The following is a 99,509-nucleotide window of genomic DNA, read 5'->3' on the forward strand; positions in this document are numbered from 1 at the left end:
GCTCCATCCCCTCGGGGTACGTCAGCAACTGCACCGGCGAGCAGCTCAACGCCTCGTGGGTCCTCACCGCCCGGCACTGCATCGACGGGATCGGCGCGATGCGGGTCTACCACTCCAACTCCACCGTCAACCGCGGCACGGCCGTCTCGGTCGACCGCATCAGCACCTCGCCCGCCGGAGACATCGCGCTCGTGCACCTGCGGACCGCCTACCCGCTGTCCACCTACGCACCCCTCGACCTCACCGCGACCGCCAAGTCGAGCGGCACCGGCACCATCCAGGGCTACGGCCTGCGGGCCAACGCCACCCAGTCCGACGGCCTGTACCAGGCCACCGTCTCGCTCACCGGCGCGAGCACCGACGCCTTCAGCGGTCGGGCCCAGCACCTCACCGGCGTGACCGGTGCCTCGAACCACGGCGACTCGGGCGGCCCGCTGCTCGTCAACGGCAAGGTCGTCGCCGTCTGCTCCACCGGCGACAGCGCCGACCCCGGCGCCAACACCAGGGCCGGCTCCAACTACGCCCTGCTGTCGCAGGCCTCGTCCTGGATCAAGACCACGGCCGGCGTCTGAACCAGCTGACCCACTGGAGGCGCGGTGCCAGCTGGCACCGCGCCTCCAGTGGCGTCCACACCCGTCTTCAGGGCGCGGGGTCGCCTGCGCCCGCCAGCTGCCAGCTGAGCGCCCGTCCGGGGCACGACGACGACAGTGGGGCCATGAGCCAGTACGAGAAGCGCGATCCGAACACCCTCTACCCGGCACCGCCGTACCCGAAGCAGGAACAGTCGCTGCCGGGCGCCGCGTGGAAGATGGAACCGAAGCCCGACCACGGCGAGGAGAGCTACGTCGGGCTCGGCCGCTTGAAGGGGTACCGCGGCATCGTCACCGGTGCCGACTCCGGCATCGGCCGTGCCGCCGCCATCGCCCTGTCACGCGAAGGCGCGGACCTGGTGCTCTCCTACCTGCCGGACGAGCAGGAGGACGCGGAACAGGTCCGCGACCTGCTCGAGTCCGAGGGTCGTCGGGCCGTGCTGTTCCCCGGGGACATCTCCGACGAGCAGTACTGCACGGACCTGGTGCAGAAGGGCGTCGACGAGTTCGGCGGCCTCGACACCCTGGTGATGGTCGCGGGCCGCATGGAGAGCAACGACGACATCCTCACGCTCGACACCTCGATGTTCGACTCCACCTTCAAGACCAACATCTACTCGCTGTTCTGGCTGACCAAGGCCGCCGTGCCGCACCTCGAGCCCGGGTCGACCATCGTGACGACCGGTTCGATCCAGGCGTCCACGCCGTCCCCGGACAAGATCGACTACGCGGTGTCGAAGGGTGCGATCAAGCTCTTCACTGAGGCCGTCGCGCAGCAGCTCGCGCCGAAGGGCATCCGGGTCAACTCCGTCGCGCCCGGCCCGGTGTGGACGCCGCTGCAGCCGGGTTCCGACGACGCCGAGACGGTGTCGCACTTCGGCGAGAGCTCGCCGTTCGGCCGTCCCGGTCAGCCCGCCGAGCTCGGTGCCGCCTACGTGCACCTGGTCAGCCCGGAGTCGAGCTACCAGTCCGGGTCGACGATCACGATCGCCGGTGGGACGCCGGCGTTCTGACCTGGCGTTCTTGCGTTCGAGGAAGGGGACCACGTGTCCGGAGTGACGCACACCGTGCTGGTCGAGTGGGACGGGGCGGACCGTTCCGCCGAGGCTTCGGCCCTGTCGCGTGCGCACCTGCCACGGGTCGAGGGGGTCGAGTCGGTGCAGTCCGGCACCAGCGTGAGCACCGAGGGACTGGAGGGCGGGTTCCACTGGATGCTCGTCGTCCGCTTCCGTGATCGTGCCGCGCTCGCCGGGTACCTGCCGCACCCGGAGCACCGGCCGGTGGCGGACTTCATCGGGGCGGCGAGTGCGCGGGTCGTCGTGTTCGACGTCGAGGACGCCGACTGATCACCGCGCCGGAAGCTGTGTAACGCTCTGGTTGCGATGGCGACCGAGGGGTTCCGTTCCCCGTGGAGGCTCGAAGTACGGTGGATCGGCCATCGCAACGGCGCGGGGGTCACCGGTCGGCGCCGCTTCGTCGCGCCCACGCCGGTCGGGTCCCCGCCTGCGGGCGGGGACCCGTTCGACGTCCACCCACGGAAGGACCAGACGATGATCGGCGACCAGACCCTGTGAACAGCACCATCCGGACCGCCGGCGTGACCCTCGGACTCCTCGCGGCGGCGACGCTGACCGCGTGTTCCGGGCCGTCCGCTCCGACGCCGACCCGGACCGTGACCGCGACGGTGACGCCGACCCCGACGGCCGACCCCGGCACCCCGACGCCCACGCCGTCCCCGACTGCGACGGGAACGGCGTTCGACCTGTCGGACCCGGCAACCTGGACCATCTCCACGAAGGAGGTCGGGCCGATCGCGCTGGGCGGCGAGGTGGAGGGGGAGATCGACGACCTGGCAGCCGCCTACACCCGGAGCACGGATGCGTGTCCGGCCAGCCCGGAGACGACGTTCTGGAACCGAGATGACGCTCCCGGCCTCATCGTCATCCCCCGCGACGGCAAGGTCGTGGGCGTGACCATCGGTGGGCTGGGGCCGGATCCGGTGACGACGAACTCGCCCGAGACCGACGCCGGGATCGGCATCGGCACGCCCCTGACCGAGGTGCGCTCCGCGTACCCGGACCTGCAGTACACCGGCACCTACGGTGAGGACCAGGGGCCGTACTCGATGTGGAGCGTGCAGGCCGACGGACGCTACATGACGTTCCAGCTCGGGATGGACGGCGCCACCGTGGGAGCGATCTGGGTGGGGTCGACCGCGATGTTGCCGTACGAGTACTGCGCCTGAGGTACCCGGGGCCCGGAGCATCGCGGCTGGCAGGATGACGTGCATGGCCAGCGCAGTCCGTCTCATCCGGTCCGACGTCCTGAGCGATGTGGCGCAGTACGCGTACGCGTCGACCGTGCCGAGCGGGACGCGGCTCGTGTTCCTCGCCGGGGCCTGCCCGCTCGCCCCTGATGGGTCGACCGTCGCGGTCGGGGACTACGCGGGCCAGGCCGCCAGGTGCATCGAGACGATGCAGCAGGCGTTGCGTGCCGCTGGTGCGTCCATCCAGGACGTCGTGAGCACGCGCGTGCTCGTGGCGTCCTCGCGACAGGCCGACCTCGTCACCGCGTGGGATGTTGTCCGCGACGCCTTCGGCGCGCACGACGTGCCGAGCACCCTGCTCGGGGTCACGGCGCTCGGCTACGACGACCAGCTGGTCGAGATCGAGGCGGTCGCGGCGGTCCCCGACGATCTGCCCGTGTGACGGTGCAGAGCGCTCCGGGGACCACCTGGACCGCCCGATCCGGTCTGTCGGTGTCCGGCCTGGTGCTCCGGCCGGCCTCAGAAGCCGGGACCGGCTTTGACCAGGGCGATGCCGACTCCGACGAGTGCGAGGACGAGGCCGGCGGCGAACGTGCGCGGGGACGGCTTCTCCCCGCGGAGCCGGGCCACGACGGGGCCGAGGAGGGCGAGCCGGACCACGAGGTACGCGATCGCGAGGATCTCGGCCACCAGCCCGGACGCGCCGGTCAGCCAGGCGTAGGCGAGGACGGCCGCCGGGACGAGACCGGAGGTGAGGACGGGCAGCGAGTCGCGCAGCTCGGCTCCGATGGTCTCCCCGGCGAGCCGTTGGTCACTCCGCGCACGGCGGCCGACCAACTCGGCGAAGGTGTGCGCCAGGAAGGTCGAGAACGCGGTGGCGAGGACGTACCAGAGCCCCCGACCACTCGCGGCGGTGTCCGGGACCATCGGTGCGATCGTGCCCAGGATCACGATGTTCCCGTACACGAACGCCGTGATGCGGCTCGAGGCGTCCTCACGCGACAGACGCTTCCGTGCCGTTGGTCTCGCCGCACGCCTGGTGCCCGGCGTCGTGTCCGGGTCTCCTGCCGAGACGGCGGTGCCGAGGCGTCCGTGCGGGCTCAGTAGTACTCACCCTGTCGGTAGTCCCAGCTGGTGAACGTGTCGGCGAGCAGCCCCATGATCCGGTCGACGTCGAGCCCCTTGCGGATGAGCGTGGGTGCGGGAGTGATCGACCGCTGTCCGTCCTGCACCGGGATCAGGGTTCCCGAGCTGTCGACCATCGACACCATGACGCCCTGCTCGTAGCGGGTCTCGGTGCTCTTCTCCGGCTGGATGGACGCGACGTAGTCGTCCGCCTCGACGATCACGTCGGCACGTTCGGCGATGCGCTCCCCGATGCCGTCGACGACACCGCGGTTGCCGGTGCCCGACGGGTTGGCGGAGCTCGCGAAGGCGAACTTGCCGTGCTCCGTCCAGAGCTCGCGGGCGGCGAGCTCGCCAGGGACGCCGAACTTGATGACGAAGCAGGACGTGCCGCGGGTGTCCATCATCAGGTCGTCCGAGCCGTCGGTCGGCAGCGCTGCCCGGCCCTGGTCGCTCCAGGGCAGGATGCAGCCGAGCAGGATGTCCTCGTCCCAGCACCGCTGGTACAGGGCGTCGATCTCGGGGGTGAGCTGCGCGATGCTGCGCAGCATCTCGAGCGAGCTCACGAGGACGACGCCGGGCTTGTTCCGGTTGCGCTCCTTGGCGTCGAACTTCCGCTCCAGGCCCGCACGGTCCGAGGTCATCAGGATGTAGCCGACCTTGGTGGGGACCACCGCCAGTCCGCCGTCGTGGAGCAGCGCGTCCACTGCGCTCCGGGGCACGCCGCCGGTCCAGTGCACTCGGTTCATGCTGACCTGCGTGTCGTCGTTCATGCCCGTCCTCGTTCCGCTCTCGATACCAGACGATCGTCTGACAGCGGGAGCCTATGGACGCCGGTCGAGCCGGACAAGGGCGGTGGACGCGACCTGTGGGCCTTCTCCGAAGGGTTCAGGCGGTCTCGCAGCGAAGGGCCGAGGGACCCAGCACGTGTCCTGAGTCCCTCGGTGCTTCGTCAGTGGTGGGTCAGTGCTGCTTCCGTCGACGGGCCTGCAGGGTGATCACACCGACGCCGGTCAGCGCGAGTCCCGCCGCCCACGGCAGCAGGTGCATCGCGTCGCTCCCGGTGTAGGCCAGTCGACCGGTCGGGGCTGCGGCGGCGATGTCGCCCGTCGGAGTGGCGGGGGTCACCACGGTCGAAGCGGTCGGACGGACGTCCACCGTGAACGCCGTCGCGAAGCTGCTCGACGCGACGGTCAGGGCGTGGGTCGACGCGTGCGGGAACGTCACTTCGGCACCTGCCCACGGGTCGGTGTTCGGCACGATGACGTCGGAGGCGTGGTCGGACGTCACCGTGAACGGTGCCGGGTAGCCGTCGGCGTCGTCGACCTCGTTGCCGAAACGGTCGACGAGGTTGCCGCTGACCAGCAGGGTGCCGCCCTGGTCGATGGTCGGCTGCCCGCCCTCGAAGCCAGCGCCGAAGACGGTGTACCCGCCGTCGGGGTCGTGGGTGGTCTCGTTCTGGAAGGTCCAGACGGCGCCGTTGCGTTCGATGACCCAGCTCGTGGAGTGCGCGGTGAGGAACGTGTCCTTGTCCTCTGCCGTGACCCGCACGCCGAGTGGTGTCGTCGCGTCCACGGTGATGTTCACGAACTGCGAGGCCGTCGTCGAGCCGGTGGTCGCGTCGATGCGGAACGCGTACGTGCCCGAGTACCTGGTCGTGCCGGACAGCACGCCGGTGGCGTGGTCGAGCGACAGCCCGTAGGGGAGGTAGCTCGATTCGTCCTGGCCGGGCTCGTCGCCGTACGGGTCGTCGAGCGAGTAGTACTCGGCCGAGTACGTCGGCTTCGGGAACCCGTCCGCGGCGAACGTGTGGGCGAAGCGCTCACCGGCCGTCGTCGTCAGCATGACCGGCTCGTCCTCGGTGGACGCATCGGGGAACGACGGTGTCTGGGTGACTGGGGCGGTCGTCGCGGTCGCGGTCTGGCCGTCGTCACCCGTGATCGTGACGGTGATGACCTTGCCCGCGTCGGCAGCGGTGACGACGTACGACCCGGTCGTGACGGGCAGGGCGGTGCCGTCGCTCGTCCATGCGTAGGACAACGTGCCGGTGAAGTCCGTCCCCGTCGCGGTCAGCGTGCTGCCCACGGTCGCGTCCCCGGTGATGGTCGCCCCTGGCGTGGCGGCGGGGTCCGCGGCAGGAGTCGACGTCGCTGGGGCGGTCGGAGTGCTGCTGGGCGCGGTGGTCTCGTCCGCGGGCGCTTCCGTGTCGTCAGCGGCTTCCGGAACGGGCGTGGCAGGAGTCGTCGCCGTGGGCGCGGACTCGGCGGCGTCCGCAACGGTGAAGGTGCCCTCGGCGGGGGTGACGTCGGAGCTGGGCGACGTGCTCGCCGACGTTTCCGGCAGCTCGGCGGCGGTGGCGGACAGTGCCCCGAAGCCGGTGCTCAGTCCGATGGCGGCGATCGTCGCGCCGATCGCGCATGCGCGTCGGAATGATGCAGTGCTGTGTGGCACGGGTTGTCCCCTCGGGTGTGCCGTCCGACAACAGCCGGACGAGTGCGATCGCCGGAAGCCGGCGCTCTCGGATCGTAGCCAACCTGTGAGGCGTCTTTGAGCCGCAGGGTGCGCATCACCCGCGAAGTGGGGGAGCCGCGTCGCATCGCGGTCGTGCAGCACCCTCGCCGTGAACGGGGTCCGCGCGATCGACGTCGGGAGCGGGTCCGTCACGGTGGTGGCGCTCCCGGTGGCCCTCGGGCTGGTCCTGCTCGTCCTCCACAGTCGTGGTTCCCTTGCGCTTTCACCGCGGAAACCTGTGCGGCCCGCTCGCTAGTCCGGCCACGAGGAGCCCGGACACGCCGACCCGCACGGAACGCCGCCCGACCCGCCCCCGCCGTCGGGGCGGGTGCGGCTGACAGGGGGCCGAACGCGACGAACGCGACGGCCCCCGCACAGACGACGGCCACGGCGGCGGCGATCACAGTCGCACGCCGCCGTGGCTCGGTCGGGAGGATCGGCAAGATCAGCCCGTGAAGGTCGCCGTTCCGGGCACCGGGACGGCAACCGGAGCCGTGCCCGGGTCGCCGGCGGCGGCCGGGTCGGCGATGAAGGAGCCGTCGGCCGAAGCGGTCTGGCTCGAGGATCGGCCTTCGAGCGTGGCGGTGTACGCGCCGGCGCTCACGGCACCCTCGGGCAGGACCACCACGACGACGACGTCGCCCTCATCGTCCGCCACCGAAGCATTGGTGCGGATCGAGTAGGTCTCGCCGCCCTGCGTGACGGTCGCCGCGACGGACTCGTTCGGGGCGAAGCCTGCACCCGTCACCTGGAATCCGGTGAGGGTCTGCGAAACGCGCAAGGACGTCGGCGCGTCGGCGGTCGCGGTGGGCTGCGGCGTGAAGTACGTCGTGGTGTCGTCGACGCGGAGCGCGGAGATCGAACCGCTGGCGTCGGCGGCGAGGGCCTGGCCGTTGACCTCGAGCGGCGAGGCGAGGCTCTTCAGCTCGGTGCCGGGCACCTCGGCGGTCGGAGCCGGAGCGCCGTTCACGGTCGGAGCCGGAGCGCCGTTCACGGTCGGGGCCGGGGTGGGCTGGTCGGTCGGGGCCGGCGTCTCGGTGGGCTCGGTCGGCGGAGTGGTGATCTCGCCGGCGATGTCGAGGCCGACGTAGACGACGTAGCCGACGACCTCGGCGTCCGCGTCACGCAGGTCGGCGGCGAGCTCGGCCGACGACTCGACGTCACCGGTGGAGGGGTCGATCCAGTTCTTGGTGCCGTCGACGCTCGCGCCGCCATCCGTGACGGGCTCGTCGGTGGCGAAGACCACGGACTGCGCGGTGGAGTCGCCGCCTGCCTGCACGGCGAGACCGAACGACGTCGCCCCGGTCGTCGTCATGCTGATGCCGGAAGCGAGGGCCGGGACGGCGCTCGGGGCCACGGGCTTGTTCAGGCCACGGATCAGTGCAACGGCTTCGCCCTCGGAGACCGACAGGCCGTCCTCGTCGATCGTGGCGTGGTCGGTGATCGTGCCACCGCCGCCCACGTCGGTGATGTCCGCCCAGTACCACTGGTCGGTCAGCGGGAACGTGCCGGTCGGCGCGGCCGTGAAGTCGTCGGCCGAGTCGGTCCAGGTGACGATGGCCGAAGCGGAGCCGTCCGTCGACAGGGCGGTCGAGACCGTCGGGACGAGGGCGGCGGAGACGCCGAGCACGGTGGCGCCGACGGCGGCCGCGGTGATGCGAGAACGAAGCACGGTGTGGAGATCCATCCGGTCAGTGGACAGGGTGCATCCACTGCGACGCCCCCCGTGCTGAGATGTACTCAGCAGCTCCAACCTATCGAACCGCTCAGGTTTCCGCATCCCCCAGCTCGCGCCGCCGCGCTCAGACGTCGAGGTGGTCGACCAGCTCGTCCGCCAGGCCCGTGTAGGTCGCCGGCGTCAGGTTGGTCAGCCGGGCCTTCGCGCCGTCCGAGATGTCCAGGCGGTTCACGAAGACGATCAGGTCCTGCTGGCTCACCCGCTTGCCCCGCGTGAGCTCCTTGAGCATCGCGTAGGGGTCCTCGATGTTCGACTGTCCGGCGGTGACCTCGGCGCGGATGACCGTCTGGATGGCCTCGGCGAGGACCTCCCAGTTGTGGTCGAGGTCGTCGGCGAGCTTGGCCTCGTTCACGGCGATCTCGCCCAGACCACGGCGCAGGTTGTCGAGCGCGAGCAGCGAGTGCCCGAACGCGACGCCGATGTTCCGCTGCGTCGTGGAGTCGGTCAGGTCGCGCTGCAGGCGGCTCGTCACGAGCGTCTCGGACAGCGTCGAGAAGATCGCCGACGAGATCTCGAGGTTCGCCTCGGCGTTCTCGAACTTGATCGGGTTGATCTTGTGCGGCATGGTCGACGACCCGGTGGCACCCGCGACGGGGATCTGCGTGAAGTACCCCATCGAGATGTAGGTCCACACGTCGGTCGCCAGGTTGTGCAGGATCCGGTTGGCGTGACGCACCCGGTCGTACAGCTCGGCCTGCCAGTCGTGCGACTCGATCTGCGTGGTGAGCGGGTTCCACGTCAGGCCGAGGCCCTCGACGAACTCGCGGGACAGGGCGGGCCAGTCGGCCTCGGGGTCCGCGGCGAGGTGCGCGGAGAAGGTGCCGGTCGCGCCGGAGAACTTGCCGAGGTACTCGCCGCCCTCGATCTGGGCGAGCACGCGCTCGAGCCGGTAGACGACGACCGCGAGCTCCTTACCGAGCGTCGTGGGGGTCGCCGGCTGGCCGTGCGTGTGCGAGAGCATCGGCACGCTCCGCAGCTCGACGGCGAGCGTCCGGAGCTTCTCGAGCACGGCCTGGAAGCCGGGGAGCCAGACCTGCTCGACGGTGTCCCGCACGGTGAGCGCGTAGGACAGGTTGTTGACGTCCTCGCTCGTGGCGGCGAAGTGGGTGAGCTCGGCGATCGCGTCGAGCCCGAGCTCGGACAGTCGGCGGCGCACGAAGTACTCGACGGCCTTCACGTCGTGACGGGTCGTCGCCTCGATCTCGGCGAGCTCCGCGATCTGGTCCTGGCCGAAGGTCTCGACGATCCGACGGAGTGCCGCCTTGTCGTCGACGCTGAGCGGCGACGTGGTGAACATGGCGTGGTCGGTCAGGAAGATGAGCCACTCGACCTCGACCACGATGCGCGCGCGGTTGAGGCCGGCCTCGGAGAGGTGCTCGCCCACCGTGTGCACGATCGGGTAGTAGCGCCCGTCGAGCGGGCTGATCGGCTGCGGGGGAAGGGGGGTCATGGGGCTCCCTGACGGACTGCCGGCTCGAGCTGGTGGAAGAGCGCCCGGCAGGCCCGTTCGACGGTCGAGAGCACTCGGTCGAACTCGTGCCGGTCCGCGTAGTACGGGTCCGGCACGTCGGCTTGCTGGGGCCAGGCGGCGTCGTACCGCAACAGGAGCGTCACCTTGGCGGAGTCGTCCATGGTCGGGGCCCACGAACGCAGGATGCGCTCGTGGGAGCGGTCGAGTGCGACCACCAGGTCGAGGTCCGGGAACCGGTCCGGGTCGAACTGACGGGCGCGATGCCTGCTGCCATCGTATCCGCGCGCCGCCAGCGCTGCGATCGTGCGCTCGTCGGCGGGTTCACCCACGTGCCAGTCACCCGTGCCGGCCGACTCCACCTGGAAACGGTCGGCGAGACCGGCGTCGGCGGCGATCTGCGCGAACACGACACCGGCCATGGGGGAGCGGCAGATGTTGCCGCTGCAGACGAACGAGACGCGGAACGGGGCGTCGACGTCCTGGGTCATGAGCACATCATGACGCAGGGCGGGGTCCTCCGCGAGGTCCGCCGACCTCACGCCCGCTGGCGGTTGAGCACCGGCCGGGCGAAGAGCCCGATCAGCCAGGCGAAGACCGCGAGCACGAAGGCACCGACGATGCCCCAGCCGAAGGAGTCGACCTCGAGCCCGAAGCCGAACGCCTCCGAGATGCCGGCGACGATGAGCAACAGGATCGCGTTGACGACGAACGAGATGAGCCCGAGCGTCAGGATGTAGATCGGGAAGGCCACGATCCGGATCAGCGTGCCGATCACGGCGTTCACGAGGCCGAACACGAACGCCACGAGCAGGAAGGTGAGCACGGTCGCGGTGGTCCCGCCGTCACCGAAGGGCGTCACGGAGACGCCGCTGACGATCAGCGTGGTGAGCCAGAGCGCGAGGGCGTTGACGACGAGGCGGACGAGGAATCGCATGCGTCCATGATGCCCTCCGCCACCCGCGCACGGGCCGGTAGCCTGAACCCGTGACCGAGCAGCGTGTGCACATCCGGCCCGAGGTGGCCGTCCTCCCCGCCTACAAGCAGGGACGTCAGGCGTCCGACTCCGCCTTCAAGCTGTCGAGCAACGAGAACCCGTTCCCGCCGCTCCCCGGGGTCGTCCAGGCCGTGCAGGCCCAGACGTCGTTCAACCGCTACCCCGACGCCACGGCCCTCGCCCTGCGCGCCGTGCTGGCCAACCGCTTCGGGCTGACCGCCGAGCAGGTGCACGTCGCCCCGGGCAGTGTGGCGATCCTGCACGAGCTCGCCCGCGCCACCTCGGGCCCCGGTGACGAGATCGTCTACGCCTGGCGTTCGTTCGAGGCCTACCCGGGGGTCGTCACGGTCGCCGGTGCCACGAGCGTGCAGGTGCCGAACCGTGCCGACGGCGGGCACGACCTGGACGCGATGGCCGCTGCCGTCACCGAGCGCACCCGCATGGTGCTCGTCTGCTCACCGAACAACCCGACGGGGCCGATCGTGACCGCCGCGGAGTTCGACGCGTTCATGGCAGCGGTGCCGCAGTCGGTGCTGATCGTGCTCGACGAGGCATACGCCGAGTTCGTGACCGACGAGGCAGCGGTCCACGGCCACCCGCTGCTCGCCGCGCACCCCAACCTCGTGGTCCTCCGCACCTTCTCGAAGGCGTACGGGCTGGCCGGCCTCCGGGTGGGCTACGCGCTCGGTCCGGACTACGTCCTCGACGCCGTCCGTGCCTGCGCCATCCCACTGTCCGTGACCGCCCAGGGCCAGGCTGCAGCGCTCGCCAGCCTGGAACGCGAGGCCGAACTGCTCGAACGCGTGACCGAGATCGCGGCGCTGCGCGACCGGATCGTCGCCGAGCTCCGGGCCCAGGGTTGGGACGTCCCCGACGCCCAGGGCAACTTCCTCTGGCTGCCGACGGGGGACCGCACGGCAACCGCCGCGGCCGCGTTCGAGGACGCCGGGATCATCGTCCGGGCCTTCCCGCCGGAGGGCATCCGCATCTCGATCGGCGAGCACGAAGCTGTGGGAACGCTCCTCGAAACAGCCCGCTCACTTGTGGGGGACCTCCAGGTGGCCGACTAGTGCCTGGCGCTACGCTGGCCCGCATGTCATTCCGCGCCGCGGCTCCCGCGACGACCACCGTCCGGCTCCTCGACCCCCAGGGTCGGTTCGTGGAGACCGACGAGAACGCCGAGTTCGCCGCCGCCGCGCGAGCGATCCCGGACGAGACCCTGCTGGCGATGCACCGCCGCATGGTGCTCACCCGTCGGTTCGACCACGCCGGCCACAACCTGCAGCGCACCGGCCAGCTCGGCCTGTGGGTGCCCAGCCACGGGCAGGAAGCTGCGCAGACCGGCTCCGCCTTCGCCCTTCGCGCCCAGGACCACGTGTTCCCGTCGTACCGCGAGCACGCCGTCACCATGCACCGCGGCGTCGAGCCGATGGAGATCATCGCGATGTACCGCGGGCAGACCCACGGCGGGTGGGACCCGGACCAGCGCGGCAACACGCACATCTCCACCCTGGTGATCGGCTCGCAGACCCTGCACGCCACCGGGTACGCGCTCGGCCAGAAGCTCGACGGCGATGTCGGCACGGGCGACCCGGACCGCGACGCCTGCTCGATCGTCTACTTCGGCGACGGCGCCACCAGCCAGGGCGACGTGAACGAGGCCTTCGTGTTCTCCGCGTCGACCAAGGCGCCGGTCGTCTTCTTCCTGCAGAACAACCACTGGGCCATCTCGGTGCCGGTGTCGGTGCAGTCCCCGACGCCGCTCGTCGACCGCCCGCGCGGCTTCGGGATCCCGAGTGTCCTGATCGACGGCAACGACATCCTCGCCTCGTACACGGCGTCCGTCGTCGCGACCGAGCACGCCCGCAGCGGCCAGGGCCCGGCCTTCATCGAGGCCGACACCTACCGCATCGGTGCGCACACCAGCTCGGACGACCCGAGCCGCTACCGCGCCGACGGGGAGCTCGAGGAATGGGTCCTCCGCGACCCGATCGTCCGGTCCGAGGCGTACCTGCGCTCGAAGGGTGCGACGGACGAGCAGTTCGCCGCATTCGACGCAGAGGGCGAGGACATCGCCGCCGACGTCCGACGCCGCACCGTCGCCCTGACCGCACCGTCCGTCGACGTCATGTTCGACAACGTGTACCGCGAACCGCACCCGCGGATCGCCGAGCAGAAGGCCTGGCTCGCCCAGTACGAGGCCGGCTTCGAAGGGGGCGCCCACGCATGAGCACCACCGAGCAGCTCTTCGACTACACCCTGCGCTCCCACCCGGGCGCCGGCGAGGTCCCGAGCGACCCCACCCCGACCCTGCCGATGGCCAAGGCCCTGAACGCCGGGCTCGCCGCGGCCATGGAAGCGGACGACAAGGTCCTGCTGATGGGCGAGGACATCGGCCAGCTGGGCGGCGTCTTCCGCATCACCGAGGGCCTGCAGGACCGCTTCGGTGCCGAGCGCGTGCGGGACACCCCGCTCGCCGAGGCCGGCATCATCGGCACCGCGATCGGCCTCGCCCTGCGCGGCTACCGCCCGGTCGTCGAGATCCAGTTCGACGGCTTCGTGTGGCCCGGTTTCGACCAGATCACCTCCCAGCTCGCGAAGATGGCGAACCGCCTGCCGGCGCACATGTCGTTGCCCGTCGTCATCCGTATCCCCTACGGCGGCCACATCGGCGCCGTGGAACACCACCAGGAATCCCCCGAGGCGTACTTCGCGCACACCCCGGGTCTGCGGGTCGTCAGCCCGAGCACCCCGAACGACGCCTACTGGATGATCCAGGAAGCCATCGCGTCGAAGGACCCGGTGGTCTTCCTCGAGCCGAAGTCGCGCTACTGGCCCAAGGGCCAGGTGGACCTCGTCGACGGCCACGTCCCGATGCACACCACCCGCGTCGCCCGCACCGGCACCGAGGTCACCCTCGTCGGCCACGGCGCGATGGTCGCCACCCTGATGCAGGCAGCGGACATCGCCGAGGCCGAGGGCACCAGCTGCGAGGTCATCGACCTCCGCTCGATCTCGCCGATCGACTGGGAGCCGCTGGTCGCCTCGGTCCGCAAGACCGGTCGCCTGGTCATCGCGCAAGAGGCCTCCGGCTTCGTCAGCGTCGGCAGCGAGATCGCCGCGACCGTCGCCGAGCGGGCGTTCTACACGATGCAGGCACCGCCGCTCCGGGTCTCCGGGTTCGACGTGCCGTTCCCGGTCTCGAAGCTCGAGCACCTGCACCTGCCGGATGCGGACCGCATCCTCGAGGCCGTCGACCGCGCCCTCGCCTACTGACCCGTCCGACCGAGGACCCGTCCGACCGAGCTCGACCAGATCCACGAAGGAGCCGTAGTGGCCGCCGCCGAATTCCCCCTGCCCGACGTGGGTGAAGGTCTCACCGAGGCCGAGATCGTGCAGTGGCGCGTCGCGATCGGCGACGAGATCGCCGTCGACCAGGTGCTCGTCGAGATCGAGACCGCGAAGTCGCTGGTCGAGCTGCCGTCGCCGTTCGCCGGCACCGTCACCGGCCTGCTGGTGTCCGAGGGTGACACGGTCGAGGTCGGCAAGCCGATCATCCGCGTCGACTCGGACGCGTCGGTCGCGTCCGGAGCCGCGCTCACGCCCCCTGCCGAGCAGCCCGTCGAGCAGCCTGGAGGCGCGACGCCCGTCGCCCAGACTGCCCCGGTCTCGCCGGTGGTCGCGTCCACCCCTCCGGCCGCCGCCGCCCCGTCGGGCCCGGTCGCGCAGACCCCTCCCGCTCCCGCGGCAGCCGCGGCCCCGGCACCGGTCGCGCCTGCTCCGGCTGCTGCCCCCGCGGCAGCTGCGGCACCCGCGACGCAGGCCCAGCCGGTCGCGGTCGACGCCTCCGTCCACGGGACGGACGAGTCCTCCGGCGCCGTCCTCGTCGGCTACGGCTCGGCGACCTCGTCGCCGTCCCGTCGCAAGCCGGGCGCCCGCCGGGCCGCAGCGCTCGCGGCCGAGGCGAGCCGTGCCTCCAGTGCGGACACCGCGGCGGCGGCCGAAGCCTCCGTCGACCCGGGCGAGGAGCGCACGGCCGAGGCCATCAGCGCTCTCGGGACGGGCTCCGCGCACAAGCAGAGCACCGCGACCAACGTGCTGGCGAAGCCGCCGATCCGGAAGCTCGCGAAGGACCTCGGCGTCGAACTGACCGAGATCGTCGCGACCGGTCTCGCCGGCGAGGTCACCCGCGACGACGTCATCCGGCACGCGAAGCAGGCCAGCGTCTTCCGCAACATCGAGACGCCCGAGTGGGGCGAGGTCCGCAGCGAGACGATCCCGGTCAAGGGCGTCCGCAAGGCCATCGCCACCGCGATGACGACGTCCGCGTTCACGGCACCGCACGTGTCGCTCTTCGTCGACGTCGACGCGACCCACACGATGGAGTTCGTCAAGCGGCTCAAGGCCTCGCCGACGTTCGCCGGCGTCAAGGTCTCGCCGCTGCTCATCGTCGCGAAGGCCGTCATCTGGGCCGTCCGCCGCAACCGCTCGGTGAACTCGACCTGGACCGACCGCGAGATCATCGTCCACCACTTCGTGAACCTCGGCATCGCCGCGGCGACCCCGCGCGGGCTCATCGTGCCGAACATCAAGGACGCGCAGGACATGTCGCTGCTCGAGCTGGCGCAGGCGCTCGAGGAACTCACCCTGACCGCCCGCGACGGCAAGACGACGCCGAAGCAGATGGCGAACGGCACCGTCTCGATCACGAACATCGGCGTGTTCGGCATGGACACCGGCACCCCGATCCTCAACCCGGGCGAGGTCGCGATCGTCGCCATGGGCACGATCAAGCCGAAGCCGTGGGTCGTCGACGGCGAGGTCCGCTCGCGCATGGTGACGACCATCGGTGCCTCGTTCGACCACCGGGTCGTCGACGGTGACGTGGCCTCCCGCTTCGTGCACGACGTCGCTTCGGTGCTCGAGGAGCCCGCGCTCCTGCTCGACTGAGCGCCGGTCAGCGGCTCTCTCGTCGGTCGTTCCGCTTCGTGAGCAGAAATGGTCGGGTTGCTTCGAGCCACTCGACCATTTCTGTTCCCCATCTGCGGGCTTCCGCAAACGTCGCGTGGTGTTCACACGGATGTCGGGGGTCGGCGGCATGATCAGTGCATGGTCCACCAGCTCCTGACCCCCTCGCAGGAGATCCGAACGGATCGCCTCCTGCTCGCCCCGCTGACGCCGGCCGACATCGACGACGTGCACGCGCTCTTCTCGGACGCCCGCACGTGGCAGCACCTGCCCACCGGACGGCACGTGGCGCGGAGCTCGAGTGTGGACATGGTCCAGCGCAAGATCGGCGGTCGTGCGCGGCACGGCCTCGGGTCGTGGGCTGTCCGCAGCGCCTCGGACCACGCCTTCGTCGGCGTCGGGGGGATCGACATGACCGCCGGCGGGGTCTGGAACCTCGGCTACCGCCTGGCGCCGGCCGCCTGGGGGCAGGGTTTCGCGTCCGAGATCGCGCTCGCTGCCGTCCGTGCCGCCGGCGACACCGCTCCCGACGTCCCGGTGACCGGCCGGGTGCTCACGAACAACCCTGCTTCCGCCGCTGTACTGCGTCGAGCTGGGCTGTCGCTGGTGTGGCAGGGGGCTCCCGCCGCGCAGAACCGTGCGGCCGCCGGCGTCGAGGGGCAGGTCTGGACCGATCGGCTGCTCTCCGACGAGCAGTTCGCCTGGCTCGTCGCCAACGCCTGACCCGTCAGCGAGCGGGTCCACTGAGCGTGATGCTCCGTGCGGCGCGCGCTTCGACCGATGACGAGTGTGTCGCGATCAGGACGGCCGCTCCGTCGGCCGCCAGTTCGTCCAGCAGGTCGAGCACCATCGCGGCGTTGCCGTCGTCGAGGGCACTCGTCGGCTCGTCCGCGAGGATGACCGACGGACGCTTCACCAGGAGCCGTGCCATCGCGACGCGCTGCTGCTCGCCGCCGCTGAGCTCGTGGACCCGGTCGGTTCCGCGTCCGGCCAGACCGACACGTTCCAGGGCCTCACCCGTCCGGAGGCCTCGGTGTCTCCGCCGTCCGTCCGGCAGGCGAACCACGTCGACGTTCGACTGGACCGTCATGTCGGGTACCAACCCGAAGTCCTGGAACAGGTACCCGAGGTGGCGCCGCCGGATCAGTCGTGCTCGCCGCTCGTTCGAGCCTGCCGACTCACCGTTGATCCGGATCGTGCCGCCGTCGAGCGCATCGATGTGCCCGACACAGTCGAGCAGCGTCGACTTCCCGCAGCCGCTCGGCCCGACCAAGCCGACGATCTCACCCCGTGCCACATCGAACGTCAGGTCGTGCCACAGTGCATGGCCTCCGCGACGCTTCGACGCGTTCCGTACCTCGATCATCGTGATCCGTTCCCTCGGTTGCGTGCAGTCCTCCGTGCCGTGACGGCCATGACGACGAGGCTGGTGGCGCTCACCGCCGCGAGTGTCACGAGGGCGAGCGCCGCGGCGACTCCGGCCGACTGCACGACCGGGTCGAGTGCCGATCTGAGCCCGCTTCCGTCCGGCCGTTGCGACCACCAGGTGTTGACGACGGCGATGACGGCGATCGATACCAGGCCGGCTTCGATCGTCAACAGGCCAGCATCGGTGCGGACGGGCGAGACGCCACTGGTGAACTTCGCGAACATCGCGCGGCCGTGACGGCGTCGGTGCGCGATCGTGGCGACCATACCGAGCATGACGCTGACGGCGAGGGTGCTGACCAGGGTGCCCGTCCCGATCGCCACGGTCATCGCTGCATGCCGTGCCTGTTCCGCCGCAGACTGACCCACCGCGACGACCGCGCTGAACTCGGTGCGGAGGCCCGATGCGCCGATCGACCGCTCGGCGGCAGCACGGGATGTGAAGACGACGTCTCCGGTCGACAACCACGATCCGAGTTCATCGGCCGAGAAGACGTCGCCCGGTGTGGGGACGACCACGATCACGGCGTCTTCGAGCCACGCGCGCGACGACGCGTCGTCCGGGTACGAGTAGACCTGCTGACGTGCCAGCGTGCCACCGGTGACGTGCTCGAGGAGGGCCGCGGGTGCGTCCCGCAACTGCCATTCGGTCAAGCCCTCGACGAGCCGCTCGCGGGAGAGGCCACTGTCGGCGGGCATCCACACGGCGATCTCCGCGCCGTCGGTGGTGATGCGGGCCCCGTCCTCGGAACGGACGTCCTGCAGGTCGAGGTAGCCCTGGTCGACGACGAGCGCAGGGACCGTGGACTTCCCGCTGCCACTCGACACCTCGACCGCAGCGGCGAGGAACGCATCATGCCGTTCGAGTGCCCCGCCGGCGAAGTCACCGATGCTGTCCCAGTAGGCCTGCTCCTCGACCGGGCGCGGATCCGGGGTGACCCAGAGCTGGACGGTTTCGCCGGCCGCCCGCAGATCCCGTTCAGCCGTCCCCTGTCGTGCGGTGGTCACCGCGCCGGTCAGTTCGAAGACGGCCGCGACGAGCACCAGCAGCGCGGGCACCCGCGCGATCTGTGCGACGAGCAGGAGCGCGCCCGCTGGTCGAGCGCCTCGCAGTGCGCCGACCAACGGCTGTCGGCACGCGACCACCGTGCCCATCGTGTGCGCGACGACGACCGGTACGAGCAGCCCCACGCAGAACGCGGAGATCGCGACGGCGAGGGTCGCCGCCGAAGCGAGCCCGTTGTAGAACCAGAGCCCGATGGCGGCGACGGGTACCCCGATGGCGGTGACGAGCACGGCGGTCCGGAGCTCAGCCAGTTCCTGGATGACGATGGCGGCTGTGGTGTCTCCGTGCAGTCGGCGGACTGCGCTGCGGCGAGGGGCCCCGACGGTCGTCATCAGACAGAGCGCCACGCATCCCGAGACGAGTGCTCCGACCAGGGCCAGGGTCTGATCCAGGCCGTCGGTGACGCCGATGCGTTGCAGGAGCGGCACGCGCTCCACGCTGACCTCGTACCCGGCGTCGGCCAGTGCGCGCACGGTGGCTCGCCGAGCGTCGTCGTCCCCGAATACCGAGTACGAGCCGGTCGGGTCGAACTGGTCGAGTTCCGACATCGGACGGACGGTGGTGACCATCGACCTCGTGAAGTCCTCGTACCCGTCGAGGAGCCAGCCGGCACCGCGGCTCGAAGGCGCGTCGGTGACGAGCGCCACGCGGCGCGTCGTCGGAGCCGCGCGGTCCGCCACCATCCGCGCGATCGTCGCGTGCTCGGCCTCGGCGACCTGCTCGAGTGCGGTCGCGACCCGCTGGTTCGATCCGGTCTCGGCACCGGCGGCAGCGGTCACCACGGACGAGGCGCCCACGATGCCGGCTTCGCTGACCTGCACCAGGCCGACGAAGCCCAGGACGGAAGCCAGGAGGGGTGGGACGAGGTAGGCGAGCGTCACCGAGCGGATGTTCATGGTCCCCCTTGCGGCGAGCGTGAGCCGGAGTGGACGGTCGCTCGGGACCGCCCGCTCCCGGTCTCAGCAGTTGTGGTAGTACGCCTTGTTGCCGCTGCGTGCCTTCGGTGTCATCGCCATCGCGTACCGGCCGCCTGGCACGTTCGTGACGCGCTTCGACTTCTTGCCGACCGCAGTCGCGCCGTGGCACCGCTTCTCGCGGAAGTAGTTCGACCAGGTGTCGTCCTTGCCGACGCCCCACTGCCAGAAGCTCCCGCCCCCGCCGTCGTTGTTGGTACCGATGCCGCTGGTCTCACCGCTTGCACTCCCGCCGGATGCAGCGACGGCCACTCCGCCGGCTTCCGACCCTGATCCCATGACCTCGAACTGCGCAGCTGAGGCCGCCGTCGCAGTGCCCGTGAACAGGCCGACGGTGAGACCGAGGCCGACGAGCATCTTCGTTCTGGACTTGCGCACGACTGTTTCCTCCCATGTGCCCCCCCGATGAGGCTCGACCGATCGTGGCAGCCATGCACAACTGATGTCAAGAATCTGAAATGCATGTGTCACCGAGACCGGGTTGGCTGACGTTGGTCTTCCCGGCCTGACTCGCTACTGTGATGGGGACTGGTCATGTCCGCGCATGACCACCGCCCAGGACCAGCAACGGAGCACGAGGGACGCATGACGAGCCGCATCACCGAGGGTGCCGAACCGAAGCACCAGCAGCTGCGGCGCATCCTGCTCGACCTCGTCACCACGCGGCTGGCTCCCGGTGCTGCGATCCCGTCCGAACGGCAGCTCATCGCCGAGTACGGCGTCTCACGGATCACCGTGCGTGAGGCCCTCGGGCAGCTGGTCAACGAGGGCTACCTGGAGCGCGTCCGTGGCAAGGGCACCTTCGTGGCGCACCGGCCCGTGCAGTCGACGCTGCACCTCGCCTCGTTCACCGAGGAGATGCGGGCGATGGGGCACGAGCCGACCACCGTCGTGCTCGTGCGCGAGGAGCGGGTGCCGCCGGCCGACACTGCGGCGGCCCTGCGGATCGACCCCGACGTGCCGGCCTTCCACGTGAAGCGCCTGCGGATGGCCGACGGTGCGCCGGTCTCGATCGACGACGCCTGGCTCGTGGCCGATGCGTTCCCGGGCCTGCTCGACCACGACCTGTCGGGGTCGGTGTACTCGATCATCGCCACGGAGTACGGCACCCCGATCGACCGCGCGCAGCAGACCGTCGCGGCGAACCCGGCGGCCGACGACGTCGCGACGCTGCTCGGCACGAAGACCGGAGCGCCGGTGCTCGAGTTCGACCGGGTGTCGTACGCGGGGGAGCGGCCCGTGGAGCACACCCGCAGTTGGTACCGCTCGGACCGCTACCGCGTGCAGATGGAGGTCACCGCGACCCCCGCGGTCGCGTAGTCCGCTCAGCAACGCGAAAGCGACTGGGTGCTGCGGGTGTTCCGCAGTACCCAGTCGCTCTGGCGAGGAAGAACGCCTAGACCTCGTACAGGGTGTCGCCGTCGAGCACCGTGGTGCCGACGGTTCCCTGGTCGATGCTGTCCGGCGTCGAACCGAGCACGACGACCGGGCAGATCGGCGAGTACCCGGCAGCCGAGATCACCGAGGGGGTGAACCGGACGACGGGGTCGCCGGCGGTGACGGTGTCGCCCTCGGTCGCGAGGAGCTCGAAGCCCTCGCCGGCGAGCTTCACGGTGTCGATGCCGACGTGCACCAGGACGTCGGCGCCCGCGGCGCCCTGCAGGGCGAACGCGTGCGGGTGCAGCTTCACGATGGTGCCGTCGACGGGGGCCACCGCGGTGACCGCACCCTCGACACCCGTCGGGTCGACCGCGACGCCGGCGCCGACGAGCTGTCCGGCGAACACGGGGTCGGGCACGTCGGCGAGCGCGACGACCGGTCCGCCGAAGGGGGTGCGGACGACGGTCACAGTTCGTCCTGGATGTCCTGCGCGAGGTTGTCGGCGACCGTGCCGACGATGACCTGCCAGCCGGTGCCGCCACCGACGACGGCCTGGGCCCCGGCGGCCTGCAGGGCGGCCTTGTCGACCAGGTCCCCATCCTCGACCTCGACGCGGAGGCGCGTGATGCAGCCCTCGACCTCTTCGATGTTCTCGGCGCCGCCGAGTGCGGCGATGATGTCGGCTGCCTTGATGTCGGCCATCGTTTCCTCCTCGTTAAGGGTTTGCGTCGCTGGTTGACACCGGACCGCTCTCGGATCAGACTACGGAACTGGTCATGACCGGACAGGACCGGACCTGGCGACACCGCCGAGGTTACCTGCGCTGGCTGCACGACTCAACTCACCCCGACAGCTCCACCCAATGACGAGAGGACCTCCGATGAGCGCCACCACTGCCGCGGATGTGCCGGAGAAGAAGAAGCCGAAGAAGCAGTCACGGCTGTTCGCACAAGCCCAGCGCCTCGGACGGAGCCTGCTCCTGCCGATCGCGGTCATGCCCGCCGCGGGCATCCTGCTCCGCATCGGCCAGCCAGACCTCCTCGGGGCGATCCCCGGCTTCGGCAAGTGGGCCGGGGTCATCTCGGCTGCTGGCAACGGTGTCTTCAACTGGCTGCCGTTGCTCTTCGCGGTGGGCATCGCGATCGGCTGGGCGAAGAAGTCGGACGGCACCACCGCCCTCGCCGCGGTCGTCGGCTACATGGTCATGTTCGAGGTCTGGAAGGTGATGTCGCCGATCGTCCTCGACGGCGTGAAGGACGCCAACGGCGACCAGGCGATGATCAACTTCGGGGTGCTCGGCGGCATCGTGATGGGGCTCGTCTCCGCGGTCATGTGGGAGAAGTTCCACCGTACGAAGATGCCCGACTTCCTCGGGTTCTTCTCGGGCCGTCGCCTCGTCCCCATCCTCACCGCGGTCGCGGGTCTCGTCATCGCCGTCGCGATGTCGTTCGTCTACCGCTACTTCGACATCGCGCTGACCGCGGCGGGGACGGCCGTGGCCGACAACGCCGTCATCGGCGGCGGCATCTTCGGCTTCGTGAACCGCATGCTCATCCCGATCGGGCTGCACCAGCTGCTCAACTTCTTCCCGTGGTTCCAGCTCGGCAGCTTCACGGGCGCGGACGGCGTGATCTACCACGGCGACATCGCTCGGTTCCTCAACGGCGACCCGACCGCCGGCATCTTCCAGACCGGCTTCTTCCCGATCATGATGTTCGCGCTGCCCGCCGGTGCCCTGGCGATCTGGCGCAACGCCAAGCCGCAGAACCGCAAGCTCGTCGGCGGCATCATGATCTCCGCCGCACTGACCTCGTTCGTGACGGGCATCACCGAGCCGCTCGAGTACTCGTTCATGTTCGTCGCGTTCCCGCTCTACGTGATCCACGCGGTGCTCACGGGTACGTCCCTCGCCCTGGTGAACGCCCTGGGGATCCACGACGGCTTCTCGTTCTCGGCCGGTGCGATCGACTACGTGCTGAACTTCGGCAAGGCGGACGGTGCGATCTGGCTCATCCCGATCGGCCTCGGCTACGCGGTCGTCTACTACTTCCTGTTCAGTTTCGTGATCAAGAAGTGGAACCTCCGCACGCCCGGGCGTGAAGAGGACACGATCGCCGAGAACACGATCGACGCGGCCACCAAGCCGTAGACGCGAGCGTCTCTGAAACGGGAGGCCCGGTGCCAGCTGGCACCGGGCCTCCCGTCCGTCTCGCGGTCGCGCTGAGAGCCCTCATAGCGGTTTTGACAATCGTTATCAGTAGGCGTTAGCGTCGTGCCATGCACAACCGCCTCCTCGCCCTCCCGCTCGTCGCCGGCGCCGCCGCGCTCGCCCTGACCGGGTGCGCCACCTCATCTGCCTCGGGGGAGGCCACCAGCAGCGACGGCACGATCAACGTCGTCGCCTCCACGAACGTCTACGGCTCGATCGTCAAGAGCATCGGTGGCGACGCCGTCACCGTCACGAGCATCCTGAGTGACCCGTCGCAGGACCCGCACTCCTTCGAGTCGAGTGCCCGCACGCAGCTCTCCGTGTCGAAGGCCGACCTGCTCATCGAGAACGGTGGCGGCTACGACGACTTCATGACGACGCTCGCGAACGCCTCGGACACCAAGGCCGACACGATCAACGTCGTGAAGCTCTCCGGCCTCGACAAGGGCGGGAGTGCCGAGTTCAACGAGCACGTCTTCTACAGCTACCCCACGATGGTGAAGCTGGTCGAGGCGGTCACGAAGGACCTCAGCGCACTCGACGAGAGCGGCAAGGACGCGTTCCAGAAGAACGCCGCCACGCTCACCACCAAGCTCCAGGACCTCGAGTCCCAGACCGACGCCGTCAAGAAGCAGGACGCCGGCGACAAGGTGGCGTACACCGAGCCGGTGCCCGGGTACCTGTTCGGCGCGATGGGCCTCGAGAACGAGACCCCGCCCGCCTTCTCCGAGGCCATCGAGGAAGGCGACGACGTCCCGCCGGCGGCCCTCCGCGACACCCTCGCGCTGTTCACCGGCAAGCGCGTGCAGCTCCTCGCCTACAACAACCAGGCGTCGAGCCCCGAGACCGAACAGGTCCAGAAGGCCGCCGAGCAGAACGACATCCCCGTCGTCGGTGTCACGGAGACGCTCCCCAAGGGGCAGGATTACGTCTCGTGGCAGCAGGCGAACATCGACGCGGTGAAGGCAGCGCTCCAGAAGTGACGACCTCGACCGCAGCAGCGGCGACCCACGGCCCGGCGACCACCTCGGTGGACGACCGGGCTGCGGCTCGTCCGGTCCTCGCGCTCCGCGACGCCGGGTTGTCCTACGGCGCCCGGAAGCTCTGGGCAGGCCTCGACCTCGACCTCGCGCCGGGGGAGTTCGTCGCGGTCCTCGGGCCGAACGGCGCCGGCAAGACCTCACTGCTCCGAACGGTCCTCGGGCAGCAGCGGCTGACGAGCGGGACGATGTCGTTCCTCGGGCAGCCCGTGCACCGCGGCCACCGGAAGATCGGCTACATCCCGCAGCAGCGCCTGATGGAAGCCGGGACACCCCTGCGCGCACGGGACATGGTCGCCCAGGGCGTGACCGGACACCGATGGGGCATCCGGCGGGCCTCGAAGGCCGACCGGGCACGCATCGACCGGGTCCTCGACGAGGTCGGCGCCACCGCGTTCGCGGACGCCCCCGTCGCCGAGCTCTCCGGTGGCGAGCAGCAGCGCACGCGTGTCGGGCAGGCCATCGCCGCCGACCCCGCCCTGCTGCTCTGCGACGAACCCCTCATCTCCCTCGACCTGCGGCACCAGCGCGGGATCACCGAGCTCATCGACCGCGAGCGCCGGCAGCGCCAGGCCGCCGTGCTCTTCGTGACCCACGACGTGAACCCGATCCTCGACGTCGTCGACCGCGTGCTCTACATCGCCGGGGGCCGGTTCCGGATCGGTTCGCCCGACGAGGTCCTGCGCGCCGACGTCCTGAGCGACCTGTACGGCACGCCCGTCGACGTCGTCCGCACCATGGGGCGCATCGTCATCGTCGGGGCGAACGAGGCCCACGAGCACCACCCGGGCGAGGTCGACCCGCACGCCGACCAGCCCGACGACGGGCGGATCTGATGGACCTGCTGTCGACCGTCTTCTCGTTCCAGGACTACGGCCAGCTCCTCGTGCTGGTGCAGAACTCGATCTGGGCCGGCGCGGTGCTCGGCATCGTCGGCGGGCTCATCGGCCCGTTCGTCGTCGCCCGGAACATGCCGTTCGCCGTGCACGGCATCTCGGAGCTCTCGTTCGCCGGAGCCAGTGCGTCGCTGCTGCTCGGGGTGAACGTCGTCTCCGGCTCGCTCGTCGGCTCGGTCGTCGCCGCCCTGCTCATCGGTCTGCTGGGCTCCAGGGCCCGGGAACGCAACTCGATCATCGCCGTCCTCATGCCGTTCGGGCTCGGGCTCGGCATCCTCTGCCTGGCGCTCTACAAGGGCCGTGCCGCGAACAAGTTCGGCTTGCTCACCGGGCAGATCGTCTCGGTCGACAACCCGCAGCTGACGGTCCTGATCGTGGTCGCCGCGATCGTCGTCGCGACGCTGCTCGTCATCTGGCGTCCGCTGATGTTCGCCTCGGTCGACCCCGACGTGGCTGCGGCCGCGGGGATCCCGGTCCGCACCCTGGCGATCGTGTTCATGCTCGTGCTCGGACTGGCCACCGCCGTGTCGGTGCAGATCGTCGGTGCGCTGCTCGTGCTGTCCCTGCTCGTCACCCCGGCCGCCGCGGCGCTGCGCCTCAGCTCGCACCCGGTCGTCGTGCCGGTGCTGTCGACGGTGTTCGCGGTGACGTCGGTCGTCGGTGGCATCCTGCTCGCACTGGGCGGCGGACTGCCGATCAGCCCCTACGTGACGACCATCTCGTTCGCGATCTGGGTGGTCTGCCGGATCATCGGGTCGCGACGCGACAAGCGGGGACGCAACCGTGTCGCCGGCCGGGGCCAGCGTGGCGGGGACGAGCCGGGCCTCCCGGCAGGGACGACGTCGACAGCCGGTCGGAAGGAAGAGGTGCCAGCATGAACGCCGTGCAGAAGACGAAGCGGAACACGTGGCAACGCGAAGCGGTGCGCGGCGCCCTCGACTCCACCGAGGGGTTCGTCAGCGCGCAGGCGCTGCACCAGCACCTGCGGGACGAGGGCTCGACCATCGGCCTGGCCACCGTCTACCGGGCGCTCGCCGACCTGGCGACCGAGGGCGGTGCCGACTCGCTGCAGCAGGACGGCGAATCGCTCTACCGGGCCTGCACGACGGACACGCACCACCACCACCTGATCTGCCGGAACTGCGGTCGGACCGTCGAGATCGAAGCGGACCCGGTGGAGCAGTGGGCGCAGGACGTCGCCGCCGCCAACGGGTTCACCAACGCCAGCCACGTCGTCGACATCTTCGGCGACTGCGCCGTGTGCACGGCCGCCCGCGCGACGGACCCGACCGGCGAGTAACCTGCCCCGCATGCACGTCATCCTGGTCCCGGGGTTCTGGCTCGACGCGAGCGCGTGGGACGACGTCGCCCCGGCGCTCCGCGAAGCCGGGCACTCGGTGCAGGCCGTCACCCGCGACGGTGACACGCTCGACGAACAGGTGGCTGCCCTGGTCGCGATCCTCGACGACGTCGCGTCGGCCGACGAACCCGTCGTCCTGGCCGGGCACTCCGGCGCCGGACCCATCGCGTACATGGCTGCCGACCAGCGCCCGTCGCTCGTCGCGCACCTGCTCTACGTCGACACGTTCCCGGGGCCCGAGGGCGGGTGCGTCAACGACGAGCTGCCCGTGGTCGACGGGGCCGTGCCGCTGCCGTCGTGGGACATCTGGGAGCCCGCCACGGTCCGGGGCATGACGCCCGAGGTGCGGCAGGACGTCGAACACCGGGCGATCCCCGAGCCTGCCTCGGTGCCGTCGGACCGGTTCCACTACGCCGACACCGCACGGCACACGATCCCGGCGACGATCATCACCTGCGAGATCCCCGCCGCCGAGCTGCTCGCGATGGTGGCGGACCACCAGGCCTGGGCGGCCGAGCTCGTCGCGACCGAGGAGCTCTCCATCGTCGGGCTCGAGACCGGCCACTGGCCGATGTTCACGGCGCCGCAGCAGCTCGGTGAGCTCATGGTGCAGGCGCTCGCGCCGAAGCCGACGCAGGCCCCGTAGGGCCGCGGGCCCGGGCGCCGGGCGCACTCGAACGCCGTGGGCGCGACCAACGCGGCCACGTGAGCGGCCCTGTCCAGCCGCAACGGGCCTCCAGGCCTGGAGGCCCGGCTTGCGACACGCCCGGTCGTCGCGTAACGTGGACCCCTGGTTCTCCGCGTCCGCGCGGCGGACCCGTTGTTCCAAGCCCTCCGACCGTCGCGAATGCCGCGGTCGCGCGGTGTCCGGCTCTCCTTCGACAGGGGATGCGGACCTGGGCGGTGCACACAACCCCCTCGCACGGCCACTCCGGTGGCACTGCGCGTGTGCACCAGGCAAGTGAACTTGGGTGCGGCCGTCCGGTCGCACGGTACTCAGGAGGAAACCATGGCAGCAGTGTGCCAGGTGACCGGCGCCGTTCCCGGCTTCGGTCACAACATCTCGCACTCGCACCGCCGGACGAAGCGTCGCTTCGACCCGAACGTGCAGAAGAAGACGTACTACGTGCCGTCGCTTCGTCGTAACGTCACGCTCACGCTCAGCGCGAAGGGCATCAAGGTGATCGACGCACGTGGCATCGAGTCCGTCGTCAAGGATCTCCTTGCCCGTGGGGAGAAGATCTGATGGCGAAAAAGGGTCAGGACATCCGTCCGATCATCAAGCTCCGCTCGACGGCGGGCACCGGGTTCACCTACGTGACCAAGAAGAACCGTCGGAACAACCCCGACCGACTCGTGCTGAAGAAGTACGACCCGGTGATCCGCAAGCACGTCGACTTCCGTGAGGAGCGCTAAGCATGGCGAAGAAGAGCAAGATCGCGAAGAACAACCAGCGTGCCGTCATCATCGCGCGCTACGCCGAGCGTCGTCTCGAGCTGAAGAAGGCCCTCGTGGACCCGAACGGCACCGACGAGTCGCGTGAGGCCGCCCGCGTGGGCCTGCAGAAGCTGCCCCGCGACGCATCGCCCATCCGCTACCGCAACCGTGACGCCATCGACGGCCGCCCCCGCGGCCACCTCGGTGAGTTCGGCATCAGCCGTGTCCGTTTCCGTGACATGGCCCACCGCGGCGAGCTCCCCGGCATCACGAAGAGCTCCTGGTAAGCACTCGCAGTACCCGACGCCCCGTCACCTCCAGGTGGCGGGGCGTTCGCTGTGTACGGGGTACACGCGACCGTTCATTCGTCACATCTGCCCCTCCAGCACCCCTTCGGAGCCCCGACAACCCCGGAAATCCGGGCGAGTCGGCGGTTTTCACCCCCTGCGGCTGGTAGGTTCAACTCCGGTTCCGCCGGGCCCTCGGCCCACTGGCACCGTGGCACGGGGCACCCGCTCCGGGCGCCGGACGACATGTGCGTCCGACCGATACTGCAAGAAGTCCGAGGAGGACATCCATGGCTGACAAGTCACTGAACCGCACCGAGCTCGTCGCTGCCGTCGCCGCTGAGTCCGGCCAGAGCCAGGCCACCGTCAACGGCGTCGTCGACGCGCTCTTCAGCGTCGTCTCGTCGTCCGTCGCCGACGGCACGAAGGTCACGATCCCCGGTTGGATCGCCTTCGAGAAGACGCACCGCGCCGCCCGCACCGGCCGCAACCCGCAGACGGGTGACGCCATCGAGATCGCCGCGAGCGACTCGGTCAAGGTCAGCGCCGGCTCGAAGCTCAAGGCTGCGGTCAAGTAAGACTGCTCCGCACATCGAGAGGGACGGCTTCGGCCGTCCCTTTCGTCGTTCCCGGGGCCGTCACGGCCTGGAGGCCCGTTGCGGTTTGCACAGATCGGCCCGCCCCGTTCGGTGGCCGGGTGGGCACCGCCTAGGCTTGACGGGTGAATCGGATCGCGCGCATCGCCGGTCCCGCCGTGCTCCTGCTCGTCGGGTTCGTGGCGCTGCTCACGGCACTCGTCATCGGCGGGGGAGCGAACCCCGCGCTCATCGCCGACCCCGGGCCCGTCGTCCGCTTCGGGCTGCCGATCGCTCGGCTCGTCGTCGACCTGTCCGCGGCCACGACGATCGGCGGGCTCGCGCTGGCGACCGTCGGGCTGTCGCGTTCCGGACCCGAGTGGAACCGTGCGATCGACGTCGCGGCCGGGGCGAGTGGCATCTGGACGGTCGCGTCGGCCGTCGCCACGTTCTGCACGTTCCTCAGCGTCGCCGGTTCGCGCATCAGCATCGACGAGCAGTTCGGGCAGTCGATGGGGGTCTTCCTCACCGGCACCGAGCTCGGGTTGGCCTGGCTCGTGACCGTCCTCGTCGCCGCGGCCGTCACGGTGCTCTGCTTCGCAGTCCGTTCGCGGGGCATGGTCGCCCTGACCGCCGCGGTCTCGATGATCGGCCTGATCCCGCTCGCGCAGCAGGGGCACGCCGCCGGCACCGCGAGCCACGACGCTGCCGTCACGGCACTGGGGCTGCACCTGGTCGGTGCGGCGCTGTGGGTCGGTGGGCTCGTCATGCTCGTGCTGCTGCGCGGCGTGCTGCCCGGCGACCGGCTGGCCGCGGTCGTGGCCCGGTACTCGAGCATCGCCCTCGGGTGCTTCGTGCTCGTCGCCGTCTCCGGCACCGCGTCGGCGCAGATCCGCGTCGGGGCGCTGTCGAACCTGTTCACCCCGTACGGCACGCTCGTCCTGGTGAAGATCGGCGCGATCGTCGCCATGGGAGTCCTCGGCGCCGTGCAACGTCGTCGGGCCATCCGCGCCCTGACCACCTCGCCCGGTCGGCAGCGGCCCTTCTGGACCCTGATCGTCGTCGAGCTCGCAGTGATGGGCGTCGCCTCGGGCTTCGCGGCGGCACTCGGCCGCACGGCCACCCCCGTCGACCAGATCGCCCTGAGCAAGACCACCGACCCGAGCCCGGCGGAGCTCCTGACCGACGACCTGCTGCCGCACGCACCCGGTGCGTGGGGCTGGCTGACCCAGTGGAACATCGACCTGTTCTGGCTGATGGCCGCCGTGCTGCTCGCCGCGACCTACGTGGCCGGCGTCGGGCGACTGCGGCGGAGCGGCGTGCGGTGGCCGGCACGACGCTCGATCGCCGCAGCCCTGGCGATCGTGTCCCTGGTGGTCGCGACCTCGGGCTCGCTGCACCAGTACGACCGGTTCCTCATCTCGGCCAACGTCGGTGCCCACGTGCTGCTCGGCCTGGTGGTCCCCGCCCTGGTGTGGGCGGCGGCACCCGTCGCGCTCATCCGTGCGGCCGTGCACCCCCGGCACGACGACAGCACAGGGGTGCGCGAGTGGACGGACGTCATCGTCGAGCACCCGTCCGTCCGGTACCTGGCGCAGCCGTTCCCCGCGTTCCTGCTCGCGGCGGCGGTGTGGTGGGCCTTCTTCGCCACCGATGCCGTCCGGTGGTCGGTGAGCGACCCCACCGGTCGCACCGTCAGCGACGCCGTGTTCCTGCTCGTCGGGCTGCTGGCCGTCCCCACGCTCTGCACCCCGGTCCCGGTCGGGCAGCGGCGTCCGACCACGGCTGCCGCGGTCGTCCGGATCGTCGGGGCCGTGGTGATCGCGACGGGCACGGTGTCGCTCGGCATCGCGATGCGCGGCCCGCTCGGGCTGCTGCAGGCCTCGTGGTTCGGCGCGATGGGCCGGACGTGGGGGCCGGGTCCGCTCGTCGACCAGGCCCGGGCCGGCCTCGTGTTGATCGTCGCCGGCACGCTGCTCCTGGTGACCGTCGTCGTGGTGGTGCTCGTGCGGCTCCGGCGAGACGGAGCGGCCCCGGGGGATGCGGCCGCCCCCGCTGCCACTGGCGCTGGCACTGGCACTGGCACTGGCACTGGCACTGGCGCTGCCGTCGCCGCTGGCGATGCTGTCGCCGCCGACGCTCCTGACGCCGGGGCGACCGTGCCCGACGTCCCCGCTGCCCGCGCCGACCAGGACGACCTGGACTTCGACGACGGCAGCGACGACCTCGAACCCTCGCCCGGAGCGGACGCCCGATGAGCATCGAGCTGAGCGACGAACAGCGCGCGGTCTTCGAGTACATCGAGCACACCCGCGACCACGTGTTCATCACCGGCCGGGCCGGCACGGGCAAGTCCACGCTGCTCAACCACCTGTCGTGGAACACCGAGAAGCAGGTCGTCATCTGTGCCCCGACGGGGGTCGCCGCGCTCAACGTCGGCGGCCAGACGATCCACTCGCTGTTCCGGCTGCCGATCGGGCTCATCGCCGACGCCGAGCTGCGGCAGGGCCCGGACACCCGCAAGCTCCTCAACACGATCGACACCCTGGTCATCGACGAGGTCTCGATGGTCAACGCCGACCTGCTCGACGGCATGGACCGATCGCTCCGCAAGGCCCGTGGTCGGCAGCTCGAGCCGTTCGGCGGTGTGCAGGTCGTGATGTTCGGCGACCCGTACCAGCTGCCCCCGGTGCCCGGCGATGCCGATGAGCGCGCCTACTTCACCGACCACTACCGGTCGATGTGGTTCTTCGACGCCAAGGTGTGGCTCGAGGCCGAGCTCAACATCATCGAGCTCGCCACCGTCCACCGGCAGCGCGACGACGCCTTCGCCGCGATGCTCACCGCCGTCCGGCACGGTCGGGTCACCGCGGACATCGCCGAGCAGCTCAACACCGCCGGAGCGCGCCCGGCTCCGGACGACGCCATCACCCTGGCGACCCGCAACGACACCGTGGCGCGGATCAACAAGGCGGCCCTCGAGCGGCTGCCCGGCAAGGTGAAGACCGCCAAGGCCGACGTCAACGGTGACTTCGGCGGACGGAACTTCCCCGCCGACGAAGCCCTCGAGCTGAAGCCCGGCGCGCACGTGATGTTCCTGCGCAACGACGCCGACCAGCGCTGGGTCAACGGCACCCTCGGCATCGTGACCGCCATCCGCGACACCGTGTGGGTCGACGTCGACGGGGAGTCGTTCGAGGTCCAGCCGTCGGTGTGGGAGAAGTTCAAGTACTCGTACGACGCGGACAAGAAGGAACTCAAGAAGGACACGGTCGGGGAGTTCCAGCAGTTCCCCCTCCGGCTCGCCTGGGCCGTGACCATCCACAAGTCCCAGGGCAGCACGTACGACCGTGCCGTGGTCGACCTCGGCAACCGGGTGTTCAGCGCCGGCCAGACCTACGTGGCGTTGTCGCGGCTGACCTCGCTCGAGGGGCTGTTCCTGACGCGCCCGCTCCGCCCGCAGGACATCATCGTGGACCTGGACGTCCGACGCTTCATGTCCGAGGCACCGCGCATCGTCGCCACCGAGCTCGAAGCCCCGAAGGCGAAGCCCGACGCCGACGTTGACGCCGACGCCGACGCGGACTGACCGGAAGCTGACCAGCGCGTCGGACTGACCCGGTCGGTCTTCTGCATCGGCTTCGCGCCGAGGAACGTCGGTGCGGGCATGCCTGCGTGCTTGTCGCACGCTGCCGGGCGGTCACGACTCCCCGTCGGTCCTGCGTCGAGTGGTCACTCGTCGTCGCCTGGACGCTCCGCATCCGACAGTTCGTGACCGACCGGCGCACCTGAGCGGGGAGTCGTGACCGGCCCGCGCGCCCGCACCGGCCCCCACACGCGATGCCCGCACCGGCCCCGCACACGCGACGACGCCCGCCTGCCGGAGCGGCAGACGGGCGTCGGGAAGTGCAGTCGAGCGGAGGCGTCAGGCGCGCGCGGCACGCAGCGCGCGGAGGTTCTCCTTGTCGGCACCGAGTGCGGTGAGCAGCAGGATCACACCGACGATCGCGTGGAAGACGTTGTCCGTGGTGTTGAGCGCGAAGACGTTGGCCGAGGTGTCCACGAAGACGAAGCCGTACACCGCGAAGACCACGAGCAGGACTCCGACGAGCAGGTTGCCGTTGCGGGAGCCGATGGTGTTGCCGAGGCCGGTGATGAGCAGGACCACGGCGAGCAGCACCCACACCAGGCAGAGCGCCGGGTTCACGCCGAACGCGTTCCACAGCATGCCGCCCTGGCGGTTGAAGAAGCCGGGGTCGCCGTCGGCGGCGAAGAAGAAGCCCAGGACGCCCCAGAGTGCGAGGACGCCGCCGGCCGTGAGTGCGAGACCCCGGTTCGGCGAGGCGGTGATACCCGGTTCCTTGATGGCCACTTCGGTTTCCTCCTCGTACACTGCCGACGCGACGTGCGTCGGTCCCGCGTGGTGCGACGGCCCGGCTGGGATCACCGATCCCGTCGTCGTGGCGCGGAGTGCGCGGCCGACAGGGGTGCGGTTCCCAGCCTCCGGCCGGTGCTCCAACGGTATCGTGTCGGACCCCGACCGACCCAATCGCAGCGCCGCTGCCAGTCGTGCGAGGAGCCCGACGACGACCACTCCGAGGAGGACCAGCCCGGTGACCTTGACACCCGAGCGCAGCGCATCCGAATCGCGTGGACCGTTGGTCTCGCGGCGGGTGCGGTGGGCTGCGCTTGCGGCTCTGGGGTTCGTGATCGTGCCTCTCGTCTACGGGGTCGCGGTGCTGACCCCGGTCGGTCAGAAAGCGGAGGACGCCGCGCTCGGCGGGGTCCGGGAGTCCGACCTGTTCAGCTCGGACACTGCCCTCAACGTCATCTCGGTGCCGGTGATCCTGTTGCTCGTCGTCGTGATCGTCGCCGTGGCGTTCGCCAGACGGCGGCTGTCGGTGGGGCTCGGCGCGGGGGTCGTGGTGCTCGCGTCGGCGGCCACCTCGACGCTCGTCAAGCGTATCGCCGTGCGCCCGGAGATCGCCCAGTCGACGACGCCGAACTCGTTCCCGTCGGGGCACGCGACGATCGCGCTGGCGGCGCTGTTCGCGGTCCTGATGGTCACGCCTCGTCGGTTCCGCCCCTTGGTGACCATCGTCGGCGCGGGCTACGCGGTGTTCGTGGCGAACCAGACCGTGGTCTACGGCTGGCACCGGGTCAGCGACATCATCGGTGCCTGCGCGATCGCGGTGTTCTGGCTCGGGATCGTCCGCGCGGTGGGCCCCCGGGTCGACCGCGGGCTCCGGGGTGACCGTGACGGTCGACGAGGCCCGCGGCGGGTGGTGAGCGTCGTGCTCCTCGTGGTGACCGGGGCCACGCTGGCGATCGGTGTCGCGGCGCTCGTGGTCGGGCTGGCCGGTGACGGCGCGTACGACCATGCCGCGATCCTGCTCGCGGGGCGGCTGGCGTCCAGTGCGAGCGTCCTGGCGGTGGTCACCGCGGTCTGGTTCCTGGACGGGATGCACCACGCCGCGCGCACCGACCCGGCCACGTTGCGGTCCGCCGGCTGACCCGGGGAGCCGAGCCGGGCCTCCAGGCCGCGCGACAGCACCGACCGACGGGCGCGAGCCTGGCGGGAATGCCACGCCGTGCGCTACGTTGTACCGAGCAAGTCGATGCAAACGCATCGATATCGCGAAAGGCGGCGCAACATGCAGTTCGGCATCTTCACGGTCAGTGACGTCACGACCGACCCCACGACCGGCACCACGCCGGACGACACCCAGCGCGTCCGCGACATCCTGACGATCGCCGAGCACGCCGACCAGGCCGGCCTCGACGTCTTCGCGACCGGTGAGCACCACAACCCGCCGTTCGTGGCCTCGTCGCCGACCACGTTGCTCGCCTACCTGGCCGCGAAGACGAAGGACATCACCCTGTCCACGTCGACCACGCTGATCACCACGAACGACCCGGTGCGCATCGCCGAGGAGTACGCGATGCTCCAGGTCGTGTCCGACGGCCGCATGGACCTGATGATGGGGCGCGGCAACACCGGCCCCGTCTACCCGTGGTTCGGGCAGGACATCCGTCAGGGCGTCAACCTGGCGATCGAGAACTACGCGCTCGTCCGCCAGCTGTGGGAGAACGACGTCGTCAACTGGCAGGGCAAGTTCCGCACGCCGCTGCAGGGCTTCACCTCGACCCCGCGTCCGCTCGACGGTGTCCCGCCGTTCGTCTGGCACGGCTCGATCCGCACGCCGGAGATCGCCGAGCAGGCCGCGTACTACGGCGACGGGTTCTTCCACAACAACATCTTCTGGCCGATCCAGCACACCGAGCAGATGGTCGGCCTGTACCGCCAGCGCTTCGAGCACTACGGGCACGGCCGTGCCGACCAGGCGATCGTCGGGCTCGGTGGGCAGTTCTTCGCGCGGAAGAACTCGCAGGACGCGATCGACGAGTTCCGGCCCTACTTCGACAACGCCCCGGTCTACGGCCACGGCCCCTCGATGGAGGACTTCACCGCCCAGACCCCGCTCACCGTCGGTTCGCCGCAGCAGGTCATCGACCGGTACGCCGCGATGAAGGACCACGTCGGGCACTACCAGCGCCAGCTGTTCCTCATCGACCACGCCGGCCTGCCGCTCAAGACGGTGCTCGAGCAGATCGACATCCTGGCGACGGACATCGTGCCGGAGTTGCGCAAGCTCAACGACGAGGGGCGGCCCGAGGGCGTGCCCTCGAACCCGCCGAGCCACACGGAGCGTGCGGCCGCGGCGCTCGCCGCCGGAACGGTCGGCAGCGACCACGTCGCCGCCGAGGATAAGTGGACGGGCGCGTCCGTCTGATCGCCTGACCACCTGACGGACGGGAGGCCGGGTGCCAGCTGGCACCGGGCCTCCCGTCCGTCCCGGCGCGCGTCCAGGGCGCTGCGTCGTGAAAGCGACAGCCCTGCGGATGGCGCTGCCGTCACCTTCGCGAGAGCGACAGTTGCCCGCGGATCATCCGCGGAGATCTGTCGCTTCCGCGAGGGGAGTGGCGCGCTCCGCGGCGGGGCGTGCCGGCACCAGCTTGAGGCCGACGACGCAGCCGACGATCCCGGCGATGAAGAGCAGACGCAGCACGGTGANCGTCCGTCCCGGCGCGCGTCCAGGGCGCTGCGTCGTGAAAGCGACAGCCCTGCGGATGGCGCTGCCGTCACCTTCGCGAGAGCGACAGTTGCCCGCGGATCATCCGCGGAGATCTGTCGCTTCCGCGAGGGGAGTGGCGCGCTCCGCGGCGGGGCGTGCCGGCACCAGCTTGAGGCCGACGACGCAGCCGACGATCCCGGCGATGAAGAGCAGACGCAGCACGGTGACGGGTTCGGCGCCCGTCGCCATGCCCCAGAGCACCGTGAGGGCGGCGCCGGTCCCGGTCCACACCGCGTAGGCCGTGCTGATCGGGATGTGCTGCAGGACGTAGCCGAACGCGACGAGGCTGATCGCGATCGTGACGCCGAACACGATCGTCGGTCGGAGCTCGGTGAACCCGTCGCTCTCGCCGAGGGCGGTCGCCCAGACGGTCTCGAGTGCTGCGCTGACGAACAGGACGATCCACGCCACGTCAGCTCACCACCTTGAGGCCGATGACGCACGCCACGAGACCGAAGACCAGGGCGAGTCGGGCGAAGGACGCGGCTTCCTGGCGGCGGAGGATCGCGACGACCACGGTCAGGGATGCGCCGATGCCGACCCAGACGGCGTACGCGGTGCCGACCGGGATGGTCTTCATCGCGAACGCCAGCCCCACCATGCTCAGGGCCATCCCGGCGACGAACACGATTGTCGGGACGACCTTCTTGAAGCCGTTCGAGGCGCTGAGGGCGGTGGCCCAGACGGCTTCGAGCACGCCGCTGAGCACGAGGATTGCCCATGCCATGACGATGTCCTTTCCTGCGGGGGTCGTTGTGGTTCCCGTTGTCGTACGACTGTGCGACAACGACCTCGACGGTAGCACGAGTTGGTACGACTGTGCGAGTATGGCGTCGTGGCCAGGAGCATGGACGTCGACGAACGGCGCCGCACCGTGTCCGAGGCGGCGTGCCGGGTCCTCGCCCGCGATGGCCTCGGGGCACTGAGCGTCCGGAACGTCGCCGCCGAGGCCGGGCTGCCGCCGAGCACGGTCCGCTACACGTTCCCGACCCAGGCGAGTGTCCGGTCGCACGCGCTCGAGCTGGTGTTCGACGCGACCGCGGCCCGGGTCGACTCCGTGCCGCGGGACCTGCGCGGGACCGCCTACGCGCACGCGGTCCTGCTCGAGCTGCTGCCCCTCGACGAGGAGCGGCGCATCGAGCTCGACGTCTACCTCGGCCTCGGCACCGCCGCCCTGACCGACGCCGAACTCCGGCCGTTCCACGACCGGGTCGTCGACGAGATGCGCCAGTGGTGCGCGCAGATCCTCCGCGCGGTCGGGGTGCCGGACGCTGCCGTGCCGTACGAGACCCGGCGGTTGCACGCCCTGGTGGACGGGCTCGCGATGCACATCGTGCGGGTCGACCCCGGTGGTGACGCCTCGTGGGCGATCGACACGCTGGACCGACACGTGGCGGGCATCGCCCGGGTCTGACCGCTGCCCGTTGCCCGTTGCCCGGAGCGCGTGCACGGTGCCGGGTCCGCGAACCCGTGCGGCGTTGGTGGCTCCGTGCGGCGCTTCATACCTGCACCGAGCGGGCAACCCTGAACGGGGTGACCGAACTCGCACGGTGCGAAGGGCGCGCAGCCCCGGGCAGGACGCGTCGCCTATCCTGTCCCGGTGACGACGACCACGCGGCCGCCGCAGCGCACCCGGAGCCTCACCGGCCCCGGCCTGGTGCTGCTCGCCGTCGTCGTCCTGCTGGGCATCCGGCTGTTCTCCCCGAGCATCGGGACGACCGGGCTGCCCGACGTCGTGCAGGACTTCCTGACGCTGGCGATCAGCGTCGTCGTCGAGTCCCTGCCCTTCGTGGTGCTCGGCATCGTGCTGTCGATCGTCGTCGAGGTCTGGGTACCGGTCGGTGCGCTCGAGAAGGTCCTGCCGCAGAACGCCTTCGGTCGTCGGGCCGTGATCTCCCTGATCGGGATGCTGTTCCCGGTGTGCGAGTGCGGCAACGTCCCGCTGGCCCGCGGTCTGATGATGCGCGGGTTCACGCCGGCCGAGGCGGTCACGTTCCTGGTCGCTGCCCCGATCCTCAACCCGCTCGTCATCATCAGCACCGCGCAGGCGTTCGGTTGGTCGGGGTGGATCCTGCCGGTGCGCATCGTCGGTGGCTTCGTCGTCGCGAACCTCGTCGGCTGGATCGTCGCCGCGCACCGCCGTCCGGCCGACCTGCTGCTCCCCGCCTTCGAGGCCCGGTGCCGTGCGGCCGTGGGAGCGCCCCGGGGCCTGCACCGCTGGCGGCAGAGCGCCGCGCAGTTCGGCGGCGAGACGGCGACGATGATGCCGGCACTGTTCGTCGGTGCCGGGCTCGCCGCCGCGATCCAGGTCGCCGTGCCCCGCTCGACCCTGGTCGCGATCGGCTCGAACCCGGTGCTGTCCGTCGCGGCGATGATGCTGCTGGCGATGACGGTGTCGCTCTGCTCGAACGTCGACGCCTTCTTCGCGCTGTCCTTCGCCTCGACGTTCCTGCCGGGGTCGATCACGGCGTTCCTGATCATCGGGCCGATCATCGACGTCAAGATGATCGCCCTGCTGCGCACGACGTTCCGGGTCCGCTTCCTGGTGCTGCTGTCCGTCGTGTGCGTCCTGTTCGCCGGAGCCGTCGGGTTGGTGATGAATGTCCTCGTCTGATGCACGCAGCAACGCGCCCGCGTACCTGGGCCTCGGGTCGGTGCTGGCCGTTGCGCTCTGCACGCTGTGGCTGGCGCTGGTCGGGCAACTCGACCTGTACATCAACCCGCGCTACTCGGTGTTCACGGTCGTGCTCGCCGCCGTCGGGGTGCCCGCGTCGATCGCAGGCCTGGTGGTCATCGCCCGCGGGCACGGCCACACGCACGGCGACGACGCGGACGAGCACGAGCACGAGCCAGATGGCGATCGGGGGCGGCGCGGACTCGGCCGTCGTCGCGCCGTCCGCGTCGTGCTCGGCGGTGCAGCCGCCGTCGTCACCGTTGGTGTCACCGTCGCGATGCTCGTCCTGCCCCCGACGACGCTGTCCGCCCGCACCGCACAGCAGCGGAGCGTCGACTCGGCGACCCTGTCGAACGCCACCGGTTCCGAGGCAGCGGTGTCCCTGCTCGGGAGCGAGGGCGTCGACACCTCGGAGTACGGCGTCAAGGACTGGGCGGCCCTGATCCGGCAGACCACCGACACCACGGCACTCGTCGGCAAGCAGGTCGAACTGACGGGCTTCGTGGTGCCCGGTGACGACGGGTCGTTCACCCTGACCCGCTTCGTGATCAGCTGCTGCGCCGTGGACGCGCAACCCGTCGGCCTCAGCGTCGTGCCCGGCGACGACGACGGTAGCGGTGGCGGCAGCGGCACCGTCCCCGACGAGGGGAAGTGGGTCACCGTCCGCGGCGCCCTCGCAGCGAACCCGGACCAGTCCGCCGACGCCCGCATCGTCGTCAAGGCCGCGAAGGTCACCGAGGTCGCGCAGCCCAAGGACCCGTATGAGTACTGAGACGGGCGCGAGCTCCGAGGGGCGCCGCGAGCGCCGCCCGGTCGCGCACCGGTTCCACCGCCGGTACGTGGCCGTCGTGGTCGTCCTCGCCGTGGTCGCCGCGCTCGCCGCGGTCGTCGGCTCGCAGCAGGGTCCGCGGCTCCGCGACGTGTCCTACGACGCGACCGGGCTCGTCACGAGGCCGGCCCAGCGGATCATCCTGACGGCGAACCAGGCACTGCAGAAGGTCGACGCCGCCGACGTCCGGGTCAGCCCGGCTGCGGCGCACACCGTGACCTCGAGCGGCAACACCATCGCGGTCGAGTTCGCCGGGCCGCTGGCCTACGACCGCGACTACACCGTCACGGTCGCGGGTGTCCGGGCGCCGGGACAACGTGCGACGTCGGACCTGACGGCGGCGATCCGCACCGGCAGCACCGACGTGCTCGCCCTGGTCCCCGGGCAGGCAGGCGCGAAGGACCGCATCGTCCGGCGCTCCCTCGACGCCGGCGGCGCCACGACCGTCTACGAGGGCACCGCGATCAGCGAGTACGCCCGGCTCGGCCGCTCGCTGGTGGTCGTGAGCGGCACGGACGCCAGCTCCTCCGTCGACATCGTGGCGCTGAGCGGCGGCGTGCAGGACGACGACGCCCCCGTCGAGCACCTCACCCTGCCGACGTCCGAGGGGCGGGTCACGGCGCTCCACGTCGCGGACGACGGGGCCTCGTTCGGGTTCGAGTACGCCGACACCTCGACCGGGCAGTCCCGGAACACCGGCCTGTACGTGGTCGACATGACGGGCACGCACATGCCCACCGCGATCGCCGCGAACGGCAAGCCGAAGACGGGCGCCGTGCCGATGACCGTCGGGCAGTGGGCCTACGTCCCGCGCACCGAGAGTGCCCTGGTCCGGACGGGCAGCGACGACCTGGTCCTCGTCGACATGAGCGGTCGCGCCGACCCGGTCCGGCTCGGCAGCGCGACCTACCTGCACGGCTTCGTCGGCACCGGCACCACGGCCGTCGTCGAGACGGGCACCGGCATCGAACGGCTGGACCTGACCGACGGGTCCAAGTCAGCGCTGCAGGCCCCCGCGGCCAGCACGGATGCGGCCGTCCTCGGCCGCATCGCCCAGCTGTCCGACGACACGTACCTGCGGGTGCTGGGGGACGTGCGGTCGGACGGCACCATCGCGGCACGGATCGTGCGTGTCGACGGGGGACGCGCCTCCCGTCTGCCCGTGACGATCCCGGAGGACGCGAGCGTCACCGCGGTCTGCCCGTCCCCGAACAGCCAGTTCGTCGCGGTCGCGACGAAGTCGGCGAACGGCGAGCTCGTGAGCATCGTCGACGCGGCCTCCGGCGCGCTCGAGGCGAGCATCGACGCCGGTTCCGTCGACTGGTGCGGCGCGCTGCCGTCCGGTGACGAGGTCGGCTGACGGTCCGGAGACGACAGACGGAAGGCCCGGTACCAGCTGGTACCGGGCCTTCCGTCCATCATGTGGTGACGACTACGCCAGCGTGGCCGCGTCGATCACGAAGCGGTAGCGGACGTCCGAGGACAGGACGCGCTCGTAGGCCTCGTTGATCTGGTCGGCGCTGATGAGCTCGGTCTCCGGCAGGATCCCGTGCTCGGCGCAGAAGTCGAGCATCTCCTGGGTCTCCTGGATGCCGCCGATGGCGGAACCAGCCCAGCTGAGCCGACGCGGGATGAGCGCGAAGGCCGGCACCTCGAGCGGCTCGGACGGTGCACCGACGTTGACGAGGGTGCCGTCGACCTTGAGCAGGCCGAGGTAGGAACCCATCGGGATCTTCGCCGAGACGGTGTTGATGATGAGCTCGAAGGAGTTCGCGAGCTTCTCGAACGTCTCCGGGTCCTTCGTCGCGTAGTGGGCCTTCGCGCCGTAGCGGAGCGAGTCGGCTTCCTTCGAGGTGGTCTGCGACAGGACGGTGACCTCGGCGCCGAGCGCGACGGCGATCTTGACGGCCATGTGGCCGAGCCCGCCCATGCCGACGACGGCGACCTTCGTGCCGGGGCCGGCCTTCCAGTGGTGGAGCGGCGAGTAGGTGGTGATGCCGGCGCAGAGCAGCGGCGCGACCTTCTCGATGTCGAGCGACTCGGGGACGCGGAGCACGAAGTCCTCGTTCACGACGACGGCCTGCGAGTAGCCGCCCTGGGTGATCGAGCCGTCGGCGGGGTCGACGCTGGCGTAGGTGCCGATGTTGCCCTTGAGGCAGTACTGTTCCTGGCCGGCGACGCAGTTCTCGCACTCGCCGCACGAGTTCACCATGCAGCCGACGCCGACGCGGTCGCCGACCTTGTGCTTGGTGACGTTCGCGCCGACCTCGGTGACGTGGCCGACGATCTCGTGGCCGACGACCTGCGGGTACTGGATGGGGCCCCACTCACCGCGGACGGTGTGGATGTCCGAGTGGCAGATGCCGGCGTAGGCGATGTCGATCGCGACGTCGTCCGGGCCGACGTCACGACGGGTGATGGTGGTCTTGACGAGCGGCTCGGTCGCTGACGGTGCCGCGTACGCGTTGACGGTGCGCAATGATCTCCTCGTGGGGGTGGTGCGTTGCGGGCCGGTTCCGGCCCGGAACCAGTCTGCGCGCCCCCGCGGCCGTGTGGGAGGTACAACCAGGACACCCCTGGTGCCGCCCGACGGGCGCGTCGCGGCGGCTGCGCGGCGCGGCGGTGCGCGGCGCAGCGGTGCGCCGGTGTGCGGTGCGCCCGGCGTTCTGCTCGCTCAGGCCAGCCGGGCCAGCCGCTGCCCGGCGATCGTCGCGAAGCGCAGGGGGTCGGCGAGGGCGTCGTCGGGTTCGCCGGTGGTCTGCGTCGCGAGCACGGTCAGCGACGCGGCGGCCACGTAGTCGTCGAGCGGGGCCTCGATCGCGCCGGCGACGAGCATCGAGCGGGCACCGGGAGCGTGCGCCGCCGTCAGGTCGCGGACCACCGAGGGCACCTTGCCGACGGCGCTCTGTCCGTCGAAGCGTCCCTCGCCGCTGATCACGACGTCGGCGGCGTTCACGTCGGTACCGTTCACGATGTCGTTGCCCCCGAGCAGTGCCGGCAGCCCGAGGACCTCGGCGACGGCCGCTGCCCCACCCGCGAGCGTGGCGCCCCACACCAGCAGGCCGAACCCCACCCCACCCGCGGCTCCGGCGCCCGGGGTGCTCGGGTCGACGTCGGGGAAGCGCGCGGCCCAGATGGCGAGCCGGTCGTCGAAGGACGCCACACGGTCGGGCGTGATGCCCTTCTGCGGGCCGAAGACGGCGGCGGCACCCGTCGGGCCGAGCAGCGGTGAGGTGACGTCGGTGAGCACGGTGACCCCGAGCGGTGGGAGTGCTCGGAGACCGCCGGTGCCGGTGCCGGTGCCGCTCTGCTCTTCGTCGAGGCCGAGCGCCTCGAGCACCGGACGCCCGCCGTCGGTGGACGCGCTGCCCCCGATGCCGAGCACGAGCCCCGTCGCACCGGCGTCGAGCGCGGCGGCGATCGCCTCGCCGAACCCACGGCTCGTCGCCGTGTCCGGCATCGGTGCATCGAGCAGGGGCAGGCCGCTCGTCGCCGCGAGCTCCACCACGGCACGGCCGTCGGGCAGTCGCAGCCACTGGGTGGCGACCGGGGCCCCGGCCGGCCCGGTCACGGTGACGGGGACCCGGACGGATCCGGGGACGGCGGTCTCGAAGGCGTCGAGGGTGCCCTCGCCACCGTCGGCCATCGGGACGAGCACCACGTCGTCGTCAGGGCGTTCGGCCAGCCAACCGTCGCGGACCGCCGCAGCGATCGACGCCGCCGTCGCGGTGCCCTTGAACGAGTCCGGAGCCACGATGATGCGCACGGTTCCACCGTAGTGGCCGGTCGCGGGACGCCGGCGTGCGCGCGTGTGTGAGACGCCGGTGTGTGTGGTGTGTGTGTGAGACGCCGGCGTCTGCGCAGAACGCCTCGTTGTCCGCGAGACGCCTCCGTATTCGGCGGCGTCTCGAGGCCAAGGCGGCGTCGAACGAACACGACGGCGTTCGTCGACCGCGCCGGCCGCGTCGAACGAACACGCCGGCGTCTCGCGAACGACCGTGCCCCGACGCGTCAGGGCGCGGGCACCGGCTCCGGCAGGGCGAAGCGCGGGTGCGGCACTCCGCCCGTCGCGAGGTCCGCGAGCATCTCGCCCAGCAACGGCGCGAACTTGAAGCCGTGCCCGGAGAACCCCGTCGCCACGGTGAGCGGCCCCATGCGGTCGATGACGAAGTCCTCGTCGGGGGAGTTGTCGTACAGGCAGCTGATGAACGTCGGCTTCGTCGCGTCGACCCCCGGCACGTACCGCGCGACGTACGCCTGCAGCCGCTCGGCTTCGGCGGGTACGGGCGTGAAGTCGCGGTCGTCCGGGTCGACCACGGGCCCGGTGCCGTGGAACCCGACCTTGACGCCCTCGCCGGGCGTCAGCAGCCCGTAGACGTCGTCGCCGTCGGCCCAGTGCACGAAGCTCGGCCAGGCCTCGTCCGGCAGGTGGCTGGGGAAGTGGGCGGGCTGCTCCTGGGTGACGCGGATGGCCGGGAGGCCCGTCCCGCGTCCGGTAAGCAGCCCGCCGACGAGCGTGGGGGCCCACGACCCCACCGCGGCCACCACGGACGCGGTGCGGACCGCGGTGCCGTCGGACAGTGTCACGGTGACGTCGTCACCGTGGTCGTCGAGCCCGGTGACCCGGGTGTCGAAGCGCAGGTCGGCGAGGCCGGTCCGTTCGGCCAGGGTCAGGAAGGCCTCGACCGTCCGGTCGGAGCGGATCCGCCCCGCCGACGCATGGGTCAGCACGTGCCCCTCGAACGCGATGCCGGGCCAACGTGCTGCCGCCTGCTCCGGCGTCAGCGACTCGTGGGGGATGTCCGCGTCGGCCAGGGCGGCGGCGATCGCGTCGACGACCTCGGGCCGCCCGTGGTCGACCGCGCCCGTGCGGACGATGAGCTCCTCGCCGGCGGCCTCCTCGAGCCCTTCCCACAGCGCCAGTGCGCGGGTGGTCAGCGCGACGTACTCCGGGTCGGCGTAGCCCTGCCGGAAGATCCGGGTCGCACCGTGCGAGGAACCGAGGTGGTGGCCGCGGGCGTGCTGCTCGACGAGCAGGACGCGCTCGCCGCGGGCCGTCAGGGCGTACGCGGTCGCAGCACCGACGACCCCGGCGCCGATGACGACGTGCGTCGCCGGTGCGGGGATGGTCATGTCGAGAGCGTAGTTGGGTGCGCCGACCCCGACACGACCGTCCCCGTCAGCGGCCCGAGGTCGGCACCGTGGTCCCGAGGCCTCGTTCGCGAGCGACTTCGAGCACCAGGGCGGCGACCGCCAGATCCTGCGCACCGAGCCCGACCGAGTCGAACACCGTGACCTGGTCGTCGTCGACCCGGCCGGCAGCACGTCCGACGATGACCTCGCCGAGTTCGGCCGGGTGCAGGTCCTGCGGGACCGCGCCCTCGATGACGGCCTCGAGCAGGTCGCCCGACTTCGACCAGGCTGTGGCCCGGCTGTCGACGAACACCGTCCCACGCGCCATCGCGGGGCCGTCGAGCTCGCGGTGGGTGGGGCGCGGACGGGCGCCGACGGCGTTCACGTGCTGGCCCGCGTGCAGCCAACCGCCCTCCACGACCGGGCGTACCGACGGCGTGAGCGTGCACAGGACGTCGCACTCCTCGGCCACCTGGCGGGGACCACCCACCACGGTGCATCGTTGAGCGAGGTCGTCACCGACGGTCTCGAGGAACCGACCGGTCGTCGCCGCGGAACGCGACCAGAGGAGCACCCGTTCGAAGGACCGGACCTTCGCGAACGCACGCAGGTGCTCGACGGCGAGGTTCCCGGCGCCGACGAACCCCAGCGTCGTGCTGTGCGATCGAGCGAGGTGCTGCGTGGCGACGACCGAGGCTGCCGCCGTCCGCGCGCGGGTGATGTCCTTGCCGTCGAGGACGCCCAGGCACTCGCCGGTCATCGCAGACGACACCAAGATGCTGGACCGCTGGGTCGGCAGACCGCGGGAGGCGTTGTGCGGGATGTCGGCCATGAGCTTCACCGCCACCAGACCCAGCCGGTCGGACCGCACCGCCATCGGCAGGAAGAGCGCATCGTCGGCACCCGTCAGGGCGACCGGGGCCGGCTGCTGCATCCGGCCTGCTCCGAGGTCGGCGTGGACGGCTTCGACGGCTTCGAGCACATCGACGTCCTCGAGCGCAGCAGCGACGTCGGACGCCCCGAGGACGAGCGTCACGAGACGGCGACGGCGCTCGGCGAACCGAGGAGTTCGTCGGACGACGGGACGTGCGTCGTGAGTCCGCCGTCGAACAGGATCCGCATCCACCGGTCGGACGCATCACGCTCCACGACGGCGGAGTCCCACACGCCGCCCGCCGCCATCTCGTCGGCGGCTCGTCGGAGCAGCGACTGGTCCTTGTCCGGCCAGCGGGCTGCGAGCACGGCGGTGATCTCGGCGTCGGCGTCGCCAGCGGTGATCCGCTGCATGGCCGCAGCGATGCCGTCCATGAACCGTGGCACGCGGTCACCGAGTTCCTCGATACGGTCGGTGCGGGTGTAGTAGACGCTGTTCGGCATCACCCCGCCGGCATCGAGGTGCCGGAAGACGATCGACCCGCCGCCAGCCGCCACGAGTTCCTCGGCGGACACGAGGTCGAGGATGATGGCGTCGCCGAGGCCGCCTCGGTAGAGCTCCACGAGCATGGCGGTCGACAGGTCGCGGACGAAGCGGGTCGCTGCGACGTCGAGACCGGCTTCGCGGACGAGCCCCGCCGTGAACTCGTAGGGCGCGCTGCCGCCCGCACCCGGCGCGAGCACGACCTTCCCCGCGAGCCAGTCCAGGGTGATCGGGTCGGTCTCGTTCCGCGCCACGATGGTCATCGGGAAGGCGTGGTTCAGCTGGCCGACGACGGACAGTGCACGAGCGGTGCCGGCGTACATCGCCGGCACCCAGAGGCCCCCGAGCGCGAGGTGGGCTGCACCCGAGTCGATGTCGTCGAGGACGCCAGTCCACGGGTCGCAAGCGGTGGCGGTCACGGTGAGTCCGCGTTCGGCGAAGAGGCCGCCCAGGTCGGCGACGTACTCGGGCAGGTAGTTGAGGCCGTTCGCGGTCGCCGAGATCTGCAGGGTGTCCATGGTGGTGCTCCGTTCGTGGGGTGCGGCGTGCCGGGCGTTGCCCGGCACGCCGCTGGATCGTGTGGGTGGATCGGGTGGTTCAGGTGGACCTGGCGGTGAGGACGTTCTCGTTCACGTCCTCGAGGGAACGACCGCGCGTCTCGGGGGCGAACCGCGACGCGATCACGAGCACCGCGTACATGGCTGCCGCGAGTCCGAAGACACCGGCGAAGGCCCAGGCACCGTAGAGCGCTATCGCGGCGAAGGGCATCACGGCGCCGGCGATGTTGCCGATCCCGTTCACGATCGAGGCGCCGGACGCTCGGATCGCCGTGGGGTAGACCTCGGCGGTCCAGGCTGCGAGCGTGGTGTTCGTCAGCATCGTGAAGAACTGGAACAGTGCGCCGAGGGCGAGGATCGCGCCGGTGTCGTTCCCGAACGCTGCGAACGCCAGTGCGGTCAGACAGCCCAGGACCCCCGCGGTGGCGACCAACGGTCGACGCCCGATGCGGTTCGCGAGCAGGGCGGCGGCGGTGCATCCGAGGAGCGAGCCGACGTTCATGATCATCGTGTACAGCAGGCTCTGCGAGACGGAGTACCCACGTTCGACGAGCAGCGTGGGCATGAGGAAGTTCAGCGTGACCTGCACCCCGAAGGCCATCCACGACGCGACCCCGATGGCGATCGTCCGGCGCAGGACCAGCCGGTGGAACACCGCTGCGGGTGAGGCGTGCAAGGACACCGGCGGGAGATCTGCGGGGCTGAGCCGGACGGGGCCGACGGCGTCCGCGGGCGGCGTCAAGGTGTTCGAGGCGAGGACCGCGAGCGAGCGGTTCGCGTCGTCGATCCGCCCCTTCGAGAGGAGCCAGCGCGGCGTCTCGGGCAACTTGCGCCGGTACAGGACGACGAACAGCGCGGGGAGCGCCAGGATCACGAAGCTCCAGCGCCAGACGTGGTCGTCGCCACCGAGCGGGACGGCCAACGGGCCGAGGAGGAGCAGGAAGAGGCCGTAGGAGATGAAGTTCCCGATGCCGCCTGCACCGACGTTGATCGTGGCGATGAGTCCGCCCCGGTACCGGGTCGCGACCATCTCGGACAGCATCGCGATGCCGATCATGAACTCACCGCCGACGCCGATGCCGACGATGAAGCGGCTGACCAGCAGCATCTCGAAGTTCGGGGAGACAGCGCTCAGCAGGCCGCCCAGCGTGTAGACGAGCAGGTTCAGGCCGAGCGAGAACCGGCGGCCGTAGCGGTCGGCGAGCCAACCGGCGAGGAGCCTGCCGACCAAACCGCCGACGACGGTCGCGGTGTTGATGGTGGAGAGCTGGACGTCGCCGATCGCGAGGGAGGCCTTGATGTTGGTGGCCATCGCGCCGACGGAGTTCTGCTCGAGGGTGTCGAAGAACTCACCGGCGAGGATGAGCATGAGGACCCAGAACTGGGCTCGTGTGAACCCGATCGAGTCGAGTGCGGAGCCGACGCCTCCGGAAGGCTGGTCGGTGGTGGTGCGTGTTGGTGCGGTGGAGCGCGTTACAGCAGACATTCGTAACTCCAGCGGGGAAGAGTGAGCGGTGCACCGTGCGGTCACTCTTTTGTATACGAAAAGCTGTTTCGGGCTGGTTTCGACTTCGAGACATTTCGTGACGCATCCGGCTCAACCCGCACCGGATCAGACATACGGTCGAAGTCGCCGACTGCGCGCGAACTGCGGTCGTATACGTTCTACGCGCTGAGTTCGCGGTAGATCGCTTCGTCGCGACGCAGGTGCTCGTCCATCAGCAGCCCTGCCTGAACCGATGCTCCCCGCAGGATCGCGTTCGCGACGGCGGCGTGGTCCCCGCTGCTCGCGGCGACCTCTTCACGCGTCACGCGCTCGAAGGCCCAGGCGGTCTGGTGGATCAGCTGTTCGATCATCGTCTCGAGTCGGGTGTTCCCGGACGCTCGGGCCACCAGGCCGTGGAATGCGAACCGGGGCGACTGGGCCTCGACCTCCTGATCGGAGCGGCCCTCGTGGCCGACTGCCCGGAGCAGGGCCGCGCAGTCGCCGCCCGTCCGGTCGGCCGCGAGCTCGGCGGCCAGGACCTCGAGCCCGCGCCGGATCTGCATCAATTCGATGACGACCTCGGTTGAGGAATCCGCGACCCGGACGCCCTTGAACTTCTCGGCGACGACGAAGCCCTCGGTCTCCAGCTGTCGGAGGGCTTCGCGGACAGGGACCCGGGAGACGCCGAAACGCTCCGCGAGCACGTCTTCCTTGAGTCTCGAGCCACGTGCGAGCGAGCCGCTGATGATCTCGGCCCTGATGGCCTTGAGGACCGATGCCGGCTTGGACTCCACGGCTTGATCGTAGTTGGAGCGAGTGACGGGAATCGAACCCGCGCTACCAGCTTGGGAAGCTGGAGTTCTACCATTGAACTACACTCGCGCGCCCCGCAGAACGGGACTCGGCAAGCCTAGCGGATTCTCGCCTGGAAGCCAGCCGACCGCGCACCGTACGCCGTCTGCCGGGCGCGTGTCGTGCCTCCCGAGTCTCCGCTGTGAGGGTGCCGACTCGACGGACAGGTGTCGGACCCGTGTGTACCGTCCAGGGAGTTCCAGCCCCGAACCGAGGAGGACCCGGATGGTCAGGCATCCCCTCATCGACGACGTGGTCGGCCCGGCGATCGTGGTCGAGTCGGCCTCGCCCGTCGTGTGGCTGACCGACGCGCTCGCCTCGTTGCTCCGCCGGTCGGCGGACGCCGGGCGGACGGTCGTGCTCCGCACCGGACGGTCTGCGGCGATCACCCCGGCGCTCCGGCACGCACTCGGCGCGTACGGTGCCGCGTGGGCCGTGTCCGACTTCGACGGGACGCTGCGTGACGGCTGGACCGGTGTCGCTGCCTCGGACATCGAAGACTTCGTGCACCGGGGCCCCGAACTCGTGGGCACCCCGTCGCCCGAGCACCCGGTCTCGGCCGACTCGGTCCGTCAGATCAGCATCGACCTGACCCTCCGGCACCACCCCGGCCGCGCGGTCGACATGGGCTCGGCGATCGAGGCCCTGTGCCACACCGTCGGCACCTGCCCGACCCGGTGGGGCACCGCAGAACCGCTCACCGTGCCGTGGGACCGCTGGGTCGTGACGCAGTACGCGAAGCACGAGGCACCCGGCATCTCGACCTCGTACGCCGTCGGCGAGGGCTTCTCGGCGACGATGACCGCGCACCTGGTCGGCGGGGTCGTCGTGGAGACGATGTCCGCCGTGCTCACCGTGCCCGAGGAGAACACCGACCCGGGCCTGGCCAACCGCATGTTCGACGCCGTGCAGCGGGTCGCCGACCAGGTCGTCCCCGTCTTCGGCGTCGTCATGCAGCGCCGCGGTGACGCCGACCACCTGGTCCGTGCCGTCTCGCACGGAGAACCGTCGCCGCTCGCCGTCGTCGTCGGGCCCGAGGCCGCCGGCTTCCTGGACCGTGACGGTGTCTGGCCGCCGCCGCGCACCACGACCGCGACGTTCGCCGCCGGAACCGGCTCGTCCGGTCGCCCGGACGCCGACACCGACGGCGGCATGATCGTCCGCTTCGAGGACGGCTGGGAAGCGCTCGAGTCGTTCCTCGACCGCATCGACGAGGACCGCTTCCTGCAGCTGGTCGGCGGTGCGCCGCTCGACCCCGCCCACGACGAGGGCACACTCGACGGCCACGTCCGCGACGACCGGATGGTGGGCGGCCAGGGTGCCGCGTGACGTCACGATCCTGTGCCGGCAGCCCGTCGAGCCGCGCGAGGTCGCCGAGGCGCTCCTGCTGCACGACGAGACCTGGGGCGTCCGCGCACTCGACGACGGACCGATGGTCCAGGTCTGCCGTGACGCCACCCACCCGGTGATCACCGTGCTGGGCGTGCGGCGCGTGGACTCCTTCGACGAGGTGGAGCGGATCCTGCCGGACGCGCCGACCCTGGCGACGCCGCTGTGGTGGGTCGACACGGTCACCCCAGCCGGCCCGGACGGGGAATCGGGGATCTCGGCCGCGCTCGAGGCCGCCATGGACCTCGACGCGGTCTGCATCGTCCACGGCGACTGAACACCCGCGGGCACCCCCGGGCGATCGGTACGGCGGGTCAGTCCCGCTTGCTCATCGCCGCCAGGCGCTCGTTGTAGGCCTTGAGGTCGGCGTCGCCGTCGCGCTCGGCCTTGCGGTCGAGGCGCTTCGCGTCGCGCTTGTCCGAGCGCATCCAGTTGCGGACGACCAGCAGGGCCACGAACACCATCGGGAGCTCCGACGCACCCCAGGCGATGCCGCCGCCGGTGTGCTGGTCGTCGAGCAGTGCGGCGTCGTTGGTCTGTCCGAGCGCGTGGAACCAGTCGATCGCGAACACCGACTGCGACGTCATGACCGCGACACCGAAGAACGCGTGGAACGCCAGGGTGGCCAGGAGCGTGATGATGAGCATCGGGTACGGCGGACGCTTCGGGCCCGGGTCGACACCGACGAACACCCAGAAGAACAGGTACCCGCTCAGGACGAAGTGGACGATCATCGCGACGTGCCACTCGTGCGACTGCATCGCGGCCTGGTACGCCGGGGTGAAGTAGAACACCACGAGGGACCCGGCGAAGATGATCCCGGCGACGGCGGGCTTGCCGAGGAACTGCATCCAGCGGGAGTGCACGAAGAGCATGAGCCACTCGCGGGCGCCGCGGGAGCCGTCGTTGCGGACCGGCAGCGTGCGGAGCGCGAGCAGCACCGGGCCGCCGAGCACGAGCGGCAGCGGCACGAACATCATCAGCAGCATGTGCTGGAGCATGTGCGACGAGAAGTGGATCATGCCGTAGACCGCGGGGCCGGCCGACGTGGTCCAGATGAACAGGGCGCAGCCGATCAGCCAGGCGATGGTGCGGCCGACGGGCCAGGAGTCACCGCGCTTCCGGAGCTTGCGCACCGCCAGCAGGTACCAGACGGCTCCGACGACGGCCAGGCCGAGCCACACCCAGTCGATGTGCCACTGCGTCAGGTAGGTCTGCGCGGTCTGCGCCGGCGGGAACGGGAAGCCGATCAGACCAGAGCGGGTGTCCTCGCCCGTCGCCGGGGTCTGCGGGATCGGCGGCTGCGACCGGGACACGGCGACCGAGACGCCGATGGCCACGGCCATGAACACGATCTCGGCCAGGGCGAACCGGGTGAACAGGCGACGGTCGAGCGGCGCACGGAGGAGTCCGGGCACGAGCTTCCGGCGCTGGACGACACCGGCGACGCCGAGCAGGACGAGGATGACCGCCTTGACCGTGATGAGCCAGCCGTAGGTCGTCGTGAGCAGGTCGAGCGGACCGGTCAGCCGGAGCGACGCGTTCACGATGCCGGAGAACGCCACGGCCCCGAAGGACCAGCCGGCGAGCGTCGAGTACCGGGCGATGACCCGGCCCGTCGCACCCTTGGTGCGCGTGCGGAGCAGGACCACGGCGACCAGGCCACCGGCCCACACGCACACCCCGACCAGGTGGATCGCGAGCGAGTTCACCGCGTTCGCGTGCTCGAGCGACCCGGCCGCGTGGCCGGACAGCGCCAGGGGGAGCAGGGCGAACAGGCCGATGACGGTGGCGAACGCCAGGGTCGTCACCCGGGTGGCGACGGCGGCCACCACCGTGGCGATGAGGATCGCGGCCGCGGACACGACGAGGGCCTGACCGATCTCGACCTGGAACGCGAAGAGCATGAAGTTGCGCGCGAACACCGGGCTGGTGAGCGGGACGCCCAGCGTGTTCGCGCCGGTGAGGACGATGCTCACCGCCGCGGCGAGGAACCAGACGGCGCCGGTCGCTGCGGCCCACCGGGTGGCCCGGTGCTGCACGCTGGACAGCGCGCCGTGGTCCTTCTTCTGCGCGGGAAGCGCGAAGGCGGCGACGATGAGGAGCCCGATCGTGAGCGCCGCCATCGTGTCGTGCACGACGCGGGCGGTCGGCAGGCCGTACTCGACGAGCTCGCCGGCGGACACCAGCTGCTGACTCGTGCTGAAGGCGCCGGTGATCGTCAGCCCGAGGAGCGAGCACGCGACGGCCAGGGGGATCGCGATGACCAGGACCGTCGCGACGGTGGACGAGCGCCCGGTGGTGGGGGCGGCGTCCGGTGCTGACCCGGTGGGCTGGGTTTCGGGTGACGTGACGGTCATGACCGTCCAATGGTAGGCGTGTCGGCTGGCAACCGGCCCCTCGGATGCGCGCTCAGACCCGCCGTTCCCAGACGCCCGCGCAACCGACGCCGACGAACCCCACGGCCTCGTTCACGTCGAGCATGTGGCGGTTCTCCTCCGCGTTGAACGTGATGATCGAGGGGTGCCCCGGATGTTCCTGCTGGACCGTCTCGATCCCGACCGCCTTCAGGAGCCAGCCGAGCCGGTGCCCGCGGTGTTCCCGGACCACCAGGGTGTCGCCCTGCATCACCGGCTGGGTGCGGGGACCGGGTACGGCGAGCTGGGTGAACCCGACGAGTGACCCGGTCGACGTGTCCTCGACCACGACGGTGCGCATCGTCCGGGGTCCCTCCTCGAGGTGCTGCTCGTGCGTCCGGAGCCGCTCGAGGGTCCAGGCGTCCTCGGGCTCGGTCATGTCGCCCGACGGGGCGTCGGTGCTCATCCGGGTCAGCAGGAGTGCGAGGTCCGACTGCCACCGATCGGGTGTCGGTCCTGTCCAGGTGTGCACGCGGTAGTGGTGACCCGAGGCGGCGTCCGCAGCCGCACGGACGTCGGCCACCGCGGCTTCGGCGGCCGGGAGCGCGAGACGGCTGATCCGGTCGACCTGTCCGAGCCGCCAGCCTCGACGGGTCAGGAACCGGACCGCTGCCTCGTCCTCCGGCACGGCCCCGAACCCGGTGGGCGCCTGACGGTACCCGGGGCCGGATGCCGGGCCGACCTGCCGTGAGACTGCGTAGGCCTTCCACTGCGTGCGTCCCTGACCCCGGGCGACGTCCTCCAGGTGCTCGGCCAGGAGCGTGCCCACGCCGCGACCTCGGTGCTCGGGTGCGACGCTGACCGCGATCCAGCAGTTCGGGGCGTCCGCAGTCGCCTTCGAGTCGTACGAACCGGCTCCGACCGCGGTCCCCTCGTGGTCGCGGACCAGGAACAGTCGGCTGGGGGCATCCGGGTCGATCAGGTAGGGCAGCTGTTCCTCGGGGGTCCAGAGCAGCTCGGGCAGGTGCGTGGTCGTGACCTCGGCCCGGTTCTGCACGTCGACCCACTCGCGGAACACCGAGACGACCGCCGGGTCGTCGTCCATCGAGGCGGGGACCGTGATCTCGTCGACGGTGTACGTGGTCATCACTGCTCCGAACGCCGCCCGCCCGGGTGGTGGGCAGCCTGGCAGCATACCGGCGGGACGTGCGCTGCCGCTAGGATTCGTCCGTGCTGCTCTCCGACCGCGACATCACCGCCCAGCTCGCCGAAGGCCGGATCGGCCTCGACCCGTACGACGCCTCGCTCGTGCAGCCGTCGAGCATCGACGTCCGGCTCGACAAGTTCTTCCGGTTGTTCGACAACCACAAGTACCCGCACATCGACCCCGCCGTGGACCAGCCCGACCTGACCCGCCTGGTCGAGACCGACCCGCATGAGGCGTTCGTGCTGCACCCCGGCGAGTTCGTCCTCGGTTCCACGTTCGAGGTCGTCACGCTGCCCGACGACATCGCCGCGCGGCTCGAGGGCAAGAGCTCGCTCGGCCGGCTCGGACTCCTGACCCACTCGACCGCGGGCTTCATCGACCCCGGGTTCTCGGGGCACGTGACGCTCGAGCTGTCGAACGTGGCGACGCTGCCGATCAAGCTGTGGCCGGGGATGAAGATCGGCCAGCTCTGCTTCTTCCAGCTGTCGAGCCCGGCCGAGAAGCCCTACGGCTCGGCCGAGTACCAGTCCCGCTACCAGGGCCAGCGCGGCCCGACCGCGTCCCGCTCGTCGCAGAACTTCCACCGCGCGGACGTCTCCGACCCGCGCTGACCCGCGCTGACCCGCGCTGACCCCCGCTGACCCGCGCTGGTCCGCGCGGGTCCGTACCGTCCCTCGCGCCTCCGTCGATCACACCGGCGGACGAAATGTCGCATGCTGTGTATCGTTGCAGCATGTCCGCTGAACCTCCTCGGCCTGCGACGCCGCTGTCCGCCGCCGTGCTCATCCGCGACGCCCGCGAGCGGGCCGAACTGACCCAGGTCCAGCTCGCCCGACGTGCCGGCGTCACACAGAGCGTCATCAGCACGTACGAGAACGGTCGGCGCGAACCGTCGCTCGCGGCGCTGCAGCGGATGCTCCGCGCCGCGGGCTTCACGACGAGCATCGACCTGCAGCCCGTCGAGGAACCACCGCCCCTGCGCGAGCGAGTCACCGCCGCGCGGCAGGACCTCATCGCGATCGTCGAACAGTTCGGCGGTCACCGGCCGCGGCTCTTCGGCAGCGTCGCCCGGGGCGAGGACGGCCCGGGCAGCGACGTCGACCTGATGATCGACCTCGACCCGGGGCTCGGCATCTTCGCGCTCATGCGCATCCAGGACGCCGCCGAGCGGCTCCTCGGGGTCCGCGTCGACGTCGTCGACGCAGCGGGCATGGCTCCCGAGGTCGTCCGGACCGCGGTGCCGTTGTGACCCCGCACCCGGCGGTCCGCCGGGCCGTCGGCGACCGCATCGACGACGTCATCCGGGCCTGCGAGGCGATCCGGCGCTACGTGGACGACGAGCGGCTGCCCGAGGACCTGGTGCACGACGCCGTGCGGATGCGCCTGGTCGAGATCGGCGAGGCGGTGCGGATGCTCCCCGCCCCGGTCACCGCAAGCGAGCCCGGCATCCCCTGGTCGCAGGTGTCCGACCTGGGGGAACGGCTCACGCGCCGGTACTTCGACACCACCCGTGCGCTGGTGGTCGGCACCGCGCGAACGGACGTCCCGCACCTCGCCGACGCCGCGAAGCGGCTGCGCGCCGCCCAGCCCTGACGGCAGGTGCAGCGCGAGACGCCGGCGTCTTGCGCCGACGCCGTCATGTGCCGTGAGACGCCGCCGGATTCCGCGGCGTCTTCCCGAGACGCCGGCGTCTCGCATCCACGGACCACCCACCGGACTGGAGGCACGGATCGCCACCTGCGCCGCGCCTCCCGGCCGCCGTGTGGTCGGCCCGCGGACGGCGCAGGACGGCCCCGTCTCGCCGAGGCGAGACGGGGCCGTCCGTGGTGCTGGGGAGATCAGCCCTTCTTGGCGAGCTCCTCGAGGGTGTCGTTGCCCTTGTAGGCCTCGACGGCGTTGTCCTTGGTGACGAGGACCGGTGCGAGCTCGATCGCGGGGACCGTCTTCACACCGTTGTAGTTGTTCGTCTTGTCCATCTTGGTGTCGGGCTTGTCGCCCTTCGACAGGGTGGAGACGAGGTCGACGGCAGCCTGGGCTTCCTTCGTGGTGTCCTTGAAGATCGTCGAGTACTGCGTGCCCTGCATGATGAGCGGGATCGACGCGGTCTCGGAGTCCTGACCGGTCACGACGGGGTTGTCCTTGCCGGCGGCCTTGGTCGCGGTGAGGATCGCACGGGCGAGGGTGTCGTTCGGCGACAGGACGCCGTCGAGCTCGGTGTCACCCGTGTAGTACTGCGCGAGCAGGTCGGTCATGCGCGACTGGGCCTTCTGCGCGAGCCAGCCCTGCGTGACGACCTTCTGGAACGTGGTCTGACCGGAGACGACCTTGATCGTGCCGTCGTCGATCTTCGGCTGGAGGACGTCCATCGCACCGTTGAAGAACACGGTGGCGTTGGCGTCGTCCGGCGAACCGGCGAAGAGCTCGACGTTGTACGGCTTGTCGCCCTTCTTCTCCTCGAGGCCCTTGAGCAGCGCCTCGGCCTGGAGCTGGCCGACCTTGAAGTTGTTGAACGCCACGTAGTAGTCGACGTTCTTCGTGTTCAGGATGTTGCGGTCCCAGGCGATGACGACGGCGCCGCGGTCCTTGGCGGACTTGACCTGCGCGGTCAGCTGCGAACCGTCGGCGGCACCGATGATGACGGCCTTGGCGCCCTTGGTGATCATGCCGGAGATCTGCGACTGCTGGTCGGGCACCGGGTTGCCGGCGTTGGCGTACTGGATGTCGGCCTTGAAGCCGGCGTCCTCGATCGACTTCTTGAACGCGGCACCAGCGAGGACCCAGTTCTGCGAGGTCTTGGCCGGCAGGGCGACGCCGATGAGGTCGCCCTTCTTGATGGTGCTGCTGCTGCCGGCGTCGTCGGACGAGCCGCGCGACGAGCAGCCGCTGAGGGCGAGGCCCGCGATGAGCGCCAGGCTGAGGCCGGCGACGATCTTCTTGCGCATGTGAGTGCTTTCTCTTCGTTGAGGAGGTGTGGGGCCGAGGCCCCGGTGTGGGGAGTTGGGACTAGGGGAGGGTCGGCTTGTCGGGCTGACCGTCGATCGACCGCGGCTGCTGGGCGGCCACCGTGTTCTCCTCGGTGTCCTTCCGCTGGAACTGCCGCATCATGCCCCCGATGAGGGACGGACGACCCTGCGACTTCGAGTAGACGTCGAAGGCGACGGCGACGAGCAGGACGAGACCGCGGATGATCTGCACCTGGTTGGACTCGAGGCCCATCAGCTGCAGGCCGTTCGACAGCAGCGCCATCACGAGACCACCGATGATCGAGCCGGAGATCGTGCCGACACCACCGGCGACCGCTGCACCACCGACGAACACGGCGGCGATCGCGTCGAGCTCCCAGCCGGTGCCGTCCGCGGGGCCCGAGGCGCCCGAGTAGGCGACGAACACCATGCCGGCGATCGCGGCGAGGACCGACATGTTCATCATGACGAAGAAGTTGACCTTCTTCGCCGAGACGCCGGACAGGATCGCGGCGTTGGCGTTGCCACCGACGGCGTAGACCTGGCGACCGAAGATCGTGTTCTTCGTGACGAAGCCGTAGACGATGGTCAGGACCCCGAGGATGATCGCGACGATCGGGACCGAGGTGCCGACCGGACCGGCGCCGAACAGGTACGTGGCGACGAGCGTGACGGCGACCAGGATGCCGGTGCGGACGATCGAGACCCACAGCGGCGGGACCTCGGCCTGCATCTTCCGGCGGCGGGCACGGCCACGGGCCTCGATGATGATGAGCGCGAGGATCGTGACGAGCCCGATGAGCAGGGTGCCGTTGCTGTAGCCGAAGTCGGGGCCGAAGTCACCGAGGAAGCCGGCGCCGATCGGGGTGAAGTCGTTCGGCACGGGGACGGACGTCGAGTTGCCGATGATCTGGTTCACGCCACGGAAGATGAGCTGACCGGCCAGCGTCACGATGAAGGCCGGGACCTTCACGAACGCCACCCAGAAGCCCTGCCAGGCGCCGATCGCGGCACCGCAGGCCAGGCCCAGGATGATCGCGGCCCACACCGGGAAGTTCCACACGGACATCGACTGCGCCACGACGATGCCGACGACGGCCGCGACCGAACCCACCGACAGGTCGATGTGCCCCGCGATGATGACCATGACCATGCCGAGCGCCAGGATCAGGATGTAGGAGTACTGCAGGAACAGGTTGATGACGTTGGTCGGCTCGAGGATGAGCCCCTTCGTCGTGACCGCGAAGAACGCGAGCAGCACGATGAGGGCGATGATCATGCCGTACTGGCCGATCGAGTTGCCCTTGCCGAAGAGCAGTTTCAGGTTGTTCATGAGGCGGTGGCGCCCTTCCGCGCGGAGGTCATGCTGCGCATGAGCGATTCGGGATCGGCCTGGTCGGCCGGGAGGTCAGCGGTGATCTGGCCCTCGAAGATGGTGTAGATCCGGTCGGAGAGACCGAGGAGTTCGGGCAGCTCGGACGAGATGAGGATGATGCCCTTCCCCTCGGCCGCGAGCTGCTGGATGATCCCGTAGATCTCGAACTTGGCGCCCACGTCGATGCCGCGGGTGGGCTCGTCGAGGATCAGGATGTCCGGGTCGGTGAACATCCACTTGGACAGGACGACCTTCTGCTGGTTGCCACCAGAGAGCTTGCCGACGTTGTCCTCGACGCTCGGCACCTTGGTGCGGAGCATCTTGCGGTACTTCTCGGCGACCGAGTACTCCTCGAGCGAGTCGACGACACCGGCCTTCGAGATCTTCTGCAGGTCGGCGGCGACCGTCGAGCGCTTCACGGTGTCGAGCAGGTTCAGGCCGAGCGCCTTGCGGTCCTCGGAGACGTAGCCGATGCCGTTCTCGATCGCCTGCTGGACGTTCGTGACCTTGATCTCGCGGCCGTCCTTGATGATCTGGCCGTCGAGCCAGGTGCCGTAGGAGCGACCGAACAGGCTCATCGCCAGCTCGGTGCGTCCGGCGCCCATCAGGCCGGCGAAGCCGACGATCTCGCCCTTGCGGACGTGGAAGTTCGACGCCTTGCAGACCAGACGCGACGGGTCGATCGGGTGCTGCACGGTCCAGTTGCGGACCTCGAAGAAGGTCTCGCCGATCTTCGGGGTGCGGTCGGGGAAACGCGACTCGAGCGAGCGGCCGACCATGCCGCGGATGATGCGGTCCTCGTTGACGCCGTCCGCCTTGACGTTGAGCGTCTCGATGGCCTTGCCGTCACGGATGATCGTGATCTCGTCCGCGATCTGCTCGATCTCGTTGAGCTTGTGGCTGATGATGATGCTCGCGATGCCCTTGGCCTTCAGCCCGACGATCAGGTCGAGCAGGTGCTGCGAGTCGTTCTCGTTGAGCGCGGCGGTCGGCTCGTCGAGGATCAGCAGCTTGACGTCCTTGTGCAGGGCCTTCGCGATCTCGACGAGCTGCTGCTTGCCGACACCGATGTTCTTGATCTGCGTGTCCGGGTCGTCGGCCAGGCCGACGCGGGCGAGCAGGTCCTGCGCACGGAGCTGCGCGGCGGTCCAGTTGATGACGCCAGCGCGGCTCGGCTCGTTGCCCAGGAACAGGTTCTCGGTGATCGAGAGCTCCGGGACGAGCGCCAGCTCCTGGTGGATGATGACGATGCCGGCCTGCTCGGACTGCTTGATGTTCGAGAAGCGGACTTCCTCGCCCTCGTAGACGATCTCGCCGCTGTAGGTGCCGTACGGGTAGACGCCCGACAGGACCTTCATCAAGGTCGACTTGCCGGCGCCGTTCTCGCCGCAGATCGCGTGGATCTCGCCGGCGCGGACGCTGAGGGAGACGTCGGCCAGCGCCTTCACACCAGGGAACTCCTTGGTGATCGAGCGCATCTCGAGGATGGTCTCGGGTGCGGTGATCGACCGGGTCTCGAGGCCGGTGTCGATCGGGGTTGACGCCACAGTGCATCTCCTTCTGCCGCTTCGGTGCGGCAGTGTGTTCGGGTGGTTCTGCTGCGGCAGCGAAAGCACAGGGGGCCTGTGTGGACTTCGTTGTCGCGTCCGGATCCGGCGCGGTGTGACGCTCATGTGAACGGTCACATCGGCTGGACGGAGGCAATTTACGCACAGCCTCGGTGCGGCTGTCAATTCGGATTGGTCGCGTTTTCGTAACGGCGTGCGTGATCCGGAGGGAACGTCCCCCGGGCTGGGGCCAGGGGCCTCCGGAGCACGCGTTCGTTGCGTGGATCCGCATGCTGCGGACGGGAGGCGCGTGGCGGCGCCGCCACGGGCCTCCCGTCCGGTTCGTGGGCGCGTCCGGAGCCGCGCTCGCCGTGTCGGAGCGGGCGTCCCTGGCGCTTCCGGGCGTCCCTGGTCGGAAGTTCGTGGCAGGGATGCCCGTTTGCGGCAGGTACTCCGCCGCCGCCGCCGGCCCCGAGCGCGTCAGCGCGTGCGGGGTGCGCTCGTCGAAGCGCGCACGACCAGCTGCGGGACGATGTCGATCGGGCGGAGGAGCTCGCCCTCACTCGGCAGCAGCAGGTCCACGCAGCGACGCCCGAGCTCGGCGAAGTCGACCTGCACCGTGGTCAGCGGCGGCCAGAAGTGCTTCGCCTCGGGGATGTCGTCGTAGCCGACCACGGACAGGTCCCCCGGGACGTCGAGCCCGTACGAGCGCGCCGCGTGCATGACGCCGAGCGCCATCTGGTCGTTCGAGCAGAAGATCGCGGTGCAGTCCCGCCACCGCAGCAGCTCGCGGCCGGCGTGGTAGCCGAAGTCGGCGGTCCAGTCGCCCAGGATCGGCGGGGCGACGGCCATGTCGCGGTCGGACATCTCGCGCAGGAACCCCTGCATGCGGGCGTCGGCCTCGATCCAGTCCTGTGGGCCGGCGATGTGCCGGACGTACTCGTGTCCCAGGTCGAGCAGGTGCGCGGTCGCGAGTCGTGCGCCCTCCATCTGGTCCACCCACAGGGCCGTGGGGTCCTCGCCGACGCTGGCACGCATGGTGACGTAGGGGGTGCGGATTCCGAGCTCGGCGATCAGGTCGAAGACCCGCTGCTGGGGCGCGATGACGACGATGCCCTCGACGTCCAGGTCGAGCAGGTGTCCGAGCCCTTCACGCACGGCGGCGTCGGTCGCCTCGGCGATGTTCGCCGTCGTGACGGAGTAGCCGCGCAGCATCGCGGCGTCCTCGATCGCCTGCAGTGCGACCGCGGGACCGTAGTGGGCGCGACGGGCCGTCAGGACGCCGATCGTGTGCGTCCGGCTCGTCACCAGGGCGCGCGCGGCCCGGTTCGGCCGGTACTGCAGCTGCTCCATGGCCGCCAGGACCTTGTCGCGCGTCTCGGCCCGGATCGCGTCCGAGTTGTTCAGCACCCGCGAGACGGTCTGGTGCGAGACGCCCGCGATCCGTGCGACGTCACGGATGCTGGGCGAACGCGGTTGCTGTGTCCGCGATGACGCCATTGCTGCTCGTTTCCGCCCGGGTGTCGTGGCACATCGATGTGCACGTTCACATCCGGGCCAGATCATTATGCACGTCCAGCGGATCGGCGCCACCTGTGCGCCGATCCGCCGTCCGCTCAGAGCCAGTTGCGCTTGCGGAAGATCGCCCAGAGCACGCCCATCAGCAGGAGCATGCCGAGGATCGCGACCGGGTAGCCGTAGTGCCAGTGCAGCTCGGGCATGTGGTCGAAGTTCATCCCGTAGACACCGGCGATCAGGCCGGGCGCGAACAGGATCGCCGCCCACGACGAGATCTTCTTGACCTCCTCGCCCTGGCGGTGCGCTGCCCGGGCGAGTTGCCGGCTCTCCTCGCCCTGCGCCAGGCTCGCGCTGGTCATCCGCCGCATCGCCTCGTTCTGCTCCTGCGACACCAGGGTGGCGTGCAGGGTCAGGGCGTTCTCGAGCAGGGCGCGGAACGAGTCGACCCGCTCGGTGACACGGAGCGCGTGGTCGTGCACGTTGCGGAGCCGGTGCTGTACGTCGTCGTCCACGCCGTACTTGTCGGCACCGCGGAGCAGCCCGGTCACCATCGCGGGCACCGGGGTGGTCGCGCGCTGGAACGCCAGGACCTCGCTGAGCAGCTGGTAGATGCGCTTCGAGACCCCGGGGTCGACCTGCCCGGCGAACAGCTGGTCCTCGATGGCGTCGATCTGCTCCTGCAGCACCTGGACGACGGGCCCGTACCCGTCGACGACCTCGTCGAGCACGGCCGCGGTGACCGCCTCGGACCCCTTCGCCAGGAACTCCGGGTCCGCCTCGACCTGTGCCCGAAGTGCCGCCAGGTCGGGGCGCGCGGCGTGCCGGACGCTGACGACGAAGTGGTCGCCGACGAACAGGTGGACCTCGCCGAACTCCACGGTGCCCTCGGACGGGTCGAACCAGGCCGGCCGGAGCACCAGGAACAGGGTGTCGCCGTACCGCTCGAGCTTGGCGCGCTGGTGCCCCTTGCGGGCGTCCTCGACGGCGTTCTCGTGCAGGTCGAACTCGGTGGCGACGGCCTCGAGCTCGTGCGGGTCGGGCCGGAGCAGCCCGATCCAGGTCAGGTCGCCACGAGCCGGGCGCGACAGGGTCGACGGAGACTCCACGCGGCGTCCCCGGACGTAGATCGCGTTGTCGATCAGTGCCATGTGCGTGCTCCTTCGGTGGGGAGCAGGCGGGCGCGATGGCACCCCGGAGGCGATCCGGGGCGGGGCAGGGTCAGCGAACGGGCGCGACGACCGACACGGGCGGCCGGCCCGATCGAGGATGGTCACCCGACATCGCGCCTCACCTGCCCTTCTCGTCTCGTCGTGGCGGCGCCCAGAGCGCTGCCGACCGTCGAGCGTACGCCTGCGGCGTGGGTCGGACAACTTCGATCTCGGCTTTCCACATCGGTCATGAGAACCCTTGCTGCACCCCGACCCGGACGCTAGTGTCCTGATATCCAGAACACTGGATGCCAGCACGAAGGAGTGTCATGGTCAAGAAGCAGTCGCCCACCATCGGGATCATCCTGGCGTCGATCGGGTGCGTCGCCTTGTCGTTCGCCCCGGGGTTCCGCGATGTCGCCGTCGTGTGGTGGCTCCTGGGCGCCGCTGGCATCGGCACAGCGTCGATCCGTGAGATGCGACCGAGGCGTCCCCGTCAGAAGCGCACGCTGGCACTCTCGGGGGTGGCGTTCGTCGCCGCGGCCGCCGCAGCGGTCGCGCTCGTCGGCGTCGTGGCGCCGGCACGAGCCGACGCGTCGAGTGCCGTGACGGTCACGGACCCCTCAGGCACAGGACGGCTCGTCCAGCTCGCTTCGCAGCTCCGAGTCGAAGGGCGCAACCGGAGTTCGAACGCGGTCTCGGCGGCTCGGGAAGCGGGGTACTCCGCACGCTCAGGACTGCGACCTGACTGGGCTGGTGCCACTGCCTACACCTACGAGGGCGCCGACGTCGTCTCGGTCCCGCTCCTCGGGACCGACGTCCCGGAGATGACGAAGCTCTCGTTCGTGACCGTGGACGGTGAGACGACCATCACCGAGATGGCCTCCGCGATGACGTCCGCAACCGTGGTGCACTTCGCGATGTGGCAGGACGGTCAGCTGACCAAGAACGTGGACCTCACACAGGGAACCGAAGCGGAGCAGGCATCGTCCGTCGGGACGTACGGCCTCGACTGGAAGCGACTGAACAACTGCCTCAACAGCATCGGGATCAGCTGGGCGGTGATCGCAGTCCTCGGTGTCGCGTGCGGCGCAGCCTGCGCGACCATGGTGCTCTGCGCTCCGTGTCTCGCCGCGGCGGCTGGCTTCACGACGGGCACGATCGCGAAGTGCGTGTCGAACGCCTGGTCCTGAGCGGCCCGGTAGGGGCCTGGCAGGCGTCGCTGTCCACCCTGCCAGGCCGCAACGGCCGGCTCCGCGCAGCGCCGGCGCGCATTCGCTCAGGCGCAGGTGCACACGCAGACGCAGACGCAGCAGCGTCAGCGCGTGACGTGCAACCCAGCGGTCTCGAGCTCGGCCAGCTGCCACCCGAGCCACGGGCTCCAGGCGAACGGCGCACCGGCGACGGCCTGCCTGAGAGAATCCTCGGACACCCAGGCCCACTCGGCGACCTCGTCGTCCGCGGGCGCCGGTGTGTCGTCGGTCACGGCACGGAAGACGGGGCAGACCTCGTTCTCGACGATGCCCGACGCGTCGACCGCGCGGTACCGGAACTCCGGCAGCACGACCTCGACGTCACGGATGGTGATGCCGAGTTCGCGAGCGGCGCGACGGGCGATCGCGTCCTCGAAGGACTCGTCCGGACCGGGGTGACCGCAGAAGGTGTTCGTCCACACCCCCGGCCAGGTCTTCTTCGACAGCGCTCGTCGGGTCACCAGGACGTCGCCGTCGGTGTTCCGGACGTGGCACGAGAAGGCCAGGTGCAGGGGCGTGTGGGCAGTGTGGACCGTGAACTTGTCCGCCGTGCCGATCGGGGTACGGTCGTCGGACAGGAGCACCACGGATTCAGGGAAAGCGTTCATCTGAGTCGATAGGTTAGGCCAATGAGCGAGGAAGCGACCACCGTGCCGCACATCGACCTCGCGCTCGTCGACGACTGCCTCGAGCGCTTCTTCGCCGTGTCGTCGGCGCGCGCCGAGCGCTACGGCCGACCGTCGGAAGAGCTGTGGCGCGTGCTCCGCAAGGCGAGCATGGGCGGCAAGCGCTTCCGGCCGCGCATGGTCATGACCGCGTACGCCGGCATGGGCGGCACCGACGCGCACGCCGCCGCCAACGTCGCGGCGGCCTACGAACTCCTGCACACCGCGCTGGTGGTGCACGACGACGTCATCGACCGTGACTGGTCGCGCCGCGGGCAGCCGAACGTCGCCGGGTCGTTCCGTGACAACGGGACGACGGGTGGACTGCCGTTGCCGACCGCCGAGCACCGGGGGATGAGTGCCGCTGTGATCGCCGGTGACCTGGCGCTCGCCGGGGCACCTCGGTTCATCGAGGCCGCGGGCGTCGACGGCACCCGGCGTGAGCGGTTGCTCGAGCTGTTCGACGAGGCCGTGTTCGCCAGCGCCGCCGGCGAGATGACCGACGTCGACCTGGCACTCGGGGTGATGCCGACGGTGGACGAGGTCCTGGCGATGGAGCGGGCGAAGACGAGCGTGTACTCGTTCGAGGCGCCGCTGCAGTCCGGTGCGGTGCTGGCCGGCGCCGACGAGGAGATCGTCACCGCCCTCGGTGCCTTCGGCCGCGAGATCGGCATCGCCTACCAGATCGTCGACGACCTGCTCGGGGTGTTCGGCGACGAGACCATGACCGGCAAGACCGTTCTCGGCGACCTGCGCGAGGGCAAGCGCACCATGCTCATCGCGTACGCGGCGACCACCGACTGCTGGCCCGACCTCGAGCCGTACCTGGGTGACCCGGACCTGACCGAGGCCCGCGCGGACGAGGTCCGTGCGACCCTGGTGTCCTGCGGTGCGCGCGGCGCCGCGGAAGCACGTGTCGCTGACCACACCGCACTCGCCCGGGCCGAACTCGCCCGGCTGCCGTACGAACTCGCCGACCGCCTGGAGGCCCTCGTGACCGAACTCGTGGAGCGCGCCCGGTGACCCACAGCACCACCACGGCGACCGGATCCCGTCCGGCTCGCCTCCAGCTCTACGACGCGACGGCCGAGGCCGCGTCGGGTGTCGTCATCGACCGGTACTCCACGTCCTTCGGCCTGGCGAGCCGCATGCTCGCCCGCGACACGCGCGAGCACATCCGCAACGTCTACGCGCTGGTCCGCGTCGCGGACGAGGTCGTCGACGGCCCCGCGACCGAGGCCGGGCTCGACCGCGAGCTCGCCCGGACCGTGCTCGACGAGCTCGAGGCCGACACCGAACGGGCCATCGCGCTCGGCTTCTCGGTGAACCCGGTGGTCCACGCCTTCGCCCGCACCGCCCGCACCACCGGCTTCGGCGCCGAGCTCACCGCCCCGTTCTTCGCCTCGATGCGCATGGACCTCGAGCGCACCGAGCACGACGACGCCTCGTTCGACGCGTACGTGTACGGCTCGGCCGAGGTCGTGGGCCTGATGTGCCTGCGTGCGTTCGTGTACCGCGCGGGCAAGCCGACGTTCGACCAGGCCGAGCTCGTCGCCGGGGCGCGTGCGCTCGGTGCGGCGTTCCAGAAGGTGAACTTCCTGCGTGACCTGCACGCCGACTTCGAGGTGCTCGGTCGCTCGTACTTCCCGGGCGTCGACATCCGTTCCTTCGACGAGGCCACGAAGCACCGCCTGGTCGCCGACGTGCAGGCCGACCTCGACCACGCCGCGCGGACGATCCGCCTGCTGCCGGCCGATGCCCGCAACGCCGTCGGGCTCGCACACGCGCTCTTCCAGGAACTCAACGACCGACTCGCGCGCACCCCGGCGAGCCGTCTCGTCACGACGCGCGTGCGCGTCCCCAACCCGGTGAAGGTCCGCCTCGCGGCACAGGTCCTCGCCGGACGCGGACCGCTCCGGTCGCGCGCAACCACCCACCGGCCGGGAGGCTCGTCATGACCCCGCCCCGCGCCTCCCGACCGAAGACGGTCGCCCCCACCACCCGGCGCAAGGTGCCGGCACGTCGTGCCGTCGTCATCGGCGGCGGCATCAGCGGCCTGGCGGCCGCTGCGCTGCTCGCCCGCGACGGCTTCTCGGTGACGGTGCTCGAGCAGCGCACGCAGCTCGGCGGCCGTGCCGGTTCGTGGGAGCAGGACGGGTTCCGGTTCGACACCGGGCCGTCGTGGTACCTCATGCCCGAGGTGTTCGACCACTTCTTCCAGCTGCTCGGCACGTCAGCCGAGGCCGAGCTCGACCTGGTGAAGCTCGACCCCGGCTACCGCGTCTACAGCGAGGGCCACGACGAGCCGATCGACCTGCGCGCCGACGCCGAGGCCAACATCGAGCTGTTCGAGTCCATCGAGCCCGGTGCCGGCGAGCGGATGCGGAAGTACCTGGCGTCGGCCGAGGACACCTACCGGATGGCCGTCCGCCGGTTCCTGTACACGACGTTCCAGGACCTCACGAAGCTCGCGGCACCCGACGTGCTCCGGCGCCTGCCGAAGCTCGCGCGCCTGCTGCTCGAGCCGCTCTCGACCTTCGCCGAGACCGCCGTGCGCGATCGCCGCCTGTGGCAGATCCTCGGCTACCCGGCGGTGTTCCTCGGCACGAGCCCGTACGCGGCGCCGAGCATGTACCACCTGATGAGCCACCTGGACCTGTCCGACGGCGTGCTCTACCCGAAGGGCGGCATCACCGAGGTGATCTCCGCCGTCGAGCGGGTCGCCCGTGCCGAGGGCGCGAAGATCATCGCCGGCGCGAAGGTCGAACGGATCGTCGTCGAGGACGGCGTCGCCACCGGTGTCGTCCACCGCGACCGCGACGGCGTGCAGCACACGGCCCCCGCGGACCTCGTGGTCAGCGCGGCCGACCTGCAGCACACCGAGATGCAGCTGCTCGAGCGGGAGCACCGCACCCACGGTGCCGACCACTGGAAGAAGCGCGACCCGGGGCCGAGCGCGGTGCTCGTGTACCTGGGCATCGACGGTCCGACGCCGGGGCTGCTGCACCACACCCTGATGTTCACCGCGGACTGGAAGGCCAACTTCGGCGCGATCTTCGGGGACGACCGGCACGTGCCGGACCCCGCGTCGATCTACGTCTGCGCCCCGTCCGAGACCGACCCGAGCGTCTCCCCGCCCGGCACCAGCAACCTGTTCATCCTGGTGCCCCTGCCCGCCGACCTGTCGATCGGCAAGGGTGGCATCGACGGCGCCGGCGACTACCAGGTCGAGCAGATCGCCGACCGTGCGATCGACGTGCTGGCCGAGCGTGCCGGGGTGCCGGACCTGCGCGACCGCATCCGGGTCCGTCGCACCATCGGGCCCCGAGACTTCGCCGACGACCTGAACGCCTGGAGCGGCTCGATGCTCGGTCCGGCGCACACGCTGAAGCAGAGCGCGTTCTTCCGCGAGAAGAACGCGTCGAAGAAGGTCGAGGGGCTGTACTACGTCGGCGCCTCGACGATCCCGGGCATCGGTCTGCCGATGTGCCTGATCAGCGCCGAGGTCCTGCTCAAGCGCATCCACGGCGACCGGAGCACTGAGCCGCTGCCGACACCCCTCGGGGCCCCGAGGGACCGAACCGAGACCGCCTGATGCCAGGGCTGTACCTCGCCGGCCTGGTGGTGTCCCTGGTCGGCATGACCGTGCTGGACGCCCGCTTCCGATTGTTCTTCTGGCGGGCGCCGTGGCGGGCGGCGGCCGTGACGGTCGTCGGGGTCGCGTTCTTCATGGTGTGGGACATCGCCGGTGTTGCGGCCGGCATCTTCTTCATCGGGCCGCAGAACCTGCTCACCGGGGTGCTCCTGGCGCCCGAGGTCCCGCTCGAGGAGCTCTTCTTCCTGCTGCTGCTCTGCTACTCGACGATGGACCTGGTCGGGTTCGTCCGGCCGCTCGTCCAGCGGGCGACCGACCGGCGGCAGGCGTGAACGGCGCCGGGGCGTACGCGCTCCTGGCCCTGCCGTTCTTCGGCGTCACGGCCGTCGTCGGCATCATCGCCGGGGTCGTCGCCGCGCGCCGTGCACGCGCCGCGGGTCGGCTGCCCGCGGTGGGCCGCCGGGTCGCGGTGCTCACGTCCGTGATCGCGGGCATCGCGCTGCTGGTGATGACGATGGTGTTCGACAACGTCATCGTCACGCTGCGCATCGTCGCCTACGACCCCTCGCTCATCAGCGGTGCGAAGATCGGTGCGATCCCGGTCGAGGACCTCGCCTACGCGATGTCCGCCATCGTGCTGCTGCCCAGCCTGTGGGTCCTGTTCGACCGGACCGGCGCGCGCCCCGCGCCCCACCCGACCCCAGCACCAGCGGAGCCAGCACCAGCAGAGGACACGAAGTGAACGCCAGCACCGCCTCCAGGCCGTCGACCCTGCGCGCCCTGTTCGTGTCGTCGCGGCCGATCAGCTGGGTGAACACCGCGTACCCGTTCGGCGCGGCGTACCTGCTCGGCAGCGGGGTCGGCGTCGAGGGCGGCGGCGGGTTCTCGCTGATCGCGTTCCTGGTCGGTGTCGTGTACTTCCTGGTGCCCTACAACCTGGCGATGTACGGCATCAACGACGTCTTCGACTACGAGTCCGACCTGCGCAACCCGCGGAAGGGCGGCGTCGAGGGCGCCCTGCTCGACAGGAGCGTGCACCGTGCCACGCTGTGGGCCGTCGTCGTCACGAACGTCCCCTTCCTCGTCGCGCTCGTGGTGCTCGGCGCGGTCAGCGGCAACGGTCCGTGGTCGTGGCTCGTCCTGGCGATCAGCGTTTTCGCGGTCATCGCGTACTCGGCGCCGGGGCTGCGGTTCAAGGAGAAGCCGTTCCTCGACTCGCTCACGTCGAGCACGCACTTCGTCTCGCCGGCGATCTTCGGTCTCGCCCTCGCGGGGCCGCACTGGACCGGCGAGCTCGTCGCCGTGTGCATCGCGTTCTTCCTGTGGGGCGTGGCCTCGCACGCGTTCGGTGCCGTGCAGGACGTCCTGGCCGACCGGGCCGGCGGCATCGGCTCGGTCGCCACCGTCATCGGTGCGCGGGCGACCGTGCGGCTGGCCTTCGTCGCGTACCTGGTCGCCGGCGTCGCCCTGCTGTTCTCGGCGTTCCCCGGGCCGATCGCCGCGATCGTGGTCCTCCCGTACGCGCTCAACGTGCTGCCGTGGTGGAACATCACCGACCAGGGCGCCGAGGCCGCGAACGCCGGCTGGAAGCGGTTCCTCTGGATCAACTACCTGGCGGGCTTCATCGTCACGATGGCACTCATCGCGTACGCCTACACGCACTGACAGACTGGACGCACGCACCGCGGCGACCGTGGTGCGACACCAGCCACGACGGCAGCCACGAAGGAGTGCACGCATGAGCGTCCGGATCATCCACGTCGGTCTCGGAGGGTGGGGCGGCAACTGGGCCCGCACCGCCATCCCAGAGGTGTCGGAAGTGCAGGTGGTCGGGATCGTCGACCCGTCGGCGCCGACGCTCGAGGCCGTGCGGACCGACCTCGGGCTCCCGGCCTCCGCCGCGTTCGCGTCCCTGACCGAGGCGCTCGCCACGGTCGAGGCCGATGCCGTCGTCATCACCGCCCCGGCCGTGACGCACGTGCCGCTCGCGCTCGAGGCGCTCGAGGCCGGCAAGCACGTCCTGGTCGAGAAGCCGTTCGCGAACACCACCGACGAGGCCGTCACCGCGGTCCGCCGCGCCGAGGAGCTCGGCCTGGTGCTGCAGGTCAGCCAGAACTACCGCTGGTACCCGGCACCGCGGGTCGTGCAGGAGATGCTCGAGGCCGACGTCGTCGGTGAGGTCTCCGCGATCAACGTCGACTTCCGGCAGTGGGACAACGACCAGCCCGCCGAGACGTACCCGCACTACCGGTTCCCGCACGCGATGATCAACGACATGGCGATCCACCACTTCGACCTGCTCCGGATGATCACCGGGCAAGAGGCCGTTCGCGTCTTCGCCAAGGCCAGCTACCCCGCCTACAGCAAGTACCAGGACGAAGCGGTCGCCTCGATGATCATCGAGCTCGACGGCGGCACGGTCGTCAACTACCGCGGCAGCTGGCTGAGCCGCGGCCCGCGCACCGCGTGGGCCGGCGAGTGGAGCATCGAGGGTGAGGACGGCGAAGTCTGGTTCACGAGCCGCGACGGCGAGCCGAACGCCGTTGCCGGCGACCGGGTGACCGTCCGCCGCACCCAGGACGACGAGGCCGAAGTGGTCGAGCTCCCCGTGCTCGCACACACCGACCGCCAGGGCGGCCTGCAGGCGTTCGCCCGCTCGGTGCAGGGCGGTCCCGCCCCGGAGACGAGTGGGCGCGACAACCTGCGGAGCCTCGCGCTGATGGAGGCCGCCGGCCGCTCCGCGGCGTCCGGCCTGCCCGAGGACGTCGTCGTCCCGTCCTGACCGCACCCACCGACGGCCTGGAGGCACGGGGCGGGCCCGCACCGCGCCTCCAGGCCGTCGTCGGTCGCTCCACCGCGTCGGTGACCTTTCGCGCTCACCGACAGTCCACGCGTCGGAGCGCCCGTGACGTGTCGCTGCGCGCGTGGACTCGCGAGCTGGTCTCGCGTCAGGCGGCGCCCGCCGCCCGCCGCGCCTGCGCGACGGCCCGCCGCACGCCGAGCGACCATGCTGACCCGTGGCCCGGCAGCACGTGCTTCGCCTCGGTGTCCGCCAGCAGCTCGAGCGACGCGACCGCCGTGTCGACGTCCGACGTCGCCGCAGGTGCGACGATCCGCGGTCCGATCCCGCCGGTGTACGGGTCGAAGGTGACGAGCGCGTCCCCGGCGATCACGGCGTCGCGGTCGGCGAAGTGCAGGGCCACGTGCCCGTCGGTGTGCCCGGGGGTCTCGATGATCCACGGGGTGCCGGGCACGTCGGCGCGGTTCTCCAGCGGCTCGGTGTCGGCGATGCCGTTGACCGTGGCCGCACCGGCGAGCAGCATCCGACCCAGGGGACGCAGGCCGCCCGGGTGCAGCGCCACGAACCCGAAGCGGTTCGCCTGGGGCCGGTACGAGTACGGGTGCGCGGCGAGGTGCCGGTCGCCCGGGTGCACGAAGACGGGCGTGCCCCAGTCGCGGTGCATCCGCGCAGCGGTTCCGACGTGGTCGAAGTGCCCGTGCGTGAGCAGCAGGCCCTCGACCCGATCGGGCGTGTAGCCCAGGTCGTGCACGGCGAGCTGCAGGTGCGGCCACGCGGCGGGCAACCCCGCGTCGATGACGAGCAACCGGTCGCCGGTCTCGACGAGGTACGTGTTGGTGTGTGCGATCTCGAGGCGGTGGATCCCCTCGGCGGTGTCCCGGAAGAGCATGTGCGGCACGGTAGGCGCGGGCTGCTGGGCAGCATCCCGGGTGGGACGTGTACGAAATGGGGAATGGCCAAGGACAGTCTGCCCGAGCTCGAACTCGCCAACGTGCGCACGCGCGAGCGCATCACGGACACCGTGACGGAGCTGAAGCGGCGCGCGGACCTGCCCGCCCGCACCCGTCTGGCGGTCGCCAAGACGAAGCAGCGGTGGCACCGCGACCCCACGCCCCTGGTGGCGATGGGGCTGACCGGCCTGACCGGTGTCGCGGCGATCGTCCTCGGTATCGCGCTCCGGAACAAGCCCGCCGGGCACCTGGCGCAGCCACCGGCGAGCTCGGCCTTCACCGCGCTGCTGCCGTTCGGCGCTCGGGGTGACGCCCCGTCGGCGCAGGAGCGGTCGCAGGGCGGTCGGAAGGGTCGCAAGGCACGGGCGAAGGCCGCCGAGGAAGCCCTCGAGCGTGACCCGGCGCACCGGGGCCGCGTGAAGCAGCAGGTCGGCATCGCAGCGGTGCAGCGACGCGCGAACAAGAACCGCAAGCAGGCGGTCAAGCGGTCGAAGACGGCCGTGAAGGCGAGAGGCTAGTCCCATGGCGCACGAAGAGCAGAAGCCGGACCCGGATGACTCCCGGAAGCCCGACAACCCCACCGACCTGAAGAAGCCGACGCTCGTCTACACGCTGAAGAAGACGCTGCGCGAGTTCACGAGCGACCAGTGCACCGACCTGGCCGCGAGCCTGACGTACTACTCGGTGCTCGCGCTGTTCCCCGGGCTGCTGGCGGTCGTGTCGATCCTGGGCCTGGTGTCGGACCCGGCGAAGACCATCGACACCCTGCTCCAGGTCATCCGCAACATCGGCGGCGGTGACGTCGCGAACCTGCTCAAGGACCCGGTGAACGGCCTCGTCCGCTCGCCCGCCGCCCCCGTGACCTTCATCGTCGGTCTACTCGGCGCGCTCTGGTCGGCCTCCGGCTACGTCGGCGCCTTCGGCCGCTCGATGAACCGGATCTACAACGTCCGCGAGGGCCGGCCGATCTGGAAGCTCCGCCCGACCATGCTCGGCGTCACGGTGACCACCGTCGTCCTGCTCGTGGTCGGCCTGCTCGTGCTGGTGAGCGGGCCGCTCGCCCGGAGCTTCGGCGACGTCATCGGCCTGGGCGACGTCGCCGCGACGGTGCTCCTCATCGTGCAGTGGCCGATCCTGCTCGTCATCGCGATCATCGTCGTCGCAGTGCTCTACTACTGGTCGCCGAACGTCAAGCAGCCGAAGTTCCGCTGGGTCAGCGGCGGGTCGATCCTGGCGATCCTCATCTGGGTCATCGCGAGCGTCGGCTTCGGGTTCTACGTCGGGAACTTCTCGAACTACAACGCCACGTACGGCTCCCTGGGTGGGGTCATCGTGTTCCTGCTGTGGATCTGGATCACGAACAACGCCCTGCTCTTCGGTGCCGAGTTCGACGCCGAGATCGAGCGGGGCCGCGAGCTGCAGGCCGGCATCCGTGCCGAGGAGGACATCCAGCTCCCCGAGCGCGACACCCGCCAGATCGAGAAGCAGGACGAGCAGCGCGCGCAGGACGTGCTCGAGGGCATCCGCATCCGCCAGGGCGTCGACAACGACTGAGGGTCGCGCGTCCGACCGGCGCTGACGGGCGCTCTCCGGGTCGGGACGCTACGGTGCGAGCGTGCCGTCCTTCCTCGAGGGGCTCCCGTTCCGGTGGCTCGTCCTCGCGCTCTTCGCGATCGTGTTCTGCCGTGCGCAGGCCACGTACTGGGTCGCGCGGCTCGCGGTGACGGGTGCGTCCCGCTCGCGGTGGGGCGGGTGGCTGCGGTCGCCGGCGGTCCGTCGTGGTTCGGCGCTGCTCGACCGCTGGGGCCTGCCCGTCGTCACGGTGAGCTTCGTGGTGGTCGGCCTGCAGACGGTGATGAACGCCGCAGCAGGGCTGGCACGGGTCGCCTGGTGGCGGTACACGATCGCGATGGTCCCTGGCTGCGTCGCGTGGGCCTTCCTGTACGCGACCGTCGGGCTCGCCGTGTTCTGGGCGGTCGTCGCGGCGCTCGCCGGCTCGCCGTGGGGCATCGTGGCGCTCGCTGGTCTCGTGGTCGTCGCCGGCGTCGCACTGACGGTCCTGCGTCGTCGCCGCGACCGCACAGGAGGCCCGGCCCGGCTTCCGTAGGCTGGCCTCCGTGACGACAGACCAGCTCCAGAACCGTCCGGTCGCCCTGGTGACCGGAGCCACCCGCGGCATCGGCCGCGCGATCGCCGCCGACCTCGGCCGCACCCACCACGTGCTCGTGGGTGGCCGATCCGCCGACGCCGTGGACGCCCTCGTGCAGGAACTGCCGAGCGCGGCGCCGTTCGTCGGTGACCTGGGCGCGGGCGAGGTCCCGGCGCTGCCGGCGCGGCTCGACGTGCTCGTGCACTCCGCCGGTGTCGAGCAGGGCACCACCGTCGCCGACACCCCGCGCGCGGTGTGGGAGCAGGTCTTCGCGACGAACGTGTTCGCGGTCGCCGAGCTCACCCGGCTGGCGCTGCCGGCACTGCGGGCGGCCCGGGGCATCGTCGTGCCGATCAACAGCGGCTCCGGGTTCCACTCGGGCCCCGGCGGTGGCGTGTACGCGGCGTCGAAGTTCGCGCTGCGGGCCTTCGCCGATGCCCTGCGCGAAGAGGAGCGGGCGAACGGCGTGCGGGTGTCGAGCGTCCACCCGGGCCGGACCGACTCGGACATGCAGCGGCAGCTCGTGGCGAAGCTCGGGGAGTCCTACGACACCGACTACTACCTGGCGCCCGAGGACGTCGCCGCCGCGGTCCGCACCGTCGTCGACCTGCCCGAGCGCGGCACCGTCGAGTCGCTCGCGATCCGGCCGACCCGACGGCGCTGACGTCCGTCCGTCGACGGGTCACCGCAGCTCGATCCGTTCGTCGAGCTCGAGCCGTTCCAGGAACGTCTCGTCGTGGCTCACCACGACGAGTGCACCTCGGTAGGCCCGCAGCGCGTCCACGAGCTGGTCGACGCTCGTCAGGTCGAGGTCGTTCGTGGGCTCGTCGAGCACGAGCAGCTGCGGCGGCGGGTCGGCGAGCACCAGGGCAGCCAGCGCAACCCGGAACCGCTCCCCGCCGGACAGGTCCCCGGCCGGACGGCCGACGGTGTCGCCGCGCACCAGGAACTTCGCCAGCCGGTTCCGGACCTCGGCGACGGGCACGTGCGGGGCATCCCGGCGCACGTTGTCGAGCACCGTGACGGTGTCGTCCAGGCTGTCCTTCCGCTGCGGCAGGTACGCGATCCGGTCGACGTGGGCGACGGCCGTGGTCGCCGGCAGCGGGTGCTCCCGGGCCGCGGGGTCGCCGACGAGCTGCTCGAGCAGCGTGGACTTGCCGACGCCGTTGTCCCCGGTGACGGCGATCCGCTCCGGCCCCTGCACGATGACGTCCCGTCCGCGGACGGTCACGGTGGCGATCCGACGCGATGCCGGCACGTCCGGGTCGGGCAGGGTGACGTGGATCGACTCGTCGTCGCGCAGACGGAGTTCGGCCTCACGCTTGGACGCAAGTGCGGCAGCTTCGTCGTCCGCGTACCCGACGCGCAGACGACCGGCGGTTTCCTGCGCCTTCTTCCGCTGCTCGTTCGCCAGGATCTTCGGCATCGAGCGGCCCGCCTTCTCGCCCGCCTTGGCACGACGGGCGATCTTCGTCTCCGCCTCGATGCGCTGCCGCTTCTCGGTACGGTGCCGCTGCTCGGCGACCCGGACCTCGCGCTCGACGGCCGCCTGCTGCACGGCGAGGTGCTCCTCGAACGCGCTGAAGGTCCCGCCGAACACGGTCATCGACCCGGCGCGGAGCTCCACGGTCTCGTCGACGTGTTCCAGGAGTTCCCGGTCGTGGCTGACGAGCACGAGCGTTCCGCGCCAGTCGTCGACCAGGTCGAGGAGCAGCCCGCGGGCCCGACGGTCCAGGTTGTTCGTGGGCTCGTCCAGGAACACGATCGGTCGCGCGCGCAACCGCACCCCGGCGACGGCGACGAGCACGGACTGCCCGCCGGACAGCGTCGACACCGGCCGGTCGAGGTCGGTGCCGTCGAGCCCGACCCGGTCGAGCACCGCGGCGGCCCGTTCCTCCAGGTCCCAGTCGTCGCCGACTGCCTCGAGTTGTGCGGCCGTGGCGTCCCCGGCCAGGACGGCCCGGAGCGCGGTGAGTGTGGGCCGGATGCCGAGCAGGTCGGCGACGGTGTCGTCCGCGCTGGCGTGGGCCCACGCCGCCGGTTCCTGATCGACGCGCCAGCGGCGATCAGGCCGTGCCGGTGGGGAGAGTCGTTGCGGCAGGTGGTCGACGGGGCCCGACGTCGCGATGCTGCCCGACGTGGGGTGGAGCCGGCCGGTCGCGAGCCGGATCAGCGTGGACTTGCCGGCCCCGTTCCTCCCGACCAGGCCGGTCCGGCCACGGCCGAAGGCAGCGGTGAGGTGATCGAGCGCGACGGTGCCGTCGGGCCAGGCGAAGGTGACGTCGTGCAGGACGACGGACGGACTGGTGGGCATGGAGGTGTCTCCCGGTGTCGATGCTGGGCGCACGACACCGAGGCCACCGCGGTGCGGTGGAGCGCCCGACGGGGCGCGCGATCACGGTGTCAGCGCGTGGGCTGAGCGGTACCGGTGATCGACAGCAATCCGTCTGCTTCCGTCGGGGGACCCCCGTGTCCGCCATCCGTTCCGCCGGTCGGTCTCCCGCCCCGGCGGCCCCGCGATGACGACGAGGTGACCCTACGGTAATCCCGTGACACGGGCAGCCGCAAGGGATGACAGGCTGGGGGCATGCCGGAGAACCTGTTGCCGACCCCGTCGTCGAACCCCGAGACCCTGCTGCCCGCTGAGCCGGAGGTGACCGCCGCGATCGAGGCGGACGCCCCCGTCGCCAGCGTGGTGGTGTCCCACCCGTCGTCGAGCCTGGCGTGGGCGCTGCTCGCCGACGAGGCGTGGGCGCGCGGCGCGACCCTGGAGTCCTACGCGTACGCCCGTGTCGGGTACCACCGTGGGCTCGATGCCCTGCGCAAGGCCGGCTGGCGCGGTGTCGGCCCGGTGCCGTGGTCGCACGGCCCCAACCGTGGCGTGCTGCGGGCGTTGTTCGCCCTGCGCCGTGCGGCCGAGGCGATCGAGGAGCCGGGCGAGGCTGAGCGCCTGACCGACTTCCTGAACGCGAGCGACCCCGAGGCGCTGCGCGCCCTATCCGCCGGCGCGTAGGGCCCACACGCAAAACACCGGTGTTCACACTGCACGCCGCGGGATGCGGGTGTGCAACGTGCGAACACCGGTGTTTTGCGAGAGCCGACCCCGCCTAGCCCAGCAGCACGCTCCAACTGAACGCCTGCGGCCAGAGCTGGTGCTCCGGCAGCACGTCGAGCCCGCACGCCCGGCTGCCGAGCCCGTGCTGCGCGGCGTCGAGGTACAGGTACAGGTGGTCCGACGTCGGCAGCTCGTACGGGTGCTCGGCGCGGTCGATCTGCTGCGCGGTCCACGGCGACAGGGTGAACCCCGCACGGTGCGACCCAACGGTCGACACCGTGAACGGCCCGACGGACAACGAACGCAGGTCGGGCCGGTGCCCGGTCTCCTGCGGCCGCGAGTACTCCACCCCGAGCGACCGCACCGGCGCGGTGAACCGCCCGACCCGGGCAGCGTGCGAGGAATCGGCGTACGACTCGAGCGGTCCGGTCCCGAACCAGGTTGCGTCCCCGTCCGCCAGCGACGCCGGCAGGTCGAATCGCACCCCGATCCGCGGCCACGTGACGTCCCACGCGCCGAACGGCACGGCGTCGGTCTGCAGCACGAGCCCGTCGGACGTCAGGGTCCAGCGGTGCGTGACCTCGAGGCCCCACCCGCTGTTCGCCGCCGCGACGCGCACGTGCTGCTCCAGACCGGTGTCGGTGCGCGACACCGACACCAGCCGGTGCGTCAGCCGGTCCAGCCCGCGATCGCGCCAGCGCGTCGCCGACGGGGGAGCCGTCGGGTCGCCGACACCGTGCGTGAGCACCGGGTCCGCGGTCTCGTAGCCGCCCTGTGACGCCAGGCTGTCGTTGTCGGTCGGTGCGCGCCAGAGTTCCAGGCGGGGCCCGGCCACCTCGTGGCCTTTCCAGGACGCCAGGTCACCGCGCGCGTTGAACGTGCCGTCGCCCAGGTGGTCGCCGTCCCACCCTTGCCTGGAGGCCCGTGGTGCGTCCGCCGCGCGCGCCGCGACGAGCCGCTGGGTGCGTGCGACGACGTGGCCGGTGTCCGCCCACGCGGTCGGCCCCGCCAGTTCCACGGTCAGGTCGAACCAGAGCTCGTCGCCGGGTGCGAGTTCGGACGTGGCCGCGTCGAGCACCTCCGCGGGCACCGGGACCGTCGCCGACGCACGTGCGGCGACGATGCCCGTGGACAGGCGCCCCGAGGCCTCGACGACGCCGTTCCGCGACAGGGTCCAGCAGAGCCGGAGCCCGGCGGTCGAGGCCGAGTGGTACCGGTTCTCGACCAGCACCGTGGTGTCCGAGACCGCCAGGCGGATCGGGGCCACGACGGCCGCGAACTCGGCGAGCCCCGGGGTCGGGGTGTCGTCGGGCAGCACCAGGCCGTCCATCACGAAGTTGCCGTCGTGCACGACCTCGCCGAAGTCGCCGCCGTACGCGTAGTAGTCCTCGCCGGTGGGTGTCTTCGCGAGCAGGCCGTGGTCCCGCCACTCCCACACGAACCCGCCGTGCAGCCGCGGGTACCGGTCGACCAGGGCTTCGTACTCGGCGATCTGCCCGGGGCCGTTGCCCATGGCGTGCACGTACTCGCAGTGGATGAAGGGCTTCGACTTCTGGCGCGCCGCCTCGGCCGGGCCGCAGCCGAGCAGGGGCGTCGGGGTGCCGCCGCCGATCGACTCGGTCTCCTGCAGCGTCGGGTACATCCGCGAGTAGACGTCGGTGTACTCGCCCGTGTAGTCGCCCTCGTAGTGCACGGGGCGCTCCGCGTCGCGGTCGTGCACCCACTGCGACATCGCCGCGAGGTTCCGGCCGGTGCCGGACTCGTTGCCGAGCGACCACATCACGATCGACGCGTGGTTCTTGTCGCGCTCGACGGTGCGGGCGATGCGGTCGAGGTAGGCCTCGGCCCACGCCGGGTCGTCGGAGGGGTTGCCGACCCAGTCGGTGAACAGGAACCCGTGGGTCTCCAGGTCGCACTCCAGCACCACCCAGAACCCGAGCTCGTCGGCCAGGTCGAGCACGCGGGGGTGCGGCGGGTAGTGCGAGGTGCGGATGGCGTTGACGTTGTGCCGCTTCATCAGCGCCATGTCGGCGCGGGCGTGCTCCTCGTCGAACACCCGGCCGCGCACGGGGTGGGTCTCGTGCCGGTTCACGCCGTGGAACACCACGCGCTCATCGTTCACCAGGAACCGGTCGCCGACGATCGACACGGTGCGGAACCCGAGCCGGAGCGAGACGGCCTCGCCGCCGGCGGTACCGCCGGCGTCGGTGCCCGTCGACAGCGTCGCGTCGTACAGCTTCGGCAGCTCGGCGCTCCACGGCTCGACGCCCTCGACCTCGATCGGTGCGACGTCGTCGGCCGTTGCCCAGGTCACGTCGAGGCCCAGGTCGGGCACCGCGAACCGCACCGGGAACACCGCGTCGAGCGTCGGGAACGTGATCGTGCCGGTCCCCGTCTCCGGGCGCCCCGACGCCGCGGTGCCCGCCGATGCAGCCGTGCCGAGCGTCGCCTGCCAGCCGGCCTGGACGAACACGTCGTCGATCGCCGCCGTGGGGCGGGCGAGCAGCGTGACGTCGCGGAAGATGCCGGGCAGCCACCACTGGTCCTGGTCCTCCAGGTAGGACGCCGCCGACCACTGGTGCACCCGGACCGCGAGCTCGTTCGCTCCCGGCCGCACCAGGTCGGTGACGTCGAACTCGGTCGCCAGGCGCGAGCCCGTCGACCAGCCCACGAGCGTCCCGTTCAGCCACACCCGGAAGTGCGACTCGACCCCGTCGAACCGCAGCAGCACCCGGCCGGCGGCGTCGAACGACGACGGCAGCTCGAACGTGCGGCGGTGGTCCCCGGTCGGGTTCTCCTCCGGCGGGTGCGGCGGGTCGATCGGGAACGGGTACTGCAGGTTCGTGTAGCTCGGCGCACCGTGGCCGTGCAGTACCCAGTGCGACGGCACCGGGAGCTCGCCCCAGGCCGGGTCGTCGTCCTCCCCACCCTCGGTCGCGAAGTCCTCGGAGACCGAGGCGACGGGCGACCACCGGAACCGCCAGTCCCCGTTCAGCGACAGGGACGGGGCGTCGGTGTGCAGCCAGGCACGGGGTGCCAGCCGCGAGTCGGAGCCGGGTGCGGTGGACGAGAGTGCGGAGTGGGTCAACCCTTGACCGATCCTTCCGTGAGGCCTCCACGCCAGAAGCGCTGGAGGACGATGATGGCGATGACGAGCGGGATGACCGAGACGAGCACCCCGCCGGTGGTGAGCTGGTAGAACTCCGGCAGGCGGTCGACCTGCGAGCGCCAGTTGTTCAGACCCAGTGTTATCGGGTACAGCTTCTGGTCTGCCAGCATGATGAGCGGCAGGAAGAAGTTGTTCCAGATCCCGACCACCTGGAACAGGAACACGGTGACGAGCGCGGGGGTCATCTGCCGGAGCACCACGGTGTGGAAGATCCGCAGTTCACCGGCGCCGTCGATGCGTGCCTGTTCGAGCAGGGTCGTGTCCACCGACGCCGCGGCGTACACCCGGCACAGGAACAGGCCGAACGGCGACACCAGGCTCGGGATGAGCACGCTCCAGTACGTGTCGGTCAACCCCATGGTCGAGAACAGCAGGAACAGCGGCAGCGCCGTCGCGGTCCCCGGCACGAGCACGCCGCCGAGGATCGTGCCGAACACGAACTGGCGCCCCCGGAAGTCGTACTTCGCCAGCGCGTACCCGCCGGCCGCGGCGAAGTAGGTCGCCAGGACCGCACCGACGCCGGAGTACAGGATGCTGTTCGCGATCCACCGGACGAAGATGCCGCCGTCGTAGGTGAACACCTGCTGCAGGTTGCTCCAGAGCGCGAACTCGCCGCCGAACCAGAACCCGTTCGTCGAGAACAGCGCGCCCGTGGTCTTCGTCGCCGCGATGACGACCCAGTACAGCGGGACGATGAAGTACAGCGCGACGACGACGAGGATCCCCGTGACGACGATCTGCGAGCGTGGGGACCGGTCGAGCTTCCGGCGCGCGCTGGAGCTCTGGGAGACGCGCCAGCGGCTCCGCGACGCCAGCGCCGAAGGAGCCTGCGACTGAGGGACATCCGGTAGGGACACCTTCGAGGTCGATTCCGTGGATGTCATCGGTCAGTCCCTTCGGTGGTCGCGACGCGACCGGCCTGGAGGCCCGGGTCGGCTTGGGTGGTGACCGTGCTGCCCGCCGCAGCGCGCGTCTGGAGCGCGGTGCGGGCCTCCCGGCCGTCGCGCCGTGCGCGCTTGCGTCGGTCGCGTTCGTCCTTGGGTGGACGGTTCGTCAGCGCGAGGAACGTGAACGACAGGATGAACGCGGCCAGGGCGATGATGACCGCCTGCGCACTCGCGACGCCGTACTCGTTGAACGCGAACGCGTTCGTGTACGCGGCGTAGTTCGGCGTGTACTCGGTGTCGATCGCCGGGGCGACCGTCGACAGGATCTGCGGCTCCGCGAAGAGCTGCAGCGTGCCGATGATCGAGAACACCGTCGTGAGCACCAGGGCCGGGGCGATGAGCGGGATCTGGATCCGCCACGCGACCTGGAACGCGTTGGCGCCGTCCACCTTCGCGGCTTCGTAGACCTCGCCGGGGATGGACTTCAGCTGCGCCACGATGATGAGCATGTTGTAGCCGGTGTACGTCCACGTGACGATGTTCGCGATCGACCACAGCACGCTGTTGGCGCCGAGGAAGTCCGGCTGCAGCCCCATCGACTGCAGCAGCGACACGATCGGCGACAGACCGGGCACGTACAGGAACGACCACAGGATCGTGGCGATGACCCCGGGGACGCCGTAGGGCATGAAGTAGACCGCCCGGAAGAAGCCCGGCCAGCGGGCGCTCGCCGACTCGAGCAGCAGCGCGAGGATCGTGCAGGCGATGATCATCACCGGGACCTGGACGATGCCGAAGAGCAGCATGCGGCCGATCGATGCGACGAACCCGCTGTCCTGCAGGGCGATCACGTAGTTGTCGAACCCCGCGAACCGGCCGACCACACCGTCCTCGCCGAACAGGCCCTCGCGGTCGACGGTGGTGAACGACTGGAACAGGGCACTGATGATCGGGATGACGAACGTCAGCAGGAACAGGGCCAGGAACGGGGCGAGCAGGATCCACGGGGCACGCTTCTGCGCGCTCGTGGCCTTCGTGCTCGTGCGGAACGCGGGGGTACTGCCGGCCGGTCGACCGGTGGTCCGTGGGGTGGTGGTCTGCTGGGTCATCGTGCCGTCCTGACGCTGAGGCCCTTGTCCTTGAAGGACTGGACGATCTCCCGCTGGGCGAGCTCCACGGCGTCACTGAGCTTCAGGCCCGAGGTGATCTTGCGGCGGAACTGGTTCTGCAGGCTGGTGAAGGCCGACTGGGTCACCGGGGACCAGGACCAGTCGATGTTCTGCTCCTTCGAGGCCGGCACGAAGACGTCCTCGTTGTAGTTCTGGCCGGAGAACCACTTCGACGGCTTCTCGCGCTGCGCCCCGATGTAGTCGACCGCGGGCGACCAACCGATGCCGCAGTACTTGATCATCGCGTCGATGCCCTCCTTCGAGGTGGTCATCCACGTGATGAACTCGAGCGCTTCCCGCGGGTGCTTCGCGTTCGCCAGCACCGCGGCCGTCGAACCGCCGATGGCGCTCGAGCCGAAGCCGTCGGCGCCCCACTTCTGCATCGGGGCGACCTTCCACTTGCCCTCGCCGCCCTGCACCGACTCGATGAGCGCGTCACCCCAGCTCGCACTGGTGACCGCGGCGATCTTGCCGCTCGCGGCCGCGGCGTACCACCCGGGGGAGTACGCGCCGGCGCTCGTGTCGACGAGCTTGTCGTCGATCACGCCGTCGAAGAAGTCGGCGACCATCAGGGTCTTGTCGTCGGTCATGTCGACGACCCACTCGTCGCCGTCGACCTTGAACCAGCGCGCACCGGCCTGCTGTGCGTACGCGGCGAAGGGTGAGGCGTCGGCGACCGGGAACACCTCGAGGTAGTTCTGCTTGCCGGTGCTCCGGACCTTGTCGGCCAGGTCACGCCACTCGTCCCACGTCGTCGGGGGTTCGCCGCCGGCCTGCTCGAGCAGCGCGGTCTGGTAGTAGAAGCCCATCGGGCCGGTGTCCTGCGGGATGCCGTAGATGCCGTCGACGAACGACACCTGCGCCCACGCGGCCTCGTCGTACTTCGACTGGAAGTCCTTCGCGCCGTACCGGGCCAGGTCGACCAGGCCGTTGGCGAGCATGAACTCGGGGATCTGCCGCAGCTCGACCTGCCCGATGTCCGGGCCACCGCCGGCCGCGAGCGCCGAGTACATCTTCTGGTACCCGCCGCTGTTGCCGCCGGGGATCCAGTTCGCCGACACCTGGATCTTCGGATGTGTCTTGTTCCAGACGTCGCAGACCTTCTGCAGGTCCTTGAGCCAGGCCCAGTAGGTGAGCTGGACGGTCTCACCCGAGGCCGCGGCGGGCACGAGGGCCGCCTTGTTGACGTTGGTCGAGCCCGGGACCGCACAGCCGGCGAGGAGCCCCGCCGCCGCCGTACCGAGGCCGAAGCCCAACAGGTGTCGTCTCGTGATCGGTCGTTGTGGTGGCGCCATTGCCGCACTCCGTTCGTCGTTGATCGGGGTTGCCCACACCCAACCACAGAACCGAATGCCGTTGTGGTTTCGTGACCGTACCGACACTGCGCGTTCCCGGCGCACCTTGGAACGGCCCCAGGCCCGGGCGCGGACCGTGGGGTCACAGAGCAGACACCGACGCCCCGGACGGCGAAGGCCGCCGGCGGCACGACCGGGAGGAGAAGCGATGACCGAACGCGGGAACACCACCCATCGCCCCGAACTCGACGAGCAGCTCGCGCACGAGGCGCAGAGCATCGTCCAGGGGCACGGCAGCAACGCCCACGTCGAGGAGTTCCGGCAGTCCGAGCCGGTCCCCGACGACACCGACGGCCCGGAGACCGTCGCCGCGTCGGGCTACGACGGCGAGCTCGAGGGCGAGCTGCAGGACGACACCACCGACGTGCTCCCCGAGGACGACGCCGACCGGGCCGACCCGCTGCCCCCCGGCGAGGGCGACGGAGCCGACGCGACCGTGTACCGCACCGAGACCAGGGAGGGCAGCACCGATGGCTCTGACGCAGAATGACGCGCCGCACCTGCAGTCCGGGATCGCCGAACGCCTGAAGCGCGGGGGCACCTGGACGTGGGCCTACGTCGACGCGTCCGGTGACCGTGAGGACCCGCAGCACCACGCAGCCCTGCAGCGCCGGAAGGCCGAGGACGTCCTGCGGTCGGCCGGGGCGGACGCCGAGGTCATCGACACGGTGATGGCCGAACTCGAGGAGACGCCCGGGGTGCCCGCGCCGGTCAGCCGGTACGTGCTCGTGCACGACGGCGAACTCGTGCTCAGCGAGGTCCTGCCCGGTCCGATGCACGCCCCGACGTCGATCGGCCACGACCCCGTGCCCGACCTGCTGCCGCTCCTGGCGCACCGGCCGCTCGACCTGCCGTTCCTGATCGTCGAGGTCGGTCGCGAGGGCGGTGGCCACCGCGCCTACCGTCTCGGCCACGCCGACGTGCCGGACCGGCGCGACGAGCAGCGCGTGCAGGGCCGCACCGACACGCTCCACAAGTTCCAGGGCGGCGGCTGGTCGCACCTGCGGTGGCAGCACCACACCGAGGAGATCTGGCGCGACAACCAGAACGAGGTCGCCACGTCCGTCGACGAGGCCTTCCGGCGGCTGCAGCCGAAGCTCATCGTCGTGGCGGGGGACATCCGTGCACGGGGGCTCCTGCTCGACCAGTTGTCCACCGAGGCTCGAGCCGTCGTGTCCGAGGTCCCGGTCGACCCCCGGGCGCCGGACGCGTCGGAGACCGCGCTCGTCGAGCACGTCGACATCGCGCTCGCCCGGGTCATCGCGACCCGCCGGCACGACTTCGAGGACCTGCTCCGCACCCACGTCGGCCGCGGGGACAACCAGACGGTCACCGGCCTCGGATCTGTCGTCGAGGCGCTGCAGCAGGCGCAGGCCTCGGTCGTCGCGATCGACGCCGCCGCGATCGGCGACCGCACCCTGCTCGCGCTGGGATCGGCGCCGTGGATCGCCACGGCACCCGAGCAGGCGGCGGGTGCGCCGGCCATCGGTCCGGTGCCGGCCGTGTGCGCGATCGTCCGGGCGGTCGCCCTCACCGACGCGGAGCTGCTGCTCGTGAACGCCGCGTCGCTGCCGAACGGTGCGCCCGCCGCGGCGTTGCTGCGGTGGCCGGTGGGACCGGCGGTGCCGGCCGCCTGAGCGGTGACCGGACGACGGACGGGAGGCCCGGTGCCAGCTGGTACCGGGCCTCCCGTCCGTCTCGGCGCGATCCTGCGGGCCGCCACGACGGCCGCGTATAGCGTCCCCGCCATGACCGACGACCGCCGACGTGAGCTCGGCACCAGCGACGCACCCGTGGAGGACGAACTCGCGGAGTCCTTCGACGCGACCATCGAGGAGGGCGCGGAGCGGCTGCAACGAACGGCCCGGGCCGTCCTCGTCACGGGGTTCTTCGGTGGCCTCGAGGTCGGTCTCGGGGTGATGGCGTACCTCGCCGTGCTCACCGAGACCGACAGCCACCTGCTCGCCGGGCTGGCCTTCGGCATCGGCTTCATCGCGCTGCACCTGGCGCACAGCGAGCTCTTCACCGAGAACTTCCTGATGCCGGTCGCGGCCGTGGTCGCCCGCGAGGGGACCGTGCTGCAGCTCGTGCGACTGTGGGGCGGCACCCTCGTGGCGAACCTCGCCGGTGGATGGGTGTTCATGTGGCTCGTCGTCCAGGCGTTCCCGCAGTGGCACGCCACGCTGTCGGAGTCGGCGCACCACTACGTCGACGCGCCGTTCGGGCTGCAGAGCATCGTGCTGGCGGTCCTGGGCGGCAGCACCATCACCCTGATGACGCGGATGCAGCAGGGCACCGACTCGGACCCCGCGAAGCTCGTCGCCGCCGTGGCCGGAGGCTTCCTGCTCGCCGGGCTGCAGCTCTTCCACTCGATCCTCGACTCGCTGCTCGTCTTCGGTGCGATCCAGTCGGGCGCGGACATCACCTACGGGCAGTGGCTCGGCTGGTTCGGGTACACGCTGCTGTTCAACGTCCTCGGTGGGCTGGTGCTCGTGACGGCGCTGCGTCTGCTCCGGACGAAGGAGCTCATGCAGGACCGCCGCCGGGAATCCCAGGACGACCCCGAGCGTGCGGACCACGAACAGGGCTGACGAGCGCGAGGGGCGGAGCGGACGGAGGGGGTCGATCGCGTTGCGTCGCGCGGACGGTCAGTCGTGGGAGCGGTCTCGGCGGGGCACCAGCGGGACGGCCAGCAGCGGGAGCACCGCCACGATGCCGAACGACGCCGCGAAGCCGAGCGCGCCGACCAGGGCGCCGATGCCCGGACCGACGGCGCTCGCCGCGATGAACTGCCCGGTGTTCTGCGCCCCGAGCGCCCGCCCCGACCAGAACGGCCCCGCCGCCTCGGCGACGGACGTGTACGCCAGCCCGTTGTCGGCGACCGTCACGCTCGTCGCGAGCACCAGGAACACCGCCGCCCCGGCCAGGTGCGTGGCGTCGACGACCGCGAGCACCGCCATCACCACCGCCGCGCTCACCGCGACGATCCGCAGGGGGCCGACGCGCGACCCGGCCCGGTCGCTCCAGCCGCCGACCAGGATCCGGCCGATCGCCCCGACGAACTGCGCGGCACCGACCAGCAGGCCGGCCGCCGGTGTCGACCACCCGAGGCCCACGAGCCAGACGAGCCCGTACGTCGACAGGGTGAACTGCGGCACCACGAGCAGGACCGACACCGCGTGCACCCGCCACAGGAACCCGCTCGAGCGGTAGGGGTTGGCGGTCGCCGTGGACACCGCGGCACGGGTCGGACGGGGCGGGTCCGAGATCCCGATCGCGCAGCACACCGCGAGCACGGCGCACAGCACGATCGGCAGGACCAGGGCCGCACGGATCCCCGAGCCCTCGGCCAGCTGCGGCACCGTCACCGCGGCGAGCGTCACCCCGAGCGGCTGCGACATCTGCCGGATGCCCATCGCGAGCCCGCGGCGCTCCTTCGGGAACCACCCCACCACGACCCGGCCGCTCGCGGCGTTCGTCGAGGCACTCGTCATGCCGCCGGCCAGGAACGCCAGCCCGAGCAGCACCGGGTCGCCCGCGGCCAGCCAGGCGCCGACGACGGTCAGTGTGGTGAGCACGAGCCCACCGGCGATGACGATGCGCTCGCCGAACCGGTCGGTGATCGCACCCCACGCGATGAGTGTCAGGACCATGCCGAACGTCGGAGCGGCGGCGAGCAGCCCGGCGGCCGGCAGGGACGTCCCGCGGCTGAGCAGGTGCGGGATGAGGAGCGCCGGCGCGGACACCACGAGCGTCCCCGCCGCCTGGGCCGCGACCCCGAGGGCGAGCATCGTCCAGGCGCGGGCGGAGACCGGTGGCGTCGTGGTGCATCGCTGCGGGGCGTCGGTCGTGGGCATGCGTCTCGGCCGTTCGTCGTCGTTCCAGCACGGAACGAATTGGTATACCACAACGGTATACCATTCCGGCCGCTCCGCCGCTAGGCTTGTCCGCCGTGACCGACCCGACCGACGACGCACCCGTGTCGCAGACGGCCCAGCTCTACGACAACCTGCGCGCAGCCATCCTGACCCTCGACATCGCACCGGGGGAGCGCATCTCGGAGCGTGGGCTTGAAGCACGGTTCCACGCCTCGCGCACGCCCGTCCGCGCCGCACTGTCGCGGCTCGAGCGTGAGGGGCTCATCCTGCACGAGGGTCGTTCGTGGACGGTCACCCCGATCGACCTCGACGAGATCGCCTCGCTCGCCGAACTCCGCGGCATCCTCGAACCCGCCGCCGCACGGCTCGCCGTCGAGCGCGCCACCGCCGAGCAGCTCGCCGAGGTCCGCGGGCACCTCGACACCCTCCGTCCCACCCCCGACCAGCAGGCCGGCATCCGGATGGGGTCGACGTTCCACCTGGACCTCGCCGCGCTCGGCGGCAACCGGTTCGTCACCGATGCGATCGCCGATGCCCTGACCCGACTCGAGCGCACGCGCTGGATCGAGGTCCGCACGCCCGAGGCGCGCGACGCCGCATGGGACGAGCACAGCGCCATCATCGACGCCGTGCGCGACGGCGACGCCGACCGTGCAGCGGAGCTCGTGGCCGCCCACGTCGCCGGCACCAACGACCGACTGCTGAGCTGGATCGCGCAGGAGCGCCGACGCCTGCGCGGGGCGGGCATGACGATCGTGGGCGCGACCGAGCGCTGACGCGGGCTGCGCTTGGGCGGCGCGCCGGGCCTCCTGGCCGTGGCGGGGGAGACCCGGCGTGGGCCGCTAGGGTCGGTCCGCCGACTCGGGCGACGCGTCGGCGTCGTCGAACGTGCGGATCGAATCCGTGCGTTCGAGCAGCGCGTCGCGCACCTCGGCCTCGTCGTGGCTCGCGCGGAGTGCGAGCTTGCTCCCGGAACGTGTCGACTGTGACATGTCGTGTCCTTCCCCTGCGTGTGGGCAACCTGGTCGGTGCGGGCCCGCGGCCCGCCGGTGCGCTTCCTCACGGGACGTACTGAGGTCGGAACAGTGTCGCGCGACCCCCGCTGTCCCGCAAGCGTTTCCGGCACCGTGTGGAGAACTCCCGGTACAGGGCATGCCTAGGATGGTCCGGCCGCACGGTCGAGGCGCGGCACCAGCGGACGTCGGACGGGAGGCACGGGTTGGCCGACCAGCGCACCGCACCCCCCACGGTCTACGACGTCGCCTCTGCAGCCGGCGTCTCCATCGCCACCGTCTCGCGTGTGCTCCGCACGCCCGACGCCGTCCGCGAGGGCACCCGGGACCGCGTGCAGGCAGCGATCCGGAGCCTCGGGTACGTCCCGTCCGGCAACGCCCGGGCCCTCGCCGGCAAACGCACCGGCGTCGTCGGACTGCTGCTGCCCGGCTTCGACGTGGTGCCCGACGAGCGGCCGGACCTGGTCACCGACGGTGGCGTCCGCGTGGTCGACGACCGACGCCACGTGACCCAGCCGTTCTCGTCCAACCTGTACTTCGACGAGGTCCTGCGCGGCGCCGAGACCGAGGCCTGGCAGCGGGGGCTCGCGCTCATGGTCGCCGCCGGCCGGGGGTCGTCGCGCGACGTCATCGTGAACGACGTCGCCGGCCGGGTCGACGGGCTCGCCGTGCTGGCGCAGACGGTGCCCGACGACCTGCTCGAGCACGTCGCCCGACGCATCCCGGTGGTGGTGCTCGCCGACGACCGGCGCTCGCACGGGTTCGACTCGGTGAGCGTGGACAACGCCGCGGGCATGCGGACCCTGGCGTCGCACGTGATCGGGCGCCTGGGGATCCGGTCCCTCGCGTACGTCGCGGGCCCGATCGACTCGCCCGACGACATGGAGCGCTCGGCGGGGTTCCGGGCAGCGCTGGCCGACCACGGGGTGCCGGCCTCGGCGGTGCGCACGGTGCACGGTGACTTCGGCAGGGCCCGGGCGCGGGAGCTCGCGGTGTCGCTGCTGTCCGACGTCGTCCCGCGCGCCGTCGTCTGCTCGAACGACCAGTCCGCGCTCGGGGTGCTCGACGCCGCCGCTGCCCGCGGGCTCCGCGTGCCGGAGGACCTCGTCGTGACAGGGTTCGACGGCATCGACGCCGGTCGGTTCTCGTCGCCGCGCCTGACCACGGTGCACCAGCCGATGGGGGCGCTCGGTCGTGCTGCGGTCCTGGCGATCGTCGACCGGCTGGAGCGCCGCGAGGGGCCGCCGCGCGCCGTGCGCCTGCCCGTCGAGGTGCTGCTGCGCGAGAGCTGCCCGCCCGCGCTGTAGCGTGCGTGCCGTCGCGAGGTCGCGAGGTCGCGAGGTCGCAAGGTCGCACCGTGCGGCGTTGCGCATCCCGTGCGACCTTCCGCGCCCCGTGCGAGCCCGTAGCAGTGCACGGAGCGGGCAACCTCGCACCAGTCGGCGCACCTCGCACCGTGCGCCGCCCCGCGAAACAACACCTGCGGTTGCACGCCACGATGTAAGCGCATACATTGAGCACGTACCGAATCGACATGGAGGTCGACCGAGCAATGACGCTTCCCCCACAGCGCACGCGCGGCACGCGTGACCCAGGCCCACGCCGCCGAGGCCGCCTCGTCGCGGCCATCGCCGGCCTCGCCGCAGTGGCCCTCGTGGCCACCGGCTGCAGCATCCAGGTCCGATCCGAACCCGATCCCACCATCGGCAAGGACACGATGCTCATCAACGCGGACCGCGGCAACCCGCTGTTCGACCGCAACTTCAACCCGTACATCGCGAACGCCCGCACGGCCTCCAAGTGGATGTACGAGCCCCTCATCGAGGTGAACCCCCTCGACGGCAAGCGCAACCCGTGGCTCGCCAGCGCGTGGAGCCAGCCCGACGCGAAGACCATCGACATGACGATCCGCTCGGGTGTCGAGTGGTCCGACGGTTCGTCCTTCAGCGCGAAGGACGTCGTCTTCACCTTCGACCTGCTCAAGAAGTTCCCCGCCATGGACGTCAAGGGCGCCTGGCAGCACATCAAGAGCATCGAGCAGGACGGTGACCACGTCGTCTTCCACCTCAAGAGCGAGGACGTCCCGAGCCTGACGATCATCGGCCAGACGTACATCCTGGGCGAGGACCACTGGGGCGGCGTGAAGGACCCGACGACCTGGCGTGACCCGAACCCCGTCGGCACCGGGCCGTTCGTGCTCGGCAACTACACCGACCAGCAGTACTCGATGAACAAGAACCCGAAGTACTGGCAGGCCGACAAGATCGCCATCAAGCACCTCATCCTGCCGGCGACGAACACCCAGCTCGACACCGTCACCCGCGGCTACGACTGGGCGTACTCGTTCATCTCCGACGTCAAGGGCACCTGGGGTGCCGCGTCGAAGACGAACGAGTGGTGGTTCCCGGCCGGCGGTGTGATCGGCCTCATCCCGAACCTCACGAAGGCGCCGTACAGCGACGTCAACGTCCGCCGGGGCATCTCGCTCGCGCTGGACCGTGACGCCATCGCCGAGACCGCGTCCGAGGGCAACCTGTCGGCGGCGGGCCAGACCGGCCTGATCCTGCCGAACCAGGAGCGCTACCTCAACCCGGACATCCCCGACAAGGGCATGATCACCCAGGACACGAAGGCGGCGCTCGCGAGCTTCGAGAAGTCCGGCTACTCGGTGCAGGGCGGCAAGGTCGTCAAGGACGGCAAGCAGCTCGCGATCACGATCATGACCGCGAACGGCTACTCCGACTGGCTCCGCGCCGCGCAGGAGGTCCGCCGCGAACTCACCGCCATCGGCATCAAGGTGACGATCCAGGCGCCGCAGCCCGCCGGCTACCAGCAGAACATCAACAACGGCGAGTTCGACATGGCGATGGGCGGCATGGGCAACGGTGACGTCTACCAGGCGTTCAACTCCCTGCTCAGCACCGAGTTCTACCAGCCGGTCGGCAAGTCGACCGTCAACAACTACGAGCGCTACAAGAACGCCGACACCCAGAAGCTCCTCGACGAGTACAAGGCGACGACGGACACCGCGAAGCAGCAGGAGATCCTCGACCAGCTGCAGCAGACCGTGTACGACGAGCTCCCCGTCATCGGCATGTACTACGGCGGGCTCTGGGGCCTGTTCAACACCGGCAAGTTCGTCGGCTGGCCGAGTGCGAAGGACCCCTACATGGCACCGCAGAACTACGACTCGGCACCGCTGCTCATCTTCACGAAGCTCCGGCTGCGCGACAGCGCCGCCGGCAAGCAGATCCTGCAGGAGCAGAAGGCGCAGGAGGACCAGAAGTGAAGTACATCCTCCAGAAACTCGTCCTCTTCGTCCTGACCCTCTGGGCCGCGGTGACGCTGAACTTCGTGCTCCCGCGCCTGATGCCCGGCAGCCCGGCCGACGCCGCACTCGCGAAGCTCAGCCAGAACGGTCCGGTCACCGACGCCACCAAGAAGGCCATCGAGGCCCAGCTCGGGGTACCGACCGGCAACCTGTGGGACCAGTACGTCAGCTACCTGCACCAGGTCATCACCCTCGACTTCGGGACGAGCTACACCTTCTACCCGCAGCCCGTCGGCGACCTCGTGTCGAAGGCCCTGCCGTACACGCTGATCCTCGTCGGGGTCGTCACGATCCTGGCGTTCGTCCTCGGCACCCTGATCGGTGTCGCGGCAGCGTGGAAGCGCGGTACCTGGCTCGACTCGCTCCCGACCCTGTCCGGCAGCTTCATGTCGACGTTCCCGTACTTCTGGACCGCCCTGCTGCTGCTGTTCTTCCTCGGCTACGTGCTGCACTGGTTCCCGACCACGGGTGCCTACTCGGCCACGACGACGCCCGGCCTGAACGGTGCCTTCTTCGGCGACGCCCTGCAACACGCGGTGCTGCCGGCGGTCACGATCCTGGTGACGAGCCTCGGCGGCTGGATCATCGGCATGCGCAACGCGATGATCAACACCCTCGGTGACGACTACGTGACCTTCGCCGAGGCCAACGGCCTCCGCGGACGCACCGTCGCCATCCGCTACGCGGCCCGCAACGCGATCCTGCCGAACCTGACCGGCTTCGGTCTGGCGCTCGGTGGCGTGGTCGGCGGTTCCGTCCTGGTCGAGCAGGTCTTCGGCTACCCGGGCATCGGCTACCTGCTGTTCAACGCCGTGATCGGGCAGGACTACCCGCTCATGCAGGCCCTCTTCCTGATGATCACCGTGTCGGTGCTCATCGCCAACTTCATCGTGGACGTCATGTACGGCGTTCTGGACCCGAGGACGCGTCGATGACCAACGCAACCGTGTCGGTGCGCACACAAGAGAACGCACCCAACGAAGAACAGCAGGCGCCGAGCAAGCTCCGCGCCGCCGCCCGCCAGTTCGGCGTCGTCTGGTCGAACAAGAAGGCCCGGATCGGCATCATCATCCTCGGCGTCTTCGTGTTCGTGGCGGTCTTCGCCCCGCTCCTGGCCCCGTACGGCGCCAGCCAGAACGGCTTCGCCCGGTCCGCCGACGCGACGCCCGACCACTGGATGGGCACCACCGCCGCCGGCGAGGACGTCCTGTCCCAGATCATCTACGGCGCTCGCATCTCGGTCATGGTCGGCGCGGTCGCGGGCATCCTGTCCACGCTCGTCGCCGTCGCGATCGGCCTCAGCTGGGGCTACGTCCGCGGCTGGATCGCCGAGGTCATCGGGTTCATCGTGAACCTGTTCCTCGTCATCCCGGGTCTGCCCCTGATGATCGTCATCGCCGCCTACCTGCAGAACGGCGGCATCGCGGTGATCATCGCGGTCATCGTCGTGACCGGTTGGGCGTGGGGTGCGCGTGTGCTCCGTTCGCAGACGCAGTCGCTGCGCGGTCGGGACTTCGTCACCGCCGCCCAGTTCTCCGGTGAGGGCGCGACCCGCATCGTGTTCCGCGAGATCCTGCCGAACATGACGAGCCTGATCGTCGGCAGCTTCTTCGGGGCCGCCACCAGCGCCATCCTCGCCGAGGCGGGCCTCGAGTTCCTCGGACTCGGCGACTCGTCGATCGTCAGCTGGGGCACGATCCTCTACTGGGCGCAGAACTCGAACGCGCTCCTCACGGGGCAGTGGATCCTGCTCTTCGCGCCGGGTCTCTGCATCGCCTTGCTGGCGATGAGCCTCACCCTGATCAACTTCGGCGTCGACGCCGTGTCCAACCCGCGGCTGCGCGACGGCGCACGGCCCCGTAAGGAGAAGCGCGCATGAGCGGCTTGCCAGAAACGCACCCGGCAGACGGCCTGGAGGCGCCCACCGGCGCCGCCACGGGCCTCCAGTCCGACGCCCGTCACGACCAAGGCGACGCCTCCGTCCTGCTCGACGTCCGCGACCTGTCGGTCGTCTACGAATCGGCCGGTCAGAGCGCCGTCCAGGCCGTCGACCACGTGTCGTTCCAGCTACAGAAGGGCGAGTTCGTCGGCCTGGTCGGCGAGTCCGGTTCGGGCAAGTCGACGCTCGGCTACGCGCTGACCCGGCTGCAGAAGCCGCCGGCGCGCACGAACGGCGGCAGCATCGTCTTCGCGGGCAAGGACATCCGCGACCTCGACGACGAAGCCCTGCGCCAGCAGCGGCAGGGCGGCTTCGCCATGGTGCTGCAGTCCGGCATGAACGCGCTCAACCCGGTGCGCACGATCCGGAACCACTTCATCGACGTCTTCAGGGCGCACGGCCACGTGTCGCGCGACCGCTGGGACGCCCGGATGAAGGAGCTCATCGAGAAGGTGAAGCTGCCGACCTCGATGCTCGCCCGGTTCCCCGGGGAGCTCTCCGGCGGTATGCGGCAGCGCGTGTCCATCGCCCTGGCGCTCTCGCTCGAGCCGCAGCTCATGGTGTTCGACGAGCCGACGACGGCGCTCGACGTGCTCGTGCAGCACGCCGTGATGGACACGATCATCGAGCTGCAGCGCACCGAGGGCTTCACGGCGATCCTGATCAGCCACGACCTCGGCATCGTCCTCGAGGCCACCGAGCGCGTCCTCGTGATGCACGAGGGCCGCATCGTCGAGGACGGCGGCTCCCGCGAGATCCTCCGCGACCCGCAGGACGAGTACACGCAGATGCTCCTGTCGCACTACGCCGACCCCCGCGCCGAGGTGGTGTCGCTGCCGGGCTTCCCGGACCGCTCGCTCCGCGCCGAGGCCGGCGAGAAGCGCCAGGAGACGACCTCGTCGTTCAGCACCGTCGGGTCCCGCGAGCGCAGCGCTGCCCGCAACCCGATCGTCGTAGACCACATCGTGAAGACCTACCCGGCGCCCCGCCGCGGTGAGCAGCCGGTGCAGGCCGTGCGCGACGTGTCGTTCACCCTCGAACCCGGGCAGTCGCTCGCCCTGGTCGGCCAGTCCGGTTCGGGCAAGTCGACCATCGCGAAGCTGCTCACCGGGGTCGAGAAGCCGACCACCGGCACGGTCCGGTTCGGTGACCTCGACGTCGCCCGCCTCGGCAAGCGCGGCCTGCGGGACCTGCGTTCCGAGGTGCAGATGGTGTTCCAGGACCCGTACTCGGCGCTCAACCCGCTGCACACGGTGGAGTACACGCTGTCCCGGCCGATCGCGAACTACACCGGGCTGACCGGCCGCGATGCCCGGCGCCGGGTGCTCGAGCTGCTCGAGACGGTGGGGCTCACCCCGGTCGAGCAGTTCGCCCAGAAGCTCCCGCACCAGCTCTCCGGCGGGCAGCGGCAGCGCGTGGTGATCGCCCGGGCACTCGCGAGCGACCCGCAGGTGATCATCGCCGACGAGCCGGTGTCGATGCTCGACGTGACGCTGCGTGCCGGGGTGCTCGCACTGCTCGAGGACCTCCGCGAGCAGTGGGGCGTCTCGCTCCTCTACATCACGCACGACCTGCTGAGCGCGCGGCTCATCACGGACGACATCATGGTGCTCCACGAGGGCGCCGTGGTCGAGCGGGGTCACACGGCCCAGGTGCTGCAGGACCCGCAGGACCCGTACACGATCGCCCTCCTCGACGCCGTGCCGAACCCGCGCCGCACGCTCTCGGAAGGACGACCATGACCACCCTGCACGACTTCCCGACGGTCCCGCCGTTCGGGCACCTGCCCACCCCGGACGGCGTCGACGTCGTCGGGATCGACGTCCCGGTCGGGCGGCTCACGGCCTACCGGATCGTGCCCGAGGGGGTGTCGAAGGGCACCGTGCTCATCGTCCCCGGGTACACCGGCTCGAAGGAGGACTGGCGCACGTTCCTGCCCGTCCTCCGCGACGCCGGGTGGACCGCCGTCGCGATCAGCCGGCGTGGGCAGGCCGACTCGGCCGCGCCGACCGAGCCGCGGGACTACTCCCTCGACGAAGAAGCGGCCGACGTCGTCCGGGTCGCGCGCCTGCTCGACGACGGCGCCCCCGTGCACCTGGTCGGGCACTCGCTCGGTGGTGTGATCGTCCGGGCGGCCGCGCTGCAGGACCCGACGGCGTTCCGCGACGTCGTGCAGTTCTGCTCCGGCCCGCACGGGTGGCCGTACCGCAAGGTCGCCGAGCTGACGATCCTGCACGACACCGGGGGGAACCTCCGGCAGCTGTTCGACTCGACGAACCCGCTCTGGGCGTACCGGCCCGACGAGGAGCTGCCCGACGACGTCCGGATGGTGCGCGACCGCTTCGACGCGACGAGCCCGCTCAGCGTCGTCGCCGGTGGCCACATCCTCGAGGACCACACCGACGCCTCCGACGCCCTGCGCGCCACGGGCCTGCCGGTCCTCGTCGCCCACGGCGAGTGGGACAACGCCTGGCCGATCCCGTGGCAGCGGGCGATGGCCGAGCAGACCGGCGCCGAGTACGTCGTCATCCCCGCGAGCTACCACGGCCCCCAGGTCGAGAATCCGCTCGGGACGGTCGCCGTCTTCGACGCCTTCCTGAGCCAGCACTGACTCGAACACGCACTGAAAGGCACCATCATCTCCACGCTGCAGTTCCCCGACGGCTTCCTCTGGGGCGCCGCCACCGCCGCCCACCAGATCGAGGGCAACAACGTCAACAGCAACTGGTGGGTGCACGAGCACGAGCCGGACACCACCATCGTCGAGCCCTCGGGTGACGCGGCGGACAGCTACCACCGGTACCGCGAGGACATCCGCATGGCCGCCGAGCTCGGGTTGAACTCGTACCGGTTCAGCATCGAGTGGGCCCGCATCGAGCCCGAGCGCGGGTTCGTCAGCCGCGCCGAGGTCGACCACTACCGCCGCATGGTCGACGCCTGCCACGAGTTCGGCATCGAGCCGATCGTCACCCTCATGCACTTCACCGTGCCGCGCTGGTTCGAACGCGACGGCTTCTGGCGCGCCCCCGATGCCGCCGACCTGTTCGCCCGCTACACCGAGGCCGCGCTCCCCGTGGTGCAGGACGGCGTCCGCTACGTCTGCACGATCAACGAGCCGAACATCGCGGCCATGCTCGCCGGCGGCGAGGACGCGGCCAACCTGGTGGCCTTCGGCCTGCCGAACCCGGACCTGGGCGTCGCCGACGCCCTGCTGGCCAGCCACAAGCGGTCGCGCGAGGTCCTGTCACAGGTGTCGGGCCTCCGGTCGGGGTGGACCATCGCGACGCAGGCGTTCAAGTCCAACGGTGAGCCGGGCGCGGACACGATGCTCCGCGAGTACGGGTACCCGCGCGACGACTGGTACCTCGAGAACGCCGCCGGCGACGACTTCCTGGGCGTGCAGGCCTACACGCGCACGTTCATCGGTCCGGACGGGCCCCTGCCCGTGTCCGACGACGTCGAGACGACCCTCACCGGCTGGGAGTTCTACCCCGAAGCCTCGGCCGACGGGCTCCGCAGCGCGTGGGAGCTCTCCGGCGGCGTCCCGCTGATGATCACCGAGAACGGCATCGCCACCGCCGACGACAGCCGTCGGCAGGCGTACACGCAGGGCGCCCTCGAGGGCATCCACCGCTGCATCGAGGACGGCATCGAGGTCCTCGGCTACCAGCACTGGTCGCTCCTCGACAACTACGAGTGGGCGTCGGGCTTCCGGCCGACGTTCGGGCTGGTCGCGTGGGACCGTGAGACCTTCGAGCGCACGCCGAAGGACTCCGCCCGCTGGTACGGGCGCGTCGCGCAGGCGAACGCCGTCGAGCAGGTCACCGTCTAGGACGGTCGACCCGCGAGCGCGCGGCGGACGGGAGGCCCTGCTCCCGTCCGCCGCGCTTCGTCACGTCCGGCGCGGGTCGGCCCACGGGCCGTGGTGCGGACGGCGCTCAGGCAGCGGCGAGCAGGTCGGCCACCGCCGTCGCGCGGAGCAACTCCGCGCGGTCGGCAGCGGTCGAGCCCTCGTCGTCCACGGCATCGCGGTCGACGCCCTGCGCCAGCACCGCACGGACGGTCTCGACGTCGCCGGAGTCGACGGCCGCGATCAGCAGCGTCGCGCCCCGTGAGCCGCGCGCCGCGGTGTCCGCACCCGCGGCGGCGAGGGCACGCACGATCGCGGCGTGCCCGCCCCACGCGGCGCGGATGATCGGGGTGTTGCCGTCGCCGTCACGGGCCTCCAGGTCGGCACCCGCTGCCACCAGCACGTCGACCGCCCGTCGCGCGTCGCGGTCGATCGCCAGCGTCAGCGGTGTGCGCCCCTCGGTGTCCTCGAGCTGCAGGGTCGCACCGCGGCGCAGGAGCTCCTCGAGCATCTCGGGGTGGTCGAACCACGCGGCGGCGTGCAGCGGGGCGAAGCCCCATCGGGGGTCGACGTCGTCGACGTCGCTCGCGTCGTCGGCCAGGTGCAGCCCGCCGAGGTCGCCGTAGGCCGCGGCCCGGACCACCTCGGTCGTCCACTCCACCCAGCCGTCCGGCACCGGGCCGTGCCAGCCGCGTGCCGGGCGCGACTCCAGGCCGGAGTACACGGACTCGGCGACGCTCCGGATCGCCACGCGGACACCACGGAACCGGATCGCGACCTCGCCGACGGGGGAGATCAGCAGCCGGAGTTCCCAGGCGTCGTGCTCGTTCAGGTACTCGAGCTCGCCCCGGGCGACGTGCGCGTCACCGGCGAGCAGCGCTGCGGGATCGACCCCGGGCGGGTCGATGACGGCATCCCGGAGCCGGAGCGACACCCTGGCGTGGTTCCAGCGGCGCCACAGGCCGCTCGGGGTGTCGAGGACCTCGTCGTTGCGGACCACGATGTCCGCGTGCACGACGACCGGGTCGGGCACACCGTGGCCCGGCAGGTCGACGGGGGTCGTCACGTCGTCCTCGTCGGCGTCCGGATCGACGACGGCGTCGGCGGACTCCACGATCCAGCGTTCGATCCGCGAGTCGGTCCACTTGACCGTCAGGAGCGCGGCGACCGTGGGAGGGGCGTCCTCGAGCAACCGGGTCACGTGTTCGCGCTGGCCGTCGAAGTCCTCGAGGGAGACGTAGCCAACGGAGGGCCAGTTCACTCGACTCCATCGCACGGGACGACACTACCCGGCGGGTAGCCGGTGCCTCGCGGCGCGTGGGGTCCGTGGTGGTGCGGTCCGACGACGCTGGAGCCGCCGGATCACCGGACGGTCGACCGCGAACCACACCACGACCGAGGCGGCCACGGCGGCGACCGGTGCGGCGATGCCCGCGACGATCGGCGCTGCGGGGGCGGAGACGACCGCGGCGACCACGGCCACCGTCGCCGGTGCGAGGATCGGGTGCGTCAGGTACAGCGCGTACGAGGCATCGCCCAGCGTCCGCCCGACGGTGCCGGTGCACCGACGCAGGAGCGGCTCACCCACCACCGTCGTCGCCAGCGCCGCGGCCGCGAGCGGCAACAGCAGCAGGCTCGGCACGGACGCGCCCGCGACGGTGCCCACCACGAGCCAGATCGCGGTGATCGCCGCGGTCCGGAGCAGTGCCAGCCGGGTGCGGCGGTCGAGCGCCCACCGGCCGATCACCATGCCGACCAGGAAGCACAACACGATGCGGTTCGCGTGGAACTGCCAGGTCGGCCACCCGTCCGGCCCGCGGAACGCCGAGGCGACCGCGAGCCCGACGAAGACGACGGACGCCAGCCGCAGGGGGTCAGAGCGGGTGGCGAGCGCGATCGTGACGACCACGTAGAACAGCAGCTCGAACGACAGCGTCCAGGTGACCGTGAAGAACGGCTCGACCACGCCGTTCGGGCCGCGGCCGGGCAGGAACAGGTACGACGACACGATGTACGTCGGTGACGTGGCCGCGCGTTCCAGGGCCTGCGGGGCCACCAGCAGCGTGACGAGCTTGATCGTCATCACCGCCCACGCGAGCGGCAGGATGCGGACCAGCCGACGGCGGAGGAACCCGCGCCAGGTCGGCCTCGGGGTCCGCTGTGTCACGAGCACCGCGACGAACCCGCTGATCGCGAAGAACACCGTCACCCCGACCTGGCCGACGGGGATGTCGACCAGGGGTGTGCCGAGACGGGCGTGCAGGTACGTCGGCAGGTGCGAGAACACGACGAGGAGCGCGGCGACGAACCGCAGCACCTGGACGCCGGTGAAGGTCGGTCGTTCGGCTGGCATCGAGCAACTGTGGGCGGGCGGGTTCGCCGATCGCCAGCAGTTCGCACTCCGAGTTCCGTGTTTCGCAGCGTGGTCGAGCCGATCGCATCGCATCGCAGGTGCCGTGCATTCCGATTGCTCGCCAGCACCCGTCCGTGCTGTCGATGATGGCCCGATGGAACACGTCGGGCCCTCCGTTGGCCGCCCCGCCCCCCG

General features: G+C 70.7%; 97 protein-coding genes, 1 tRNA gene and 1 pseudogene (1 of these 99 running past the window's edge). 58 read left to right on the forward strand and 41 right to left on the reverse strand.

The features are described 5' to 3' along the window. The 5 genes from BOSE127_RS10775 to BOSE127_RS10795 all read left to right on the forward strand — a co-directional run. Positions 1-572: the 3' portion of a S1 family peptidase gene (locus tag BOSE127_RS10775; protein ID WP_042541243.1), read on the forward strand. Its footprint begins 160 nt before the window's first position; only the last 572 of its 732 coding nucleotides appear in the window; its start codon lies off the left edge, out of view; its stop codon occupies positions 570-572. 143 nt (positions 573-715) lie between these two features. Further along, the gene (locus BOSE127_RS10780; protein ID WP_159557166.1) at positions 716-1,603 is read left to right on the forward strand and encodes an SDR family oxidoreductase; all 888 of its coding nucleotides are present in this window, start codon (positions 716-718) and stop codon (positions 1,601-1,603) included. A 33-nt stretch (positions 1,604-1,636) separates the two neighbouring features. Beyond that, positions 1,637-1,936 carry a Dabb family protein gene (locus BOSE127_RS10785; RefSeq protein WP_081612308.1) on the forward strand — a complete coding sequence of 100 codons (300 nt, stop codon included), beginning with the start codon at positions 1,637-1,639 and terminating at the stop codon, positions 1,934-1,936. 224 nt (positions 1,937-2,160) lie between these two features. Continuing rightward, positions 2,161-2,835 carry a hypothetical protein gene (locus BOSE127_RS10790; protein WP_201300472.1) on the forward strand — a complete coding sequence of 225 codons (675 nt, stop codon included), beginning with the start codon at positions 2,161-2,163 and terminating at the stop codon, positions 2,833-2,835. Between the two features lie 43 nt (positions 2,836-2,878). After that, the gene (locus tag BOSE127_RS10795) at positions 2,879-3,298 is read left to right on the forward strand and encodes a RidA family protein (protein ID WP_159557168.1); all 420 of its coding nucleotides are present in this window, start codon (positions 2,879-2,881) and stop codon (positions 3,296-3,298) included. 77 nt (positions 3,299-3,375) lie between these two features. Here BOSE127_RS10795 and BOSE127_RS10800 read toward each other — a convergent pair whose 3' ends face one another. The 7 genes from BOSE127_RS10800 to BOSE127_RS10830 form a co-directional block, all read right to left on the reverse strand. Then, entirely contained in the window at positions 3,376-3,783 is a 408-nt protein-coding gene (locus tag BOSE127_RS10800; RefSeq protein ID WP_235045682.1) for a hypothetical protein, read from the reverse strand. Positions 3,784-3,956: 173 nt separating this feature from the next. Next, positions 3,957-4,754: an L-threonylcarbamoyladenylate synthase gene (locus BOSE127_RS10805; protein WP_017887570.1), complete on the reverse strand. Its 798-nt coding sequence runs from the start codon at positions 4,752-4,754 to the stop codon at positions 3,957-3,959. A gap of 190 nt (positions 4,755-4,944) precedes the next feature. Beyond that, positions 4,945-6,432: a putative Ig domain-containing protein gene (locus BOSE127_RS10810; protein WP_017887569.1), complete on the reverse strand. Its 1,488-nt coding sequence runs from the start codon at positions 6,430-6,432 to the stop codon at positions 4,945-4,947. Between the two features lie 505 nt (positions 6,433-6,937). Next, on the reverse strand, positions 6,938-8,179 hold the full coding sequence (locus tag BOSE127_RS10815) for a hypothetical protein (RefSeq protein WP_159557170.1): 1,242 nt from the start codon (positions 8,177-8,179) through the stop codon (positions 6,938-6,940). Positions 8,180-8,294: 115 nt separating this feature from the next. After that, positions 8,295-9,680 (reverse strand): adenylosuccinate lyase, encoded by a 1,386-nt coding sequence (purB, locus tag BOSE127_RS10820; RefSeq protein WP_159557172.1) that lies wholly within the window; start codon positions 9,678-9,680, stop codon positions 8,295-8,297. Beyond that, positions 9,677-10,189: a low molecular weight protein-tyrosine-phosphatase gene (locus BOSE127_RS10825; RefSeq protein WP_017886476.1), complete on the reverse strand. Its 513-nt coding sequence runs from the start codon at positions 10,187-10,189 to the stop codon at positions 9,677-9,679. The genes purB and BOSE127_RS10825 overlap by 4 nt, the downstream gene beginning before the upstream one ends. A 47-nt stretch (positions 10,190-10,236) precedes the next feature. Beyond that, entirely contained in the window at positions 10,237-10,635 is a 399-nt protein-coding gene (locus tag BOSE127_RS10830) for a phage holin family protein (RefSeq protein ID WP_017886475.1), read from the reverse strand. Between the two features lie 50 nt (positions 10,636-10,685). On the opposite strand from BOSE127_RS10830, the gene BOSE127_RS10835 reads away from it, so the two are divergent. From BOSE127_RS10835 to BOSE127_RS10855, 5 genes are all read left to right on the forward strand, one after another. Continuing rightward, on the forward strand, positions 10,686-11,765 hold the full coding sequence (locus BOSE127_RS10835) for a histidinol-phosphate transaminase (protein ID WP_017886474.1): 1,080 nt from the start codon (positions 10,686-10,688) through the stop codon (positions 11,763-11,765). A gap of 23 nt (positions 11,766-11,788) precedes the next feature. Next, complete coding sequence (locus BOSE127_RS10840) at positions 11,789-12,925, forward strand: thiamine pyrophosphate-dependent dehydrogenase E1 component subunit alpha (RefSeq protein WP_042538360.1); 1,137 nt, start codon at positions 11,789-11,791, stop codon at positions 12,923-12,925. An 86-nt stretch (positions 12,926-13,011) separates the two neighbouring features. Next, complete coding sequence (locus BOSE127_RS10845) at positions 13,012-13,971, forward strand: alpha-ketoacid dehydrogenase subunit beta (RefSeq protein ID WP_031259385.1); 960 nt, start codon at positions 13,012-13,014, stop codon at positions 13,969-13,971. 57 nt (positions 13,972-14,028) lie between these two features. Beyond that, on the forward strand, positions 14,029-15,645 hold the full coding sequence (locus BOSE127_RS10850) for a dihydrolipoamide acetyltransferase family protein (protein WP_159557174.1): 1,617 nt from the start codon (positions 14,029-14,031) through the stop codon (positions 15,643-15,645). A 159-nt stretch (positions 15,646-15,804) separates the two neighbouring features. After that, entirely contained in the window at positions 15,805-16,386 is a 582-nt protein-coding gene (locus BOSE127_RS10855; protein ID WP_056069697.1) for a GNAT family N-acetyltransferase, read from the forward strand. A gap of 4 nt (positions 16,387-16,390) precedes the next feature. Here the strand turns inward: BOSE127_RS10855 and BOSE127_RS10860 are convergent, their stop codons facing one another. The 3 genes from BOSE127_RS10860 to BOSE127_RS10870 form a co-directional block, all read right to left on the reverse strand. After that, positions 16,391-17,029 carry an ABC transporter ATP-binding protein gene (locus BOSE127_RS10860; RefSeq protein WP_017886469.1) on the reverse strand — a complete coding sequence of 213 codons (639 nt, stop codon included), beginning with the start codon at positions 17,027-17,029 and terminating at the stop codon, positions 16,391-16,393. After that, positions 17,026-19,053, reverse strand: coding sequence for a hypothetical protein (locus BOSE127_RS10865; protein ID WP_017886468.1), 2,028 nt, complete (start codon positions 19,051-19,053; stop codon positions 17,026-17,028). Before BOSE127_RS10865 ends, BOSE127_RS10860 begins: the two co-directional genes overlap by 4 nt. A gap of 63 nt (positions 19,054-19,116) precedes the next feature. Next, positions 19,117-19,509, reverse strand: a complete 393-nt coding sequence (locus tag BOSE127_RS10870) for a lactococcin 972 family bacteriocin (protein WP_159557176.1) — start codon at positions 19,507-19,509, stop codon at positions 19,117-19,119. Between the two features lie 207 nt (positions 19,510-19,716). Between BOSE127_RS10870 and BOSE127_RS10875 the strand changes: the two genes are divergently transcribed. Continuing rightward, entirely contained in the window at positions 19,717-20,451 is a 735-nt protein-coding gene (locus tag BOSE127_RS10875; protein ID WP_017886466.1) for a GntR family transcriptional regulator, read from the forward strand. 76 nt (positions 20,452-20,527) lie between these two features. Here BOSE127_RS10875 and BOSE127_RS10880 read toward each other — a convergent pair whose 3' ends face one another. After that, positions 20,528-20,980, reverse strand: coding sequence for a PTS sugar transporter subunit IIA (locus tag BOSE127_RS10880; RefSeq protein ID WP_017886465.1), 453 nt, complete (start codon positions 20,978-20,980; stop codon positions 20,528-20,530). Beyond that, complete coding sequence (locus BOSE127_RS10885; protein ID WP_017886464.1) at positions 20,977-21,213, reverse strand: PTS transporter subunit EIIB; 237 nt, start codon at positions 21,211-21,213, stop codon at positions 20,977-20,979. The genes BOSE127_RS10880 and BOSE127_RS10885 overlap by 4 nt, the downstream gene beginning before the upstream one ends. A 178-nt stretch (positions 21,214-21,391) precedes the next feature. On the opposite strand from BOSE127_RS10885, the gene BOSE127_RS10890 reads away from it, so the two are divergent. The 12 genes from BOSE127_RS10890 (at position 21,392) to BOSE127_RS10945 (ending at position 31,904) form a co-directional block, all read left to right on the forward strand. After that, complete coding sequence (locus BOSE127_RS10890) at positions 21,392-22,660, forward strand: PTS transporter subunit EIIC (RefSeq protein ID WP_017886463.1); 1,269 nt, start codon at positions 21,392-21,394, stop codon at positions 22,658-22,660. Positions 22,661-22,788: 128 nt separating this feature from the next. Beyond that, a complete protein-coding gene (locus tag BOSE127_RS10895) occupies positions 22,789-23,703 on the forward strand; it encodes a metal ABC transporter solute-binding protein, Zn/Mn family (RefSeq protein WP_159557178.1) in 915 nt (304 codons plus the stop codon). Positions 23,704-23,750: 47 nt separating this feature from the next. Then, complete coding sequence (locus BOSE127_RS10900; RefSeq protein WP_042538396.1) at positions 23,751-24,596, forward strand: metal ABC transporter ATP-binding protein; 846 nt, start codon at positions 23,751-23,753, stop codon at positions 24,594-24,596. After that, a complete protein-coding gene (locus BOSE127_RS10905) occupies positions 24,596-25,534 on the forward strand; it encodes a metal ABC transporter permease (protein WP_017886460.1) in 939 nt (312 codons plus the stop codon). Before BOSE127_RS10900 ends, BOSE127_RS10905 begins: the two co-directional genes overlap by 1 nt. Then, complete coding sequence (locus BOSE127_RS10910) at positions 25,531-25,956, forward strand: Fur family transcriptional regulator (RefSeq protein ID WP_017886459.1); 426 nt, start codon at positions 25,531-25,533, stop codon at positions 25,954-25,956. Before BOSE127_RS10905 ends, BOSE127_RS10910 begins: the two co-directional genes overlap by 4 nt. Before the next feature lie 10 nt (positions 25,957-25,966). Then, positions 25,967-26,662 carry an alpha/beta fold hydrolase gene (locus BOSE127_RS10915; RefSeq protein WP_159557180.1) on the forward strand — a complete coding sequence of 232 codons (696 nt, stop codon included), beginning with the start codon at positions 25,967-25,969 and terminating at the stop codon, positions 26,660-26,662. A 363-nt stretch (positions 26,663-27,025) separates the two neighbouring features. Beyond that, positions 27,026-27,262 (forward strand): 50S ribosomal protein L28, encoded by a 237-nt coding sequence (gene rpmB, locus BOSE127_RS10920; protein ID WP_027464952.1) that lies wholly within the window; start codon positions 27,026-27,028, stop codon positions 27,260-27,262. Then, positions 27,262-27,432, forward strand: a complete 171-nt coding sequence (gene rpmG, locus BOSE127_RS10925) for a 50S ribosomal protein L33 (RefSeq protein ID WP_017886456.1) — start codon at positions 27,262-27,264, stop codon at positions 27,430-27,432. Before rpmB ends, rpmG begins: the two co-directional genes overlap by 1 nt. A 2-nt stretch (positions 27,433-27,434) precedes the next feature. Next, positions 27,435-27,740 (forward strand): 30S ribosomal protein S14, encoded by a 306-nt coding sequence (rpsN, locus tag BOSE127_RS10930; protein WP_017886455.1) that lies wholly within the window; start codon positions 27,435-27,437, stop codon positions 27,738-27,740. 290 nt (positions 27,741-28,030) lie between these two features. Beyond that, positions 28,031-28,318, forward strand: coding sequence for an HU family DNA-binding protein (locus tag BOSE127_RS10935; RefSeq protein ID WP_017886454.1), 288 nt, complete (start codon positions 28,031-28,033; stop codon positions 28,316-28,318). A 143-nt stretch (positions 28,319-28,461) separates the two neighbouring features. Next, positions 28,462-30,573 (forward strand): cytochrome c oxidase assembly protein, encoded by a 2,112-nt coding sequence (locus BOSE127_RS10940; protein ID WP_159557182.1) that lies wholly within the window; start codon positions 28,462-28,464, stop codon positions 30,571-30,573. Then, positions 30,570-31,904, forward strand: a complete 1,335-nt coding sequence (locus BOSE127_RS10945) for an ATP-dependent DNA helicase (RefSeq protein ID WP_042538372.1) — start codon at positions 30,570-30,572, stop codon at positions 31,902-31,904. The genes BOSE127_RS10940 and BOSE127_RS10945 overlap by 4 nt, the downstream gene beginning before the upstream one ends. 336 nt (positions 31,905-32,240) lie before the next feature. Here the strand turns inward: BOSE127_RS10945 and BOSE127_RS10950 are convergent, their stop codons facing one another. Then, positions 32,241-32,687 carry a DUF4383 domain-containing protein gene (locus BOSE127_RS10950; protein ID WP_159557184.1) on the reverse strand — a complete coding sequence of 149 codons (447 nt, stop codon included), beginning with the start codon at positions 32,685-32,687 and terminating at the stop codon, positions 32,241-32,243. A gap of 340 nt (positions 32,688-33,027) precedes the next feature. Between BOSE127_RS10950 and BOSE127_RS10955 the strand changes: the two genes are divergently transcribed. Next, a complete protein-coding gene (locus BOSE127_RS10955; protein WP_140448242.1) occupies positions 33,028-33,828 on the forward strand; it encodes a phosphatase PAP2 family protein in 801 nt (266 codons plus the stop codon). Positions 33,829-33,969: 141 nt separating this feature from the next. Further along, positions 33,970-35,109 (forward strand): CE1758 family FMN-dependent luciferase-like monooxygenase, encoded by a 1,140-nt coding sequence (locus BOSE127_RS10960; protein ID WP_017886449.1) that lies wholly within the window; start codon positions 33,970-33,972, stop codon positions 35,107-35,109. 381 nt (positions 35,110-35,490) lie between these two features. On the opposite strand, the gene BOSE127_RS10970 is transcribed toward BOSE127_RS10960, so the two are convergent. Next, complete coding sequence (locus BOSE127_RS10970) at positions 35,491-35,862, reverse strand: DMT family transporter (protein ID WP_017886448.1); 372 nt, start codon at positions 35,860-35,862, stop codon at positions 35,491-35,493. A gap of 1 nt (position 35,863) precedes the next feature. Next, complete coding sequence (locus BOSE127_RS10975; protein WP_017886447.1) at positions 35,864-36,178, reverse strand: DMT family transporter; 315 nt, start codon at positions 36,176-36,178, stop codon at positions 35,864-35,866. Positions 36,179-36,286: 108 nt separating this feature from the next. Here BOSE127_RS10975 and BOSE127_RS10980 point away from each other — a divergent pair, with 108 nt between their 5' ends. The 4 genes from BOSE127_RS10980 (at position 36,287) to BOSE127_RS10995 (ending at position 40,314) form a co-directional block, all read left to right on the forward strand. Next, on the forward strand, positions 36,287-36,865 hold the full coding sequence (locus tag BOSE127_RS10980) for a TetR/AcrR family transcriptional regulator (RefSeq protein ID WP_031259380.1): 579 nt from the start codon (positions 36,287-36,289) through the stop codon (positions 36,863-36,865). 186 nt (positions 36,866-37,051) lie between these two features. Next, positions 37,052-38,065: a permease gene (locus tag BOSE127_RS10985; protein ID WP_042538379.1), complete on the forward strand. Its 1,014-nt coding sequence runs from the start codon at positions 37,052-37,054 to the stop codon at positions 38,063-38,065. Next, positions 38,052-38,897 carry a TIGR03943 family putative permease subunit gene (locus tag BOSE127_RS10990; protein WP_140448246.1) on the forward strand — a complete coding sequence of 282 codons (846 nt, stop codon included), beginning with the start codon at positions 38,052-38,054 and terminating at the stop codon, positions 38,895-38,897. The genes BOSE127_RS10985 and BOSE127_RS10990 overlap by 14 nt, the downstream gene beginning before the upstream one ends. Continuing rightward, positions 38,887-40,314, forward strand: coding sequence for a hypothetical protein (locus BOSE127_RS10995; RefSeq protein WP_042538381.1), 1,428 nt, complete (start codon positions 38,887-38,889; stop codon positions 40,312-40,314). Before BOSE127_RS10990 ends, BOSE127_RS10995 begins: the two co-directional genes overlap by 11 nt. Positions 40,315-40,386: 72 nt before the next feature. Here the strand turns inward: BOSE127_RS10995 and BOSE127_RS11000 are convergent, their stop codons facing one another. The 8 genes from BOSE127_RS11000 to BOSE127_RS11035 all read right to left on the reverse strand — a co-directional run bounded on the left by BOSE127_RS11000 (position 40,387) and on the right by BOSE127_RS11035 (position 48,429). Next, entirely contained in the window at positions 40,387-41,433 is a 1,047-nt protein-coding gene (locus tag BOSE127_RS11000) for an NAD(P)-dependent alcohol dehydrogenase (RefSeq protein WP_017886442.1), read from the reverse strand. Positions 41,434-41,628: 195 nt separating this feature from the next. Next, positions 41,629-42,720: a glycerate kinase gene (locus BOSE127_RS11005; RefSeq protein WP_159557186.1), complete on the reverse strand. Its 1,092-nt coding sequence runs from the start codon at positions 42,718-42,720 to the stop codon at positions 41,629-41,631. A 245-nt stretch (positions 42,721-42,965) separates the two neighbouring features. After that, complete coding sequence (locus BOSE127_RS11010; RefSeq protein WP_159557188.1) at positions 42,966-44,087, reverse strand: FAD-dependent oxidoreductase; 1,122 nt, start codon at positions 44,085-44,087, stop codon at positions 42,966-42,968. A 46-nt stretch (positions 44,088-44,133) separates the two neighbouring features. Continuing rightward, positions 44,134-45,123: an ornithine cyclodeaminase family protein gene (locus tag BOSE127_RS11015; protein ID WP_159557190.1), complete on the reverse strand. Its 990-nt coding sequence runs from the start codon at positions 45,121-45,123 to the stop codon at positions 44,134-44,136. Next, a complete protein-coding gene (locus tag BOSE127_RS11020; protein ID WP_159557192.1) occupies positions 45,120-46,022 on the reverse strand; it encodes an ABC transporter substrate-binding protein in 903 nt (300 codons plus the stop codon). Before BOSE127_RS11020 ends, BOSE127_RS11015 begins: the two co-directional genes overlap by 4 nt. A gap of 79 nt (positions 46,023-46,101) precedes the next feature. Continuing rightward, positions 46,102-47,547, reverse strand: a complete 1,446-nt coding sequence (locus BOSE127_RS11025; RefSeq protein WP_228499459.1) for an MFS transporter — start codon at positions 47,545-47,547, stop codon at positions 46,102-46,104. A gap of 179 nt (positions 47,548-47,726) precedes the next feature. Next, positions 47,727-48,341, reverse strand: a complete 615-nt coding sequence (locus BOSE127_RS11030) for a GntR family transcriptional regulator (RefSeq protein WP_052481746.1) — start codon at positions 48,339-48,341, stop codon at positions 47,727-47,729. A gap of 14 nt (positions 48,342-48,355) precedes the next feature. Then, positions 48,356-48,429 (reverse strand) — tRNA-Gly (locus BOSE127_RS11035). Between the two features lie 195 nt (positions 48,430-48,624). Between BOSE127_RS11035 and BOSE127_RS11040 the strand changes: the two genes are divergently transcribed. Together BOSE127_RS11040 and BOSE127_RS11045 are read left to right on the forward strand one after the other, a co-directional pair. Continuing rightward, positions 48,625-49,728: a DUF6177 family protein gene (locus BOSE127_RS11040; RefSeq protein ID WP_159557194.1), complete on the forward strand. Its 1,104-nt coding sequence runs from the start codon at positions 48,625-48,627 to the stop codon at positions 49,726-49,728. Next, positions 49,718-50,065 carry a hypothetical protein gene (locus tag BOSE127_RS11045; RefSeq protein ID WP_042538673.1) on the forward strand — a complete coding sequence of 116 codons (348 nt, stop codon included), beginning with the start codon at positions 49,718-49,720 and terminating at the stop codon, positions 50,063-50,065. The genes BOSE127_RS11040 and BOSE127_RS11045 overlap by 11 nt, the downstream gene beginning before the upstream one ends. 37 nt (positions 50,066-50,102) lie before the next feature. Here BOSE127_RS11045 and BOSE127_RS11050 read toward each other — a convergent pair whose 3' ends face one another. Both BOSE127_RS11050 and BOSE127_RS11055 read right to left on the reverse strand, forming a co-directional pair. Then, positions 50,103-52,148, reverse strand: a complete 2,046-nt coding sequence (locus tag BOSE127_RS11050; RefSeq protein WP_159557196.1) for a cytochrome c oxidase assembly protein — start codon at positions 52,146-52,148, stop codon at positions 50,103-50,105. Between the two features lie 52 nt (positions 52,149-52,200). Continuing rightward, positions 52,201-53,292, reverse strand: a complete 1,092-nt coding sequence (locus tag BOSE127_RS11055; protein WP_017886432.1) for a GNAT family N-acetyltransferase — start codon at positions 53,290-53,292, stop codon at positions 52,201-52,203. An 83-nt stretch (positions 53,293-53,375) separates the two neighbouring features. Between BOSE127_RS11055 and dcd the strand changes: the two genes are divergently transcribed. The 3 genes from dcd to BOSE127_RS11070 all read left to right on the forward strand — a co-directional run bounded on the left by dcd (position 53,376) and on the right by BOSE127_RS11070 (position 54,945). Continuing rightward, a complete protein-coding gene (dcd, locus tag BOSE127_RS11060) occupies positions 53,376-53,963 on the forward strand; it encodes a dCTP deaminase (RefSeq protein ID WP_017886431.1) in 588 nt (195 codons plus the stop codon). 122 nt (positions 53,964-54,085) lie between these two features. Next, on the forward strand, positions 54,086-54,601 hold the full coding sequence (locus BOSE127_RS11065; protein ID WP_017886430.1) for a helix-turn-helix domain-containing protein: 516 nt from the start codon (positions 54,086-54,088) through the stop codon (positions 54,599-54,601). Beyond that, positions 54,598-54,945: a HepT-like ribonuclease domain-containing protein gene (locus tag BOSE127_RS11070; protein ID WP_159557198.1), complete on the forward strand. Its 348-nt coding sequence runs from the start codon at positions 54,598-54,600 to the stop codon at positions 54,943-54,945. The genes BOSE127_RS11065 and BOSE127_RS11070 overlap by 4 nt, the downstream gene beginning before the upstream one ends. Before the next feature lie 245 nt (positions 54,946-55,190). Here the strand turns inward: BOSE127_RS11070 and BOSE127_RS11075 are convergent, their stop codons facing one another. The 5 genes from BOSE127_RS11075 to BOSE127_RS11095 form a co-directional block, all read right to left on the reverse strand. After that, positions 55,191-56,294, reverse strand: coding sequence for a substrate-binding domain-containing protein (locus tag BOSE127_RS11075; protein WP_017886428.1), 1,104 nt, complete (start codon positions 56,292-56,294; stop codon positions 55,191-55,193). A 61-nt stretch (positions 56,295-56,355) separates the two neighbouring features. Continuing rightward, the gene (gene mmsB, locus BOSE127_RS11080; RefSeq protein WP_017886427.1) at positions 56,356-57,648 is read right to left on the reverse strand and encodes a multiple monosaccharide ABC transporter permease; all 1,293 of its coding nucleotides are present in this window, start codon (positions 57,646-57,648) and stop codon (positions 56,356-56,358) included. Then, complete coding sequence (mmsA, locus tag BOSE127_RS11085) at positions 57,645-59,168, reverse strand: multiple monosaccharide ABC transporter ATP-binding protein (RefSeq protein WP_042538695.1); 1,524 nt, start codon at positions 59,166-59,168, stop codon at positions 57,645-57,647. Before mmsA ends, mmsB begins: the two co-directional genes overlap by 4 nt. A 549-nt stretch (positions 59,169-59,717) precedes the next feature. Beyond that, positions 59,718-60,737, reverse strand: coding sequence for a LacI family DNA-binding transcriptional regulator (locus BOSE127_RS11090; protein ID WP_017886425.1), 1,020 nt, complete (start codon positions 60,735-60,737; stop codon positions 59,718-59,720). Between the two features lie 116 nt (positions 60,738-60,853). Further along, entirely contained in the window at positions 60,854-61,903 is a 1,050-nt protein-coding gene (locus BOSE127_RS11095) for a magnesium and cobalt transport protein CorA (RefSeq protein WP_056069638.1), read from the reverse strand. Between the two features lie 329 nt (positions 61,904-62,232). Here BOSE127_RS11095 and BOSE127_RS11100 point away from each other — a divergent pair, with 329 nt between their 5' ends. Further along, entirely contained in the window at positions 62,233-63,096 is an 864-nt protein-coding gene (locus BOSE127_RS11100) for a hypothetical protein (protein WP_159557200.1), read from the forward strand. 125 nt (positions 63,097-63,221) lie between these two features. Here BOSE127_RS11100 and idi read toward each other — a convergent pair whose 3' ends face one another. Further along, positions 63,222-63,764, reverse strand: a complete 543-nt coding sequence (gene idi, locus BOSE127_RS11105) for an isopentenyl-diphosphate Delta-isomerase (RefSeq protein ID WP_031259371.1) — start codon at positions 63,762-63,764, stop codon at positions 63,222-63,224. Positions 63,765-63,785: 21 nt separating this feature from the next. Here idi and BOSE127_RS11110 point away from each other — a divergent pair, with 21 nt between their 5' ends. From BOSE127_RS11110 to BOSE127_RS11140, 7 genes are all read left to right on the forward strand, one after another. Beyond that, the gene (locus BOSE127_RS11110; protein ID WP_017886421.1) at positions 63,786-64,844 is read left to right on the forward strand and encodes a polyprenyl synthetase family protein; all 1,059 of its coding nucleotides are present in this window, start codon (positions 63,786-63,788) and stop codon (positions 64,842-64,844) included. Further along, positions 64,841-65,779: a phytoene/squalene synthase family protein gene (locus BOSE127_RS11115; RefSeq protein ID WP_017886420.1), complete on the forward strand. Its 939-nt coding sequence runs from the start codon at positions 64,841-64,843 to the stop codon at positions 65,777-65,779. Before BOSE127_RS11110 ends, BOSE127_RS11115 begins: the two co-directional genes overlap by 4 nt. Continuing rightward, positions 65,776-67,416: a phytoene desaturase family protein gene (gene crtI / locus BOSE127_RS11120; RefSeq protein ID WP_082509494.1), complete on the forward strand. Its 1,641-nt coding sequence runs from the start codon at positions 65,776-65,778 to the stop codon at positions 67,414-67,416. Before BOSE127_RS11115 ends, crtI begins: the two co-directional genes overlap by 4 nt. Then, positions 67,416-67,748 carry a lycopene cyclase domain-containing protein gene (locus BOSE127_RS11125; protein ID WP_017886418.1) on the forward strand — a complete coding sequence of 111 codons (333 nt, stop codon included), beginning with the start codon at positions 67,416-67,418 and terminating at the stop codon, positions 67,746-67,748. Before crtI ends, BOSE127_RS11125 begins: the two co-directional genes overlap by 1 nt. Then, positions 67,745-68,158, forward strand: a complete 414-nt coding sequence (locus tag BOSE127_RS11130) for a lycopene cyclase domain-containing protein (protein WP_052481744.1) — start codon at positions 67,745-67,747, stop codon at positions 68,156-68,158. Before BOSE127_RS11125 ends, BOSE127_RS11130 begins: the two co-directional genes overlap by 4 nt. Next, positions 68,155-69,081 (forward strand): prenyltransferase, encoded by a 927-nt coding sequence (locus BOSE127_RS11135; RefSeq protein WP_017886416.1) that lies wholly within the window; start codon positions 68,155-68,157, stop codon positions 69,079-69,081. The genes BOSE127_RS11130 and BOSE127_RS11135 overlap by 4 nt, the downstream gene beginning before the upstream one ends. A 73-nt stretch (positions 69,082-69,154) precedes the next feature. Further along, positions 69,155-70,198, forward strand: coding sequence for a Gfo/Idh/MocA family protein (locus tag BOSE127_RS11140; RefSeq protein ID WP_017886415.1), 1,044 nt, complete (start codon positions 69,155-69,157; stop codon positions 70,196-70,198). Positions 70,199-70,364: 166 nt separating this feature from the next. Here BOSE127_RS11140 and BOSE127_RS11145 read toward each other — a convergent pair whose 3' ends face one another. Further along, complete coding sequence (locus BOSE127_RS11145; protein ID WP_159557202.1) at positions 70,365-71,105, reverse strand: MBL fold metallo-hydrolase; 741 nt, start codon at positions 71,103-71,105, stop codon at positions 70,365-70,367. Between the two features lie 63 nt (positions 71,106-71,168). Here BOSE127_RS11145 and BOSE127_RS11150 point away from each other — a divergent pair, with 63 nt between their 5' ends. The 4 genes from BOSE127_RS11150 (at position 71,169) to BOSE127_RS11165 (ending at position 73,979) form a co-directional block, all read left to right on the forward strand. Beyond that, on the forward strand, positions 71,169-71,684 hold the full coding sequence (locus BOSE127_RS11150; RefSeq protein ID WP_159557204.1) for a hypothetical protein: 516 nt from the start codon (positions 71,169-71,171) through the stop codon (positions 71,682-71,684). 4 nt (positions 71,685-71,688) lie between these two features. Continuing rightward, entirely contained in the window at positions 71,689-72,720 is a 1,032-nt protein-coding gene (locus BOSE127_RS11155) for a YihY/virulence factor BrkB family protein (RefSeq protein WP_071250618.1), read from the forward strand. 61 nt (positions 72,721-72,781) lie between these two features. Next, complete coding sequence (locus BOSE127_RS11160; RefSeq protein ID WP_017886411.1) at positions 72,782-73,273, forward strand: DedA family protein; 492 nt, start codon at positions 72,782-72,784, stop codon at positions 73,271-73,273. 10 nt (positions 73,274-73,283) lie between these two features. Next, a complete protein-coding gene (locus tag BOSE127_RS11165; protein WP_042538655.1) occupies positions 73,284-73,979 on the forward strand; it encodes an SDR family oxidoreductase in 696 nt (231 codons plus the stop codon). A gap of 18 nt (positions 73,980-73,997) precedes the next feature. Here the strand turns inward: BOSE127_RS11165 and BOSE127_RS11170 are convergent, their stop codons facing one another. Next, a complete protein-coding gene (locus tag BOSE127_RS11170; protein WP_159557206.1) occupies positions 73,998-75,629 on the reverse strand; it encodes an ABC-F family ATP-binding cassette domain-containing protein in 1,632 nt (543 codons plus the stop codon). Between the two features lie 273 nt (positions 75,630-75,902). On the opposite strand from BOSE127_RS11170, the gene BOSE127_RS11175 reads away from it, so the two are divergent. Then, complete coding sequence (locus tag BOSE127_RS11175; RefSeq protein WP_071250612.1) at positions 75,903-76,328, forward strand: DUF3151 domain-containing protein; 426 nt, start codon at positions 75,903-75,905, stop codon at positions 76,326-76,328. 94 nt (positions 76,329-76,422) lie between these two features. On the opposite strand, the gene BOSE127_RS11180 is transcribed toward BOSE127_RS11175, so the two are convergent. From BOSE127_RS11180 to BOSE127_RS11195, 4 genes and pseudogenes are all read right to left on the reverse strand, one after another. After that, positions 76,423-79,458, reverse strand: coding sequence for a glycoside hydrolase family 2 TIM barrel-domain containing protein (locus BOSE127_RS11180; RefSeq protein WP_159557208.1), 3,036 nt, complete (start codon positions 79,456-79,458; stop codon positions 76,423-76,425). Beyond that, positions 79,455-80,423: a carbohydrate ABC transporter permease gene (locus BOSE127_RS11185; RefSeq protein WP_042538649.1), complete on the reverse strand. Its 969-nt coding sequence runs from the start codon at positions 80,421-80,423 to the stop codon at positions 79,455-79,457. Before BOSE127_RS11185 ends, BOSE127_RS11180 begins: the two co-directional genes overlap by 4 nt. Positions 80,424-80,584: 161 nt before the next feature. After that, a pseudogene (locus tag BOSE127_RS11190) lies at positions 80,585-81,535 on the reverse strand (carbohydrate ABC transporter permease); the annotation flags it as partial. Next, complete coding sequence (locus BOSE127_RS11195) at positions 81,532-82,890, reverse strand: extracellular solute-binding protein (protein WP_031259368.1); 1,359 nt, start codon at positions 82,888-82,890, stop codon at positions 81,532-81,534. The gene BOSE127_RS11195 and the pseudogene BOSE127_RS11190, both read right to left, overlap by 4 nt. A gap of 208 nt (positions 82,891-83,098) precedes the next feature. On the opposite strand from BOSE127_RS11195, the gene BOSE127_RS11200 reads away from it, so the two are divergent. The 3 genes from BOSE127_RS11200 (at position 83,099) to BOSE127_RS11210 (ending at position 85,541) form a co-directional block, all read left to right on the forward strand. Continuing rightward, the gene (locus tag BOSE127_RS11200; protein ID WP_159557210.1) at positions 83,099-83,440 is read left to right on the forward strand and encodes a hypothetical protein; all 342 of its coding nucleotides are present in this window, start codon (positions 83,099-83,101) and stop codon (positions 83,438-83,440) included. Further along, positions 83,421-84,587 carry a baeRF2 domain-containing protein gene (locus BOSE127_RS11205; protein WP_159557212.1) on the forward strand — a complete coding sequence of 389 codons (1,167 nt, stop codon included), beginning with the start codon at positions 83,421-83,423 and terminating at the stop codon, positions 84,585-84,587. Before BOSE127_RS11200 ends, BOSE127_RS11205 begins: the two co-directional genes overlap by 20 nt. Positions 84,588-84,698: 111 nt before the next feature. Beyond that, a complete protein-coding gene (locus BOSE127_RS11210; protein WP_159557214.1) occupies positions 84,699-85,541 on the forward strand; it encodes a formate/nitrite transporter family protein in 843 nt (280 codons plus the stop codon). A 57-nt stretch (positions 85,542-85,598) separates the two neighbouring features. Here BOSE127_RS11210 and BOSE127_RS11215 read toward each other — a convergent pair whose 3' ends face one another. Further along, the gene (locus BOSE127_RS11215; protein WP_159557216.1) at positions 85,599-86,807 is read right to left on the reverse strand and encodes an MFS transporter; all 1,209 of its coding nucleotides are present in this window, start codon (positions 86,805-86,807) and stop codon (positions 85,599-85,601) included. A gap of 95 nt (positions 86,808-86,902) precedes the next feature. Here BOSE127_RS11215 and BOSE127_RS11220 point away from each other — a divergent pair, with 95 nt between their 5' ends. Continuing rightward, positions 86,903-87,604, forward strand: a complete 702-nt coding sequence (locus BOSE127_RS11220; protein WP_235045662.1) for a GntR family transcriptional regulator — start codon at positions 86,903-86,905, stop codon at positions 87,602-87,604. Positions 87,605-87,670: 66 nt separating this feature from the next. On the opposite strand, the gene BOSE127_RS11225 is transcribed toward BOSE127_RS11220, so the two are convergent. Beyond that, a complete protein-coding gene (locus BOSE127_RS11225; RefSeq protein ID WP_017886398.1) occupies positions 87,671-87,820 on the reverse strand; it encodes a hypothetical protein in 150 nt (49 codons plus the stop codon). Positions 87,821-88,047: 227 nt separating this feature from the next. Between BOSE127_RS11225 and BOSE127_RS11230 the strand changes: the two genes are divergently transcribed. The 7 genes from BOSE127_RS11230 to BOSE127_RS11260 all read left to right on the forward strand — a co-directional run bounded on the left by BOSE127_RS11230 (position 88,048) and on the right by BOSE127_RS11260 (position 96,943). Then, positions 88,048-89,148, forward strand: coding sequence for a LacI family DNA-binding transcriptional regulator (locus BOSE127_RS11230; RefSeq protein ID WP_031259366.1), 1,101 nt, complete (start codon positions 88,048-88,050; stop codon positions 89,146-89,148). 245 nt (positions 89,149-89,393) lie between these two features. Then, positions 89,394-91,130, forward strand: coding sequence for an ABC transporter substrate-binding protein (locus BOSE127_RS11235; protein ID WP_228499456.1), 1,737 nt, complete (start codon positions 89,394-89,396; stop codon positions 91,128-91,130). Then, on the forward strand, positions 91,127-92,107 hold the full coding sequence (locus BOSE127_RS11240; protein WP_017886395.1) for an ABC transporter permease: 981 nt from the start codon (positions 91,127-91,129) through the stop codon (positions 92,105-92,107). Before BOSE127_RS11235 ends, BOSE127_RS11240 begins: the two co-directional genes overlap by 4 nt. Next, on the forward strand, positions 92,104-93,051 hold the full coding sequence (locus BOSE127_RS11245; RefSeq protein WP_017886394.1) for an ABC transporter permease: 948 nt from the start codon (positions 92,104-92,106) through the stop codon (positions 93,049-93,051). The genes BOSE127_RS11240 and BOSE127_RS11245 overlap by 4 nt, the downstream gene beginning before the upstream one ends. Further along, complete coding sequence (locus BOSE127_RS11250; RefSeq protein WP_017886393.1) at positions 93,048-94,853, forward strand: ABC transporter ATP-binding protein; 1,806 nt, start codon at positions 93,048-93,050, stop codon at positions 94,851-94,853. The genes BOSE127_RS11245 and BOSE127_RS11250 overlap by 4 nt, the downstream gene beginning before the upstream one ends. Continuing rightward, positions 94,850-95,722 carry an alpha/beta fold hydrolase gene (locus BOSE127_RS11255; protein WP_071250596.1) on the forward strand — a complete coding sequence of 291 codons (873 nt, stop codon included), beginning with the start codon at positions 94,850-94,852 and terminating at the stop codon, positions 95,720-95,722. Before BOSE127_RS11250 ends, BOSE127_RS11255 begins: the two co-directional genes overlap by 4 nt. A 24-nt stretch (positions 95,723-95,746) precedes the next feature. Then, positions 95,747-96,943: a family 1 glycosylhydrolase gene (locus BOSE127_RS11260; RefSeq protein ID WP_139179649.1), complete on the forward strand. Its 1,197-nt coding sequence runs from the start codon at positions 95,747-95,749 to the stop codon at positions 96,941-96,943. A gap of 106 nt (positions 96,944-97,049) precedes the next feature. Here BOSE127_RS11260 and BOSE127_RS11265 read toward each other — a convergent pair whose 3' ends face one another. Together BOSE127_RS11265 and BOSE127_RS11270 are read right to left on the reverse strand one after the other, a co-directional pair. Next, positions 97,050-98,237 carry an ankyrin repeat domain-containing protein gene (locus tag BOSE127_RS11265; RefSeq protein ID WP_139179648.1) on the reverse strand — a complete coding sequence of 396 codons (1,188 nt, stop codon included), beginning with the start codon at positions 98,235-98,237 and terminating at the stop codon, positions 97,050-97,052. A 9-nt stretch (positions 98,238-98,246) separates the two neighbouring features. Next, entirely contained in the window at positions 98,247-99,314 is a 1,068-nt protein-coding gene (locus tag BOSE127_RS11270; protein WP_071250591.1) for an acyltransferase family protein, read from the reverse strand. Between the last annotated feature and the right edge of the window lie 195 nt (positions 99,315-99,509).

Origin of the sequence: Curtobacterium sp. 8I-2, from assembly GCF_902506155.1 — a bacterium.
Lineage (GTDB): Bacteria > Actinomycetota > Actinomycetes > Actinomycetales > Microbacteriaceae > Curtobacterium > Curtobacterium poinsettiae.

Coding starts and splice junctions, on each gene's coding strand:
- BOSE127_RS11205 (WP_159557212.1), top strand. CDS start 83,421: ATGGCTCTGACGCAGAATGACGCGCCGCACCTGCAGTCCGGGATCGCC.
- BOSE127_RS11245 (WP_017886394.1), top strand. CDS start 92,104: ATGACCAACGCAACCGTGTCGGTGCGCACACAAGAGAACGCACCCAAC.
- BOSE127_RS11050 (WP_159557196.1), bottom strand. CDS start 52,148: ATGACCGTCACGTCACCCGAAACCCAGCCCACCGGGTCAGCACCGGAC.
- BOSE127_RS11270 (WP_071250591.1), bottom strand. CDS start 99,314: ATGCCAGCCGAACGACCGACCTTCACCGGCGTCCAGGTGCTGCGGTTC.
- BOSE127_RS11200 (WP_159557210.1), top strand. CDS start 83,099: ATGACCGAACGCGGGAACACCACCCATCGCCCCGAACTCGACGAGCAG.
- mmsB (WP_017886427.1), bottom strand. CDS start 57,648: ATGAACAACCTGAAACTGCTCTTCGGCAAGGGCAACTCGATCGGCCAG.
- purB (WP_159557172.1), bottom strand. CDS start 9,680: ATGACCCCCCTTCCCCCGCAGCCGATCAGCCCGCTCGACGGGCGCTAC.
- BOSE127_RS11040 (WP_159557194.1), top strand. CDS start 48,625: ATGGTCAGGCATCCCCTCATCGACGACGTGGTCGGCCCGGCGATCGTG.
- BOSE127_RS10780 (WP_159557166.1), top strand. CDS start 716: ATGAGCCAGTACGAGAAGCGCGATCCGAACACCCTCTACCCGGCACCG.
- BOSE127_RS11170 (WP_159557206.1), bottom strand. CDS start 75,629: ATGCCCACCAGTCCGTCCGTCGTCCTGCACGACGTCACCTTCGCCTGG.
- BOSE127_RS10845 (WP_031259385.1), top strand. CDS start 13,012: ATGGCCAAGGCCCTGAACGCCGGGCTCGCCGCGGCCATGGAAGCGGAC.
- BOSE127_RS10795 (WP_159557168.1), top strand. CDS start 2,879: ATGGCCAGCGCAGTCCGTCTCATCCGGTCCGACGTCCTGAGCGATGTG.
- BOSE127_RS11075 (WP_017886428.1), bottom strand. CDS start 56,294: ATGCGCAAGAAGATCGTCGCCGGCCTCAGCCTGGCGCTCATCGCGGGC.
- BOSE127_RS10860 (WP_017886469.1), bottom strand. CDS start 17,029: ATGATCGAGGTACGGAACGCGTCGAAGCGTCGCGGAGGCCATGCACTG.
- BOSE127_RS10865 (WP_017886468.1), bottom strand. CDS start 19,053: ATGAACATCCGCTCGGTGACGCTCGCCTACCTCGTCCCACCCCTCCTG.
- BOSE127_RS11025 (WP_228499459.1), bottom strand. CDS start 47,547: ATGTCTGCTGTAACGCGCTCCACCGCACCAACACGCACCACCACCGAC.
- BOSE127_RS11145 (WP_159557202.1), bottom strand. CDS start 71,105: ATGCTCTTCCGGGACACCGCCGAGGGGATCCACCGCCTCGAGATCGCA.
- BOSE127_RS11150 (WP_159557204.1), top strand. CDS start 71,169: ATGGCCAAGGACAGTCTGCCCGAGCTCGAACTCGCCAACGTGCGCACG.
- BOSE127_RS10855 (WP_056069697.1), top strand. CDS start 15,805: ATGGTCCACCAGCTCCTGACCCCCTCGCAGGAGATCCGAACGGATCGC.
- BOSE127_RS10915 (WP_159557180.1), top strand. CDS start 25,967: ATGCACGTCATCCTGGTCCCGGGGTTCTGGCTCGACGCGAGCGCGTGG.
- BOSE127_RS10995 (WP_042538381.1), top strand. CDS start 38,887: ATGAGTACTGAGACGGGCGCGAGCTCCGAGGGGCGCCGCGAGCGCCGC.
- idi (WP_031259371.1), bottom strand. CDS start 63,764: ATGAACGCTTTCCCTGAATCCGTGGTGCTCCTGTCCGACGACCGTACC.
- BOSE127_RS11195 (WP_031259368.1), bottom strand. CDS start 82,890: ATGGCGCCACCACAACGACCGATCACGAGACGACACCTGTTGGGCTTC.
- BOSE127_RS11140 (WP_017886415.1), top strand. CDS start 69,155: ATGAGCGTCCGGATCATCCACGTCGGTCTCGGAGGGTGGGGCGGCAAC.
- crtI (WP_082509494.1), top strand. CDS start 65,776: ATGACCCCGCCCCGCGCCTCCCGACCGAAGACGGTCGCCCCCACCACC.
- BOSE127_RS11235 (WP_228499456.1), top strand. CDS start 89,394: ATGACGCTTCCCCCACAGCGCACGCGCGGCACGCGTGACCCAGGCCCA.
- BOSE127_RS11255 (WP_071250596.1), top strand. CDS start 94,850: ATGACCACCCTGCACGACTTCCCGACGGTCCCGCCGTTCGGGCACCTG.
- BOSE127_RS11010 (WP_159557188.1), bottom strand. CDS start 44,087: ATGACCATCCCCGCACCGGCGACGCACGTCGTCATCGGCGCCGGGGTC.
- BOSE127_RS10945 (WP_042538372.1), top strand. CDS start 30,570: ATGAGCATCGAGCTGAGCGACGAACAGCGCGCGGTCTTCGAGTACATC.
- BOSE127_RS10990 (WP_140448246.1), top strand. CDS start 38,052: ATGTCCTCGTCTGATGCACGCAGCAACGCGCCCGCGTACCTGGGCCTC.
- BOSE127_RS11185 (WP_042538649.1), bottom strand. CDS start 80,423: ATGACATCCACGGAATCGACCTCGAAGGTGTCCCTACCGGATGTCCCT.
- BOSE127_RS11250 (WP_017886393.1), top strand. CDS start 93,048: ATGAGCGGCTTGCCAGAAACGCACCCGGCAGACGGCCTGGAGGCGCCC.
- BOSE127_RS11095 (WP_056069638.1), bottom strand. CDS start 61,903: ATGGCACTGATCGACAACGCGATCTACGTCCGGGGACGCCGCGTGGAG.
- BOSE127_RS10895 (WP_159557178.1), top strand. CDS start 22,789: ATGCACAACCGCCTCCTCGCCCTCCCGCTCGTCGCCGGCGCCGCCGCG.
- BOSE127_RS10890 (WP_017886463.1), top strand. CDS start 21,392: ATGAGCGCCACCACTGCCGCGGATGTGCCGGAGAAGAAGAAGCCGAAG.
- rpsN (WP_017886455.1), top strand. CDS start 27,435: ATGGCGAAGAAGAGCAAGATCGCGAAGAACAACCAGCGTGCCGTCATC.
- BOSE127_RS11100 (WP_159557200.1), top strand. CDS start 62,233: ATGGTCAAGAAGCAGTCGCCCACCATCGGGATCATCCTGGCGTCGATC.
- BOSE127_RS10825 (WP_017886476.1), bottom strand. CDS start 10,189: ATGACCCAGGACGTCGACGCCCCGTTCCGCGTCTCGTTCGTCTGCAGC.
- BOSE127_RS10960 (WP_017886449.1), top strand. CDS start 33,970: ATGCAGTTCGGCATCTTCACGGTCAGTGACGTCACGACCGACCCCACG.
- BOSE127_RS11055 (WP_017886432.1), bottom strand. CDS start 53,292: ATGACCACGTACACCGTCGACGAGATCACGGTCCCCGCCTCGATGGAC.
- mmsA (WP_042538695.1), bottom strand. CDS start 59,168: ATGCGCTCGATCACCAAGGAGTTCCCTGGTGTGAAGGCGCTGGCCGAC.
- BOSE127_RS10905 (WP_017886460.1), top strand. CDS start 24,596: ATGGACCTGCTGTCGACCGTCTTCTCGTTCCAGGACTACGGCCAGCTC.
- BOSE127_RS11210 (WP_159557214.1), top strand. CDS start 84,699: ATGACCGACGACCGCCGACGTGAGCTCGGCACCAGCGACGCACCCGTG.
- BOSE127_RS11090 (WP_017886425.1), bottom strand. CDS start 60,737: ATGGCGTCATCGCGGACACAGCAACCGCGTTCGCCCAGCATCCGTGAC.
- BOSE127_RS10875 (WP_017886466.1), top strand. CDS start 19,717: ATGACGAGCCGCATCACCGAGGGTGCCGAACCGAAGCACCAGCAGCTG.
- rpmG (WP_017886456.1), top strand. CDS start 27,262: ATGGCGAAAAAGGGTCAGGACATCCGTCCGATCATCAAGCTCCGCTCG.
- BOSE127_RS10975 (WP_017886447.1), bottom strand. CDS start 36,178: ATGGCATGGGCAATCCTCGTGCTCAGCGGCGTGCTCGAAGCCGTCTGG.
- BOSE127_RS10805 (WP_017887570.1), bottom strand. CDS start 4,754: ATGAACGACGACACGCAGGTCAGCATGAACCGAGTGCACTGGACCGGC.
- BOSE127_RS10935 (WP_017886454.1), top strand. CDS start 28,031: ATGGCTGACAAGTCACTGAACCGCACCGAGCTCGTCGCTGCCGTCGCC.
- BOSE127_RS11065 (WP_017886430.1), top strand. CDS start 54,086: ATGTCCGCTGAACCTCCTCGGCCTGCGACGCCGCTGTCCGCCGCCGTG.
- BOSE127_RS11225 (WP_017886398.1), bottom strand. CDS start 87,820: ATGTCACAGTCGACACGTTCCGGGAGCAAGCTCGCACTCCGCGCGAGC.
- BOSE127_RS10800 (WP_235045682.1), bottom strand. CDS start 3,783: ATGGTCCCGGACACCGCCGCGAGTGGTCGGGGGCTCTGGTACGTCCTC.
- BOSE127_RS11215 (WP_159557216.1), bottom strand. CDS start 86,807: ATGCCCACGACCGACGCCCCGCAGCGATGCACCACGACGCCACCGGTC.
- BOSE127_RS11175 (WP_071250612.1), top strand. CDS start 75,903: ATGCCGGAGAACCTGTTGCCGACCCCGTCGTCGAACCCCGAGACCCTG.
- BOSE127_RS11125 (WP_017886418.1), top strand. CDS start 67,416: ATGCCAGGGCTGTACCTCGCCGGCCTGGTGGTGTCCCTGGTCGGCATG.
- BOSE127_RS10885 (WP_017886464.1), bottom strand. CDS start 21,213: ATGGCCGACATCAAGGCAGCCGACATCATCGCCGCACTCGGCGGCGCC.
- BOSE127_RS10910 (WP_017886459.1), top strand. CDS start 25,531: ATGAACGCCGTGCAGAAGACGAAGCGGAACACGTGGCAACGCGAAGCG.
- BOSE127_RS10815 (WP_159557170.1), bottom strand. CDS start 8,179: ATGGATCTCCACACCGTGCTTCGTTCTCGCATCACCGCGGCCGCCGTC.
- BOSE127_RS10840 (WP_042538360.1), top strand. CDS start 11,789: ATGTCATTCCGCGCCGCGGCTCCCGCGACGACCACCGTCCGGCTCCTC.
- BOSE127_RS11155 (WP_071250618.1), top strand. CDS start 71,689: ATGGCGCACGAAGAGCAGAAGCCGGACCCGGATGACTCCCGGAAGCCC.
- rpmB (WP_027464952.1), top strand. CDS start 27,026: ATGGCAGCAGTGTGCCAGGTGACCGGCGCCGTTCCCGGCTTCGGTCAC.
- BOSE127_RS11110 (WP_017886421.1), top strand. CDS start 63,786: ATGAGCGAGGAAGCGACCACCGTGCCGCACATCGACCTCGCGCTCGTC.
- BOSE127_RS11020 (WP_159557192.1), bottom strand. CDS start 46,022: ATGGACACCCTGCAGATCTCGGCGACCGCGAACGGCCTCAACTACCTG.
- BOSE127_RS10830 (WP_017886475.1), bottom strand. CDS start 10,635: ATGCGATTCCTCGTCCGCCTCGTCGTCAACGCCCTCGCGCTCTGGCTC.